The organism is Hymenobacter translucens (assembly GCF_020685205.1).
Taxonomy (GTDB): Bacteria; Bacteroidota; Bacteroidia; order Cytophagales; family Hymenobacteraceae; genus Hymenobacter; species Hymenobacter translucens.
Map to the genome: position 1 here is coordinate 115343 of NZ_JAJERB010000005.1, position 113743 is coordinate 229085.

Here is a 113743-nt window from a genome sequence, read left to right on the forward strand (position 1 = left end):
GAGCTGACCCGCACGGCCTACTTCCGCGACCCCGACGCCGTCAAGCTCATTGCCATGTTCGAGCGGGCCCTGCAGCAGATCTACACCACCATTCACGACCTGGCCGAAGTGGTGCAGGTGCAGCGCCGCCAGCAGGATGTGCCCACCGAGCCGGTTCTGCTGCGCGAGCTGAGCGAAGAGGTGCTGACCAGCATCCGGGACCAGATCAGTGCGGCCCGGGCCGTGGTGGAAACCAACTTCTCGGCCGCCGATTCGCTGGTGTGCGTGCGCACCAACCTGCAAAGCGTGTTCTACAACCTGGTCAGCAACGCCATCAAGTACGCTTCGCCGGAGCGCCCACCCTACGTACGGGTCTGGAGCGAGCTGGTAGCCGGGGAGTTTGTGCTGTCGGTGCAGGACAACGGCCTGGGCATCGACCTGGCCCGCTACGGCAGCCAGCTGTTTCAGCTGTTTCGCCGCTTCCACGACCATACCGAGGGCTCGGGCATCGGGCTCTACCTTGTTAACCGCATTCTGCAGGGGCAGGGCGGGCGGCTCGAAGTAGAAAGTACCGTGGGCGAGGGAACCACCTTCCGGGCGTTTTTCGGCCACTGCCGCCCGGCCTCGGCTTTAGCCCCCGACGCTGGTTTGGCTGCCGGGAAGGTCAGCCCTGCTCCCCTGGTGTAGCCGCCGCTGTATTTGTCGGATTTTTCGCATTGCTTGCCCTCATGGATCAACTTCAGGTAACCTCCAAGCTGCCGGACGTCGGCACCAGCATCTTTTCGGTGATGACTCAGCTGGCGGCCGAGCACGGCGCCATCAACCTCGCCCAGGGCTTTCCCGACTACAACCCGCCCCAGGTGCTGCTCGATGCGCTGGCCCGGCACGCCCGCGCCGACGGTCACCACCAGTACGCGCCCATGCCCGGCCTGCCCCGCCTGCGGGAGCTGATCAGCCAGAAAACCGCGGCCGTATACGGCGGGGCTCCTCCCGATCCGGCTACGGAAATAACCGTAACCAGCGGTGCCACCGAAGCCCTGTATGCCGTGCTGGCCGCCGTCGTGCACCCCGGCGACGAAGTAGTGATGCTGGAGCCGGCCTACGACCTCTACGGCCCGGCCATACGCCTGCAGGGCGGCATTCCGGTGTACGTGCCCCTGCAGCTTACCGACTTCCGCCCCGACTGGGACCAGGTGAAGGCGGCCTTTTCACCCCGTACCCGGCTGGTGATGCTGAACACGCCCCACAACCCGACCGGCGCCATGCTGACCGAGGACGACTGGCAGCAGCTGGCCGATTTGCTGGAGGGCACCAACATCCTCGTACTCAGCGACGAAGTGTACGAGCACATGGTATTCGACGGGGTCCGGCACCGGAGCGCCCGCCAGCACCCGGCCCTGGCCCGGCGCAGCTTCGTGCTGTCGTCGTTTGGCAAAACCTACCACGCTACGGGCTGGAAGGTGGGCTACTGCGTGGCCCCGCCCGCCCTCACGGCCGAGCTGCGCCGGGTGCACCAGTTTCTCACCTTCAGCGTGAGCACGCCCACCCAGCATGCCCTGGCCGACGTGCTGGCTGAGGCCGACCTTTACCACGGCCTGCCCGCCTTTTACCAGCACAAGCGCGACCTGTTTCGGGAGCTGATGCAGGAAACTCGGTTTGAGCTGCTGCCCGCGCCCGGCGCCTACTTCCAGCTCGCCCGCTACCAGAAGCTCGCCCCGAGCCAGGACGATGTAAGCTTTGCCCGCTACCTGACCACGGAAGTGGGAGTGGCCGTCGTGCCGGTATCCGCATTCTACCACGACGGGCGGGACCACGGGCTGATTCGGTTCTGCTTTGCCAAGCAGGACGACACGCTGCGGGCGGCCGTGGCCCGGCTGCGGGAGCTGTAGGCGGCCCGGGGAAGTATTTGCCCGCCCCGCGGCTTCTGGCTACCTTACCTCTCCTCTCCTCCTTTCTTTTCCCCAACGTGTCTGATCTAACCGTAACGCTGATCCAGTCCAATCTGCACTGGCACGACCCGGCCGCCAACTACGCCGAGCTGGACCGTCACATTGCCAGCATCCCGATCCGGACCGACCTGGTTGTGCTGCCCGAGATGTTCACCACTGGCTTCAGCATGGAAGCGCCCACCCAGGCCGAGCCCATGGACGGCCCTACCTTGCCCTGGATGCGGCAGCACGCCGCTACCCTCAACGCGGTGGTGTGCGGCAGCGTGATGATGCGGGAAGGCGAGGCTTACTTCAACCGCCTGCTCTGGGTGCGACCCGACGGCACGTTCAGCTACTACGACAAGCACCACCTGTTCACCTTTGCCGGGGAGCAGCACGTCTTCACGCCCGGACAGCAGCGCCTGCTGGAAGAGTGGAGGGGCTGGCGCATTTGCCCTTTGGTGTGCTACGACCTACGCTTTCCGGTGTGGAGCCGCAACCGTCCCGAAGACCCCTACGACCTGCTTTTGTACACCGCCAACTGGCCCACCGCCCGCCGCTCGGCCTGGAATGCCCTGCTCCGGGCCCGGGCCATCGAGAACGTAGCCTATACCATCGGGGTCAACCGCGTGGGCACCGATGGCAACCGGCACGAGTATGCCGGCGACTCGGCCCTGATTGATATGCGTGGCGACTACCTGCTGGAAGCCGGCAACCACGAAGCCAGCGTAACCCGGACCATCCGCCGCTCCGAGCTCGAGGCTTTCCGGCAGCGTTTTCCGGCCCTGCACGATGCCGACCCGTTTGAGCTGCTGCCGGTTCCAAAAGCTTAGCGCACGACCAGGCGGTGGACGCCCAGCTGCCCGTCGGCACTTTCGGCGCGCACGAGGTAGACGCCCGCCGCCAGCCCCTGCAGACTCAGGCTGTGCCGCCGCTCATACGTCGGTTCGGTGCGCACGACGCGGCCGGTTAGATCCAGCAGCGTGACGCGGGCCGCCCGGGGCGTTTCGATGGTAACCGACGCGACGGCCGGGTTGGGGTACACCTGCAGGGGCAGCGCTACCACTGCTCCGCCGCGGGTGCTCAGCGTGCGGCTGCGCGGACCGAACGACAGAATGCCGCCGCCTTCCAGCCCAATGTACAGTTCGGGGGCATTGTCCCCATTCAGGTCAGCCAGGGCGGGGGCCAGGCGGATGCGCGTGCCGTTGCCAAAACGGGCGGGCTGGTACTGGTTCAGGGTCGGGTTGTAGAACACGTCGGTTCGCTCCGAGAAGATGCTGCCCTGCGCCCGGAAGTTGGAAAACAGCCGTACGTCTCCGCTACCAAAGGAAGAATCGGTGGTGAGCAGGTCTTCCTGCCCGTCCCCATCCACATCGGCCACTACGGGGTGCAGGTTGCCGGGGCGCCCGCCCGTGGCCGTGCGAATGGTACCGTAGTCATTGTTGACCAGTACAAACGCCTGCCGAAAAGGCAGGGTGCCGGTGTTGCGGTAGTAGCGCAGGGCCATGCCCGGGAAATCGGTGGCCGTGGTGGTCGTGCCCAGCAGCAGGTCCACGTAGCCATCCCGGTCCACGTCAGTGAAGCAAGGCGCGTCGAAGGCGGCGTAGGGAATGCCCGCAATAAAGCTGGGCGTGGATGTGGGTATCGGAAACGACGCTGGCTGGCCGGCCGGGGCCGTATTCAGAATAAAGTACACGTAGTTGGTGCCGCCCAGCGCCGCCGAGAATGCCAGATCCACCGCCCCGTCGCGGTTCAGATCGGTCAGCACCGGCTTCATGCCCACCAGGCGCAGGTTCGCCAGGCTCAGGTAGTCGCTCGTGACGAGGCGAAACACCGGCCGGGTGGCCGAGCCCACGTTGCGGAAGTAGGACAGGGACGCGCGGTAGAAGCCCCGGGCATTGCTGCGGTTATTGCTGCCCACGAGCATGTCCTTGAGGCCGTCGCCGTCGAGGTCGGCAAAGGCGGGAGCGGCGGCTTCGCTGACGTCCAGCATGTCGCCCTGCAGGAAGTTGTCCTGGCGGAACGTCAGCGCCGGGGCGCCGCTGGCGCTGGTATTCTCATACAGCCAGCTGGTGCGCTTGAACTCGATGGTGTCGGAATTATCGACCACGGCCGTGCCCACCACCAGGTCGGGGCGGCCATCGAAGGTGACGTCGAGGTAGGACGGTGCCGGGAAGGTGGGCAGGCGCACGGGCCGACCCGCCGGGAAGTTGCTGTTCACGCTGCTGTTGTTCATCACCGGCGCCAGGGTGGTACCCAGGTTGTTCAGGCTCACCAGCTCCAGGCAGTTGTCGAGGCCGGTCAGCAGGTCCTGGTCCCCATCGTTGTCGAGGTCCAGGGCCAGGATGGAGCGGCCGCCGGTGTGATTGGGCCGCAGCACCGCGCGGCAGGTGCTGGTAAAGGAAAACGACGTGCAGGTATTGTTGCAGGCGTAGATGTTGCCCCAGTAGTCGTTGGTTAGCTGAAAGGAAAGTCCGCCGCAGGCCCCGGTGCTGGTATTCAGGTACAGCTCGGCCAGGGCGCTGCGGGAGCCGTCGAACGACATGATGTCCAGCCGGCCGTCCCCGTTTACATCCTGGACGGTGGGCACGTTGTAGCCGCCGGTATAGAAGCTATAGCTCGTGCTGCCCAGGGTGTACAGCAGCTGGTTTGTAACCAGCTGAAACTGGGGCGGGCCGCCGGCGGCACCGGTGTTGCGGTACACCTTGATGTCCCCGTTGGCGTAGGCAAACAGGTCGGGGCGGGCGTCGCAGTCGTAGTCGCGGAGCAGCACCCAGCCCACCAGCCCGGCCGGAAACAGGATTTCATAGTCGGGAGCATACTGCCACGCCCGTCCGCCCCCGGCCTTGGGCACATTCAGGAAGGTGAGGGAGCGGGCGGTTTCGCGGTCGAATACGTAGAGGTCGTCCTGCCCGTCGGCGTTCAGGTCTATTTTCGAGTAGAGGGAGGCGTTGAATCCCCCCGCCCAGGCGTTGCGCAGCGTATCGGTACCCTGCACTACCTTTGCCAGGGGCCGGTACTCAAACCCGAACGGCTGCTGAGCCCGTGCCGGGGGTGCCAGCAAACCCGAAAGCAGCCCGAAGCTCAACAGGAGAATAAAACGAGAAAGCATATCGTACCGGCTTTTCCTGACTAACAATAGAAAGTAGTCCCAAGTTACGCATAAACCGCATGTCCGATTCTGCCGCCCTCTACGCCCGTTATCAACAGTGCACTACCGTCAGCACCGACTCGCGCCAGGACCAGGCGGGCACGTTGTTCGTAGCGTTGAACGGGCCCTCGTTCCGGGGCCGGGACTTTGCCCCCCAGGCCCTGGCAAAGGGAGCCCGCTACGCCGTGGTGGACGACGAGCAGCTGGCCGCTTCCGACCCCGACCGCTATACCTACGCGCCCGACCCGCTGCTGGCATTGCAGGAGCTGGCCCGCTTTCACCGCCAGCAACTGAATATTCCGGTTCTGGGCATCACGGGCTCCAACGGCAAAACCACCACCAAGGAGTTGGTCCACGCCGTGCTGGCCCGCCGCTACCGGGTGCAGTACACCAAGGGCAACCTCAACAACCACATCGGCGTGCCCCTGACGCTGCTGTCCATTCGTCCCGACGCCCACGACCTGGCCATTATCGAGATGGGCGCCAACCACCAGGGCGAAATCGCGCTGCTGAGCGAGCTGGCCGCGCCCACCCACGGGCTTATCACCAACATCGGCAAAGCGCACCTCGAAGGCTTTGGCGGGGAAGAAGGCGTAGCCAAGGGCAAGGGCGAGCTGCTGGTGTACCTGCAGGCCCAGCACGGCACGGCTTTCGTCAACACGCTCGATGCCAAAATTGTGGAGCGGGCCGGGGCGGTGCCCCAGCGCGTTACCTACCCCCAGCCCGGCGACGCCTACCCGGCCGAGCTGCTCAGCGCCGCCCCCCACGTGGTGCTTCGCCTGTTCGATGGCACCCGGGTGGAAGCGCAGATTACCGGGGGCTACAACTTCCCGAACCTGGCCGCCGCCGCCGCCGTGGGCGCCCACTTCGGCGTGCCCACGGCAGCCATTGCCGAAGCGCTGGCCGGCTACGCGCCCACCAACAACCGCTCCCAGCTGCTGCAGACCAGCCGCAACAGCCTGATCCTGGACGCCTACAACGCCAACCCCAGCAGTATGGCCGCGGCCCTGCACAGCTTTGCCGCCCGCCCCGGCGCCGAGCCAGCCCAGAAAGTGGTAATCCTGGGCGACATGTTCGAGCTGGGCGACACCAGCGCTGCCGAGCACCGCGCCATCGGGGAACTGCTGGCCGCCCGGGAGTTTGGCACCGTGCTGCTCTGCGGCGGCGACATGGCCCGGGCTGCCGAGGTAAACCCCGGTTTCCACTACTTCCCGACCAAAGCCGAGGCGGCGGAATGGCTGCGCAATAACCCGCTCCAGAGCCGGCTCATCCTGGTGAAAGGCTCCCGGGGCATGGGCCTCGAAACGCTGGTAGAGCTGCTGTAGCGCCTGCTCCGCAAACGAAAAAAGACTCCGTAGCGCCAGCTTAGGCCCCGCGGAGTCTTTGTTTTATCAGTAGGATGTGTGCTTATTCGAAAGGCGTCTCGAAGCCCGCAAACGTGGGCAGCACCAGGTCTTTGTCCGACACGTTGGCCGTGGTAAGGCCCCAGTTGATGTTAAGCGTGGGGTCGTTCCAAAGTAGTCCGCCCTCGGCGCTGGGCTGGTAGTAGTCGGAGCACTTGTAGAGGAACAGCGTGTTGTCTTCCAGGGCCATAAAGCCGTGGGCAAAGCCGACGGGAACGTAGAGCACGTTGCCGCGCCCGGCATCCAGCTCCACCGACAGGTGCTGCCCGTAGGTAGGCGAGCTGCGACGCAGGTCCACGACCACGTCGAGCGCCCGACCGGCGGCTACGCGCACCAGCTTGGCCTGGGCGTAGGGCGGACGCTGAAAGTGCAGGCCCCGCAGCACCCCCCTGGCCGAGCACGACTGGTTGTCCTGCACCCACTCGCCGGCGGCTCCGGCGCCTTCCATCAGGCGGGCGCTGAACGATTCGAAAAAGTTGCCGCGCGGGTCGGTAAACACCCGGGGCGTAAACTCGACAACACCCTGGAGGGCATGCTGCTTGATTTCCATTAAGCTAAGTAAGAGGAAAAAGATAAGATATGAGGCCGGGGCAGCAAGTGCTTGTCAAACGAACGGGCTCAGCGCCGGGGTCCGATTTCGGCTACTACGCGCAAGTACTTGTCGAGTACAATCCGCTCATCAAATTTCGTTTCGGCGAGCTGCCGGCTGGCCCGGCCCATTTCAGTTAGCCGCTCGGGGCTGAGGGCCCGCATCTGCTGCATCTTGCGGGCCAGGTCGGCGGCGTCGCGCACCTGGCAAAGCAGGCCGTTTACGCCGTCCACCACCGTTTCGCGGCAGCCCGGCACGTCGGTCGTGACGATGGGCTTGCCCATGGCGGCGGCTTCGAGCAGGGTTTTAGGCGTGCCTTCGCGGTACGAGGGCAGCACCACCACGTCGGCGCGGCGGATGTGCTCGGCCACGTTGTCGGAATGGCCGAGGTACTCCACGTGGCCGGCCTGCAGCCACTGCTCCAGCACTTCGCGCTTCACTCCGATGTTGCCGGCTTCGTCGAGGCCGCCGAGCAGCTGCACGCGGGTGTCGGGCGCGGCCTCGCGCACCAGGCGGGCCGCCTCAAAGTACTCCTCCACGCCCTTCTCGTACAGCACCCGGGCAATCATCAGGAACGTAAACGGACCGGCAGACTCGGTCGCCGGCGCCGGCTTAAACTTCTCAGTGTCGACGCCCGAGCCGGGCAGCAGGTCGGCAATGGCAGGCGCCAGGAGCTTATGCTGCAAGAACAGCTGCCGGTCGTCGTCGTTCTGAAAAAACACCCGGTGTGGAAACCGGAACGCCAGCTTATAGAGGCCCAGCGCCACCCGGCTCACGAAGTTGCGGATGATAAACACCGTGCCCAGGCCCGACACGTTGTTCACGCTGGGCACGCCCGCCAGCCTTGCGGCCAGGGTACCGTAGATGTTGGGCTTGATCGTGTACTGTAGCACCACGTCGGGCTTTTCCCGCTTGTAGATGTCGTAGAACCGCTTGGTCAGCTGGGCGTCCTTGATGGGATTGGTGCCCTTGTTTTCCATCAGAATCGGCACGTACCGGCACCCCAGCTCGGTTTCCAGCCGGGCCGAGTAGTCGTCGGGCGGGGCAATGGCCAGCACTTCGTGCCCGGCCTGCTGCAGGGCCCGGACAAGGCTGCGGCGGAAGTTCCAGATGTTCCAGGAGGTATTGATGACGATGGCAACGCGCATTGCAAACGGGATTATTCAGCGGGCAAAGGTAGGAGCCGATTGGCGGGAATGGCAGCCCGGCAGCAAACTAATCGGCCCGGCAGCGGGCGCCTGTGGTTTTTACTACCTTGGGTCTGAACCAGCCCACCGGCCTTTTGCGATGATTGAAACTCCCCGTCTGCTGCTGCTGCCCTGTACGCTGCCGCTTTTCGAAGCGGCCCGCCGGAGCGACGAGGCGCTGGCGACCCTGCTGGAAGTTTCCTGCGCCCCGGAGTGGCTGGGCTTCCCCGACGCCCGCGACGCCCTGGTCCCCGGCCACGAGCACCTGAAGGCTCATCCCGAAGTGCTGCCCTGGTGGACGTACCTGTTTGTGCACCGTCCCCACCGCCGCCTGATCGGGGTTGGGGGCTATAAGGGGATGCCCGATGCGGCGGGCCGGGTGGAAATAGGCTACAGTCTGGCGCCTTCCTACCGCGGGCAGGGCCTGGCCACCGAAGCGGCCCGGGGGCTGGTTTCCTTTGCCTTCCGCCACCCCGCAGTGCGGCGCGTCGATGCCCACACCCGGCCGCTGCGGAACGCGTCGGGCCGGGTGCTCGAAAAAACCGGCCTCCGTAAAACCGGCGCCGTCGTAGACCCTGATGATGGCGAAGTCTGGCACTGGACGCTGGAACGCCCGCCGGGCTCCTGATCGGCCCTCTTTCTGCTTATGTCACACCGACCCTTCCTTGCTTTCCTGCTGCTGACCGGCCTGGCCGCTGGCTGCTCTTCTCCTGAACCCAACGCCCCGGAGGCCCCGGGCGCGGGCCCCGACCCGGCTGCCCCGGCGGCCATCCGGGCTACCCTCGAGGCCGACGCCCTGGCTGCCGGCAAGGCCCTCTTCGCCGAGCGGTGCGTGGTGTGCCACGGCCCCGACGGCCGCCGGGGCAACAATGGCGCCCATGACCTGACCAAGAGTAACCTCAATGTGACCGGACGCGTGTATATGGTCACGAACGGGTTCGGCAAGATGCCGGGCTTTAAAGATCAACTCACCGAAGAGCAGATTCAGCAGGTGGCCGCTTACTCGCTCACCCTCCGCTAACCCCGGTTTGCCTTTCCTTAACTTCAGCTTGCAAGGAGGCCCTTTCCCCTCCGCCCCACCCTATGGCTAAAAAAACCACTTCCCATAACTGGAGCCCCACCAACAGCACCCGGCACCATACCACCGACAAGCCCAAGGAAGAGCAGCCGGTGCGCGACCCGGAAACCGGCACCTACGTGACCACCCAGGGCTCGGAAACAGCCGTGCTGGTAGCCGTGCCCGACAAGCGCCAGCCCGACAGCCAGACCCAGGAGTACCTTGACGAGCTGGCCTTTCTGGCCGAAACCGCCGGGGCCCAGGTTACCCAGCGGTTTGTGCAGCGCCTCGACAAGCCCGACACCCGCACGTATGTGGGCGAAGGCAAGCTGGCCGAAATCAAGGCCTACGTGCGCCACTCCGGCTCCAGCATGGTCATTTTCGACGACGATCTGTCGCCGTCCCAGCTGCGCAACCTGGAAGCCGAGCTCGGGGTGAAAATCGTGGACCGCTCCCTGCTGATCATTGACATCTTTGCCCGGCGCGCCAAGTCGGCTACGGCCCGCACCCAGGTGGAGCTGGCCCAGTACCAGTACCTACTGCCCCGCCTCACCGGCCTGTGGACGCACTTGAGCCGGCAGCGTGGTGGTGGTGTCAGTCAGCGTGGTCCGGGGGAAACGGAAATCGAGACCGACCGCCGCGTCGTGCGGGACCGGATTGCCTTTCTGAAAGAAAAGCTCGACGACCTCGATAAGCAAAGCCTAACCCAGCGCAAGTCGCGGGGCGGGGTGGTGCGCGTGGCGCTGGTGGGCTACACCAACGTGGGCAAAAGCACCATCATGAACCTGCTGAGCCGCTCCGACGTGTTTGCCGAAAACAAGCTTTTCGCGACGGTCGACTCTACCGTCCGCAAGGTGGTGCTGGAAAACACGCCCTTCCTGCTGTCCGACACCGTTGGGTTTATCCGCAAGCTGCCCACCCGCCTGATTGAAAGCTTTAAGTCGACGCTCGACGAAATCCGGGAAGCTGACCTGCTCGTGCACGTGGTCGACATTTCCCACCCGGCGTTTGAGGAGCAGATCGAGGTGGTAAACGACACGTTGAAGGACATCAACGCCGCCGACAAACCGATGCTACTGGTTTTCAACAAGATTGACCGCTACAACCAGGAAGCCACGCAACCCGGGCACGAGGGCATGAACGAGGAAGAAGGCGAGCAGCGCCCCACGCTGGAACAGCTGCAGGCTACGTACATGGCCAAGATGCACGACCCGGTTATCTTTATTTCGGCTCAGGAGCGCCAGAACATAGACGAACTGCGCGCTTTGCTCGTACGCCACGTTTCCGCGCTGCACCAGCAGCGCTATCCCAACCACACGGCTTATCCGACCGAGTAACTGTCCGCTGCCCAGGCGCTGGCGGCAACTATGGCCAGTCAGCACCTGGGCAGGTGGCCTTTCCGAGGAAAACCATACCAATTTTACTATATAATAATTTCAACAATTATTGCATTGAGCTGGGCAAAACTGCAAAATGCCAAAATTTTTTACCCTGCCTTAAAATCCCGCTCTGCGGCCATTTAAATTGCATTTGTAACACTATTCATGTTCTAACATTGTGAATATTTCAAACAAGTATTGATCTGAACATGATACTCGCAAAATAATTTTAAATAGATTACCGCCGCATTCCCACTCCATCACTTCCAAAATCACACTTCATGAAAAGAAACTTTTACGCCGCCGCCCTGGGCCTCCTGACCCTCGGCACCACCCTTACTACCCAGGCCCAGGATTTCCGCCAGTCGGCCGGCAACCCCTCTTCTTCCCGTGGACGCGGCTGCGTTGCCATGGAGGTGCTGGCTGAGCAGCTGGCTGCCGACCCGACCATGGCCCAGCGCATGAGCGCCATCGAAAACCAGACGGCCCGCTACCAGTCGCTGCTGCCCTCGCAGCGCTCTACTGCGGTTACCGTTACGATTCCCGTAGTTGTGCACGTAGTGTACAATACCTCTACTCAGAACGTACCCTTGTCGCAGATTACCGCGCAGATGGACGTCCTGAACCAGGACTTCGCCAAAACCAACCCCGACGCCAGCCTGATCCCGGCGGCTTTCGCCGGCTCCGCAGCTTCTACCAACGTGCGCTTCGTACTGGCCCAGCGCGACCCCAATGGTCTGGCTACCACCGGCATCATCCGGAAGCAAACCAAAGTAACGTCGTGGAGCTCCAACGACGCCGTGAAAAACTCCAAGCGCGGTGGCTCGGACGCTTGGCCCCGCGACAAGTACCTCAACATCTGGGTGTGCAACCTGGGCGGCGGCCTGCTGGGCTATGCTCAGTTCCCCGGCGGTCAGGCTTCCACTGACGGTGTGGTTGTCCTGTACTCTTCCCTGCCCGGCGGTACCGCTGCTCCCTACAACAAAGGCCGGACGGCTACGCACGAGGTTGGCCACTGGCTGAACCTGCGCCACATCTGGGGTGATGCCTCCTGCGGCAACGACTACGTATCCGACACGCCCACCCAGCAGACGTCCAACTACGGCTGCCCGTCGTTCCCGAAGGTCACCTGCTCGAACGGCCCGAACGGCGACATGTTCATGAACTACATGGACTACACCGACGATGCCTGCATGTACATGTTCTCCAACGGGCAGTCGACCCGCATGGATGCCTTGTTCGCCACCGGTGGTGCCCGCGTTGGTCTGGTGACCTCGCTCGGTGGTACTGCTCCCCGCGCTACCGCTCCCCTGCTCGCCACGACGGCCGCTTCGCTTTATCCGAACCCCGCTTCCGACGTGCTGAACATCAACGTTGGCGATGCTAAGCGCACTGCCGATGCTGCTTACTCGGTAAAAGTTTACGATCTGCGCGGCTTTGAAATGAAGCAGGCTCAGTACAACGGCAACGGCCAGGTACGCGTCGACATGCTGCCCAAGGGTCTGTACTACGTGACCATCACGGATGGTGTGAACACCCAGCACCAGCGTTTCCAGAAAGACTAGTTTCCCGGGCACCGGACGGAGTTGCAGCTCTGCCCGGTGCTTTCTTTTTCACTCACTTCGGTTGCGAAAAGCCCGCTTGCTAACAGCGGGCTTTTCAAATGCCTTTCCCGCCGCACAGGCCCGTTCGTGGCCGCTGCTGCCTTTTACCCGCATCTTGCTGACTTTCAGACGTCCCGCCTACTTTCAGCTGGCGGACCTGGCTGTCGTTTGCCTTTTTTTCGCTTACCTGCCCTCTTCCACCACCAAACCAATCTTCTTTCAGTAGCATGAAAAAAACGATTTACGCATTAGCGCTGGCCTGCCTCGGCCTGGGCTCCGTTTCCCAGGGCGTTGCCCAGAGCCTGCAGGCCCCGAACCGGTCGGCGCGGCAGTGTGCCACCATGAATTCCCTGGCAGCCCAGCTGGCGGCTGATCCGGCCATGGCGCAGCGTATGAACAACATTGAAGCGCAGACCCGCCAGTTCGCGGCCAGCCCGGCCGGCGCGGATCAGCAGCGCAGCACGGCCGTGTCGATCACCATTCCGGTAGTCGTACACGTTCTGTACAACACCACCGCACAGAACGTCTCGGATTCGCAGATTGCCTCCCAGATTGCCGTTCTCAACGAAGATTTCCAGAAGCTTAACAGCGACGTATCGAAAACTCCTTCGGCGTTTGCCGGCTCGGTTGCTGATGTGGGCGTAGCCTTTGTACTGGCCAAGCGCGACCCGAACGGCAATGCCACCACCGGTATTCAGCGCAAGCAGGTAACCCAGACCTCCTGGGGCACCGACGACAAGATGAAGAGTTCCTCCACCGGCGGCCTGAACGCCTGGCCGGCCGGCAGCTACCTCAACCTGTGGGTGTGCAACCTGAGCGGCGGCGTACTGGGCTACGCGCAGTTTCCCGGCGGCGCGGCGGCTACCGATGGCGTCGTAATTCTGACTTCGGCTTTCGGCCGGTACGGCTCGGCGGTGGCTCCCTTCAACCTGGGCCGGACGGCTACACACGAGGTTGGCCACTGGCTGAACCTGCGCCACATCTGGGGTGATGCCTCCTGCGGCACTGACTACGTATCCGACACGCCCACCCAGCAGACCTCTAACACGGGCTGCCCGTCGTTCCCCCGCCGCACCTGCGGCAACACGACCAACGGCGACATGTTCATGAACTACATGGACTACACCGACGATGCCTGCATGTACATGTTCTCCAACGGGCAGTCGACCCGCATGAACGCGCTGTTTGCTTCGGGCGGTGCCCGGGCTTCGCTGAAAACCTCCCTGGGTGGCACCGCCCCCAGCGGCACGACCACGCCCACCTACTGCGCTTCGAAAGGCTCCAACGTATCGTACGAGTGGGTCGACTACATCAAAATCGGTACACTGACCCGTACCTCGGGCGCTGATGGCGGCTACTACAACGGCACGGCGCTGTCAGCTCCTTCGCTGGCCGCCGGCGCATCGCAGCCGGTGAGCGTAAGTGCCGGCTTCTCCGGCTCGGCGTACACCGAATACTTCAAGCTCTACATCGACTACAACAAGAACGGCGTATTTACCGATGCCGGCGAGCTGGTGTACAGCACCAGCAGCAGCAGCTCAGGTACGCTGTCAGGTTCGTTTACGGTGCCGACTACGGCTAAATCGGGTACCACCCGGGCCCGCCTGGTAATGAGCGACAACTCGGGCACGACGAGCTGCAACTCCTACACCTACGGCGAAACCGAGGACTACACCGTCAACATCACCGGGGGCACTGCCATTGCCGCCGGCGGCACGTCTACCAGCTCCTCCTTCCGCACTTCCAGCGCCGACTACTCGGTGTATCCTAACCCCGCTTCCGAGGTACTAAACGTGGCAGTTCCGGTTGACGTGGACATCACCACGCTGACGGTGAAAGTGTACGACATCCGCGGTGCCGAAATGAAGTCGGTGCGCTACGAGAGCGGTCAGCTCAACGTAGCAGGCCTGGCCAAGGGCATCTACACGGTTGCCATCAACGACGGGCAGCAGGTGAAGCACCAGCGCTTCGTGAAGGAGTAGTCGCTACGACCTCACCCCCTTTGCAATGCCCCGCCGGACTCCCGGCGGGGCATTGTTTGTTTACGGCAACCCGCAGCGGGCCACGCAGGACGCAGCCGTTCAGAACTTTTTGCAAGGCCAACAGTAAACGCTAGAGCCCAACCCCGTTTTTACCGCCGTATGAAAGTCCTGTACCTGATGCGCCACGCCAAGTCGAGCTGGAGCTTCGATGACCTTACCGACAAGGAGCGCCCCCTCAACAACCGCGGCCGCGAGGACGCCCCCGTGATGGGGCAGGCCCTGGCCAAGCGCAACACCCACCTTGATCTGATTGTGGCCTCGCCGGCGGTGCGCACGCTCAGCACGGCTGCCCTGGTAGCCCAGGAGTTGCACTATCCGCACGAACAGATCCGGGTAGACGAGCGGATCTACGAAGCCGACGTGGCGGACCTGCTCACCGTCGTCCGGGAGCTGCCCGATCAGGCCTCATCGGTGCTGCTGGTAGGGCACAACAACACCATTACGGACTTTGCCAACGTGCTGTCCACAAACCAGATTGAGGAGATGCCAACGGCCGGCATCGTCTGCCTGCACTTCAACTGTGCCCACTGGGCCGAGGTCGACCGCGCCAATGCGGAGTTTTACTTTTACGACCACCCCCGGCGCTAAGCCCGGGCCTGCCTTTTTCCGCCTTTCATGCAAACACCTACCAAGCCCCAACCCCAGCTTCTGAACCGGGAGCTCAGCTGGCTGGCTTTCAACCGCCGCGTGCTGCAGGAAGCCCAGAACCCGGAAGTGCCCCTGCTGGAGCGCATCAAGTTCCTGGCTATCTTTTCCTCCAACCTCGACGAATACTTCAAGGTGCGCGTGGCCACGCTGCGCCGTCTCGTCAAGCTCAAGAAGAAAACCAAGGCCAAGCTCGGCGAAGACCCGGCGGAGCAGCTGAAAAAGCTGCTGGAGGAAGTAGGCCGGCAGCAGCAGGAATTCGGCGAAACCTTCCGCGACAAGGTACTGCCGGAGCTGCACCGCCAGCACATCCACCTCGTTTCCGGCCCCGACCTGACCGGGGAGCAGCAGCAGTGGGTGCAGACGTACTTTCGTGAGAAGGTGCGCGACCTGCTTTCCCCCATCATCCTCGACGACAACCTGCACCACCTGTTCCTGAAAGACCAGACGGTGTATCTGGCGTTCTCACTGTCGGAATTGGTGAAAGGCAAAAAGTCGGACCCCGAGCAGCGGGTGCTGGTCATGGAAGTGCCCACCAAACGGCACGGCGGCCGGTTTGTGGTGCTGCCCACCGTGGGAAAAGAGCGGTACGTGATGTTTCTGGATGACGTGATTCGCTGCGGGGCAGCCGAGCTGTTTCCCAATTACCGGCAGGTGGAGGCCCATGCCCTCAAAATCTCGCGCGACGCCGAGCTGGACATTCAGGAGGAAGTATCGGGCAACCTGATGCTCAAGATCAAGAGCAGCCTGCAAAAGCGGGCAACGGGCTACCCCGCCCGCCTGCTCTACGACCCGGCCATGCCCCAGGACTCGCTGCGCCTGGTCATGAAGAAAACCGGCATCGGGCAGGAAGAGCTGGTGGAAGGCAGCCGCTACCACAACTTCCGCGACTTTTTCGGCTTTCCCAACTTTAATCAAGCCGAGCTGAGCTACCCCGACCAGCCGGCCCTGCCCCACCCCACGCTGCCCAAGGCGGGCGGGAAGCTGCTGGCGGCCATTGCCACCCGCGACCATCTGCTGCACCTGCCCTACCAGTCGTTCGACTACGTGACGCGCTTTCTGACCGAAGCGGCGCAGGACCCGCAGGTGACGGCCATCAACATCACGCTGTACCGGGTAGCCGCAAAAAGTGAAGTAGCCAAGGCCCTGGTGAAAGCCGCCAAGAACGGCAAGCACGTGACGGTAGTAGTCGAGCTGAAGGCCCGCTTCGACGAGGAATCGAACATGTACTGGGCCGAGAAGCTGCAGAAGGCCGGGGCGCACGTCATTTTCGGTATGCCCGAGCTGAAGGTGCACAGCAAGCTGGCCCTGGTGACGCGCACCGAGGACGGGCACAACAAGCTCTACGCCTACCTGAGCACCGGCAACTTCAACGAAGTTACAAGCCACATCTACGCCGACCACGGCGTGTTCACCTCCGACCCGCGCCTGACCTCCGAGGTAGCCGAAGTGTTCCGCTACTTTCTGGACCACCAGCCCAAATCGGGCTTCAAACACCTGTTGGTGGCCCCGTTCGAGCTGCGCGACAAGCTCAACGCCCTCATCGACCACGAAACCAAGCTGGCCAAGAAGGGCCAGGACGCCTACATCATTCTCAAGCTGAATGCCCTGCAGGACGAGCGGATGATTCGCAAGCTCTACGACGCCAGCCAGGCCGGGGTCCGCATCGAGCTGCTGATCCGGGGCATCTCCTGCGTGATTCCCCAGCAGCCCGGGCAGGGCGTCAACATCCAGCAGCGCGGCCTCGTGGACCGTTACCTGGAGCACGCCCGGGTGTACGTATTCGGCAACGGAGGCGAGGAGAAAGTGTACGTAGCTTCGTCCGACTGGATGAACCGCAACCTCGACCGGCGGGTGGAGGTGGCTTTCCCCATCCTGAACCCCGAGCTGCGCGCCGAAGTCCGCCACCTGCTCGATCTGCAGCGCCAGGACAATACCAAGTCCCGCGACTTCGACAACCACCTAATCGGTCCTGAAAGCCCCGATGCACCCCGCATCCGGGCCCAGTTTGCCACCTACGACTACCTGAAAAAGCTGGCCCGCCGGCGCCCCGCTTCTTCTAAAGTCGAACCCAAGCCAGGGCCGAGCGCCGGCGAAGCCTGACTCTTTCCTGCGTAACCAAAAGGCCCCATCCTATAGCAGGATGGGGCCTTTTCTATGGTTTGCTATCCGACTTGAAAAGCCATCCGCCTAGGGCTTCAGGAAGCGGCGGGGCGGCGTGATGAACAGCTCGATGCTGGCGTAGGGCGTGCTGGCCATGTTGGTGTCGATGATTTCCGTGCGGCTGTTGTTGCGCCGGTCGTAGGCATTGAAGGCGTAGTTGTAGCGGTAGCCGGCTTCCAGGCCAAACCACAGGAAGTCGTAGATCTCACGCTCCAGCCGTACGCGTCCGCGCAGCTCGGTCTGGCGCAGCTCCAGCGTCGTCAGAGGAGTCTGGTTGGCTTCGTCCAGCGGCTTGCGCAGCTTGATGGTATAGTTGAGGCCCTCCACCTCGTAGCCGGCATAGATCAGCGTTTTGGGAGCGGTGAACTTGTCGGGGGTGCTGTTGGCGCCGGGGTTGTAGCGGAAGGTTACGCGGGCCGGGAACAGGGCTTCCACGCCCCAACGGTTGTTGAAGGTACGGTTGTAAAGCAAGGCCGGGTACACGCTCTGCCGGCCGTAGTACGACCCCACCTGCACGCCCAGGCCCCAGGAAAACAGCGGGCTTTTCTTCCAGCCGTACACGAACTCCGACGACATCTTCAGGTAGTCCGTGAAGTTGAGCTCCTTGGACGTGTAGTCGCCATTCAGCTCGCCCTTCACCCGGAATATCATCCAGTTCTTCGAGTTGATGGGCCGCAGCACGACCAGCTGGGTGCCCAGCGTCTTGAGGCCCTTGTCCTGGATGTTCTGGTAGGGCACGTAGTCGGTGGGCGGGTCCTTGAACTGAAATTCCTGCCGCTCATAGTTGATGCCGAGGACCATCTTCAGGTGAGGATGGTTCAGGAAAGGAATGTAGCCTTTCACCAGAAACCGGCCGTTCTTGGAAACGTCGCTGCTAAAGTTGCCGAGAAAGGGCGCTTTGGAAGTGGAGTTGACGTTGAAGCTCGGGGTGCGCTCATGCCGGAAGATCAGGCCTTTGCTGGGCCCCATGCCGAGCACCGACGGGTTGGCAAACTCCTTGTCGCGGCCGTTTTCCGCAGCCTGCGTTGTATCGGTAGCTGTCGGGGCCGGGGCCGGATACACCCGGGGGGTGGCCGGGTCGGTTTGTGCCTGGGCGGCCCCGGCTGCCGCGAGCAGCAGCCCCACCGGCAGCAGGCGGGAAAGCGAGTAACGTATGCGTATCATAGCGGAGAAATCGGGGGGAGGGTGTATGCAGGCCTTAACGTCAATTTTTGAAAAAAGGCTAACCGCCGGCCGGGCTTGATGGGGCGTGCGACGTGCTGAAAAAAGCCCCTTCCTAACGGCAAGGGGCTTTTTCAGACTGGTTGCACAACAGCTGCCGCGCTAGAACAGGAAGTCGAAGCCGACAAAGAAAAGCTTCTCCTCGCCTACCGAGTACGTGGCATTAACCACGGCCTGCTTGAGAATATCAACCCATACACCGCCGCCAAAGCCGGTGTGGAAGGCACTGATGCCGGTGCGCGAATCGTTGATAGAGTACACGCGGCCGGCATCGGCCAGGCCCATCACCCCGAACTTGCCGGGAAACAGGTAAGCATTGAAGTCAAACAGCTGAATGCGGGCCTCGGCGTTGGCATACACCGAGCTACGGCCGGCAAAGCGGGTCCGGCGGTAGCCCCGCAGGTTGGTGGTACCACCCAGGGTATTGGCCTGGTAGAAGCGGTAGTCGCCCAGATTGCGGCTGGCCCCGATCCGGCCGGCCCAGGTAAGCTGGAACGGGAAGTTGGGGCTCAGGTAGAACCGCACTTCCGAGGCCAGGCGGCCATACACCAGTCCTTCGCCGTTAAGCTGGCGGTTGTACTCGGCGCTGTTGTACCAGCGGATGCCGATGCGGGGATTCTTGGGCGAGCTGGCCGCGTCGATGTTGAAGTAGGCCCGGGCCCCGGCGTAGCGGTTGAGCTGGAAGTCGGAAGAGCGGATGCCGAACCGCTGGTTTTCGCCCGACGGCCCCAGGCTGTCGAGCAGAATCTGTCCCAGTTGGTTGCGCTCCACCCGGAACTGGTCGTACTGCGGACCAATACCGACTTTAAGGAAGCTGAAGACGTCTTTTTCCAGCACCGGCGACACGTACAGCCGCGAGAACCGCACCCGGTAGCTGTTGTTCACGGTACGGGCCCGTACCCGCTCCCCGTCCTGCAGGGTGTAGTTCTGGGTGTTGTTGCCGATGCCGAAGAAGTTATACAGCAGCTGCGGGCCGTAGAACTGGGCATCGACTCTCACGTCATACTTGCCAATTACGTCGGTGAAGGCGCCGGTGTAGCGCACGTTGTACGCCTCGCGGGCCGGGGCGTAGTTGGCCACCAGGGTTTGCTGGGTCGCAAACGGCGCCTTGCGGAAGCCGTAGGTGCGGTACGTGACGCCGCCGCCCAGGAACAGGCCGTCGTCGATGTTGTAGCCGAAGTACACGGCCGGGCCGAAGTAGTTGAGCTGATAGTCACTGCGGTTGGTGCGGGTGTGCACGTCGTAGCGGCTCACGTCGATGCCGGGCTGCAGGCGCAGGCGGGCCTCCGAGCCGGTCCGGATGACGTTGCCCGTGTCGGCATCGTAGACCTGGGTGTAGTGCCGGAAGCCGGCCACCCGGGAGTTGTCGGTGATGGAGTCGCGGTCGGTGCCGCCGATGATGCGCACGCGGGTGCCGCTTTTCACGTTGCCGCGCACCTCGTACACGTCGTTGCCGGAGAAGCCGTACAGCCGCACTTCCTTGGTCACTTTGTTGTCGAAGGTGCGGTCGTAGAGCATCTTGGTGTACTTGCCCTCCTTGTTGATTTTCTGCACCGTCACGCGGGTCTTGTCGTCGGGCAGGCGCTCCACCACGAACTTCTCCTGCTTTTCGCTGCCTTTTACCTCCGTGATGCGCGACACCACTTCGTAGTAGTCGGCAGCCAGCTCGGGCAGCAGATCACGGCGGCTCTTGAGCTTGGCAATGATTTCGGGACCGTGTAGGTCGAAGATCTGCTTGGGCAGCTGCTCGCGGAACGACTTTTCAATTACCTCGTCGGTCAGGTTCTTCTTCAGGTCTTCGGCCTGGCTGACCCACTGCTCTTTCGTAACGGAGGCCAGAAACACCCGGTCGTTGGCCAGGGCCGTTAGGTTGAGGCCTTTCCAGTCGGCGTAGTCCTTGCCGAAGTTCTGGAAGTTGCGGATGGCCCACTTGCGGCTGGCCAGGTACGGCAGCAGACCGTCGCCCTTAAAGAAAGCCACGTCGCGGTCTTCCGGCACGGCCGTAAAGGTGCGGTCCCCCTCCTTGTCCTTCTGCTCGGCCCAGCGCCACTGGTCCTCGTGCCGGTCCCAGTCGCCGATCCACATATCAAACAGGCGGGTGCGGGCAAACGCCTTTTCCTTGACGCGGTTGTCGTTGTCCTCGCGCAGGCGCTCCATTACCCTGTCGGTTCCGACCAGGTTTTTGGCGTTGCCCAGCGACGCCACGTTGCTTTGGTCGTCTTTGGCATCCTCCTCAATCATGGCTGGCGTATCCGAGAACCGCTCGAAGTACTGACCCAGCAGCGGGTCCTTGGGAATGTAGATGGGCCGGGGGTTGGTGTGCAGGATGCCCGCGGCCGTCGCCAGGGGCGCAATCGGGAAGGCCGAGAACGGGTGCTGGGCCGAAATCTGGTCCTGCAGGATGTCCTTGGCCGCTCCTTCGCGCAGGGCTTCGGGCAGCACGGCGGCAGGGTCCTTGTTGAGGCCGCGCAGGGTGTAGTTGCGGCCTTCCTCGTTGCGGACTTTCAGCGAAGCGGTTTGCTTGCCGCCGCCAATCTTATAGGGCGTCAGGCCACCTTTCTCGGTGGCCATGTCGAGCACCGGCAGCTGCACCGGCGTGGCCCACTCGGCCCGGTAATGGTCGCCGAACAGGAAGCGGTGAAACTTACCCCGCTGCTCGTAGCGCGGGTTGATGGCCACCGTCACGGTGCTGTCGCGGAAGTTCGGGCGCTTCACCTGCTGGGTTTCTACCAGCGCGGCCACCTGCACGGTCTGCTTGGCGTACATCGGCCCGCGGTACACGAGGCGGCCGGTTTCGCCCTTGTCATTGGGAATCCAGAACTCGGTCCAGACCTCGCCGTTGTCGTAGTAGTTGACCCGGCTAAAGCCTTTTTCCTTGTCTGAGAAGATGGCGTCACCGCTGCTGCCCGGCCGCACGTGCTGGGTTTTGCAGCCCGAGCCGCTCACGATGTGGTGCAGGTTGCCCACCTTGAAGTACTGCAGGTTGTGCTCGTGCCCGGCGGCGTACACCACGTTGGGATACTTCTCGAAAATCTCCATCAGCCCCTTCTTATAGCCCTGATAAAGCGGGTGGGGAATGTCCTGGCTGATGCCGCCGTACTTGCGGGCCAGCGGATACACCGAGCCGATGATGGGCAAGGGCAGGAACGCATACTTAAAGACAATCGACAGCGGAAACAGGTGGTCGGCCAGGGTGAAGTAGCCGCCGTGAATGCCATCGGAGAAAAGCGGGTGGTGCGCCACCACCATGATGTTCTTGTCCTTGTTGCGCTGAATGACGTCTTCGAGCTGGGTGAAGAAGTCGGTTTCGTTGGCTACGCCGCAGCCACTGTTGGCGCCGTAGGGCCGCTCGTTGGTTTGCAGAAACCACTGGGAGTTGATGGCAATCAACACCAGGTCGTCCTGCAGGCGTACCTCAAAAGGGCCGGGGCAGGCGTCGCGGGGAATAAAAAAGTCGCCGGTGTAGGCAAAGGCAGCCGAGTCCTTGGTCAGGAAGTCTTCCACGAAGCGCTGCTGGCGGTTGACCTGCTCCACCGAGCCGCTGAGGCCCTGCTTCCAGTCGTGGTTGCCGGGAATCATGTACTTCTCCCCGGCGTAGTCGCGCAGCACGTTCAGCTGGGCCACGATACGCTCCTCCGATATCTTGCGGTCGTAGGCGCCCTCCTCGGGCATGCCGTAGTTGTAGATATTGTCGCCGAGGTAGATGGTGGTGCTTTTCGCCCCGGCCGCCACAATCTGGCGGCGCATGAAGTTAAGCGACGGTTCCCCACCCAAATCCTGGGTTACGGGCTTGCCCACGTCCCCGATCAGAAACACGGTGTAGCGCAGGTGGGAGCTGTCGGGCGGCGTCTTGGTTTCCCAGTTTTCGCCGCCGTGACGGTAATTGGGCCGCGTAGGGTGAGCCGTTTGGGTTTTCTGGGCCACGGCGCTGGGCAGCACCAAGCCCGTCGACCCGGCCAGCAGACAGAACAGCAGGAAAAATCTTCTCATACAGAAGGAGTAAACGATAGGTAAGCGGGAGTTGACGGGCGGGCCCGGACAGGATGTCCGGCAAACTGAGCCTTAAACCCGCTGGTAGTAGCATACGGCCTTTACGGGCCGGCGTTGAACCGCAATGGCTGCCGTACGCAAAGCATTCAGGCACGGTTGGGCTTGCGCGCCAAAAACCCCGGCCCCCGATTCGCGTTCTAGGAAGTAAGGAGGAGGTCCGGCGTCAGCCCTGGCCCGGCTCCGCTTTCTTATTCCTGCTCATGGAACAATCCGAACCCATCAAAGAGAAGAAGCCGAAGTCTGAACTAGTCAAGCAGGCCAAAGCCTACGTCACCCAGCTTTTCGAGGAGAAGCTGCCCGGTCAGCTGGTGTACCATACCATCAAGCACACCAGCACTACGGTGAAAGAAGCCCAGGCGCTGGGCAAGGCGGCCGAGCTGTCGGATGAAGACCTGGAGGCGCTGATACTGGCCGCCTGGTTTCACGACTCCGGCTACCTCGACAAATACGACGGGCACGAGTACCGCAGCATGGAAATAGCGCAGCAGTGGCTAACCCAGCAGCAGTACCCCGCCGACCGCCTGCAGGTGGTTCTGGACACCATCCGGGCTACTCACCGCAACGAAGAGCGCAAAACCGAGTTGCAGCAGCTGCTGGTGGATGCCGACCTGAGCACCGTGGGCCGGGAAGAGTTTTTCTCGAACGGGGAACTGCTGCGGGCCGAGTGGGAAACCGTGCTGGGCCGGACGTACACGACCCCTGAATGGGCCGAGAATCAGCTGAATTTTCTGCTGTCAACGAAGTTTTACACCGACGTCGCCAAGGACCGGTACAAGGACCAGCTGAAAGACAACATCAAAGCCCAGCGCAAGGCGCTGAAAAAGGCCGAAAAGAAGGCCGAGAAGCGGGAGGAAGAGCAGGTTGAGAACTTTGCCGAAGGCAAGCGGGGCGTCGAAACGGTGTTTCGCACCACCTACAGCAACCACATCACCCTGTCGCAGATGGCCGACAACAAGGCCAACATGATGATCAGCCTGAACGCCGTCATCCTGTCGATCCTGATTACCTACCTGGGCGCCAAAACCTCGGCCATCGGGCCGGCCTTTACCCGCAACCCCATCCTGGCCGTGCCGATGGGCGTGCTGGTCGCCACGGCCCTGGGCTCAGTGGTTTCGGCCATCCTGTCGGCCCAGCCCGACGTGACCAGCTTTAAGTGGCTGAGCCGCAGCCCCCAGATTGCCACCAACCGGCGCGTAAACCTGCTGTTCTTCGGCAACTTTACCAAGATCAGCCTCGACAACTTTCAGCTGGGCATGCACGAGCTGATGCGCAACAAGGACCTGCTTTACACCAACATGATTACCGACATCTACTACCTCGGGGAAGTGCTGTCGCGCAAGTACCGCCTGCTACGCATCAGCTACACCATCTTTATGCTCGGCATCATCCTGACCGCTATTTCCTTTGGCATCGTGCTGCTGTACAAAGTCTGACGACCTTTTATAATTAGGAATTGTTTCTGCTGAAGCTCCATGGGCGGGTTTTGTTCAGCAAGGCGCTAGACCAGACGTGCTCACCGGAAAATGCCTGTGAGGCAGCCTAAGCAAAAATTCTTAATTACTAATTTTTAATTGAAAGCTGTTCGCACAGCGCGGCTAGCTGGCGGAGCGAGATGCCCAGGAAGCGGTGCAGGCGGCGCAGCTGCCCAAACCGAATCAGCGGGCGGCGGCTGGCAATGTGGCCGTAGCGAAACTCCAGCGTAATCAGGCAGGCGCGGGTGCTGACGGGCTCAATAAAGAAGAACAGCAGGGAGTTGGGAAACAGGCGGAAGTGCGAAATCTTCTCCACGTACTCGGTCCGCTCCTCGTCCTCGAAGCGCTGCACGGTCTGAAAGTCAATCTGGCCCCGGTTGAGGTCCACTTTGTAGCTGGTGCCCAGGCGGTCGGCTTTGGTCAGGTCGTACTGCACCTTGCTGACGCCCACCATCCAGCGGGGGCGCAGGCGAAAGTTGGCAAGTACCCGCAGGGCGTAGGCTACGGGCACCTGCACCGCCCGGCGCACCACCAGGGCATTGCCGCCCGTGGAGCCGGGCTCCCCCAGCGCGTCGCGGTCGGCCAGCAGCAGGCGCAGGGGCGTGAGGTGGGCGTAGCGGTAGCACACGTCGCCGAGGTGGTCGTACTGGCACTTGCCCCGCAGCAGGCGGGTCCAGGAGAAGGCCCGGCTCAGGTCGGCGCCGGTCTGGGTTTGCAGGTAGTCATCCGACAGCAGCACGTACTCGCTGCCGGTGATGTTGTTTTTCAGCAGGCGGTGCACCACAATCACCTCCCGGCCCATCAGCTTGGTAAACTGCCGGATCTGGGCCACGCTGATCTGCCCGTAGTGCACGATAATCTTGATGGTGAGGTCGTGGGCCAGCAACGCCGTGCTCAGCGCCGAGTCGGTATCGCGCTGCAGCAGGCGCAGGTAGTTCTGAAAGTCGAGGAAGATGCGCCGGCACTGGCTGACGAGCTCGGCCAGGGGCGGGGGCGGCCCCAGCCGGTAAAACAGGATGGCGTCGCCCTGAATCTCGCTAACCTCCATGCCCAGCACGTTCGACTCAATCAGAATCTCCAGCAGGTCGGCAATCAGGAACGGCGCCTGGGGGCTGCCCGAGTCCTGAATAAAGCGGGTGAAGCCACTGATGTCCGGAATGAAAAGCAAAGCCGGCTGCAGGCCATCGGGCCCGGCGCCGATGCCGGCGGGCTGGCGGCGGCCGGCAGCCCGCCGGGCCGCGCGCATATCATCCAGAAGACCCATAGAGGAAAGTAGTGCGGCAGGTAAGCAGAATGCCGGCAAGCTATACGGACGGAGCAAGCCGGCAGGTTTGGGCTCCCGCCCGAATCACGCTACCTTTGCCGGACTGGCTGCGTAGTTCAACGGATAGAATAGGCGTTTCCTAAACGCTTGATATGGGTTCGATTCCCGTCGCGGCTACCACTTCCCTTAAAACCCCGTTTTCACCTGGTGAGCGGGGTTTTTGATTTCCGGATAGACGCAGAAGCGCACCAACACGAACACCGGGCAGGTGAAAAAACCGCATCCATCGGGACCCGCCTCCCCGTATGAAGCCCAGTTCCAGGAACGGATAAAAAAGCTACTCCGGCTCCACTGTCCCGGTCTGATTCCTATGCCAAAACTTTTCTTCCTGCTCAGCACGGTGCTGGTTGCAGTGCTCCTGGCGGGTCCGGCCCGGGCCCAGCAGCTCAACAACGACGGCTTCCAGCGCCGCAACGGACAGATGCAGATTCTGCGTAACGGCCAGCCCCGGCCCATGCTGCGCGACGCTCACCTGCCCACGGGCGTGCTGGTAACCAAGGACGGGTTCGTGGTGGGTCCGGACGGCAAGCGCACGGAGCTGCGCGAAGGCCAGGGGTGCGACCTGAAGGGCAACCTTGTCAGCGTCGTTGCAACCGCGCATGGCCTGGCCCTGAGTTCTCCGGCCAAGTCGAAGCATAGGCCCGCCCGAACGGCACCGGCGGAAAATCAGGTGCGCTCCCTCCTGGATGAGCTCCTAGGCCGGGGCGGCGATGACCGGGATGAGAATGATGACAAGTACGAGCAAAAGCGCGGTGGAGAGCACGCCCGCGGGCGGGGCAAGAAGTGGAAGGCCAAATGGAAGAAAGGCCGCAAAGGAGACGACTAGTCCGTGTTGCTCCTGACAACAGCCATTCTGCTTGAGCAATTGGCCGTTTTCCTTTCTGCCCGGGCCAGCGCCGCGGCGGGGATGGCAGCAGGTTATAAGCTTTTTACGCCGCCGATGGCCTGCGGCCAGCCAACACTTGCCCACCGCCGCCGTAGTGGGCACACTACTCCGCAGCCAACCTGCCGGCGGGGTTTCCTTATTTTCCATGTTGCACGATTTCCTGTTTGCGCCTTTTCCCCAGCCCGACAAGCAGCAGCAGTACGAGCAGGTTCGGGCCTCGCTCCGGGCAGATGCGGATGGGCCGGTTACGCTGCTGTTGGGAAACTTCGCAGTGGAGGATGGCGGCGAAGCCCTGGATGCCGTGGTGGTGCGCCCCAACGGCATCACGATTCTGCTGCTGGTACCAGCTGGCGGCCTGCTGACGATGCCGTCCCTCACCCACGGGGCGTGGAAGCTGGACGCCGAGCCGCTTCGGGGCAGCATCGCCCAAGCGGATAACCCCTTCGAGCAATTCCGCTTTCAGAAAGAGGCTCTGGTCGCCTGGCTGGCGCCCCAGCTGCCCCCGGAGCAGGTAAATCTGCAGTTCATCTCCGGGCTCGTGGTTTTCGGCCGCCCGGTCACCTTTGGCCCGGAGATCGAGGAGCAGCTCAGCAGCCAGCCGGGCACCAGCTTTCAGCTGCTGGCCGATGCAGCGCAGCTCCCCCGCCGCCTTAGGCAGCTGGCCCGGCCGGATATTGACCTGACCGACGATGACCTCACGCAGTGGGCCCGGGACTTGTCGGACGACCCGGTAACGCCCGAAGCGGCGCCCGCCGCCCCGGAACCGGCTTCAGCCGGCAGCCCGTGGCGGCGGCTGTGGAGCTGGCTCGGGGCTGATGACATCCCGGAAGACCCGCCCTATGGGGGCTACCCCGCCGCGCAGGTAGCCGCCAGCAGCGCCGAAAAGCAGCGACTGGAACAAATTCAGGAAGAGTCGCAGGCCGAGCTGCGCCGCCAGCTCCAGGCCCTGGAAGCCCGGGAAGCCGAGCGGGAGCGCAACATGGAGCAGCTCCGGGCCCAGCTGGCCCAGGCGCCGCCGGTTACTACCGAGGCCCGGGAACTGCAGGATCGGCTGGCGGCGGAGAGCCGTGAAAAGGCAGTGCTCGAGGAAGCCATTCGGGCCTCCCGGGCCGAGTCCGAAACCCGTAACCAAGAGCTCGATGCCAAAATTCAGCAACTGAGCAGGCTGATTGAGCAGCTGCACCAGCACCCGGGTCCGGCCTCTTCGCCCGGCTCGGCCCAAGCCCCGGGACGCGCAGTGGGCTCCACGTTGCCCGCGCCTGGCTTTCGGCTGCTGCGGCGCTGGCGGCAGCGGCTCCCGCGAATGGGTGCCGTGCTGGGCGGGGCAACGCTGCTGCTACTGGCACTGTGGGGCATCAGCCGGCTCTCGGCAGACCCACCGGCCCCCTACCAGGAAAACGGGAAGTGGGGTTTTGCCGCAGACGGGGAGCCGGTTATACCTGCCCGGTTTTCCTTTGCCGGTCCGTTTCAGGACCGGCGGGCCGTGGTGGCCGAAAACGGGGCGTATGGCATGATTGACCCAACCGGCAAGGAAGTAGTGCCGCTGCTGTACGATGCGCTGAACCCGTTCGTTGGCGGCTACGCGCGCGCGCGGGTAGGCGATGCCTACACGTTTGTTGATGAGGAAGGCCAGGAGTTTACAACCTACTTCTACAACGCCCTCGACTTTTCGGAGGGCTACGCCGCCGTGCTCGACCACCGGGGCTGGCACTACATCCGCGGCCCCGAGGAAGAGGAGCCTTCCAAGCCCCCGGTCATCTTTCGGGAAGCTTACTCGTTCCGGGAAGGGTTGGCGCGGGTAAAGCTCGCCGACGGTTACACCTTCATTACCAAAGACTACCTGACCGACCCGGCGGAAGGCACCAAGCCTTTTACCCGCTATGAGCTGGCAACTGATTTCGAGAACGGCCGGGCCCAGGTAACCCAGCAGGGCCGCCGCTTCCTGATTGACACGTCAGCCGAGCCGGTGGACTAATCATCAACACCAAAAAGCCGTCGGACCCCGGGTCGGACGGCTTTTGCACCTGAATAGAGCATAGGGCTCCTACTCGACCAGCAGCCCGCTGCTCACGGCGTACTTGATAAGGGCGGCGGTGTTTTTGGCCTGGGTTTTCTCGATGATGTTCTGGCGGTGGGTTTCGATGGTGCGCTTGCTGGTAAAGAGCTTATCGGCAATCTCAGCGTTGGTCAGCCCCTCGGCAATCAGCCGCAAAACTTCCAGCTCCCGCTTCGACAGGCTGCCGGGGGTGCGGGTATCGGCAGCCGAGCCTTCGGAGTTCTGCAGCTTGCGCAGCATGTTGAGCCCGATGGCGGTGCACAGAAAGGGCTGGCCCGCCGCCACGGTGTTGATGGCGTGAATCAGCTCAGCCCGGCCCGTGTTCTTGAGCGTGTACCCCAGGGCGCCGGCGTTCATGGCCTGGGCCACGTACTGCTCGTGGTCGAGCATCGACAACACCAGGATCTTGATAGCGGGGTACTCTTCCTGCAGGCGGCCCAGCGTTGCAAAGCCGTCCATACCCGGCATGTTCAGATCGAGCACCACTACGTCGCAGGCCGTTTCGGGCAGCAGGCTTAACAGCTCCTGACCGTTGGCGGCCTCCCCTACTACCTCGATTTCCGGCTCATCGCGCAGCAGGGAGCGAATCCCGTCGCGGATAATGGCGTGGTCGTCGGTTAAAACAAGTCGAATCATAGCAGATGGGTGGAAAGGTGAGCCGGCGGATTCGGGGAAGCTGCCCGGGTGTGGGGCGGACAGCACCCGGACAAGATACACGGCCCGAACAGTAAGCGAAACGAACTGTCAGCCGCGCCAGACAGCATACGCAGCACGAAAAGTAGCGCGTTGGGCCGGAAGGTCCATCAACCGCCGATAAAACCCGTATTTACCACCAACCGGCGCTTTTCTCCGAATTAATACGGTGTCCAGCTGGAAACGGACAGCTCAATACCCTGTAAGCCACAAGCCCCGGTCTACCATAGCTGCGAGTTGGTAGCAGAGGCGCAAGCCCGGCTACCCATCGAGGCTACGGCCGCACCCGGACAGAACGCGGGGGCGGGTTCGTCATGGCAAGCAGAGAGCTAATCTGAACGCACTCCACTGCCGCAGGACTAGACCGAGCCTGTCTAGTAGCACCCAAGCCATTAAAATACCGTGTTTTACGTAAGCGTTATCCGTAGAAGTTCGCACTACGGCCCCGTATACTACTTAACGGTACTTCATTTGGGGCAGCCTGCACTTTCGCGGTTCTATCGGCGCTACCTTTCGTATTCCCTGACCGGCCAGCTGATCTGGAAGCCGGACCCTAAATGCGGCAAGCTTTTTTCCGCATAATTTGTTTACCTGATACTTACGGTGACAACCGGCGCTTCCTGCCGGCAGGCTAGTACTTTACCGGGGGCCGAACCGGTTACTGACACGCCCGCTACCCATCTTCCCTGCACACCTCATCTTTACCCGTATGATCCGAATCATTCTTGCCGATGACCATTCCATTATTCGGGGGGGCCTCCGCTCCCTGCTATCCGCCGAACCCGATCTGGAAGTCGTCGGCGAAGCCAGCCACGGGCAGGAGCTGCTCGAGCTGCTGCCCACCACGCCCGCCGACGTGGTGCTGATGGATCTGAACATGCCGGTACTCGACGGCTTCCACACCATGCCCCTGCTGCGCGAGCAGTTTCCGCAGGTGAAGGTGGTGGTACTCTCCATGCTCGAGCACGAGAAGTACGTGAGCCAGCTGTTCGCGATGGGAGCCCGGGGCTACCTGCTTAAAAATGCCCGTATCCGTGAAATTGCCCACGCGCTGCGGATGGTAGCCGAAGGACAGACGTTCCTGTGCAGCGAGCTGGCGTTGGCATTTCTGGATAAAGCCAGTCAGACCAACGTCACTACCGTCATGGGTACGGGCCCCCGGGGCGCAGAGCTTTCCAATCGGGAGCTGGAAGTTTTGCGGCTGATTGCTGAGGGGCTGACCAACGCTGAAATTGCCGACAAGCTCTTTACCAGCAAGCGCACCATCGAAACCCACCGCCAGAACATCATCGAGAAAACCCAGGCCAAAAACACTGCCGCCCTTATCAAGTACGCCATGAATGAGGGAATCATCAAATAGCCGTTCCACCCGATTGGTAGAAAAGAAGAAAGGCTGGTAGATTCTACCAGCCTTTCCTTTTAGGGGCTTCCCTCCTGTCGAAAGCGGAGTCGGGACGCAGTTAATGCAAGCTCAATGCTGCTCCGAATTCAGAAGGCAGCGGCAGTTTTCATAGCGCAGAAAGGAAGCAGGTTGTAGAAGACAAGCCAGCCGGCTACCTGAAACCTGATGGGACAGGTAGCTGACTCACCCGGCTAAACGCAAAGGCCGATAGGGCTGCCCGGGGATTGATACGGATTTTCGTCCCGGCTAATACGGATTTTCGGTTTCAGCCGACCCGGGCCCGTCTTACCCGCCCCGTAGGGGCTTCTGACCCGGCACCTTAATTCTCTTGCAGTTAGCAGGTAGCCGTGTGGCCATATCGGGCCGCCCGCGCGGTGGGAAGCGTATGAGAAGCCGCGGCCCCGGCAACCTCAACTGCCAAACCGACGAAAGCTTCTTCTATTCCTTTCCACCACCCTGCTCACCTGCATTACCTTGATATGGCCAAGCACAAAAAAGACCCGTCTACGCATCACCGCGACACCTGCCCCATTCCAAAAGGCAAGCTGATTGCCGTGGGCGGGCACGAAAACAAAGGCGATGAAGCCGAGAAGGGCTCCAACCAGGATCAGAACCGCAACTTCACTCCCGACGCCATCCTGCAGCGCTTTTGCGACGAGCTCAAGGGCGAAAACCCGCTGGTTGTGATCCTACCCATTGCTTCTTCCGTGCCCGAGGAGTCGACCCAGGACTATCTTGACGCATTCGAGCGCCTGGGCATCAAGCGCCTGAAAGTGCTCGACGTGCGCGAGCGGGCCGATGCCAGCAAACCCGAGGTAATGGAAATGGTGGAAGAAGGCGCCGGCTTCTGGTTTACCGGGGGCGACCAGCTGCGCCTGACCGCCCTGCTGGGCGGCACCACTATGCTCGAGCGCCTCAAGGAGCGCTACACCTACGACCCCATCGTCATTGCCGGCACCAGCGCCGGGGCCACGGCCATGTCGACGCCCATGGTGTACGAGGGCCGCGACAACGCCGGCTTCCGCAAGGGCGAAATTGCCATTACCACGGGGCTGGAGTTTATGATGAACGTGGCCATCGACACGCATTTCATTGCCCGGGGGCGCATCATCCGCATGACCCAGGTTATTGCCACCAACCCCGCTTGCGTGGGGCTGGGCCTGGAAGAAGACACCGCCGTCGTAATCCATGAAGGTCGGGAGCTGGAGGTTATTGGCAGCGGGCAGGTTACCATTCTGGAAGGGCACAACTGCACCTCCACCGACATTCACGAAATCAGGCCCCAGACTCCCTTCTCCATCCGGGGCCTGACCCTGCACCTGCTGGCCGCCGGGCAGCGCTACGAGCTGACCACCCAGCCCCCCCTGCACCGGTAAAGCTGAGAGCTTAGAACGCAGATGTTAGAACCAGGAGCGTAGACTTCCGGTAATGCGTCGGAAGCCTGAGTCTAAGTTCCCTGCTCTTAATGCGAAGCTCTGCCTTCAGCAAACCACTGTCGCGCTTGGGCGTACAACCCGACTGTACCCTTTTCCCAACCTGCACCGCTATGAAACAAACCTCTGCCCGCACCCAAACCTCCTGGCTGGGCACCGTGCCCACCCGCCCCGAATTTCCGGCCCTCACCAAAAACCTGAACGCCGACGTGGTGGTTGTGGGAGCCGGTATTGCCGGTCTTACCACCGCCTACCTGCTGCTGCGCGAAGGCCGCCAGGTGGTCGTCCTCGAAAGCGGGGAGCTGGCCAGTGGGGAGTCGGGCCGCACGACCGCCCACCTCTCGAATGCCCTCGACGACCGGTACTACCGGCTTGAGCACCTGTTTGGCAAGAACGGGGCCCGGCTGGCGGCCGAAAGCCACGGCCATGCCATCGACCGGATCGAGCAGATCGTGCGCGACGAACAGATTGACTGCGACTTTACCCGCCTCGATGGCTACCTGTTCCTGCCCAAGGACGGCAAGCCCAAGGAACTGGACCAGGAGCTGGAAGCCGCGCACCGGGCCGGCCTTACCGCCGTGCACCGCCTGGCCGAGTCGCCCACCAAAGGCTTTCAGACCGGCGAGTGCCTGGTGTTTCCAAACCAGGGCCAGTTTCATATTCTCAAGTACCTGAACGGCCTGGCTGCCGCCATCACCCGGCTGAAGGGTCAGATCTACACCCACACGCACGTATCCGAGGTGCAGGGCGGCTCCGAAGCCAGCGTCACGACGGCCGATGGGCACACCGTGCGCGCCAAGGCGGTCGTCATGGCAACGAACACGCCCGTCAACGACCGGGTCGTGATGCACACCAAGCAGGCGCCATACCGCACCTACGTCATCGGGGCCCGGATTCCGAAGGGCTCCGTAACCAAGGCCCTGTACTGGGATACCCCCGACCCCTACCACTACATCCGCCTGCAGGAAGTAACCGAAGGCCCCCGGGGCGGCACACCCGCCTACGACCTGCTCATCGTGGGTGGCGAAGACCACAAGACCGGGCAGGGCAACCCCGAAGAAAGCCTGCGCTGCCTTGAGGAGTGGACGCGCAAGCACTTTCCCATGATTCAGCAGGTCGAGTACCGCTGGTCGGGGCAGGTGCTGGAGCCGACCGACAGCCTGGGCTACGCCGGCCACAACCCGCTGGACTCGGAGAACGTGTACATCATCACCGGCGACTCAGGCCACGGCATGACGCATACCACGCTGGGCGCGGTCATCATTACCGACCTGATTCAGGGCCGCTCCAACCCCTGGGCTGATCTGTACGACCCGGGCCGCGTGACGCTCAAGCCGGAGTCCATCAAGGAGTTTGCCCGCGAAAACCTGAACGTGGCCTTTGAATACACGGACCTTGTAACGGGTGGCGACGTATCGGACGAAAAGGACATCAAGCCCGGCAGCGGAGCTGTGCTGCGCCGGGGCCTGACGAAAGTGGCCGTGTACCGCGACCCGAAAGGGCAGACCCACGAGTGCTCGGCCATCTGCCCCCACCTGGGCTGCGTGGTGCACTGGAACGGCCTGGAAAGCAGCTGGGACTGCCCCTGCCACGGTTCCCGCTTCGATGCGCTGGGCAAGCTGCTCAACGGTCCCGCCAACCAGGACCTGGCGCCCGCGGAGTAAGCTGGCTCAGCCCTGCCAGCAGCCCTGTTCGGGGCAGTCGGTGCCACTCTGGTATGGACTGCCCCGAGCAGGGCTGCCTGCGTTGGAGCGCCCCGCCCAGGAGCAACCTGAACCGCGGCGGGGCATTTTTTCAGGCTTCCGGACCTTAAGGTTAACGGTGCGGCTCAGCGTGTTGGCAGCTCTCCGGTTCCGCTGGCGGCTAAGTAGTACGTACAATTTTATTCGGCTATAAAACCGTATTTCCCACCTGTTGCCCCGGCCGTCGACGGGGTAATTTTGTCCACGGCCCTGTTGGCGGCGTTCCGGACCAGCCTATCACAGTTGAATTCCGCCCTACCGTTACGCTATGGATATCTTCAAGTCATCCCAATCAAACCAGTGCGTTATCAGCCTGCATGGCAAGTGTGCCGGCGACCAGGACGCGGCCCAGCTCGGGGAGGCCCTGACCGAAGCCGCTTCGTACGGGGTGCCGACGGCCTGGGTGCATTGTCAGCACCTCGCCCAGATCGACTACAAGGGCCTGCAGGTGCTGCTCAAGCACATTCCCCGGCTGGAAGCGGCGGGCACCACCCTGGTAGTCTGCGGCCTGCAGCCGAAAGTTCAGGAAAGCTTTGAGTCCACCGGCATGACCGGAGTCGTCACCGTATTGCCGGCAAATGCGTATACCGGACCACTCCCGGCTCGTCGTTAAACTCCCACCCTAACCACTTCCCGCCATGATTGAGGTATACCGCGAAATCCTGCCCGAAAGCTACCTGCTGATTTTGGCTGATGACCAGCAGGCCGAGGAAACCAGTCCGCTGGCCAAGGCCCTGAAAAAGGCGTCCAACAGCGGCAAGCGCAATGTGTGGGTTGACTGCTCCCACCTCCACCACTTGTCCGCCTCCACGGTGGAGCTGCTGCTCAAGTACAACCAGAAGCTGCGCCGCCGCCATATGAAGATGGTGCTCTGCCACCTCGACGACACGGCCCAGGCCGATGTGCGCCGGGTGCCCGCGGCGGCTAAGCTGCCCGTGGTGCCCACCCTGCTTGATGCCGACCGCCTGTGCCACGCCGCGCCCCGCTCAACCGGCAACCGGGCAACTCAGTAGCTCCCGCCGTTTTCCTTATCCTGATTTCCCACTGCCCCGAAGCCCGACAGCCCCTGCTGCCGGACTCCGGGGCCGCTTGTTTTTACCGGTTACCCGGACAGCCGTGCGGGAGCCAACGAGCCGGAATAAGCGCAGTCAGCCGAACCGCCGGCGCCGGGTTCCGTACTCCTGACTTCCACCTTCGCTTTCTCGCATGGCTCCGCACGACGTTGAAACCACTTTCCAGCGCCACTTTGGCTACGCCCCCCTGCTGGTGCGGGCACCCGGCCGGATCAACCTCATCGGCGAGCATACCGACTACAACAATGGCTTTGTGCTGCCGGCCGCCATCAACAAGGAAATCTTCTTTGCCGTGGGCCTGAACGGCCGGCCCGAAGCCCGCCTGGTGTCGCAGGACCTGAATGAAACCTATTCTTTCCCGGTGGAAGCGCCCCGGCGCCAGGACCGGCAGTGGGCCAACTACCTGATCGGGGTGACGGCGCAGCTGCAGAAGCTCGGGCTGGACGTGCCCGGGTTCGACTGCGTATTCGGCGGCACCATTCCCATCGGCTCGGGTCTGTCATCGTCGGCGGCGCTGGAAAGCGGGCTGGCCGTAGCCCTGAACCAGTTGCTGGACGGGCAGCTTAACCGCATGCAGCTGGCCCGGGCCGGTCAATTGGCCGAGCACGAGTTTGCCGGGGTGCAGTGTGGCATCATGGACCAGTTTGCCTCCCTGCACGGCCGGGCCGGACAGGTCGTACGCCTCGACTGCCGCAGCATGGAGTACGAGTACTTCCCGTTTGATACCACCGCCTGCGACATTGTGCTGTGCAACTCCGGCGTTAAGCACGCCCTGGCCGACTCGGAATACAACACCCGCCGCCGCGAGTGTGAGCAGGGCGTGGCGCTGCTGAAGCAGCATTACCCCGGCATCGAAAGCCTGCGCGACGCCACCCGGGAACAGCTTGAAGCCCACCGCGCGGAGCTGGGCGACGTGGTGTACCGGCGCTGCCGCTACGTAGTGGAGGAAAACGCCCGGGTAGAGGCGGCCTGCCGCCACCTGCTGGCCCACGACCTGACGGCCTTCGGCCAGGAAATGTATGGCTCCCACGCTGGCCTGCGCGACGACTATGAGGTAAGCTGCCGGGAGCTGGACTTTCTGGTGGAAGCCGCCCGCCCGGCGGCCGGCGTATACGGCTCCCGGATGATGGGCGGCGGCTTTGGGGGCTGCACCATCAACCTGGTAGCCCCCGACCAGGTAACCACGTTTGTGCGCAACACGCGCGCCGCCTACCAGCAGCAGTTTGGCCGCGCCCTCGAAACCTACCACGTCACAATCGTGGAAGGCGTAGCAGTTGTATAGTTGTTAGTTGCCCGTTGTTAGTTGTCAGTTACTGATGATTGCAGGGAGTCTTGCTCGCAGGCTATTACTGGTCTTAGGCGTCAGCACTCACCTACGCTAATCCAGCACTCGCTAACACCCGCCATCAAACACCGAATAACGGACAACTAACAACGGACAACTAAAAACCAAAACCCAAAACATGTCTTCTTTCGATCCTGCCCAGCATCCCCACCGTCGCTTGAACCCGTTGACCGGGGACTGGATTCTGGTGTCGCCGCACCGGGCGCTCCGGCCCTGGCAGGGGCAGCAGGAAAAGCCCGAGCCCGAAGTACGGCCGGCGCACGACCCAGGCTGCTACCTCTGCCCCGGCAACACCCGCGCCAACGGCCTCACGAACCCGGACTACCAGAACACCTTCGTCTTCGAAAACGACTTTGCCGCCCTGCAGCCCGAGGCGCCCGACGGGGGCCTGGATCTGGGCGGGTTGCTACGGGCCGAACGTGAGACGGGCCGCTGCCGCGTCATCTGCTTTTCACCCCGCCACGACCTGACGCTGCCCGAAATGGACGTGGCCGGCATCCGCGCGGTGGTGGACCTGTGGGTAGATGAGTTTCAGACGCTGGGGGCCGACCCGGAAATCAACTACGTGCAGATTTTCGAGAACAAGGGCACGATGATGGGCTGCTCGAATCCTCACCCCCACGGGCAGATCTGGGCCCAGCGCACGGTGCCAGTGGAGCCGGCTAAGGAAACCACGCAGCAGGCGGCGTACCTGGCCCAACACGGCCGCAGCCTGCTTGCCGACTACCTCGATCTGGAACTGCAAGAGCAGAAGCGGCTGGTGGTGCAGAACGAGCATTTTGTGGTCGTGGTCCCGTTCTGGGCTACCTGGCCGTTCGAAACCCTGGTCATTGCCCGCCGCCACGTCACCTCCATCGAGCAGCTCACCGATGAGGAGCGTACCGGTCTGGCCGACATCATACGCCAGCTCACGATTCGGTACGATAACCTGTTTCAGATTTCCTTTCCCTACTCGGCCGGCCTGCACCAGCGCCCCACCGACGGACAGGAGCACCCCGAGTGGCACCTGCACATGCACTTCTACCCGCCCCTGCTGCGCTCGGCCTCGGTCCGCAAGTTCATGGTGGGCTACGAGATGCTCGGCAACTCCCAGCGCGACATCACACCGGAATGGGCCGCCGAAAAACTGCGCAGCCTGCCCGACGTGCATTATAAGAAAGCTGATAGCTAGTAGCTCTTGGCTGATAGCGTCGTTCTACCGAACTCGACCGGTCGTGCACAGCTATTCCGCCACACCGGCGACGCAGCTTAGCTGACTTCTGCCGCCGACTGACGCACGGCGGCCTGACCGGCAGTAGTGGGCGTAAGCCAGACGGTAAAGGCAGTCGTGCCGCCGGGCGTGGTTTCCAGACTGAACGGAAAGCCGTGCTGGAGCAGAATGTCGCGAATCATGGTGAGGCCGATGCCCTGCCCGTCGCGCTTGGTGGTGAAGAACGGAGTGAACAGGCGGCGCTGCACGTCGGACGGAATGCCGGGCCCGTCGTTTTCAATACGCAGCATAGGCGGGTCTAGGCTGGTGTGCACGCTCAGGTTGCCGTCTTCCCCAATGGCTTCGATGGCGTTCTTTACGATGTTGAGCAGCGCCTGCTCGATCTGCTGACTGTCCAGCTCCACCCATAGAGGCTCGTCGGCCAGGTGCCAGTGCCAGCTGATGTGCCGCCGCTCGGTCTGCACCAGCATCAGGCGGTGAATGGCGCGCAGTAGGTCGTGCACGTTGTGGGGCGCCAGTCGGGGCGCGGGCAGACGCACCAGGTTGGCGAAGTTGGCAATAAAGTTCGCCAGGTGGGTGTTGCGGTTGATGGACACTTCCAGCGCCTCGGTGAAGTCGGGCTGGTCGGCGGGGTCGAGCTGGGTGGTGTAGTAGGAAAACGACTGCAGGATGGAGTTGATGGCGCCAATGGAGTTGTTGATTTCGTGCGACATCATCCGGATCAGCTTCTCGTAAGCCAGCTTTTCCTGTCGGATCAGGTCCTGGGTCAGCTCCTCGAGCACGATAAAGTTGCGGGTAAAGCCCCGGTCCACGAAGTGCGAGCAGTGCGCCCGGTACGTCTGAATCCCGCTCAGGCGAATTACCTGGGGGTCGCCGGCCCGCAGGCTTTGCAGGGCCGGGCCCCAGTCGCCGGGCAGCTCGCCGGGGTGCTGCCCCAGCAGCTCGGCCGCGGATAGGTGCAGGCAGCGTTCCGCGGCGGGGTTTACGGCTTCGATAGCGCCATCAAAGTTCAGCAGCAGAATGCCCGCCGGGGAAGCCTGAATCAGGCGCTCCAGCAGGTAGCTTTTCTCGTGCTGCGTCACGCGCTCCTGCCGCAGCGCATCAATCATGTGGTTGTACACGTCGATCAGCTGATCCATCTCCCGCTGCCCCACCGGCACAAACTTCATCGAGAAGTCCTTGGTCCGGATGGCCTCGGTGCCGGCGGCAATCAGGTGGAAGGGACGCACAAACCCCTGGTAAAGCTGAACCGTGAGAAAAATTGAAATCAGCAGAAATACCTCACTGACCACAAACAGCGTAGGATTGGTGAGCCGCAGCTGGGCCGCCAGCCCGATGAGGACCCCGTGGATAATGGTAACGAAGAGCAGAAACTTGGCGCGAAGACTCATTTGGAGGAGCTAGGAGCTGCTAGGCAGGAGCTAGAAGTCAGGAGTGGATAACAAAAGTCAGGATCTGCGGAACCAGGATTTAGAAGGTGGAAGGTAATGAGTGGCGGTCTGTAGTCCAGCCTGTTAATTCGATCCACTCCTCAGTGCCAGCAAGCCCAAAGTGCGATTTGCTGGTAATGACCACCCTTCTCCGGCAGTTCAGCTAATGCCTAAAACCAGTCCTCCTGACTCCTAGCTCCTGCGCAGCAGCTTCTAGCTCCTCACTTCTCCACGTCAAAGGGAATATTGAACTTCTCGAGGCGGCGGTAGAGGGCGCCCCGGCTCAAACCCAGGGCCTTAGCCACGCGGCTCACGTTGCCGGCGTAGAAGTCCAGGGTCTTGCGGATCATGGTGGCTTCCATCTCCTCCAGCGTCATTGTGCCTACGGGCGGCAGCTCCCCGGAACCGGCGGCCCGGACGGGCGCTTTCTGAAACTGGGCCTGAAAGTCTTCGGGGCCGAGCTCATCCTTGCCGCTGACCAGCACGGCCCGCTCCACCAGGTTTTTCAGTTCCCGGATGTTGCCCGGCAGGGACTGGTCGCGCAGCCAGTGCAGGGCCCGGGTGCCTACTTTCAGCGAAGGGCGGTTGTAGGTGGCGCGCAGGCCATCGACGAAGTGGTTTACCAGCAGCGGAATGTCGTCGGCCCGCTCGCGCAGGGCGGGCAGGCGCACGGTAATCAGGTTGATGCGGTAAAACAGGTCTTCGCGAAACCGCCCTTCCTGCACCAGCTCGGCCAGGTTGCGGTTGGTCGCGCAGATCACCCGGATGTCGAGGCTGCGCGCCTTGCTGTCGCCCAGCACTTCGTAGGTGCGGTCCTGCAGCACGCGCAGCAGCTTCACCTGGCTGCTCAGGTCCAGCTCCCCGATTTCGTCGAGGAAGATGGTGCCCTTGTTGGCGAGCTCGAAGCGGCCCACGCGGTCGGCCTTGGCGTCGGTGAAGGCCCCGCGGCGGTGGCCGAACATCTCACTCTCAAACAGCGAGGCCGAGATGCCGCCCAGGTTTACTTTCACGAAAGGCCGGTCGCGGCGGTGACTGTTCTGGTGAATGGCCTCGGCAATGAGCTCCTTGCCCGTTCCGCTTTCGCCCTCGATGAGCACGGAGGCGTCGGTGGCCGCGACCTGGCCCACGCTCCGCAGCAGGTGCAGGAGCTGGGCATCGGCGCCCACGATGTTGCGGAAGTTGTACTGGCGGTCGAGCTGACGGCGGGACAGCACCTCCCCGGTATCCGCCGTCCGTTCGTTCAGGCTTAGAATAGTGCGGATGGTCTGAAGCAGGGAATCGTTGTTCCAGGGCTTGGTTACGAACTCCGCCGCCCCGGCCTTGATGCCTTCCACGGCTAGCGTAATCGAGCCCCAGCCGGTAATCAGGATAACCGGCACCTGGGGGGCCAGCTGCTTTACCTGAGTTAGCAGCTGCAGGCCGTCGTTGCCGGAGGTATCCAGGGAGTAGTTCATGTCCATTAGCATCAGCGCGGGCGGGGCCGTGCGGATCTGGGCCAGGGCATCCTCCGGCGTGGCCACGCCTTTCGACGGGTAGCCGGCCTGCTTGAGCAGCAGTCCGAGCGAAGTGCGAACCGCCAGGTCGTCGTCGATAATCAGGATCATAGCACCACGAAGAAAGGAAATCCCCAGGTAAGGAAAAAGGCGCGCCGGGCAGAAATCTACAAACAGCCGCTTTCGGCGGCCGGCCGCCGAAAGGCCGGCTACTCTTCGCGCAGGGCCACGGCCGGCTGGATGCCGGCGGCCTGGCGGCTGGGCTGCAGGGCGCAAACGGCCGTGAGCAGGTACACCAGCACCGTGGTAGCCAGCATGGCGAGTCCGTACACCTCGGTCCCCAGCCCAAACGCATCCAGCAGCGGAAACTGCACGGTCAGCAGCAGGCCCGCCACCACGCCCAGCGTGGTCACGACCAGCATCTCCCCCAAAAACTGCTTGCTGATGCCGGCGCCGGTGGCTCCCATAGCCCGACGCAGCCCGATTTCGGCCTTGCGCTGGTTGATGTTGTACCACAGCACCCCAAACAAACCCAGGGCAACGTTGATAATGAGAAACAGCGCCACCAGACCCAGGGCCGTCAGCGGGGTCAGCACGATCTTCATCTTGTCGCGCCGGTTTTCCTCGAGGCTGTTCACGGTGGCGTCCCAGCCCTTGCTTACCTGTTTGATGTCCTTGACCAGCTGCTGCTCCAGGATGGCCCCGCTGCCGGGCTGCACGCGCACCAGCAGCACCGGGCCGTCGTAGCCGTATTTCGACTTGGCCGTGTCTTCCAGGGGGCGGCGGTAAAACAGGGCCGGCTCATTGGCCGCCATGTCGCTGCCGGCCCGGTAGGCGTCGATAACGCCCACCACCAGCCACTTCTTCGAGCTGCTCTTATCATCGATATACTTGCCGACCGGTGCCTCGTCCACAAACAGCTCGTCGGCCAGCTTTTGGTTGATGATTACCGGATCCTGCCCGGAGTTTTCGTCGCGGCGGTCAAACCAGCGGCCGGCTACCACATTCAGCTTCATTACCCGCGCCATCTCATCGTCGGCTTCGTACCACTCCGTCTGCGAAGGAATCCGGCCTTTGTAGCGAAACTGGTCGGTGTTCATGTTGCTGAACGAGAAGGGCGAGTTGTGCGTGGCGTGCGTCACGGCTACCACGCCGGGAGTGGCCCGCAGGTGCTGCTTGAGCAGGCGCAGGGTTTCCTTGCGGCTCGCGGTGTCCTGCCCAGGGTTGAGGTCGAACTCCCATACGTTGGTATAATCGAAGCCCATCGGCTGGCGGTAGTTGTAGTAGCTGCTTACCAGCAGACTGCTCACCACGAACAGCACGAAAAACGACAGCACGATTTCGGTGATAAGCAGGAAATTGGACCGTTTGCGGTTCCAGATCAAAGTAAACAGGTGACGTAGCATCGGTTGAGGAGCTGATGTGGATAATGTGCTGATGTAGGCGAGAAAAAGCCGGAGCGGGCCGGTCGGCACCGCACCAGGTCCCCTCTTTCCTGTTCATCTACCGCCCTTTGAGCGCCTGGGCAGGGTGCAGGCGCGACATGCGCAGGGCCGGATACACGCCCGAGAGAATGCCGAAGAACAGCGTCACGAGCAGGGCCCAGGCGAAAATGCGCCAGCTCAGCTCGAAGTGGGCGTAGGCCAGAATGTCGGCGCCGCTGATAAGCTGCAGGGCGACGTAAGCCATGAGCAACCCCAGCAGCCCCCCGATCAGGGTCAGGAACACGTTCTCGACCAGAAACTGCCCGACCAGCGTGCCGCCGGTGGCGCCGAAGGCCTTGCGCACCCCGATTTCCGAGGACCGCTCCATAATCCGGCTCACGTTGATGTTGACCAGATTCAGGGCCGGCAGCAGCATAAACAGCAGGGCCAGGCCGGATAAGATGGCGTAGAGGGAGCCCAGCCCGTCCGATCCAGCCTGATTGTCAGGCGTGTACATCAGCTGGCGCGAAAACGAGGCCAGGAGCTGATCGGCGTACATTGCCAGGTAGGCCATGTTTTTGGGATCGGTAAGTGGGATGCGCTTCATTACCTGGTTGAACTCGGCCTGCACCGCCGGAATGTCGGCGGCCGACTTGGCCAGGATGATGGCGGCGTAATCGCCGTCGAGCTGCACCTTATGCAAATCGTCGGAGCTGGTGCTGATGGGCACCCACACGTCGGCGTAGGAGCTGATGCGCATCACCGGCACATCGTCGACCACCCCGGTTACCCGGTAGTTGGTCTGGTTTACCTCAATCGTACGGCCCACCACGCCCTTGTCGGTGCCGAAGTACTTGCGGGCCGTGGTCTGGTTAATGACGGCAACCCGGGCGGCGCCCTGCACTTCGGCTTTACCGAAAGGCTTGCCTTCGCGGAACGTGAAGTTCAGAATCTCCCAGAACACCTGATCCGTGTATTTCAGGTCGAGGTCAATCCGGTTGTTGCCCACGTAGCTGGGCGTGGCGTGAAAGTTCGAATAGATCGCCACTTTCTCCGGAGTTTTCAGGGTCCGCACGTACTTGTCGAGCACGTGGTAGCTGGGCGGGGTATTCATGTTGCCGCCGTCCTTGTACTTGACGCGCATAAAGTTGGCAAACAGCATCCGGTCGAGGCGGGACTCCGGGGCGTGCGCGCCCACCGTATGGTCGAACAACGCCACTACTACCAGCAGCACCATCAGCGTGAAGCTGATGCCGAACAGGCTGATGAAGGTGAAGAACTTGCGGCGCAGCAGCACCTTCCAGGCAATTTTCAGATAGCTAAGCAGCATACGACTGGGAGTGAAAAGACGAAGTGGTGAAGTGCGGGCTGGCCAGCTGGCGCTGCAGCAGGGCGCGGGCCTTGCTGAGCTGGGACTTGGACGTGCCCTCCGAGATAGACAGCAGCTCGGCAATTTCGGCGTGGCTGTAGCCCTCCACGGCGTAGAGGTTGAAGACGGTGCGGTAACCGGTGGGCAGCTTGTGAATCAGGCGGAGCAGGTCCGCCACGTTCAGGTCGCTTTCCACGGCGGCGGCCAGCGGGGCCACTCCCGAGGGACACTCGTCGATGTCGAGGTGCATGGGCTCGCGGCGGCGCAGCTGGCCCAGGGCCTCGTTTACCATGATGCGGCGCACCCAGCCTTTGAAGCTGCCTTCCTCCCGGTACTGGCCAATGGCCTTGAACACCTTCACGAAGCCGACCAGCATGGCTTCTTCGGCATCTTCGAGGTGGCGCAGGTAGCGCTGGCACACCCCGAGCATCTGGCCCGAGAGGCGGTCGTACAGCACCTTCTGGGCGCGGGGGTTGCCCTGGCGGCACTCGGCAATCAGGTCAGACTCGGAAAGGGTAGCGATGGAGCGAACCGTGGTAAGCATAGCCGTAAACTGGAAAGGAAGGAAAGGGTAGAGTGGATGCGGGTGGATTTCGCGGGTTTTAGCTGACCTGACTGCCGTCGAAGAAGCGGATGACGCGCTCCGTCTTCAGGGCCTGCTGCTCGTCGTGGGTTACCATCACGATGGTGACGCCGTCCTGACGGTTCAGGCCCAGCAGCAGGTCCATGATTTCCTCGCCCATCACCGAGTCGAGGTTGCCGGTGGGCTCGTCGGCCAGAATGATTTCGGGGTTGCCGGCCAGGGCCCGGGCAATGGCTACGCGCTGGCGCTGCCCGCCCGACAGCTGGGAGGGGAAGTGGTTGGTGCGGGCGCTCAGGCCTACTTTGTCGAGGGCGGCGTGGGCCCGCTGCCGGCGCTCCTTGCCGCTTACGCCGCTGCGGTACAGCAGGGGCAGCTCCACGTTATCGAGCACCGAGAGGTCGTTGATGAGGTGGTAGCTCTGGAAAACGAACCCGATCTTCTGGTTGCGCAGGTTGGCCAGCTCCTTATCGGAGTATGAGGTAACCGGGCGGCCATCGATTTCCACCTGCCCCGAAGAAGGCTCGTCGAGCAGCCCCATGATGCTGAGCAGCGTGGACTTGCCGCAGCCCGAAGGACCCATGATGGAAACGAACTCGCCTTTGCCGATGGTGAGGTTCACCCGGTTCAGCGCAACCGTTTCGATGGTCTTGGTCTGGTAGATTTTTTCGATATCGGTGAGCTTCAGCATGGGTTTGCCCGTAGCTGCTGCCGGCCGTGCCGCAACGATAGTGGGGTCCAGAAACAGCTGATTGGTAGGAGTGGAAGCAGACATGGCAGGGAAGCGGTTAGGGTTCAGAAAGGAGGTTCGATGGATAACTCAGCCCCGGGGCAAAGCGTGGACTGTCCGCTTTTAGATCAACCCAGGGGTTCCTGCCATAGAGTAAGCCAAGCCCCGTGCCAATGTTATAATTCATTATTAATCAGTATATTATATACGAATACCAGTAATACCACTTATAAAATATTGTCCAGAACCGGACACTGTGTTCGGTCCTGACACAGTGGGTGTTCATTTTTGAAAAATATTTTTGCGTGAGAGGTCGGCCCGGCCGGAAACACCCGGACGGAGTGCCCATTTCACCTCACAAGGCAGTCATTCCAGCCTTGCCGAGGAGTTTCGCGTGAATTGGGTATTGTCATGCGTAATCTGCCGTCTGCCCTGCGAAAGATGACCACCACTTTTTGTGGCTACTAAAGCAACGAAGCGGTAGAGATGCTTCGCTCTGCTCAGCATGACCGTCTGGCAATGGACTACTATCCTCGCGGGATGCTGCGCCTTCGGCTCTGCATGACCTCTCGGTAGGTCAGCAACAGCAACTGATCAGAAACCACGGCGCCCCGGTCAGCTGCGAAGAGCCAACCGGGGCGCCGGGAAACCAGGCATAAACCAGACGATGATCCTACTTGGCGACGGCCAGAGGCTGCTGCAGCGCGAAATCGTAGAGGGTGAGGGCACGGAGGCGGTAGTGCGCCACCCAGCAGGCGCGCAACGCGGCAATGTAGGCGCGTTTGGCCTGGTCTTTCTCGGCCAGGGCAATGTTGAGGTCGGTCAGGCTGATGCGGCCCACCTGGTAAGTGGCGCGGGCAATGTCGTAGCGGCGCTGCGACAGGGAGTCGGCCTGGGCGGAAAGGCTGAGCTGCTCAGTGAGGGTGCTAAGCTGGGCAGCCTGGGTGAGCACGCTCTGCTCGAAGGTGGCCTGCTCCTGGGCTACGGTCTGCTGCACCTGCTGGCGGTTTAGCTCCGCCGTCTTCACAATCGACTTCTGCCGGCCCCAGTCCACGAGCGGCATTGAAAACGACAAGCTAACCTGTTGCTGGTCCTGGGGGTTGGCATACGTCGTCCAGAAGTCCCGGGCGCTGTTCACGTAGCCCAGGTTGGCCTGCAGCGTGGCCTGGAAGCCGGTGGTGCCCTTGGCCTGGGCTACGTCGCTCTCGGCCTGGAGCAGGCGGCGGCGGAAGGCCAGGGTTTCGCGGCGGTTCTGGCGGGCCTGCACCAGCGCCTCATTCGTATCCACCTTCAGCCGGGGCGCGGCGGCCGGCACCGTCAGCTGCAAGGTTTCGGCACTTAGCCCGGTGTAGCTCTGCAAACTTACGGCGGCGTTCTGAGCATCGAGGCGGGCCTGGCCCAGCGCCCGGCGGGAGTTCAGCAGGTTTAGCTCCAGCAGCAGCAGGTCGCTCTGGCTGAGGCGGCCGAGCTGAAACCGCTCCTGGCCCAGGCGCAAAAGCTGCTCGTTGGCCGCCACGTTCTTGCCGGCCACGTCGGCGTTTACCTGCTGGAGCAGCACGTCGAAGTACAGCTCCGTGATGCGCTGGGCAATGGCTTCGCGCTCTTCCACGTACTGGCGCTGCGACTCCTCGTAGCGCAGGGGCTCGATCTTGCGGGCCCAGCGCAGACTATTAAAGCGCCCGATCGGCTGGCTCAGGCCGATGCCCACGGGGTTGTTGTTGTAACGCCGCAGGTTGCCGTTGAAGTCGTCGAAGCGCTGCACCTCGGAGCGGACAAACAACTCCCCGCCGGTGGGCCCGATGGCCTGGCGCAGCGTCAGTGCCACGTTGGAGTTGTTGATGCGCACGGCCTTGAAGTCGGTGGTGCCGTCCGGCTGCACGACGGGGGTGATGACCCGGCTGAACTCGGGCAACGTGCCCTGCACGCCCAGCTGGGGCCGGTAGTTCGACTGAAACGTGCGGTACTGCCAGTAGCTGGTTTCGCGGTTGGTGACGGCCTGCTTGGCAAACGACGATTGCGCCAGGGCCAGCTCAATGACCTCGGAAAGGCTCAGTGGCCGCTGCTGGGCGTGGGTGCTGCCGGCTGTCAGCGCCAGCAGCATTCCGGTAGTCAGCAGCCGGATTCCCAGGTTTTGAACGCAGGAAAGTAGAATAGTCATCATGGCCGGTTAGTCTTTGATGATGAGCCTGGGCGTGTCGGTGTACTCTTTGGTGTCGCTCAGGATGATTTCGTCGCCGGGCTGCAGGCCGCTGAGTACCTGCACGTGGTCGAAGTTGCTGTCCCCGAACTGCACCGTCCGCTGCTCGGCTTTCCCGTCGCGCACCACGAACACCTGCTGCTCTTTGCCGCCCTGGTAGAAGGGGCCGTTCTTCACCCGCACTACTTTATGGTGGGCCTTGGTTACCACGAACACGTCGGCGCGGAGGTTGGAGCGCAGCGCGGGGTGGTGGTCTTCGTCGAGCTTGGCGTAGAAGGTGACGACGCCCTTATCCACGGCCGGGCTCACGGTCGTGACGATGCCGCGCAGGTCGGTGCCGTTCACGCGTACCACCACCGGGTCGCCCAGGTGCAGGGCGTCGGCATAGGTGTCGGAAATGGTGGCCCGCACCCGGAAAGAGCTCAGGTCGGCTACCCGGGCCAGGGGGTCACCCTGGTTGACGGTGGCCCCGATGTTCTCATTGACCCAGGTAAGCACGCCGGGCTGCCCGGAGCTGATGCTGGACTGACTGAGCTTGCCGGCCAGCTCCCCGATGCTGCGGTCCTGAATCTGCATGGTGAAGCCCAGCTCCCGCACGTCGGCGGCGTTGGCGGCGCGCTGGTTGCGGATCTGCTCCCGCAGACGCTGCAACTCCAGCTGGGCAATCTTCAGCGTCAGCTCGGCCTGGCGGACGCTCTCGGCGGTGCCGCCCCCGATCTTGAGCAGGTACTGCTCGTCGCGCAGCGCCGACTGCAGGCTGTGCACCTTGACCTGCTGCACCTGCTCCTGGGACTGGAGGTCGTTCAGCGCTTTTTCCAGGCTGAGCTGGAGCTGAGAGTTCTTGTTGCGGTTCTGCTGCTGCTCGTCCTGGAGCTTGGCCAGGGCGGAGCTGGTCAGGTCCTTATCGAGCTCCAGAATAGTCTGACCGGGCCCCACCTTCTCCCCCACCTGAACCATGACGCGGCGGATGGTGCTTTGAATCGGGCTGGTGAGCACGGCTTCGTGCCCGGGAATAATCAGACCTGATGCGGTGAGCGAGGCTTCGACGTCCCCGGTTTCGGCGGTCGTCAGCAGAATCTGGCTGCGCCTGACGCTGGGCTGAAGCACCGAGCGGAACGCCAGCAGGCCGGCTACCAGCAGGCCCAGGGCGGCAGTGAGGAGAAGCCAGCGGCGGCGGGTGCGCTGGCGTTGAATGTCAGTGGATAGAGCTCTGTCCATTTTCGTGCAGGGAAAGGGGGTATTGCCCCTCTATCTGCCAAGGCCCGTGCCATTCAAGCAAACAACTGTATTACAATTACTTATAACCAATTCAACTAAGAACCCGATTTAAAATACTGTCCAATAATGGACACCGTGTCCGCTACTGAAAGACCAGCTGACCACTTCTGAGCAGGATCCGGCAGCCTCACTCCCGGCACTCCCGGATTTTCCCTAACCTTTGCGCTCCGTCACGGCTGCGCAACATTCATTGCTTTGCTGACCGTATCGGTTCAAGTAGACTGCCAACCCGGACTTCTGCCCTGCTTATGAACCCTGCTCCTCTTTCCGGCCTGTATTCGCCCTCGCTCAGCCTCGTCACCGACCTCTACCAGCTCACCATGAGCTATGGCTACTGGAAGAAGGGCATGCAGGACCGGGAGGCCGTCTTTCATCTGTACTTCCGCCGTCCGCCGTTTGGTGGGGGGTACGCTCTGTGCGCGGGCCTGGCCTACGTGGCCGACTGGCTGGAAAACCTGCATTTCTCGGAAGAAGACCTGGCCTATCTGGCAGAGCTACGCGGGGTCAAGAACACGCCCCTGTTTGAGCCGGCGTTTCTGGAGTACCTGCGCCAGCTGCGCTTTACCTGCGATATTGACGCCATTGCCGAGGGTACGGTGGTGTTTGCCAACGAGCCGCTGCTGCGGGTGAAAGGCCCGCTGCTCCAGGCCCAGCTATTGGAAACCGCGCTGCTCACGCTCGTCAACTTCCAGACCCTGATTGCCACCAAAGCCGCCCGCATCCGTGAAGCCGCCGGCACCGACCAAGTGCTGGAATTTGGCTTGCGCCGGGCCCAGGGCTTCGACGGAGGGCTTTCGGCCAGCCGGGCAGCCTACCTGGGCGGCGTCGACGGCACGTCCAACGTGCTGGCCGGGCTGCGCTACGGCATTCCGGTGCGGGGCACCCACGCCCACAGCTGGGTGATGTCGTTTGAAGACGAAGAGCAGGCGTTTGAAACCTACGCCGAAGCCTTTCCCGATGATTCCACCTTTCTGGTCGACACCTACGATACGCTCGAAGGCGTGCGGCGGGCTATCAGCGTAGCGCGGAAGATGCGGGCCAACGGGCACGAGCTGGGCGGTATTCGCCTCGACTCCGGCGACCTGGCTTACCTGAGCCGCGAGGCCCGGGCATTGCTCAACGAGGCCGGCTTTCCGAACACGCGCATCGTGGCCAGCAACGACCTCGACGAAAATCTGATTACCTCCCTCAAGCTGCAGGGCGCCCAGATCAACGCCTGGGGCATCGGCACTAAGCTCGTCACGGCCTACGACCAGCCCGCGCTGGGGGGCGTGTACAAGCTGGCGGCCCTGCGCCGGGCCGACGACAGCGGCTGGGAATACACCGTCAAAATCTCGGAGCAGCTGGCGAAAACCACGATTCCGGGCATTCTGCAGGTGCGGCGCTACGAAACCGAAACCGGTCAGCCCCGGGCCGACATGCTCTACAACTCCGCCGAGCCCCTGCCCGCCGAGCTAACCATCGTGGACCCCGTGGACCCGACGCGCCGCCGGCCGGTGCGCTCCACCACGTTCCGGGAGCTGCTGGAGCCGGTATTCCGGGCCGGCGAGCTGGTACGGCCGCTGCCTACCCTGGAAGAAAGCCGGGTAAAAGCCCAGCAGGAAATTCACCGCCTCGACCCCAGCATCCGCCGCTTCCTCAACCCCCACGTGTACCCGGTGGGTCTGGAAGAAACGCTCAACGCCTTCCGCACCCAGCTGATTCTGGAAAAGCGGATGATGCGGCCGGCCTAAACCCGATAAACTGATGTAACGCTATATCGGCCCGAACTTCTTCCATAGGCGGGGAAGCATCTTGGGCAGCTGCTCCTCGTTCCAGTCGTCGCCTTTGGTGCCGGCGGCACTCTCGTAGTCGAAGCCCCGGGCGGCGGCTGCTTCCCGGGGGAAAGTCTCGTCTTCCTCTTTGCCGGTAAGCTCCGCGAAGGCGGTGGTCGTCACGTAAAGCAGCTCTTCAAACTCCTGGTACGGTTCGGTCATGACGCCGGCCAGGGTATCGGGGGCCTGAAGCACCGCCGCAAACAAGGCTTCGCCCTGCCCGATTAGCCAGCACCGAAAGTAGAGGTAGTTGTCGTCCGACACGTAGCCGTCGATAATCTTCAGCGCAGCCATTACCGTAAAGTCATCGGCTTCCACCAGGTATTCGCGCAGCCGGCATTCAAACTCGATGATCTGCTCCGAAGTATGCGTCGCCAGCGCTTTGCTGAGCAGTTGCGCCTGAAGTGCCTGATCGCCCTTTGCTTCCAGCTTGGCCGAGTCCACTACCTGCCAGAATTCCTTTTTATCCATTTCTGTATCTGCTTCAAGCGGGTTGTTGAGGAAAGTCGGTTTCTACCCGCGAAGTACGGCATAACCCTATACACCAGGGGCCGAAACCTGCACCAGCCCGTGCCGCGCAGCCCGGTACTTTTGCTGAACATTCGTTGTTCTTCTTCACCGAACCCGCTGCCCCGGGCAGCCCAACCATCTACCCCTCATGCCTACCCTCCGTTTTAAAACCACCATCAACTGCGCCAACTGCCTGCGCGCCGTCACGCCTTCGCTCAACGCCGAAAAGGAAATCACCCGCTGGAACGTCGACACGAGCAACCCCGCCAAAATCCTGACCGTGGAAGGCGAGAACGTGAAAGCCGAGCAGGTAATCCAGGCCGTGCAGGAAGCCGGCTTCGAGATTGAGCCGGCGTAATTCAGCCCTAGAAATTTTACTAAACATTCGGTCATCCTGAGGCAAAGCCGAAGGACCTTAACACCGCTAAACGAGTCGTTGCTACGGCTGTCGTTATGAGGTGATAAGGTCCTTCCTTTGCCAGGATGACCGGGCGTTTTTTGTGATCTGAGCATAAGATCCAGACAAGCGGCTACGCGTCGTAGCGCAGCTCCCCGGCCCCTACTTTCAGTACGATACCAGCCTCAGCGGTGATGCGGCCGGCTACCTGAGCCTGGTAGCCGTCGGCCCGGAGCTGGGCTACGATGGCTTCGGCCTGGGCTTCCTCAGTGACGAGCAGCATGCCGTTGCCCATATTCCAGTAGAGGTAGGCATCGGCGGGCGGGATGCCGGCCAGCTCGGCCAGGCGCTGCATGGCGGGCAGGGGCTCAAACAGGTTGTCCAGCTCGGCTCCGACGCCGTTTTTGAGTACCCGCTTGAAATTGTCGGCCAAGCCGCCCCCGGTGATGTGCGCCAAGCCGTGGATGGGCCGGCCGGCATCGAGCAGGCGGGCAATGGCGGGGGCATAGATCAGGGACGGGGCCAGCAGCACCTCACCCCAGGTTGGCTCGCCGGCCGTTTCGCCGGGGCGCAGTCCGCTGTACGCAGCGGCGTCGGGGCCGTCGTAGGTGGCCTGGTGCCAGGCGTCGCCGTAAAGGTCCTGCAGGGTGCGGCGGGCCAGGGAAAAGCCGTTGGAGCGGAACGAGGGCGAGTGCAGGGTCACGACCGCGTGACCAGCTTCGATGCCGGCGCCGCTGATGGGCCGGGCCAGGCTGGGGTGCAGGGCGCCAATGGCGGTAGAGCACCAGTTGAAGTTCATGCGGGCCCCGGGCCAGCCCCCGATGCGGTTGCCCAGCTCGGCAATTTCGCCGCCCGTCACGGCCAGGCCGCTGAAATTAGCCGCGTCGTGCAGCCCCCGCATCAGCTCGTCAATCACGTCGTAGTCGAGCGTGTTCACGTCGATGATGTTGCTCAGGTTGGTGGGCACGAAGCCGCCGGCAATCAGGTCGTCGGCGGTCATGGCAATCAGGTCGTAGCCCAGCGTGTCGTAGCGGCCTACCCGCTCGGCCACTTCGATCTTGGTGCCGATGCCGTCGGAGCTGATGCCCAGCCGCTCGGCCCCGAACCGGATTTCGTTCGAGAAGCCCCCGTCGAGGTCCTGGGCCGGCTCCCCGGGCTTGCCGCTGCGGTTGGCAAAGGTCTTTTTGGCCCAGCCATAGGCGTTGCGCGAGCATTCGTTGCCCAGGTCGATGTCGTAGCCGGCCGGTTTTTCAGAGGAAGTCATGCGGGGAAAGGAGCTAGGAGTGAGGAGATAGGAGTCAGGAGTTGAGAGTAAAAAGCGGTAGACAGGAGTTTAGGTCTAGATGGTGAATCGGCAAAATTCATTCTAGCTCCTGCGCAGCAGCTCCTAAGTCCTGAAACATCAATGTTCGGTGGGTTCGGGGGCTTTAGCGCTGACGGAGGGCAGCGTGTCGGAGCGGCTTTCCTTGCCGCGGTGACTTTCCCGCTCTTCCTGAATGTGGCGCAGGTACTTGGTGACGTCGCCGGTGGGGTACTGACCCGAGAAGCAGGCAAAGCAGGAGCCGCCGTTGCCCTTGTCCTCGGCGAACAGCTCCTGCAAATCCGCCAGATCCTGGTAGATGACCCGGTCGGCCCCGATGTAGGCACAGATTTCGTCCTCGGTGTAGTTGGCCGCAATCAGGTCGGTGCTCATGGCCATGTCGATGCCGTAGATGCAGGGGCTCACGATGGGCGGAGCGCTGCTGATGAAGTACACCTCCTCGGCCCCGGCGTCGCGCAGGATGCGCACGATGCGGCGCGAGGTGGTGCCCCGCACGATGCTGTCGTCGACCACGGCAATCTTCTTGCCTTCCACAAACTCGCGGATCGGGTTCAGCTTCTTCTTGACGATGTCCTCGCGCCCGGCCTGGCTGCTCACGATAAAGGAGCGGCCCATGTGGTTGTTTTTCACCAGCGCCCGGCGGTAGGGTACGCCGATGGCCTCGGCCAGCCCGGAGGCGGCAAAGTAGCCCGACGACGGTACGTCGATGACCATATCCGGCTGAATGCCCGACTCAATCACCTTGCGGGCCAGCAGCTTGCCAAGCCGTACCCGCTCCCGGGCCACCAGCCGGCCGTGGATGCTTGAATCTTCGCGGGCGAAGTAGATGTGCTCGAACACGCAAAACGCCTTGGGTAGCTGGTACGGGTTCTTGTAGTGGACCTGGAAGTTCTGGTCGATAAACACCGCCTGGCCCGGGCCCACGTTCTTGATAAACTCAAAGCCCAGGTAGTCGAAGCAGGTGCTTTCGGAGGCAAAGGCGTACACGGGTCCCCGGTCGGTGTCGCGGCGGCCCAGCACCAGAGGGCGGATGCCCAGCGGGTCGTTGAAGGCCAGCAGGCCGTGCCCGGCAATGACGGTGATGGTGGCGTAGGCCCCTTTCACCAGCTCCTGCGTCGTTTCTACCGCGTCGAAGATGTCGACTACAGAGAGGTTATCGAGGTTTTTCAGGCGCAGCTCCGAGGCGAAGGTGTACATGATCAGCTCCAGGTCGTTGCTGGTCTTGGGCAGCACGTGGTACTTCTCGTGCAGGCGCTTGGCAGCCGAGCGGAAGTTGATGACGTTGCCGTTGTGCACCATGGCCAGCCCGAACGGGTAGCTGGTCGTGAAGGGCTGGGCCAGCTCGGCATCGCCGGAGCCCTGGGTGGTATAGCGGGCGTGGCCGATGCCAATGTTGCCCTTCAGCTTGCGGAGCTGCTTGGGCCGGAACACGTCCGAGATCAGGCCGTTGCCCTTGCAGAGGTGGAAGTTGTCGTCGAAGGTGGCAATGCCGGCGGCATCCTGCCCGCGGTGTTGCAAGGCGGTGAGGCCAAACACGATGTCGTGGGCGACGTCATCGGGACCGTAAAAACCTACTATTCCGCACATGGCTTTTTCAATTAACAATTAAGAATTATGAATTAAGAATTGGGTGAAATCGTCAGTATTAGCGGAGCCAATTCTTACTTCTTCCTTGTTAATTCTTAATTCTTGGCGCAGCAAGCCGGCCAGCGTATTAGCGTACAGAAAGTGTTCCACCGCCAGACCGCGGCGCTCTACTTCTTCCAGGGTATCGGCTCCGCGCAGGTCCACGGGAAACTGGGCGAGGATGGTGCCGGTGTCGAGGCCTTCGTCAACCAGGTGCACCGTTATTTTGGTTTCCGGCAGTTGATTTTCAAACGCCCACTCGTAGGCATGCAGCCCCTGGTGCAGGTGGGTGTCGGCGGGATGAATGTTGAGGATGCGGCCGGCAAAGGCGCGAATGAACGTGGGCGACAAAATGCGCATGTAGCCGGCCAGCACCACGTAGTCGGGGCGGTAGCTGTTTAGAATTTCCACCACGTCAGCATCAAATTCGGCCCGCTTCCGGCCCTGGCTGGGCAGAAACGCCGTGGGACAGCCCATACTGGCCGCCGCAGCCAAGCCGGGGGCCTCGGGCTGGTTGCTGAACACCACCGCTACTTCGGCCAGCCCCTGTAAAACGCCCTGCTGAACGGCCTTTACCAGCGCCACCATGTTGGAGCCCCGCCCCGACAGCAGAATTGCCAGCCGGGCCGGACACCTTGGCGGTACCGGCGGCAGATCGGCGCTATGTTCTAGCTGCTGGCTCACCGTACCTCGCTAAATACAACCGTGGGCTCCGGGCGCTGACCGATATCGGGCCGGATATATACGTCCTGAAACTGCACGCGCCCGGCTTCGCGGTACACCTGCGCCACGGCTTCCTCCAAGTCCTGCCCGTGTCCGACGAGCACCAGTACCCGCCCCCCGCTGGTAACGAGCTGCCCCCCCTGCCGGCGGGTAGCGCCATGAAAGGCGAGGATGCCGGGGGGCAGCTGGTCGATGCCGGTGATGGGAAAGCCCGTGGGAAACTGCGCGGCGGGGTAGCCGCCCGAGGCCAGCACCACGCCCAGGTAGCAGCCGGGCCGCTGCCGGACCGTGGTGCGCGCCAAGGTGCCGTCCAGTGTCGCCTCAATCAGCTCCAGCAAACTGCTTTCCAGGGCCGGCAACAGCACTTCGGCCTCCGGGTCGCCGAGGCGGGTGTTGTACTCCAGCAGCTTCGGGCCCTCGGGCGTAAGCATGATGCCGAAGTACAGAAACCCCTTGAAGCTGAACTGCTCGTGCTGAATGCCTTGCAGCGTGGGGTCGATGATGTCGCGGCGGATGGCGGCCAGCACGTTGTCGTCGCAGAACGGGACGGGGCAGTAGGCGCCCATGCCGCCGGTGTTGGGGCCCTGGTCGCCGGCCAGCAGCTGCTTATGGTCCTGGGACGGAGCCAGCAGCCGGATCCGGTTGCCGTCGGTGATGCCGATGATGCTGATTTCCGGCCCGATGAGCTTTTCTTCGAGCAGGAAGCTAAACCAGCCGGTGTGCTGGGCCTGCAGATCGGTAAGCGCCGCCTCGGCTTCTTCCACCGACGAGCACACGTACACGCCCTTGCCGGCCGCCAGCCCGTCGTACTTCACCACCACCTGCCCGCCCAGCTCGGCGGCTTTGGCCCGGGCCTGGCTCATCCTGTCGCTCCGGTACTGCCAGGCCTGGGCCGTAGCCACGCCGTGGCGGCGCATAAACTCCTTGCTCCACACCTTGGAGCTTTCCAGCACCGCCCCGGCCCGGCTCGGCCCGAACACGCGGATGTCGGAGCCGGCGAAAAAGTCCGCCACGCCAGCGGCCAGCGGGGCCTCGGGCCCTACGACCAGCAGCTTCACGTCGTGCGCTTCGCAGAAAGCCTGGATGGCGGGAAAGTCGGTGGCGCTGATGTCGGGGTGGCTGTTGGGAATGCCGCCGTTGCCGGGCAGCACGTGCACGGTGGCTCCGTCGCGGGTCAGCTTCCAGGCTAAGGCGTGTTCCCGGGCCCCGCCCCCGAGCAGTACGACGGGCGTGTTTACTGGGCTAGTCATAGGCGGATACTTCAGTTGCAGTAAGGGAGGTCAGGGGCTTGCCAAAGCAGGCGGAGTTGGCGCGGCCGACATAGCGGCCATAGTTTTCGCGGCGCTGGTAGCCGTTTTTAAGGTAGAAGCGGCAGGCTTCGGTATTGGCCACCCGGGTTTCGAGCCACAGCTCGGTGTAGCCGGCCTGCCGGGCAGCCAGCTCAAGCCCGCGCAGGACCGTCTCCCCGATGCCCTGCCGGGAGTATTTGGCGAACATACGCTTTACTTCCCCGACGCCTTCGCCTTCTGCCAACGGCCGCACGGCCCCGCAGCCCACCGCCTCACCCTCCTGCCAAGCCAGCAGAAAGAGGTAGCGCGGGTCGTCGCTGAGCCACTCCGTGAAGGATGCCCGCCCGTCGCTGCCGAAGCGCGCACCCAGCTCTTCCGACAAGGCGTCGAGCAAGGGCTGGGCCTCCGCCGCGAGGGGCGAAGAAGCTTCGAGCAGAAGGGTGGCGGCGGTGGGCATCAGCTGATGTCGTCGATGGCGATGATTCGGCCGTTGGCAAACTTAAAAACCGACTTGCCCTGCAGCCGCAGCGTGTCGCCGGCCTTTAGCCCGTTTGGAAAGTCGATGGCTGCCACGCCGGTGTAGTCAAGCAGCACTTCCACGCGGTTGCCGGCCACCTGCCAGTTGGTGACGCGCTGCTCCCGCTGACTGAAATACTGCCGGGCCTGCTCGGCCTGCTGCCGGAAGCTTTCCTTACTGGTCGTCGTCAGGTTTACTTCGCCGCCCAAGATGTTCCGGAACACAACGTCCTCGTGCAGGCCCGCCAGCATACCGGCCACGTCAAAGCGGTTGTAGGCTTCGATATAGGCTTGCACCAGCTGCTTTTGCGGGGAGGTTTCCATCGGCCAGTTTTACTTTACAGCACCCGCAGCTCGGCGTCGGCAGCCCGCAGCTTGGCTTTGGTAGCCTTGATTTCCCGGCTGAGCTGCTCGCGCAGGCGGGGCAGGTTCAGGGCCCGTACTGCCGCCTGGGCCGCGTTGTCGGGGCGCACCACGGTCAGGTTGGGCGTGGCCGAGGGCATGATGACCGACGAGTTCAGGTTGGCGGTCAGCTCGGCGAAGTCCTTCCAGGGCGGGCAGCTGATGACAGGCACGTTCACGTTGGCCGCAACGGCTCCGCCCAGGCCGTTGGACAGGCCGGCCACGGCGATGATGACGCCGGGCTCCACCGAGTTATTCCACACCTCGGCCATGACTCCGATTTCCTCCCCGTTCTTGTGGGCCGAGGTCACGCGCAGCTGGGTGAAGAGGTTGTAGCCCTCGAAAAAGGACCGGATTTTCAGGCAGTGGTCCTTGTCGGCCGGGGAGCCCATCACGATGTTCACCCAGGCATCCTTCATGAGGCCGGCGCGCACGAGGTTGCCCACGAGGCGGGTCCGCACGTCGCCGCCGGTGGTGGTTTCGTCTCCGGTGGGCAGCGGGGCGCCGGTGATGCGCTGGTAGATGTCGAGGTAGCGGCGGCTGGCTTCGGCCGATACTTCCGGCGTGAGCGAGCGGGGATACTGCCCGTCCTGCTTGTTCTGCATCAGCCACTGGCGCACGTACTCCTTGTCCATCTGCTCCACGCCCTCGGGGTTGCGGGCATAATCCTCGGCACTCCAGAACCGCGACGAGTCGGGCGTGTGGATTTCGTCAATCAGAATCAGCTCCCCGTTCAGCAGACCGAACTCGTACTTGGTATCGACCAGGATAATGCCGCGCTCGGCCATCCACGCGGAGGCGAAGTTGAACAGCTCCAGCGACTTCACCCGCATCTGCTCGTACAGCTCGGCCGAAACCCAACCTTCCGAAACCAGGTTTTCCGGGGTGATTTCGCGGTCCGACTCTTCCTTGGTGGTCGGCGTCACGATAGGCTCGGGAAACTGCTGGTGCTTGACCAGGCCGTCGGGCACCGATACGCCCGAGAAGGTGCGCTGGCCTTTCTGGTAGCCGCGCAGCATGGAACCCGTGATGTAGTTGCGCACAATCATCTCCACCCGGATCGGCTCGGCCTCTTTCGCCAGGGTCACGTTCGGGTCGAGCAGCTCGATGACGTGGTTCGGGATGATGTGGCGGGTTTTGTCGAACCAGAAAGCGGCCAGCCCGTTCAGCACCGCGCCCTTGTGGGCTACCGGCGTTTCCAGCACCGAGTCAAAAGCCGACAGCCGGTCGGTGACCACGATAAGCCGCTCCCCGGAAGGGGCACGGTAGGAGTCGCGGACTTTGCCGCGGTGCAGGAGTTCGAGCTGGGGCGTTGCGAAGTGGTTGAGCGTGTTCATAGAGTTGGTTCAGCCAGCCCCGGGGCCGGCGGGTGGCAGAAGTAGTTAAGATGAGAATTGGTAGGCTTCCTGAGGGGCAGTGGCCAGCTGGCGCTGCACGTGGGCCACAATGTTGCGGAACAGCCGGAGTCCGTCGCCTTCCTCGCTCAGGCCGGGATTGGTGCGCTTGCGCCGGGCCCAGTCGGGGTGGTTGTAGAGCGAGAGAAAGGCTTCCGGGTGGGGCATCAAGCCGAATACCTGCCCGGTGGGGTCGGTCAGGCCGGCGCAGTTCAGATCGGCGCCGTTGGGGTTGTGCGGGTACACGTCGGTGGGCGAGCCGTCGTAGTCGATGTAGGAAAGGCAGTTCAGGCCCCGGGTTTCGATTTCAGCCAGGGTGCCGGCGTCCGAAATCACGAGGCGGCCTTCGCCGTGGCGCACCGGCACTTCCAGCGTGTCGATGCCCCGCAGAAAAGGCGAGCTGGAGTTCGGGTTGACTTTCAGCCGCACCCACCGGTCTTCGTACCGGCCCGAGGCGTTGTGGGTCAGCGTGACTTCCGGCGTCACGTCGCCGCCCAGGTTGGGCAGCAGACCGAGCTTGACCAAGACCTGGAAGCCGTTGCAGATGCCCAGCACGAACTTGCCGTCGGAGATAAACTGGCGGATGTCGTCGAGCAAGGTTTGGCCGCCCGGCATCCGGCGGTAGCGCAGCTTGTTGGCCAGCACCACGCCCGAGCCCAGGTCGTCGCCAAAGGAAAAGCCGCCGGGAAAGTTGAGGATGTCGAAGTCGTGGATGCTGACGTGGCCCAGCAGCACCTGGTTGAGGTGCACGATGGTAGCGTCGGCCCCGGCCAGGCGGTAGGCGGCCGCAAACTCCTCTTCGCAGTTGATGCCGAACCCGGTCAGGATCAGGGCCTGGACTTTGGAGTTGGTTTCTGGTTGCTGGCTGCTGATTGGTGATTGTTGGTCAGATGGCCCTTCCGGCTCAGGACTGGAAGTTTCGGACTCCGAGGGCGCGGCTTCTTCGGTTTCGCGCAGGGGTTCGGTGGACTCGTGGCCGCCATCCACGCTTTTGTAGCCGGGCATTACGATGTTGCCTTTGTCGTCGACCACCTCGTAGCCGGGGTCCTCGTGCTGGGGCCGGGGCGGGGTGTTCTGGTCGGGCAATTGGGGAAGCTGTTCCATAGTTAGTGTGCGGGCTCGTGCTGGCCGAAGCCGATGATTCGATTAACCGGGCCGTTGGTCCACTCCCGGCGCAGGGCGGCGGTGTCGGCGGCAACGACGGTCTGCCCACCGTGCCGGAAGGTGAGCTGCCCGTCGGCCGTGACGCGACCGAGTCGGGTGGCGCGGAGGCCAAAGTGCCGCTCGAAGGCTACTACATCTTCCGGGGCCACCGTGGCCACGAAGCGCGAGTGCGACTCGGCGAACAGCTGGGCCGTGAGGCTCAGCGCCCCGGCGGGCAGCTCAACTTCCGCCCCGAAGCCGTAGCCGAAGGTGGCTTCAGCCAGGGCCACGGCCAGGCCACCGTCGGACAGGTCGTGGCAGCTCTGAATCAGCCTTTGTTCGTTGGCCTGGCCGATCAGGATGTAGAGGGCTTTGGCTTCCTCGAACCGAACCTTAGGGACGTTGGCGCCCAGCTCGCCGAACAGCTGGTAGAATTCCGAGCCGCCCAGCTCGTCGTAGGTTTCGCCCAGCAGGTACACCACGTCGCCTTCCTGCTTGAAGTCGGAGGTGATGGTGCGGCGCACGTCCTCGATTTTAGCGGTCATTGAGTACAGCACCGTGGGCGGCACCGAAATCTTGACGCCGTCGGCCTTGAAGTCGTTTTTCATGGAGTCCTTGCCCGAAGTCAGCGGAATGCAATAGGCCGCCGTGGCGTCGCGCAGGGCCTGGCACATCCGCACCAGCTTAGCCAGCTTGAATTTGCCGTCGGGGTTCGTGACGGGGTCGTACACCGAGTCGGGCACGCAGAAGTTGTCGTTCACCGACCAGAAGGTGCCGTCGCTGTAGCTCAGGTTGGGCAGCTTCCCTCCCACCGCCACGATCTGGCGCACTGCTTCGTCAAACGCCCCGGCCGACATGTGGTAGGCATCCAGGTCACCGAACCGGGGCAGGATGCCATTGCTGACGGCCACGCCTTCCCAGCTTTCAAAGTTGAAGCGCACCACGGCGGCGTCCTGCGGGGCCTGACCCGTGGCGCCCATCAGCGGCTTGATAATGGTGCGGCCCTTGACTTCGTGGTCGTACTGCCGGATGACGGACTCGCGGGAGCAGATGTTGAGTGAGCCGAGCAGGCGGGTCAGCACGTCGGTGTAGTCGAGGTCAGCGGGCAGGGTCGGCTCCAAAGCTTCGGGCCGGGTCCACTCCGCTTCCAGCACCTTGCGCGGCACGCCTTCGTGCAGAAACTCCATGTGCAGATACGCCACCGGCTTATCGTCGAAGCGCACGTCCAGCAAGCCGTTGTCCGTGAAGTAGCCGATGTCGGTCAGCTCCACTTCCATCTCCCGGCCCAGTTCCAGCAGCGCACCGAGCTTACCCGGCTCCACGGCCAGCGTAAACCGTTCCTGCGACTCCGACACGAAGATTTCCCAGGGGCGCAGCCCGGCGTACTTGAGCGGCACTTTCTCCAGCTCCACCACGGCCCCGCCGCTGATGGTCGCCAACTCGCCGATGCTGGACGATAGGCCGCCCGCGCCGTTGTCGGTGCTGCACTTGATGAGGCCCCGGCGGGAGGCCAGGATCAGGAAGTCCATGGCCAGCTTCTGCGTGATGGGGGACCCGATCTGCACGGCCGTGGCGGGCGAGGTTTCGTCGAGCTCGATGCTGCTGAACGTGGCACCGTGGATGCCGTCCTTGCCCACCCGGCCCCCGGCCATGATGATGCGGTCCTGCGGGTCAATCTTCTTTTCCCAGGAGTCCAGACCGGCCAGCTGCATGGGCATCACTGCTCCGGTGCCGCAGTACACGAGCGGCTTGCCCGCGTACCGGTCGTCGAATACGATGGCCCCGTTCACCGTGGGCACACCCGACTTGTTGCCTCCATCCTCGATGCCCTTGCGGACGCCCTCGAAGATGCGGCGCGGGTGGAGCTGGTTGCTCAGCAAAGTGCCGTTGAACTCGGGGTTGCCGAAGCAGAGCACGTTGGTGTTAAACAGCAGCCGCGCACCACCAATGCCGGTGGCCAGCGGGTCGCGGTTGTTGCCCAGGATGCCCGTAATAGCTCCGCCGTAGGGGTCGATGGCCGAGGGGGAGTTGTGCGTCTCTACCTTCCACACAAACAGCGAGTCGGGATTGATACGCACGGCCCCGGCATTATCGGAGAAAACCTTGATCAGCCAGTCGTTGCCGTTGGCCCGCAGCTGCCGGTCTACTTCAGCAGTAGCGTTTTTGATGTAGGTCTTGAACAGCGAATCGACCTCGAACGCCTCGCCCGTGTCGGCATCTGTGTACTTGATGACCGCGCTGAACTCCTTGTGCTTGCAGTGCTCCGACCAGGTCTGGGCAATGATTTCCAGCTCGCAGTCAGTGGGGTCGGTGGGCAGCCCGGCGGCTTCCCGTTCGGCGCGGATGCTGAGGTAGTGGCTGCGGACAGCCTGCATTTCGGCCAGGTTAAGGGCGTAGAGGTTGGCTTTCGAGAGCTGCACCAACTCCTCGTCGCTCAGCCCGGCCAGGGGCACGAGCTCCGTAACGACTTCGGCCCCGCCACCCGGCCGCGGGGTATAGTCGCGGATCTGGGTGATGGGGCCGGTTTCGAAGCGGTTGATAAGCTTGTTGCCGAGCAGCTCCTGGGCGAGTCGGCGCAGGTCGGGTTCCGGGAGGTCGTGTTCCAGGAAGTAAAGCCGCTTGCTGAAGATGTGCTGGGTGTGGGTGTCCAGCGGCCGGTTCAGAAAGTCGCCGAGCGCGTTCTGGGCCGAGATGCCCTCGTCGTCGGTTACGCCGGGCAGCTTAGCCACCAGGATGTAGCTTTTGAAGGCAGGGTCGTGGCGGAACTCGTCGAGGGCCACGTCGTGCAGCACCGGGTCCTGGAGGCAGCTCTGGGCGAAGTTCCGCAGCTCGTCGTCGCTGACCGGGTAGCGCACCGTGTAGAGGGCGGTGCTTTGCACCCGGCCCGTGTTCAGGTTCAGGTGGCGGGAGGCAGCTTCGGCCACGCGTTGTCCCTCGCCGTCGTGTTGACCGGGTTTGGGCAGAAGCTGAATGGTTCTTGGGGTAGATTCCAAAAGGAGGAGGTTGTCTATTTTTCGGTATCCCAGGCCCGGCCAACGGGGCCGACCTGAGGAAGCCTACCCCAGGCGGGGTACGCCGAAAATGCCTTGCTCCGCGGCCGTTTGCCAGGGGAGTAGGTTTAAGAAAACGCTTTTTCCGGCCGACTGCCGGGCTTCACCACCGGAACGTCTGCCCGGCACAGCGGGCAATCATCAGGTGCGTAGGTGGCCGCCGTTACCGGCAGCAGGGCAAAGGTCGGAAAAGAAAGCTCGGCTTTCCCACCCGTGCGGTCAATTAAACTCGCCACGGCTAAAATTTTTCCACCCAGCCCTTCCAGCACCCGCGCTACTTCCCGGGTGCTTTTGCCCGTCGTGACCACGTCCTCGGCAATGATGATGTGCTGCCCGGGCTCAATCGAAAAGCCGCGGCGCAGGGTCATCTGCCCCGATTCGTCGCGCTCGGTGAAGATGCCGGGCACCGCCAGCTGCCGGGCCAGCTCATAGCCAATCACCACCCCGCCCATAGCCGGGCCCACCACGATGTCGGGCTGCAAACCAGCTTCCCGGATTTGCCGGGCCAGCTCGGCGGCGGCCGGCGCGGCCAGGTCGGGGCAGCGCAGAAACCGGGCACACTGCACGTAGGTATCGGAGTGCAGACCGGAGGAAAGCCGGAAGTGCCCGCGCAGCAGCGCGTCTTCCTCCATCAGTTGCTGCTCCAGGGTGGTGGCGTAAACAGGATCAGGCATAAGCAAGGGCGGGGCGGTAGAAATTGATTTGGCGAACCAGGTCGCGGGCGGCCGTGCCGGCATCAGCCGCCTGCCAGATAGCCCGGGAAGCGTTGATGAGCAGTCCGCTGCCGTCGGCGCGCAGGCCGGCTTTGATGGTATCGGCCAGGTCGCCGCCCTGGGTACCCACGCCGGGCACCAGAAACCACTGGTCGGGGCAGGCCGTCCGCACCCGGGCCAGAGCTGCGGGGTCGGTAGCGCCTACCACCAGGCCAATGTTGTGGTGCTGCTGATCCAGCGCGCACGACACCCGCGCGGCCAGGTCGCTCACGTAGCCGCCCCGGGTCAAAGCCACGTCCTGCAGCGAGTGGGCGGGCTTGTTCGAGGTTTTGGCCAGCACGAACACCATCTTATCCGGCCGCGCGAAGGGCACGATGGCGTCGTCGCCCATGTAGGGGTTTACCGTCACGGCGTCGGCTCCTACCCGGTCGTAGGCAAAGGCGGCGTAGTGCTCGGCGGTATTGGCGATGTCGCCAAACTTGCCATCGAGAATCACCGGAATTTCTTTCGGTACCAGCGCCACGATTTCGCGCAGCAGCTCCACGCCCCCTTCCCGGCTTAGAAAGAACGCCAGGTTGGGCTTGTAGGCCGCGGCGTAGTCAGCGGTCTGGGCAATGATGGTGCGCAGCTTCAGCGCCACGGTATCGTCGGGGCCCACGGGGTCCAGGCCAATGCAGAGCAGGGTGTGGGCCTCCCGGACCCGGCGAATCAGCTTTTCCATGTGGTGGCTACAGTTTCTGGTTTAAGATTCTCGCACTCGGCGGCCAGGCGGGCCGTCAGGCCGGGCGCCAGCCATTCGCCACTGGCAATCTGCACCGCGCTGGCGCCTACCCGCAGGTAGTCGACCACGTGGCCGGCCGTGAAGATGCCCCCGGTGCCGAAGATGGGTAGGGTTAGCAGCTCGTCGTGGGCCAGCTCGTACACGCAGCGCAAAGCCACCGGCCGCAGCGCCTCACCCGACAAGCCGCCTACCAGCGGGGGCGCCGTGGCGTCGTCGGGCAGGTGCAGGGCTTTGAGAATATTGGTAGCGGCCAGGGCTGACGCGCTGCCTTCCTGGGCGCCCAGGGCCAGCCCCCGGATGTGGTCGGGCCAGGGCGGCAGCTTCACCACCACGGCGGCGTCGGGCCCCAGCTCGTTGCGCACCGCTTCGGTGGCGTCGCGCACGAACTTCGGCGTAATGTCGGTGCCCCGCCCGGTTTCAGGGCAGGTGATGTACACTTCCACCCCGGCAATCTGGGAGCCCGCTTCGCGGTGCAGAAAGCGGGCAATCTTGCGGAAGCCCGGAATACCCGGGGCCGTTACGCTCACCAGCACCGGCACGCCGTAGCGCAGCAGCCCCGACAAATGCTCCTGCACCAGGATTTCGGCGCTTTCGGTGCGCATGTTAGTGGCGTTGAGCAGGGTCTGATCGGCCACCTGCCAGATGCCGGCCTCGTAGCGGCCGGGCCGGGGCTCCATCGTGACGGTACGGGTGAAAATGGCGCCGAGCCGCTCGTAGCCGGCCCCTTCCAGCTGCCAGGGCGCCGAGGCCAGGCAGATCGGGCTTTGCAGGGTAAGATTTCCGAGTTGCATGGCTTTATTAAAGCTGTTTGCTAATAGCTGTTGGCTGTTAGCCCTTTGTCTAAAAGGCCAACAGCCAACAGCCAACAGGTTTTAAAGTAGCGCCATTGGCAGTTTGCCAACGACATCATTGCGGCTTCTTCAAAAGCTAACAGCTACTAGCTATCAGCCAACCGCTTCCTTAGATAACGTTGTCGCGGTTGATCAGGAAGGGTACGCAGTCGCGGATGTCGGTCTGGCCGAGGATAAACTGGGCTACCCGGGCCATGCCCACGCCGGCACCGGAGTGCAGCTTCACGTCGTGCTCCTCGTGGAAGCTCAGGTACCACTCGAAGTCTTCCAGCTTCATGCCCTGACGGATAAGCCCGGCCAGCATCGAGCTTTTGGCCAGCTTCTCGCGCAGCTTGGCACCGTCGAACTCCCGCTCAGCCGAGCCGGCCGACTCGCCGGCCAGGGGCAGCAGCAGGTCGGAGGAGTTTACCACGCGGGGGTCCTCGTCGTTGTTGCGCATGTTAAAGAACTTGATTTCCTCGGGGTAGTGCGTCACGAACATCGGGCCCATCAGCTCGGTGAGGCGGCCTTCATGGGTAGCGCCCAGGTCGTCGCCGAACACCAGCTCGGGGAAGCCCTCGGTTTTGAGCAGCTCCACGGCGTCGGCGTAGGTCATGCGCTTAAAGGTCAGGTTGCTCAGGTCGGCGGCGTTGCGGCCAAACAAGGCCAGCTCCTTTTCGCAGTCCTGGGCAACCTGGCGGGCGGCGCCGGCCACAATGCCGGAGAGGTGGCCGAGCAGCTCGTCGAGGTCACCGATGTGCTCGATTTCAAACAGGCTGAACTGCGCCAGACGGCGGTTATCCGCGGTCAGCTCCTTGCGGAAGCTCTGGATTTCGCCGTACACGCGGCCGCCTTCCACGGCCTGGGTCAGCATCTCGATGTAGAGCTGGTTGCTCTGGGGCAGGAACATCTTCTTGCCGTCGTACCAGTCGATGGTGAACAGCGTGTCGGTGTTTTCGCAGGCGCCGGTCACGCCCACAATGTGGGGCATGTTGTGCACGGCCATGAAGCCTTCCGACTCTACATACTTGCGGGCCCCGCGGAACATGGCGTCCCACACCTTGATTACGGCCATGCGGCGCGGGTCGGTGCTGAGGTTGACGTTGCGCGTGGCGGCAGCAGCCACGGTCATTTCCTGGGCGAGGGCGAGGTTGTCTTGCATGTTAGCGGGGGTTGGAAGTTGGTATGGTGAAAAATGGAGAAGCCACGGAGCCCCGCATCCGGCCGTTTGGGCCGGACATAAAAAAACCGCTGCGGAAACCGGAGCGGCAAAACGGGGAAAACAGAAAAACGGAAGAATCAATAGGGGAAAAGACCTTCCGGTCTTTTCGCAGAACCGCGTTATGGGAGGTTCTGCGCTTCATCAGATAGTTTGATTGAGGTGAAGCACGTCGCAAAAGTACCAAACGCCTCAGGCCCGGTCTTAATGCCCGGCGTTAAGTTTATGTTACCAAAATGTTACGCCTGACGCACAGACAAAAACATTTAAGCAAAATAATTATATAAATCATAAATAAAACAAAATGTATTCCACAGCCCTACAGTCGAAAAAGAAACGTTTTAACGCTGTTAATCAGCGCTATTGACGCTGACAGGCACCCTAACTTCACAAAAAAATAATTTTACTAAAGTGAAAAAAATACAACTCCCGGGATTACATTTACAATACTGACCTAACAGCTTCGTCGCCTCTGAACTGTATCTCTACTCCTTTGAACGGACTATGCCATGAAAAAAGTACTGTTTTACATACTTACTGCCGCTTTGCTGTCCTCGTCGTCCACCGTCTGGGCACAGTCCTCCGCTCCCATCGAGTACAGCGAGCGGGTTCCGGTCGATAATACCAACAAAGGCTCCCTGTACCGGCGCGGACTGGACTGGGCCCAGAACCATTTTGCCTACACCCCAACCTCCGAGTTCAAGACCGACCCCAGCACGGGCAGCATCCGGGTTATCGGTACGAGCAAGGTGAAGCCGGTGAATGCGGCCGGTAAAGACCAGATTTCCATTGTGCGCTTTGAGTTTATATTCAACTGCACGAGCCAGGGCTATACCTATAGCGTAGGATCGTTCCGGTATGTGCCGGACCCCAAGAAAAACCCGAATCAGACGATTTCGCTTGACGAATACCTCTCGGAGCTGGCCGCCGACAAGAACATCGACAAAAGCCACAACGACCGGCGGGTAGCGGCCCAGGCCAACGCCCTGGCCAGCGAAATCGCCATGAACTTCCGCTCCTTTATGAACACCATCCCCACCATTGAGGATGGCAGCGTGGGCCTGCCCGCCAACAGCGGCGAGTAACGCCCGCAGCGTCTGCGCTAAACAAGAAAAGCGCCCCTACCCGACGAGTTGTCGGCAGGGGCGCTTTTAATTGGTAGCCCGGGCAGGCGGGGCCCGCTGCCGGAAGGGTGCCTGGTACTGCAAGGGCCGCGCTTCCGGCAGCGTACACTGACGGGGAGAAAAGAAGAAAGCCGCGTTGCAGCGCGGCTTTCCAGGTTCAACACAATTCTCCTTCTCACTCAGTAGACAAAAGTACAATTAATGCAGCAAAGAATAGCTGGGCGGGAAGAGGTTAACGAAATAAAAACCTGAAGGTTACCTATTTCTTACAACCAACGCTCCTGCTTTCTCACCAGCCCGTTTACTGGGTGGGGCCGCTGTCGACGCGCGACTCAACGGTCGACTGCACCGTGGATGACACGGCGGAGAGAATGTTGTAGCCGGTGGCCTGCTCGATGGCATCAACCGTGGTGCGGTAGGCGCCCCAGCTGGTACCGATGCTGGTGGTGTTGGGCGTATCGATGGCAATAACCCGGGTGCTGGTCGTGACGCGGCTGGCATCCGACGTGCCCTGGGGCAATACCACTACTACTTTCCAGCAGCGGCTGGGTACGGTAATCTTGCCGCTGGCAATGGTGGTGGCATAGCCGTTCAGGCCCGTGCCACCGGAGCCGTAGCTGCCACAGATAATGTAGAGCTCGTAGCCCTGGTTGACCAGCGTGCGGCAGTAGTTTTCCAGGCCAGCCCAGGTCTGCTGGTTGTTTACCGATGCCTGGGGCATCATGTTGGTCATCAGGAAGGTGGCCGAGTTGTCGGCAATCGAGCCGGTGCGGTCAGCCGAGGGGCAGTTATGGCCCCGGTCGAAGCCCGAGCCGGTGTATGAGCTGCTCGTGGCCCGGAACCAGCCAGTTGGCAGCGTAGCATCGGCAGAGAAGTTGTCCTGGCGCGGGGTGCTGCCCAGCCAAGCCGAGCTCAGGTGCCAGCTTACCCAGTTGGGCTTGCCCCGGTCGCGGCTGTACGAAAGCACGAACTGGCTTTTGCTCATCAGGTAGTTGTTCGGATAATTCGTCGCATCCGTCACCGCACCGCTGGGGTTGCCCATGGTCAGGTGTCCATCCCGGGTAGCATCGAAGCTTTGCGAAACGGCAGTTGGCTCGGCAACGGGAGCTACATCCTCCTTACGCGAACAGGACAAGGCAGCGGTGCCCAGCAGCGAGAAGGCAAACAAACGGTAAAGTGTACGCTTCATAGGTGTGGTGATGGATGTGAAAAAAATGGGAAAGAGCGGAATTGCCCGAATTGAAATCCTGGCAAAGATCATGGGTACTAGGTAGACAGAAGTTACGAGAATATTACCATTTAGGCCAATATCTTACACATGTCCTAATCAGAAACGCAAGTGGCTTACTATTAGAAAGTAGCGCTTATATAATATTATACTGTTCAACGCATCCTCTGGCCCCTCCACTCCCCAGGTTGCAAATGCGGACAGCCTCAAAACCCCTGCTGTTCTCCCTTTCCGCCACAGAAAAGGCTTTTACCGGCTGCCACCTGGTCTGGATCCGCTGGTGCCTCCGTGAGCTGCCCAGCGGGAAACCGATAGCTCCAGGGCTGTCCGACCAGGCCGGAATTTTCTGCCTCCTCCGTTTCCCGGGCCAAAGGGTCTATTTTGCCGGTCGTTTTCCTTTCTTTATGACTTCCTCCTCTCTAGCCTCTACCCCATCCGTCGACACCGTAGTTATTGGGGCGGGGCAGGCTGGTCTGGCCGCCGCCTACTACCTGCAGCGGGCCGGCGTCGACTTTGTAGTGCTGGACGAGCAGCCGGCGGTGGGGCAGGTATGGGCTTCCCGCTACGACTCCCTTCGCCTGTTTTCTCCGGCCTGGGTAAGCAGTTTGCCTGGGCTGAGCTGGCCGGGCAACCCACTGCGGTACCCCACAAAAGCCGAAACCGCCGCTTATCTGCAGCAGTACGCAGCTTATTTCAACTTCCCTCTTCATCTACAGCAGCGCGTCGAGCAGGTTACTGCCGTTGCGGGCGGCTACGATCTGCTCACTGCGGCGGGCCACCGCTACCGGGCGCAGCGGGTGGTGGTTTGTACCGGTCCTTTCTCGGCTCCGCGCATTCCCGACTTTGCCCCGGATCTGGCTTCCGGGATTGAGCAGCTGCACAGCAGCCGGTACCAGCGGCCAACTCAGCTGCCCGGCACCGGCCCCGTGGCCGTCGTTGGCAGCGGCAACTCAGCCCTGCAGATTGCCGCCGACCTGGCCGCTACCGGGCGCCCGGTGTATGCCTGCTACCAGGAAACCACGCCGGCCTTGCCCAACAATACGGCTATGTGGGCCTTTCTGATGGGCAGTGGCCTGCTGCGCACCTCCCGTCATTCGGCCCTGGGCCGACGGCTGCTGGCCCGGCCCGAGCCCGTTGTAAGCGCCGACCTGGCCCGGCTGCGCCGCTTTGCCAACGTACAGTTTATTGGCCGGGCGCGGTGCGTACTCGACGGCAACAAACTACAAGGTGAAAGCGGCGACTCCGCTCCCCTGCAGGGCGTGGTGTGGGCTACCGGGTACCGTCCCGACTTCGGCTGGCTGCAGGTGCCTGTTCTTGGGGAAGACGGATTGCCCCGGCACCACCGGGGAGTCAGTGAGGCGCCGGGGCTGGCGTTTCTGGGGCTGCCCTGGCTGAACAGCCGCCGCTCAGCGCTGATGGGCGGCGCCGGCGCTGATGCCCGCTACGTGGTGGAGCAGCTGCTGAAAAGCACATAATTATACTAAAACCCCATTCCTGCTTTCAGGGTTAGAAGAGCAGTCAGGCCCGCGGAGCTTTATCTACCGGACTTTTGACTGCCCGTTCTAGCTTAACTTCTACGCCCATGTCCCTGCTTATCTTCCTGGGAATTCTGCTCGCTACGGCGGTGCTGGCCCTCAATACGTTCGACAACCTGAAGGAAATGCTGACGCCCGTACCCGTACGGTCCAACCACAAGTAGACTTTCCTTTCTATCAGCAGATAGCACCTCTGGCGAGGTGCTATTTTTTTGACCTTAGCGGCACAAAAAAACCGCCCTGCCAGAGCAGCGCGGTCTTGATAATAATCAGCAGCGGAAGCTTAGCGGATAACCAGCTTGCGCATCTCGTTGGTGTTGGCCGATTCCAGCTTGATGTAATACAGGCCGGTGGCAAACTTGCTCAGGTCGAGGGTCTTGGTGTACCGGTCGTTGAGCTCGGTAAGGGTTTCACGGTAGATAACCGATCCAATAACGTTCAGAATCCGCAGCTCAATCTTTCGGCCTTCGAAGCCGTTGATAGCAATGTGGACGATACCGGTGCTGGGGTTCGGATAAACAAGCAGGCTCTTTTCCTCGCTCGTGGGGCGGGTAGGCTGAGCAACAGTAGGCAGGCTATGGCCCATCAGGCCCAGGCTGAAGAATGACAGCAGTAAAAAAAGGCGTAGCAGTTTCATCATTCAGTAGCAAGAAAGTACTTGGGAGCAAGTCGGATAGCCTGATCTAACGAGCGGCTAAAGATTAGGTTTGCAAAGATACGGCTAATCCCAGGCATATTAACTAAATATAACTCATTTTCAATAGTCTTCCCCACCTTTTGCCCCGTGTCTAAAAGCTTTCCTGCGCTTCCCGTTCTGATTATTGGCGGCGGCCTGGGCGGCCTCACGGCTGCCCTCGACCTGGCCGGCCGGGGCCATCAGGTGACGGTAGTGGAGCGGAAGCGGTACCCCTTTCATAAAGTTTGCGGTGAGTACGTATCCAACGAGGTGTTGCCTTACCTGCGCCGCCTGGGCGTTGACCCCGCCCCGCTGGGCCCGGCTGCCATTACCCGGTTTCAGCTAACGTCTCCCGCCGGGCGGACCCTCGACGCCCGGCTCGACCTGGGCGGGTTTGGCGTCAGCCGCTACTGCCTCGACGACTACCTCTACCAGCAGGCGTGCCGCCGGGGCGTGACCTTCGAGCTGCAGTCCACCGTGACGGACGTGCAGTTTGAGCCGGCTGCCAACTGCCACCGGGTCGTGCTGGCCGACGGGCGGACCCTGCGGGCCCAGGTGGTGCTGGGCGCCTACGGCAAGCGGGCCAGCCTCGACCGGCAGCTGCAGCGCCCGTTTTTTCAGCAACGCTCCCCCTACGTCGGAGTCAAGTACCACCTGCGCGTTGATTTCCCACGCGACCTGATTGCCCTGCACAACTTCGCCGACGGGTACGCGGGCATTTCGGCCATCGAAGAAGACAAGTACTGCTTCTGCTACCTTACCACGCGCCAAAACCTCAAGACCCACGGCACCATCCCGGCTATGGAAGAGCAGGTGCTGGCCCGCAACCCCCACCTGCGCCGGATCCTGACGGAAGCCGAATTTCTGTATCCACAGCCCGAGGTTATCAACGAAATTTCCTTTGCCCCGAAAACCAGCGTCGAAAACCACGTGCTGATGTGCGGGGACGCGGCCGGGCTGATTACGCCCCTTTGCGGGAACGGCATGGCCATGGCCATCCACGGGGCCCAGCTGGCTTCCGACCACGTACACGACTTTCTCGCCGGGCGCACCACCCGCGAAGCCCTCGAAGCCCGCTACCAGCGCGACTGGCAAACGCACTTCGGCCGGCGGCTGCAGGTAGGGCGGGCTGTGCAGCGCCTGTTTGGCGGGCCCCGGCTCAGCGAGCTGGTCGTAGGCGGGCTGCGGTACTGGCCCGGGGCCGTGCGGGCCCTGATGCAGCGCACCCACGGCCAGCCGTTCTGAGCCGGCCGGGGTAAAACTTTATGGCCTCGGAATGCTTTCGACTTAGAATCCCGTCCTTAACGGCAGATTTGACCCGCTTGCTACTGTGTGCCCCCGGTAACTTGCGGCTCAGCTCCAACCCGCGGCAGGGTGTCTCTCCGTATACTGAGCTTAATGACCAGCTTCCTTTGTGCCATTGGCACTGCCAACCCGCCCCACCGCATCCCGCAGCCCCAGATTGCCACGTTTATGGCCAACGCGCTCCAGCTCGACGAGGCCGGCACGCGCAAACTGCGGGCGCTCTACCGGGTGTCGGGCATCGGGCAGCGCTTTTCGGTGCTGCCGGACTACGCCCGGGAAAACGGCGACTTCACGTTTTTTCCGAATACCCCCGACATTGAGCCCTTCCCGTCGGTAGGCCAGCGGATGGGCGTGTACCGGCACGAAGCCCTGCCGTTGTCGGTAGCCGCGGCCCGGGACTGCCTGCGGCAGCTGCCAGAGCTGCAGCCTGCTCAGATAACCCACCTCATCACGGTGAGCTGCACGGGCATGTACGCGCCGGGGCTCGACATCGAGCTGGTCGAGGCGCTGGGGCTGCCCACGAGCGTACAGCGGACCTGCGTCAACTTTATGGGCTGCTACGCGGCCTTTAATGCCCTGAAGCTGGCCGATGCCTTCTGCCGGGCTGATGCCAACGCCCGGGTGCTGCTGATCTGCACCGAGCTGTGCACGATTCACTTTCAGAAAAGCCGGGAAGACGACCACCTGGTTTCCAACGCGCTGTTTGGCGACGGCTCGGCTGCGGCCGTAGTGCAGGCCCGGCCTGCCGAGCAAGGTCCGAGCCTGGCGCTGGAAGCGTTTCACTGCGGCCTCGAGCCCGACGGCCGCGCTGATATGGCCTGGCATATCAACGACTTCGGCTTTGAAATGACGCTGTCATCGTACGTGCCCCGCATGATTCAGAAGGGCATCCGCCAGCTCACCGACGGGCTGCTACAAAATCTGCCCCTGAAGCTGAGCGACATTCACGCCTTCGCCATTCATCCCGGCGGGCGCAAGATTCTGGAGACGATTGAGCAGGAGCTGGGGCTGACAAACCACGACAACCGCTTCGCCTACCAGGTGCTGCGCGAGTACGGCAACATGTCGTCGGCCACGGTGCTATTTGTGCTGCGCGAGCTGCTTGCCTCCCTGACCCCGGCCGAAAGTCAGGAGCCGGTGCTGAGCTTTGCCTTCGGACCGGGCCTGACGCTGGAAGCTATGCTCTTACGCGTGCACCATGCCTGATCTGAGCCGCCGGTCCAGCGAGGAAGAGCTGATGGACGACCTGACGCTGGCCACCGAGGCGCTGCGGCAGAACCTCGACGAACTGGAAGTCATCAACACCTGGCTGGGCGGCTACCGCATCGTGACCGACGGGCTGAGCCGGCTGAAGCCCCGCTTTCCCGCTGCTACGCCCCTGCAGCTGGCCGACCTGGGCAGCGGGGGCGGCGACACGCTCCGCGTTATTGCCCGCTGGGCCCGCCGGCAGCGCCTGCCCGTGGTGCTGACGGGTATTGACGCCAACACCTTTATGCTCGACTACGCCGCCGGCAAGAGCCGGGACTACCCGGAAATCGGCTACGAGCAGCACGACGTGTTTTCGGACGATTTCCGGACCCGGCGCTTCGACGTGCTTACCTGCAGCCTGTTCTGCCACCACTTCCCCGATGAAGCCCTGGTGCGCCTGCTGCGGCAGCTGCGGGAGCAGGCCCGGGTGGGCGTCATCATCAACGACCTGCACCGCCATCCGCTGGCCTACCACAGCATCAAGTGGCTGACCCGGCTGTTCGGCGGCTCTTACCTTGTGCAGAACGACGCGCCCCTGTCCGTCGCCCGGGCCTTCAGCCGCCAGGACTGGCAGCGCCTGCTCCATCAGGCTGGCATCGAGACCTATGAGCTGCGCTGGCTCTGGGCCTTCCGGTGGCAGGTTATCTTTTGAGCTTCAAGCTGTAAGCTACAAGCCGCAAGTTCGTTCGGGAGTGCCTCCGCCAAAAAGCCTGGGGCTTGCAGCGTGAAAGGCGCTTGGAGCTCAGAACAGATCCTGGGCGAGACGGAACGTGTTGGCATGGGCTTCCACGATGTCGCTGATTTTCTCGGAGTAGCCCCCGCCCATGCACACCACGACGGGTACGCCGTGGCGCCGGCAGCTTTCGAGCACGTACCGGTCGCGCTGCTTGCAGCCTTCCCGGGTCAGGGCCAGCTTGCCCAGCTTGTCGGTAGCCAGCACATCGACGCCGGCCAGGTAGAACACGAAGTCGGGGGCTACTTCCTGGAAAAGCCGGGGCAGCGTGTTGCGCAGCAGCTGCAGATAAGCCGCGTCGTCGGTGCCGTCGGGCAAGGGCAGGTCCAGGTCCGACTGCTCTTTGCGGTGGGGGTAGTTCCGGTCGCCGTGCATGCTGAAGGTGAACACCCGGGGCTCCTGCTGAAAGATGCGGGCCGTGCCGTTGCCCTGGTGCACGTCGAGGTCGATGATCAGGATTTTGCCAATGCCCGCCTCGTGCCGCAGCAGGTAGTTGGCCGCCACCGCTTGGTCGTTGAGCAGGCAAAATCCCTCGGCCCGGTCGGCAAAGGCGTGGTGCGTTCCCCCGGCAATATTGAGCGCGATTCCGTGCTGCCGGGCCCGGCGCGCACATTCCACCGTGCCACCCAGAATCGTTACTTCCCGCTCAACCAGGGCCGGGGACCACGGGAAACCGGACGCGCGCTCCTCCTGCCGGGTCAGATCGCCGGCGCACAGGCGGCGGTAATAGTCGGCCTGGTGGGTTTCCAGCGTCAGGGCTTCAGCCGGGGGCACGGGCACGAAGAAGCTTTCCTCCGCCACCGTGCCTTCACGCAGCAGCTGCTCGGGCAGCAGCTCGTACTTCAGCATCGGAAACCGGTGGTGGGCAGGCAACGGGTGGGCGTAGAGCGGGGCCCAGGCAATGGACAGCATAGCGGGCAGCAAAGTGGACGCCGGGGTGCCAGGGCGAGTCGGCCCGGGGCCTCAAAATGCCACTACCCGGCCTGAAGGACCGGGTAGTGAAGAAAACGTGGGGCGTACTGGGCTCGAACCAGTGACCCCTACCTTGTCGAGGTAGTGCTCTGAACCAACTGAGCTAACGCCCCGGGAAAATCCGGGAGGCCAAAAGGCGGGCAAAGATACGGGCGGACGGCTGAGTACAAGCACCCAGAGCAGAGAAATTTTTGATTGGCTGGCTTCCGGGCGCAACTTTCTGACCGGGCGAAAGTATAGCGACATACTCATGGTTTGGCGAATATCCTTGTTCGTCGGCCTGAATTTTCCTTCTGACCTAAACTCACCTCACCTATGAAAAAGCTTCTTCTCATCCTCTCCTGCTGCGTAGCCGCTACGGGCGCATTTGCCCAGGACGGCCCCATTGGTGTTCCCAAGTCCACCGATTACGCTCCCGACGCCGGCAACGATTCCCGCAACACCGGCTTCGGCGTGAAGGGCGGCTTCAACCTGGCCGATGTATACGGCGACAATGCTGACAACTACAAAGACCAGGGCAATGTCAAGACCTTCCACGCCGGGGTTTACGGACAGTACGGCTTCAACTCCCGCATCTCGATGCAGACCGAGCTGCTGTACAGCCGGCAGGGCTTTAAAGGCGGCTCCACCTACTCTCCCACTACCGGCACGAGCACCACGGTAAATGAGCGTCGCCTCGACTACCTGCAGCTGCCGGTACTGGTTGTGTTCAACGTCCTCGACAACGTGAGCCTGCACGCCGGCCCCCAGGTGTCTTTGCTGACCAAAGTGCAGGAAGACGGCAAGGACCGTAAGATTGCCAACGAGAACAACAACGCCGGTACGCCCATCTACGGCTACAGCTACAGCAGCCTCGACTATGGCCTGTCGGCCGGTGCAGAGGCCCGCGTTGGTCCCGCCCGCGTTGGTGCCCGCTACACGGCCGGCTTTGCCGACATTATCAAGGAGCAGGTGAAAACCAGCACCAGCACGGCCCTGAACGACATCCGCAACAACGTGTTCCAGGTGTACGTGGGCATCGGCTTCGCCCGCTAGCACTGACGATTATCTGAGTTGAGAAAAGGAAGCCGCGCCGGCTTCCTTTTTTTTGTGCTTTCTTCCCGGCTCATGGCCTTGCTCTGTTTGCTTCTTACCCTGCTTCCGGCGCCTCTGGCCCGGCTACCCGCCATCAACCACAGCCGGGAGCTGCTGGCTGAGCAGGGCATGGCGGTGCTCGGCGCCTGGGCCCTGCTCAACCTGCTCGTCAGCGGCTACTACGTGGCCCAATCCGATAGTCGTACCGAAGGCCGGTGGTTTCACCTGATGAACGTAAGCTGGAACGTGGTCAACGCGGTGCTGGCAGTAGTCGGGATGCTGCGGGCCCACCCGGGCGACGTAGCCAGCCTGACGCTGGCGGCAAGCCTGGCGGCCCAGTTCGACTTTGAGAAGATTCTGCTGCTGAACGCGGGCCTGGATGTAGCCTACATCGCCGTGGGCAGCTGGCTGCGGGCCGGAGCACCCCGGCACGCCAAACCCGTGCGGCAGCTGGGCTTCGGCCGGTCCCTGTGGGTGCAGGGCAGCTTTCTGCTGCTGTTCGACCTGGGCTTCTACTTCGTGTACCACCGGCACGCAGCCGAGCTGCTGGCGCTGGTGGGCTAACCGCAAAAAGCCCCTGCTACGTTGGTTACAGGGGCTTTTTGCGTTAGAAGGTAATGACCGGGCCTGCTACGAGCGGGGCTGGTGCTGGCCTTCGGCAATTTCCTCAATCAGCTTCTGGCTGAAGGCCGGAATGTCGCCGGGGTTGCGGCTGGTGACGAGGCCCTTGTCGGTGACAACGGTTTCGTCGGTCCACTGGGCGCCGGCGTTCTGCAGGTCGGAGCGCAGGCTGGGCCAGCTCGTCACGTTGCGGCCGCGGAGCAGGCCGGTCTCAATCAGCGTCCAGGGGCCGTGGCAGATGGCACCCACCGCCTTGCCCGAACGCATCATCTCCGTCACAAAGCTCACCACCCTGGGCTCCATGCGCAGCTTGTCGGGGCTGATGACGCCGCCGGGCAGCAGCAGGGCGTCGTAGCTGCCGGCCTGAACCTCGTCGATGGTCTTGTCGACCTTCACCTTGTCGCCCCAGTCGTTGCCGTCCCAGCCCTTGATAGAGCCCGATTTAAGCGAGATGACGTGGGTTTCGGCGCCGGCATCTTCCAGCGCCTTTTTGGGCTTCTCCAGCTCCGACTGCTCAAAGCCGTCGGTGGCGACAATGGCAATCCGCTTGCCTTTCAGTTTATCAGATCCGAAAATGCTCATGGTGTAGGGTTGTGATTGAGTTAGGATAGGAACAGAAAAGCCGGCCCGCTTACGCGCACCGGCTTTTTACTTAACGCAAGGTTGAGCTTCGGAGTTACTCCCCGTCGTCGGCCCCGCCACGCTGGCGCTTGAGCTGCTTGCGCAGGCGGCGGACCCGCTCGTCGAACCCGTCGGGGTCGTAGTCCACATCGTCCACGTCGAGCTGGTCGAGCAGGTCCATCATGGCGTCGGGATGGTCGGTACGGGTGCCGCCCGACACGCGTACAAAGGCCATTTCCGACCAGAGCAGGGCCTTCAGGCGCACGCCGGTCTGGTCGAGCATCTGCATTTCCACCACCAGGGAGGAGTTGTCGTAGTGAATCAGCTGGCTGCGGATCAGCACGGTTTCGCCCTGCTGGGCCGGGCGCAGGTAGGCAATGTGGTGCTTGGTTATCACCCACGCCGCCCCCGACTCCCGGGCCACCTGCCCGATGTTCAGGGCGTAATGCTCGGTGGTGTGGTCTTCGCGGGCGTTGAGGAAATAGTCGAGAAACCGGGCGTTGTTGAGGTGGCCCAGCGGGTCGCAGTCCTGGAAGTGGACGCGGTAGGTGGTTTCGGGCGTTTTGGGCAGAGAAGCGGCCATGGGTGCAGGTCAGGAACGGGGCGCAAGGTACGGACGACCGGTAAATCAGAGCGGCGAGGTCAAAGTGCAGACCCCAGACCTGAAACGTAAAGACGTCGTGTTTATGAACGTGTCTCAACTCTCCGTCTTACCCTTTCTTCTCCTCCCCTTCGGCTGGTGGGCCAAGCACCTTCACCTTGTCGCCTTTGCTCAGACCCGACAGGATTTCGACGTTGATGCCGTCCGATAGACCGGTCTTAACCAGTTGCCGGCGAAACTTCTGGGGCGCGGTTTCCACCTCCACAAACACGCTGTCCTTGTTGACTTTGCCAAACTGCAGCAAACTTTCCCGGATGGCCAGCACCTGGTTGCGGCGGCCCAGCACGATGTCGCCGTTGGCGGAGTAATTGGCGCGCAGAAACTGGTCGGGCCGCAGCTTGAGGCGGGCCCGCACCTGAAACTTGATGGCGCCATCCTCGGTGATGCCCTTGGGCGCGATATATTCGAGCACCGCCGGGAACGCCTCATTTTCAAGGGCTCCGATGGTCAGGTTCAGGTCCATGCCTTCGCGCACCTTGCCCACTTCACTTTCGTCAATCTTGCCCTCAAACACGAGGGTCTTCATGTCGGCCACCGAGGCAATGGTGGTGCCCTCGTTGAAGTTGTTGCGCTCCACCACCGAGGAACCTACTTTAATGGGCACGTCGAGCAGCAGGCCGGTGATGGTGGACCGGACCAGGTTGGTGGCCCCGCCGGTGTTGCGCGAGGCCCCGCGCTGGGCAATCTGCAGGTTGCTTTCGGCCGCTTCGAGCTGCTGCTGCTTGGCCCGGTAGTCGGCCAGGTAACGCTGGTACTCCTGTTGGGCAATAACTTTCTGCTCGTAGAGGCTCTGCTGCCGGTCGAGCTCGGTTTTGCTGGTTTCTACCGCAATGCGGGCCGATTGAATGCCGGTCTGGGCGTTGTTCACGCTGGCGGCGTTGGCCACGGTGCGGATGCGGGCAATGAGCTGGCCTTCCTTCACGGGCTGCCCGGCTTCCACGTACAGCTCCTCCACGATGCCCGACACCTGGGGCTTGATCTGCACTTCCCGGCGCGGCACGATGCTGCCGGTCGCCACCGTCTTCTTCACGATGTCGGTCAGGAAGGGCTGCTCGGTTTTGTACGTCACCGGGTCGGAGTGCGACTGGCGGTAGAAGTAGTAGCCAAGCCAGCCAAAGCCGGCCAGCAGCAGAAGCAGCAGAAAGGTGAGCAGAACGCGTTTCATTGTTATTAGTTGTCAGTTGTTCGTTGTCAGTTGTTCGGTCATAATTGTGAGTTGATGGTTAATTGTCCGGGCATTTTGTCAAATAAAATCTGAACGATACTGACAACGAACAACCAACGACTATAATCACTCATCCTTCAGCGCCACCACGGGCTGGACGCGGGCGGCAATGGTGGCGGGCACCAGGCCGGCCAGCGCCCCGGCCACGACCAGTAGCACCACGGCCGTAAGCGCCACCTGCACGTCGACCTGGGGGTTGGCGAAAAAGCCCATGTCCTGCCCTTCGATCAGCTTGCTGATACCGGCCATCAGGGCCGTGCCCATGAGCAAACCCAGCAGCCCGGCTACGGCGGTCAGGACAATGCTTTCCTGCACGATCAGGCTCACGATGCTGCCCGGCGTAGCGCCCAGGGCTTTGCGGATACCGATTTCCTTGGTTCGCTCCTTGACGACAATCAACATGATGTTGCTGACGCCGATGATCCCGGCCAGGATGGTGCCCACGCTTACGAGCCAGCTAAAGCCTGCAATCCCGATAAACAGGCCCTGCACCCGGGCATATTCCTCTTCCACGTTGGCCGAGCCAAAGGCCCGCGCGTCCGAAGGAGCCACTTTGTGCTGCCGGCCCAGGACCTGCTTGGCCCTGGCTTCCACCACGGCGGCCGGAATGCCGGCTTTCGGAATAAAGGCAAAGTAGTCGACCTGGTTGACCTTGTTGTAGGTCACCTGTAGGGCGGTGAGCGGAATAAAGATGGTCTGCCCTTCTTCCTGGGCTTCCTCGGGCTTGCCGGAAGCCTGGAACGTGCCCACTACCTGGAAAAAAATTCCCTTGATGCTGATGTACTTGCCCAGCGGGTCGGCCTCGCCGAACAGCACCTCCCGGACGCGGTTGCCGATGATGGCCACCTTGCGCCGCTCCCGGATATCCGTCTCGTTCACAAACCGGCCCCGCGTAAGGGAAAGCGCCTTTACGGCCGGATAGCCGGGGTACTCGCCATTCAGGGAGAAAGTCGAGCTTTTGGGGCCGTACTGCACGGTCAGGCTGCCGAGCGAGGCCCGGGGCAGCACCACGGCGGCCTCCGGAATCTCCCGCAGCAGGGCCGCCACGTCGTCGTTGTTGAAGCGAATAAACCGTCCGGCCTTGAGGCCCTGGTACGGTACGCTGGTGCGCTGGGACCACAGAAACACCGCGTTCTTGGCTACGTCAAACTCTTTTTCGACTCCGTTCTGCATGCCCCGGCCCGCGCCCAGCAGCACCACCAGCATAAAGATTCCCCAGAACACCCCGAACGCAGTAAGCCCCGTGCGCAGCTTGTGCCGCCGCACGGTGCCCAGGATTTCCTGCCATTTGTCGAGGTCGAACATGGTTGATGGGAGCTTGGATTGTTGGGGTCTTGGATAATGGTGTTTGCTATTTGGAACCGATACAGTCTTTCATCCCTTATCCATAATCCCTCATCCCAACTAATCCGCCCGCAGGGCTTCGATCGGCTTGACGTTGGCGGCTTTTATGGCTGGCACCAGACCGGCCAGCGCCCCGGCTACCACGAGCAGCAGAATGGCGCTGACGGCCACGGTAGCGTCCACGCCCGGACGGTCGAAGTACGGGAGCTTGGCGCCGCTTTGCTCGATGCCATAGCTCAGGCCGGCCAGCAGCCCCACGCCCGCCAGCAGCCCCAGGTAGCCCGACACCGCCGTAATCACCACCGACTCCTGCACGATCATGCTCACGATGCTCCAGGGCGTAGCGCCCAGAGCCTTGCGCACGCCGATTTCCCGGGTCCGCTCCTGCACGATGATGATCATGATGTTGCTGACACCCACGACCCCAGCCACCAAAGTCAGCACCCCAATGATGGAAACGAAAACCTTGATGCCATTGAACAGGCCGTTGAACCGCTCCATCTCCTCCTCGTTGTTGTTGAGGTCGAGGGCCTGCTTGTCGGCCGGGTCGAACTGGTGGCGGCGGGCCATCAGCAGGCGCACCTGGGTTTCAAGCTCTTTTACCGGCAGCCCGCCCCGGGTGGTAAGGCCGAGCAGCTGCACCTGGTTGTACTGGTTGAAGGTCGTCTGAAAGGTATTGAACGGCACGTAGGCCCGCTCTTCGTTGCGCCCCTGGTTGCCGGTGCTGGTGAAGATGCCCACGACTTTGAAAAAGACGCCCTTCACCTGCACGTACTGGCCCAGCGCGTCGTCGTCGCCAAACAGCACCTTGCGCACCTTCTCGCCCATTACCATCACCTTGCGCCGCTCGGCCAAATCCAAAGGGCTCAGGAACCGGCCGGCCGTCAGCTTCTCGCCGTTGAGCTGAAAAAACTCTCCATTCGCCCCAAACACCTGGTACGAGCCATTTTTGGCGCCCCGCATAATGGTGTATTCCCCGCTGAGGCGGTTGCGGGGAGCCAGCAGCTCGATGCCGGCCACCTGCTGGCGCACGGCTTCCATATCGGCATTGGTGAGCTTGATTTCCCGGCCGGGCTTGAGGCCATGCCAGGGCAACGAAGTCTTGCCTCCGCTCACGAACAGGCTGTTGACGGCCCCACCGCCAAACTCGTTCAGCACCCCATTCTGCATGCCATTGCCGGCGCCCAGCAGCAGGACCAGCATAAAGATGCCCCAGAACACCCCAAACGCAGTGAGGAAGGTGCGGAGCTTGTTGCGCCGCATCGTCATCAGAATCTCCTGCCACTTGTCGAGGTCGAACATGTATTAGGGCTTAGGGACTTAGGATCTTTAGGTCTTAGAAATGAACAGGTGAACGGAGGCGAAACAAAGACCCAAGGCCCTAAAACCTATCTTCCACAGCTCTGGCGGACCAACTCGAGGCGGCGGACCAGGTCTTTCACCCGGGCTTCGTCGGTGGTGTAGAGGGCGAAATCGGAAGTAGTGGTGTTGCCTTTGCGGGCGCGCCGGATCTGTATCTCGTAGGGCGCCGTCTTTTCGGCCTTGTCGTCGTCCTGCTCCTTGCGGTGGTAGGTGATGCTCTTCACGTCGCGCCATTCAAAGCTCATCCGTAGCTCAAAGGCCCCGTCGGCGGCCTTCACGGCCCAGCCCGTGGCCGACTCGCCCCGGTTGAACGTCACCGAAACCGGCTTGCTGGTGGTCACGTCGGCGTCCGAATCCCGGAAAATCTGGTCTACCTGGCAGTCGGTGAGCACCACGGTGGCTTTTTTGGTGGGCGTGGCCGGGTTGCTCATCAGGCCGTTCAGCTCTTTGGCCAGGGCCTGCTTGTCGACGGTGGTCTGGGCCTGGGCCGCCAGGCCGGAGCCGGTGAGCAGCGCGCAGAAAAGGAAAAGCTTTTTCATGGGAACATGCTTTAAAAGCGTGAAAAGGAAAATAGAGAGAAGCTATTCACTGACAATCAGGCCGTCACGGACCCGCACTACGCGCTGGGTCTGAGCGGCAATGTCGTTTTCGTGGGTCACGATGACTACCGTCATGCCTTCGCTGTTGACCTGCCGGAAGATATCCATCACCTCCTGGGTGGTTTGCGTGTCAAGCGCGCCGGTGGGCTCGTCGGCCAGAATAATCTTGGGCTGACTGATCAAGGCGCGGGCAATGGCCACCCGCTGGCGCTGCCCGCCCGACAGTTCACTGGGCAGGTGGTCGGCCCGGTCGAGCAGTCCTACCCGGTCGAGGTACTCCAGGGCGAGGCGGTTGCGCTCCTTGCGGCCCACTTTCTGGTAGTAGAGCGGCAAGGCCACGTTTTCCATGGCATTCTTAAAGTTCAGCAGATTAAACGACTGAAAGACGAAGCCCAGCAGGCGGTTGCGGTAGTAGGCGGCCCGGGCCTGGCTTAGGTTCCGGTCGATGACGGTGTCGGCCAGCTGGTACTCCCCGCTGTCGAAGTCGTCGAGGATGCCCAGAATGTTGAGCAGCGTGCTTTTGCCCGAGCCCGAGGAGCCCATGATGCTGACCAGCTCGCCCTCGGCCACGTGCAGGTCAATGCCCTTGAGCACCGGCAGCCGGCCCTGCCCCACGGCGTAGCTTTTGCGAATATTCCGAAGGTGTATCATAGATGCGGTGTCGGGCAGAGCGAGCAGGTGCCCTGGTACCGGCTGCCCGGGAGCTTTTTCGGGCGTCCCCGGTGCCAGTTACCTCGTGCGACACTGGCACAGATGCCCCCACCGGATAAACGGTTGCCTGCACCAGAACTATTCCCACCCGGCCCGCGCTTCTGACCTCCTTTTTAAAAGCATACGACACAGAAAAGCCCAGACCGGCAGCTGCTGATCTGGGCTTATAATCGGGTTCGGGCAGGCTAGTCGGCGCGGCGGGCGCGCATCTGCTCCGCCATCTGCCGCTTTTTGGCCTGGTACTCCTTGTACTGCGCGGCCGTCAGGATCTGCCGCAGTTCGCCTTCGGAATTAGCGTTGATACGCTTGAGCTCCACGCCCAGGGCGGCCTTGTCGGCACCCAGGCGCTGGCGGGCCGCATTTACCTGCTCCACGGTTTCGTTGAGCACGGCGCGCACCTTGCTTTGCTGGGACGGCAGCAGCTGCAGCTCGTCGGTCATCACGTCGGCCAGGTCGCGGGCGGTGCGCTTTTTGATTTCCGGGGCGGGGGCGGGTGTCACCGCCTCAGCCGTGCGGGCCGTAGGAATATCTTTTTTACGCCGGGCGCAGCCGGTTGCCAGCACTAAGGCCAGCAGGAACAGAAGAAAAGAGCGGGGTGCGGACATAGAAAGGCTCAGGAATTTCCTGCCCTTACGTGAAAATCCAACAAATGGTCCGGCGCCCCGCTGAAACGCAGATTGCTGCTTCCTGCCGCTTCCCGGCTAATTCGGCAGCCCGAACTACAAAGCCCGCGCTGCTCCGGCCGCTTCACGCTGCCCGACGGCCGGGCCAGTAGCTTTCATCTCCTGGGCAATGTGGTGGGCCAGCGCCATGATGGTGAGCATGGGGTTCACGCCGCTGCAGGCCGGAAAGGCCGAGCCGTCGGCTACGAACAGGTTTTTCACCTCGTACGTCTCCCCGCTGGGCGCCACGGGGTGAGTAGCCGCGGTACCACCCATCCGGCAGGTGCTCATCTGGTGGGCGCTGTACAGGTTGAAGCGGTTAGGTTTCCAGTTGAGCCGGGGCAGCCCGGCCAGCACCTCCGGGTTTTGAATTACGCCATCGGCGGCGTGCAGCACGGGCAGCGTACCATGCGGCAGGTACACTTTCCGGGCCCCGGCGGCTACGTGCACTTCGGCAGCCCCGCGCACCCCCGCCAGCAGGCTACCCCGGTCAAAGTCGCTGAGCACGTACTCGATAAGCGGGCGGCCCTGTTTGTCGACGCGCACCCGGCCCCCGTCCCGGTCGCGGGTAAGCACGATAAAGCTGCCCAGGTGCTCGGCATCGAGTAGGATCCGCTTGTGCTGCTCGCCCGACAGCCAGGGCAGGGTCATGGCCATCAGCCCCGCATGGACGGGCGGGGTTTCCAGCTTGGCGCCGAAGTTGGTGCCGTGCAGGCGCGTGAATGAGTCGTTCACCACCGACATGCTGGGTCCATGCCAGCCCTGAATCGGGTGCGGATACACGCCCGACACGGCCACGGTGGGATGCAGGTGCAGGTGCTGGCCCAGGTGGGCATGGCGCAGGCCGCTGCGCAGCAGCAAGGCCGGCGTCTGAATGGCTCCGCCTGCTACCACGACCCGCCTGGCCCGGACCGTGATGCTCACCGGCTGCCCCCCGGCGGTGGTATGCACGGCTTCGGCCCCGGTGGCCCGCCCCTGCTGCACGACTATCCGCTCGACACGGGTATCGGCCAGAATGCGGGCCCCGTGCTCAAAGGCTAGCTTGAGGTAGGTGTTGAGCGTGCCCTGCTTGATGCCGTACCGGTCGCCGAGGGTGGTGTAGCCCAGGCCCAGAAAATGGTGGTCGGAGTCGGTGAGGCCTTTTTCGTTGCGCGGAATCAGCTTCACGTCCTGCCCCAGCCTGGTCGAGCCGTCCAGCAGGGCCTGGTTCTGGCCGTTGTGGCGGGTGTAGTCGGTATTGATGCTCAGGGCCCGGGTGACGGCATCGAGGCTGGCTTTAAACGAAGGCGCAAGGAAGTGCGGGGCCTCGTGCTCCCGGGCCCACTCTTCCAGCACGTAATCCGGCGTTCGAAACGAGCCCGCCCAGTTCACGGTGGTTCCCCCGCCCAGGCAGCTGCCGGCCAGCAGCGTTACGCCCCCGTCCACGGTACTCAGGGCCCCTTTGGCATCGTAGAGCTTACCCAGCATATCCACTTCGCGCTGGGTGAAGTCGCAGCCGTGGCAGTAAGGGCCTTTTTCCAGGACCAGCACGTCGTGCCCGGCGGCGGCCAGCTCCCCGGCCACCACGCCCCCGCCCGCCCCGCTGCCAATTACCAGCACGTCGCAGTCGTAGGTTGTAAGAGTGGTGGGCGTGAGGGTACGGATGGGCCGGGCCGTATCCACTACCTCATCGGGCAGCGGGCCGGGGTAGCCCAGCGCCGCCCACGCCTCGTTGCCGGTTTCGGCCGAAGACGAGCCGTAGGCCAGGAAGATGAGCAGCTTGCGCAACGCCGCGAAACCCTGGCGCAGCGGCGGCAGGGGACTGCGGGCCCAGCTTTGCAGAAGCTGCTCCCGTTGCGCGGCGTCGAGCTTGCCGAAGGGCTTGAGCGGCCCCAGCCAGGTGAGGCCGGCCAACGGGCTCTGCAGCAGGTCGAGCAGCTTCACAAACTCCTGCTGGGCTGAAGCCGGCTGCTCCCGGATAGCCTCAAATACCCGCTCCACGTCTACTGCCTCGGAGCCGCGCCGGGCCCAGAAGCCGGAATGCGGGCCTTCGGGAGGCAGGGCGGGAATAAAGGTATCAGCCAGGGCACGAAGAGTGGCGCGGTGCGCGTCGGTGAAGGTTGTCATGCGAAGAAAAGCGGCGCGCGGAAGACAGCGGCCCGTTCTGAAAAGGTCGGCATTTTTCCGCAACTAGTCGGCATGCCGCGTAGTTCACCGGCTAGAATAGGTTTGCTTCCGTGGGCCTAGTTGACCCCAGACCGGTGGGTAAGCGGTTTTGGGCACGCAAAAGCCCCGGCTTTTCAACCAGGGCTTTCTGATACAGGAGGTTGCGGACCGGCCGGGCCTATCCTTTCACCTGGGACTTTAGCCACTCGGCGAGGGTGCCTTTCTCATTCATAGCCGCCAGGGCTTCGATCTTCTTATTCCGCTGGTAGCCGCCGGCCTGGTAGGCTTTCAGCACGCTCTTCACGCCTTCCAGGTTCATCATCGCCATATCCTTGCTCTCGGGATTCTGCAACTGGTAGCGCGACCAGCCGCCCATGAACACCATCAGCATAACGGCGTCCTTGCTGCCGAGGTCACTCGTGTACTTTTGCAATTGCACGGATACGGCCGGCGTGCCGGTCATCCACTGCAGCAGGAACACGTTGACCTGCTTGCGCGTCGCGTCGTCTTTGCCGAGGGGCGTCGTTTCAAGCCAGTTCACGGCTTCAATAACCTGGGCGTCGTAGCGGGCATAGTCGGCGGGAGCCTGGAAGCTGTAGCCGGTGGGAACCTGGTAGGCGGTTTGGGCCCGGGCGGCGGGGCCGCCGGCCAGCAGCCCGAAGGCCAGCAGGAGAAGATACTTCTTCATGCAATAAGGAGTAGAAAAGGGTGGGAATACCGGCTTAAGGTAGGGAAAGAAGTTGCTTTAAGCGGCGCGGCGGGTTTATGCAGCACCGGGCGCGGGCGTACTACTGGATGGTTTTCCCTTCGGCCTGCTGCAAGGAGCCGGCTACCAGGGGAGCTTCAGCAAACCGCTCTTTGGGGGCACTCAGCGGTTGGGCCTGGTCTTGTGAGAAATCGAGCTTATAGCCCCGGTTGTCTTCCGTAGTTAAAAAGACATTATCATGGTCTTGATCATCTTCCGGCACAAACAGAATGGCTTTTTTACCGGCCTCCACCACCCGAAACCATTCATCTGCCGGGCGTATCGTAGCCCAGCCGTAGATTTTGGCCGGCCAGTCAATGCCTTCCGGGTACGTCAGATAATTCACCAGATAGCAGAGCCGGTCGAAGGTGATGTCATAGGGAAACACCAGGGCAAACCGGGACTGGCTTAGCTCAACAAGCCTGGTTCGCACGACCACACCGCTTTCGTTGTAGAGACTGCTAAACCGGGCAAGGGCCGCCGACACATCACTAAGCGCTGCGCCATCCACGATAATGAGCTTGTCGTTCTCCGTCAGGACTGCGGGCAAATCCTTAGGCCCGGGCTGGGGCTTAGGCCGTCGCCCCCGCAGAACCCACGCGCATAAACCCAGCACCAGGGCCAGTAAAACGATTATTCCAACGTTTTCCATATTCAGCGGTCAGCAAACGGCAGGAGTAGTGGGGCCACGAGGCCGGCGGGTGCTAAAAAGACTTTTCCTGCTGACGCCAGCAAGCTACGCCCTTTCGGCTTTCCACCCGGCCTCAAGCTCAAATAGCACCTCCCCGCTCTTGGTCCGGCCAGTTTCCTGCCAGCCCTGGCGGCGGTAGAACTCCTCGGCCCGGGTGCCGGGGTCGGTGCTAAGCCAGATGGGGTGCTGGGTTTGCCTGAAGTACCAGCTCAGCAGCTCGTCGTGCAGCTTTTTTCCGATGCCCCGGCCTTCGTAGTCGGGGTCCACGAACAAGGCCCAGACGCTGTGGTCCTGCAAATCGGCAATGGCGAAGCCCACGACCCGGCCGTCGGCTTCGGCCAGCCAGCCCCTGCCCCGCTCGGTGAGGTAGTCGACATAATCCTGCCGGGTTACCCGGCCAGGGTCAGAAAGCTGGTTTTCACGCACAGCCAGGCGTATGGCAGAAAGCTGGGGAATGTCGGCTACCTGGGCTTCACGAATCTGCATCGGGCGGAATGGGTTAAATCAGGCGGCAAGATTTGAATTTCTGCCGGCAACTACCTGCGGCGCTGCGGGAGCTGGCCCGTAGTAGCTGACATTCCCTCGGCCGGCACTACCCGGAAACAATTCGGGTGCGTTGCGCTTACTTCGTGGAGCCATCGTACACGCCTTTCATTTTCCCTGCCCATTATGACTCCTGCTGAACTCCACCGCTACAGCCGCCACCTGCTGCTGCCTGAAATCGGGCTGGCGGGGCAGCAACAGCTGAAAGCGGGCCGGGTGCTGGTGGTGGGCTGCGGGGGACTGGGCTGCCCGGTCCTCCAGTACCTGGCCGCGGCCGGCGTGGGCACCCTGGGGCTGCTCGACTTTGATACCGTGGACGAAACCAACCTGCAGCGCCAGATCCTCTACGGCACTGCCGATGTAGGCCGGCCCAAGGCCGTGGCCGCCGCCGAAAAGCTCCGGGCCCAAAACCCGTATATCGACGTGCAGCCCCTGCAGATGCGGCTTTCGGCCACCAATGCCCTGGAGCTGTTCGAAGCCTATGATGTCGTGGTGGATTGCTCGGACAACTTCGCCACCCGCTACCTCGTCAACGACGCCTGCGTGCTGCTGGGCAAGCCCCTGGTATTCGGGGCCATCTTCAAGTTTGAGGGACAGGTTTCGGTATTCAACTACCGGCAGGGGCCCACCTACCGCTGCCTCTTCCCTACCCCGCCCGCCCCCGGCGAAGCGCCGGGCTGCTCGGAAATCGGGGTGATGGGCGTACTGCCCGGCATCGTGGGCACCCTGCAGGCCAGTGAGGCCATCAAGCTGCTGACCGGGGCCGGAGAAGTGCTCAGCGGCCGACTGCTTTTGTTTGATGCCCTGCTGATGCGGTTCCAGACCCTGCGCTTTAAGGTTAATCCCGCCCATCAGCAGCTGCCGGGCCTGATTGACTACCCCGCTTTCTGCGGGGAGACGCCGACGTCGGATGCCGTGCCGGAAATGGATGCCGCCGAGCTGAAGCGCCGCCGGCAAGCCCCCGAGCCCCTGCTGCTGCTCGACGTGCGGGAGCCGCACGAGCACGCCGCTCGCCACATCGGCGGCCGTTTGATTCCGCTGGCCAAGCTGCCGGACGCATTGGAAACCCTCGACCCGACCATTCCCATTGTGGTGCATTGCGCCAGCGGCCGGCGCAGCCAGCAGGCCGCCCGCCTGCTGCTCGACCACGGCTTTCGGCAGGTTTGGTTTCTCCGCAACGGCCTGCAGGATTTTTAGAAGCCCACAGTTTATAGCTTGCAGCTCCTCAAAAAAACCGCAGCAGCAGGTCAATCATTTTGCGCACCCGGGGCGTGTAAGGCGGGTACAGCATCTTCACCGACGTGGGGCCGACCCGCTGCTGCAGCACGCTTTTCAGGTTCGAGAACGTATCGAAGCCGTAGCGGCCATGGCAGCGGCCCATGCCGCTGTTGCCCAGCCCCCCGAAGGGCAGGTCAGGATGCATCAGGTGCACGATGGTGTCGTTGACCGACACGCCGCCGGCGGGAGCATGGCTGAGCACGTAGCGGCGGTTTTCCCGGCTCTGGCTGAACAGGTACAGAGCCAGGGGACGGGGGCGGGCGTTGATAAAGTCCACGGCTTCCATCAGGGTGCGGTAGGTGCGCAGCGGCAGGATCGGACCGAATATTTCCTCCTGCCACAAGCCCGCGTCTTCCGGCACGTTGGAAATCAGCGTGGGCTCGATAAAGCACTCCGACTGATCGACAATGCCACCCATTTCCAGGGTTCCGCCCGTCCGCTGCCCTTCTTCAAGCAAATGACTCAGGCGCCGGAAGTGGTGGCCGTTCACGATGCGGGCGTAGGAGTCCGACTGCTGCACGCCCCGGCCATCGGCGTCGTGCAGGCGGCGGGTGGCCTGGCGGATTTCCTCTACCAGGGCATTACGCACCGACTCGTGCACCAGCAGGTAGTCGGGAGCCACGCAGGTCTGGCCGGCGTTCAGAAACTTGCCCCACACGATTTTCTCGGCCGCGTCGCGCAGGCTGGCGGTTTCATCTACCAGCACCGGCGACTTGCCCCCCAGCTCCAGCGTAACGGCAGTGAGGTGCTCGGCTGCGGCCCGCATCACGATTTTGCCGACCTGGGGGCTGCCGGTAAAGAAGATGTGGTCGAACGGCAGCTGAAGCAAAGCCGTCGACACGTCCCGGTCGCCCTCGCACACCACGACTTCGCTCGGATCAAATACCTCGGCTACCATTTCCCGGAGCAGGGCGCTGGTGTGGGGCGTCATCTCGGAGGGCTTGAGCATGCAGCAGTTGCCGGCGGCCAGGGCTGAGATGAGCGGGTCGAGAGCCAGGTAGAACGGGTAGTTCCAGGGGGCAATAATCAGGACCACGCCCTTGGGCTCGGGCTGCACCCACGCCCGGGTGCCGAGCAGAGGCAGCGGGGTGCCCACCTTGCGCGGGCTCATCCACTCCCGCAGGTGCTGCAGCGTGTGCCGGAGCTCAAGCTGGCTCACGTAGATTTCCGACAACGCCGCTTCCTCGGCGGGCTTGCGGAAGTCGGCGTACAGGGCCTGCTCGATGCGGCGGCGGTTCTGGGTAAGCCAGCGGCCCAGCTCTTCCAGACGGGCCGCCCGCTCTGCGGCTGACTCCCGCCGCAGAGCTTCGCTACGGCCCTTCAGCCGCGCAAACAGGTTGGGCAACGTGGTCAGGTCGGCGTTGGGAGCCAGGGCGGGCGAAGAAGCGACGATGGTGGACATGGCGGGCAGGTAAGCAGAACAGGAAGCTGCTGAAGGTAGGCAGGAAACCGGCAACCTGAAACAGTTCCGCTTACAGCGGGGTTTGGCTGCCGTCACAAAAAAGCGTCTGTACTGCTCTTAAGGCAAGCTTTGGCTCGGGTTCAGGCAACTATTACGGCCGGCAGGGTGCTCGGCGAACCCGTAAGCCGTACCTTTGCGGCCCGAAAACGATTTGCTGCTCATGTTTTTACCAAGTACCCGGCTTATGATTCGCCGGCAGGTTCTGTTGGCTTTCCTGCTCCTGCTTCTGGGCCCGGCAGCCACCGCCCGGCAGCTGACCGCCGATTCGCTGGCTTTTCGTGCCAGCCGCCAGCCGCGGGTTGCCACAGGTTCCCGGACCAGCCCGCCGGCCCCGAGTCACTGGCTGCTCGGCATTCCCCGCACGCTGGTTGGGGCACCCGTTTCCAAACCGCTTCGGCCCCGGCCCTGGTACTGGCAGGTGCGGTTTTCACCCCTGCTCAAAAGCGGGCATACCGGCCTCACACTGCGTTACCGGTGGTAAGGTAGTACAAGGGCTTGTTTACCCGAGCCTGAGAACGTTCAGAAAATCAAGAAAGCGGCCGGAGCACAAGCTCCGGCCGCTTTCTTTGCTAACAGACCTTACTGCCTTTCGCAGCGGGAATGAGCAGATACGAAAATCAGGTATTCAGAATTTCGCCGCCGTTGGGGTGCAGAGCCTGGCCCGTGATGTAGGAAGCGTCGTCGGAAGCCAGGAACACGTAGCAGGGCCCCACTTCGGAGGGCTGGCCGGGGCGCTTCATCGTGGTGTCTTTCCCAAAGGAGGCAACTTTCTCGGGCGGGAAGGAGGCCGGAATCAGAGGCGTCCAGATGGGGCCGGGGGCTACGGCATTTACCCGAATCTTTTTCTCAGCCAGCTGCTGGGCAATAGAGCGGGTGTAGGCGGTAATGGCGCCTTTCGTGGCGGTGTAGTCGACCAGCTGCTGGTTGCCGCGGTAGGCATTGATGGAGGACGTGTTGATGATAGAGTCGCCTTCCTTGAGGTGCTTCAGGGCCTCTTTGGTGACCCGGACAAAGGAAAAGAAGTTAACCTGGAACGTGTCGAGCCACTGCTGCTCAGAGATGTCGGTCACATCGGTGCTCACGAACTGCTCGGCGGCATTGTTCACCAAAATATTGAGCCCACCCAGCTCCTGCACCGTCTGGTCGACAATGGACTGGCAGTAGCCGGCGTCGCGCAGGTCGCCGGGCAGCGTAAGGCAGCGCCGGCCTTCGGCTTCCACCAGCTGCCGGGTTTCGTAGGCGTCCTGCTCTTCTTCCGGCAGGTAGGTAATAGCCACGTCGGCGCCTTCGCGGGCAAAGTGCACCGCTACGGAGCGGCCAATGCCACTGTCGCCGCCCGTGATGAGGGCCACTTTGCCCAGGAGCTTGTCGCTGCCTTTATAGCCGGCCCGGATATACTCGGGCTTCGGCGTCATTTCCTGCTCGATGCCCGGCTGCTGGTCCTGGTGCTGCGGGGGCAGGCTGGTTGGTTTGTTTTCCATCGTCTGGTAGGATGATAAGAGCGTGAACTCGGGCTAACGCGCGGGCCGGAACGGAAGTTATAGCCCAGCTAGCCCAGCGCAGGGCCCCGGCGGGGAAACCAAAACCACTAAAACGGGCCCAGCGGCGGCCGGTGCCGGGCAGCGTACCGCTGTTGCCCCGGGTTATGCCCTGGTCGGTAACCGAACTCAATGCCGGGAAGCCGATGTTGGGCGGTTATGTCGTTTTCTCCGGCCCGGACGGGTCTGCTTGCTTTCCTGCTGCTCTTGCTGGCTGGCGCTGCGCCCCCACCGGCCGGAATTCCGCCGTTGGTGCTGAAAACCACGCCCCTGCCGTTTACGCCCAAGGAATTCTACGTGGCCGACGTGGTGGATGAGCGGGCCGACAAAACCGCCGTGGCCCTGCTGCTTGCTCCCCCGCCCGGCCCCAAAGCACCCGTGGGGGCGCCGCGCCCCGTCGATTTTCAGGGTGGCTTTCTGCCCGCGGTACGTCAGTACGCGCGCCAGAGTCTGGCCCGCAATACCAGCCTGCGCCCGGTGGTGATCCACGTGCAGGAGCTGCGCGTCACCGAAACCCCGTCGCCCGGCGTTCCGGGGCGGGTAGATGGACGCGTAGTAGTAGCCATGCGCTTCGACTGGGAGCGGGAAGGCAACCCCGTCCACCTGGTTGACTACCGGGCCGGGGCGCGCTACAACCGGCCGGCGGGGCAGTACGCCGCAGTGGAGCCCACCATCCGGCAGGCTCTGGCTGAGTCTCTGCGTTACCTCAACACCTGGATCAACCAGGAAGCCGGCCGCAGCGGCAAGCTGGCCACCGGCCTGCAGGTCAGCTTCCGCGACCATACCGCCAGCCCCGAAGACGAGGATACCTTATTCTATTCCCCGGCCCGGCCGCTGCGGTGGTCTGACTTTCGGGGCAGCCCCCGGGCCGGGCGGTATGCGGCCGTAGTATATCCCAACTTTTCCTACGAAGGCCGGCCCCGGGTTGTAAACGGGCAGGTTGTGCTGGAGCTGGTGCTTAAAACGTTCGTGGTGCGCAGCTCATCCTGGGTGGGAGCAGGCTCCGAAACGCCCTATAACCTCAACCATGAGCAGCGCCACTTCGATCTGGTAAAGCTGGTGGTGGAGCGGTTCAAGCAGCGTATCCGGGCCGGCACCCTCCCCGTGGACTACTACGCTGGCCTGCTGCAGGCGCAGTACCTGGAATCGTATCGGGAGATGAACCACCTGCAGGACCAGTACGAAACCGAAACCGGGCACGGCACCAACGAAGCCGCGCAGGAACGGTGGAACCAGCGCATCGACGCGGAGCTGCGGCAGCGGGGCCTGAAAAAGTAAGCCGCCCTTCCTGCCCCGCCCGAGGGCAGGTAGGAAAGGCGGCCTGATCAACCGGCTTGTGGGCCGGACTAGCGCTTCACTTTCCGCTCCCCGTCTTCCACCTTGATCTTGGTGTCGTCGGCGCGCTTCACTTTGTAGTCGCCGTCGGCTTCAATCTTCACCTTCGTGCCGTCGGAATACTCGATTTTCCGGTCGCCGTCGGGCTCCGTGGTAGACTTCACGATCCGGGGCCCACGCCGCCGGCTGGCCGTGCCGCCCCCGGCACTACCCGAACTAGTCGTCGTAGTCACGGTGGTAGTGGTGGCGTCCGCATCGCCGTCGCCGCGCAGCACGGTGCTCAGCTCAGCATCGGTCTCACTGTTTACCGAGCGGATGGCTGCATAGCGTCCGGTAGTATCGGTGGTGTATTGCTGCCGGACCTGCCGCAGCCGCCGGCCCCGCTGGTAGTACACCTCTTCCACCCGGGTTACCACCACAGTGTCGGTCAGATGCATGTTGTCGGCCGTCTGCTGGGCCATTCGGCTGGCTTCGGCGCGCAGGGCAGCATCGGTCGTATCCGTTGCCAGGGCATCGTTGTCGATTACGACGGCGGTGTCGGAGTCGCCTTGCTGGTTTTTGTCTTTCGAGCAGGAGGCGCCGGCTGCCAGCAGGGCAGCGCAGGAAAGCAGGAGCAGGGAATGTTTCATGGTGCTTCGGAGTAATGCGGCACCATTGATTCGGCGCCGCAGACAATTGGGCGCTATACGGCCGGGCTTGGCAGGCGGTTGTAGCCCTGCCGCAGCCGGCTGACCAGGCTACTTCTTCTTTTGCTTCGGCTGCTTCTGCAGGTAGTTTTTGGCTTCCTTGTAGAGCGTCGTGTTATGCTCCGCCTTTTTTTCTACCTCCGTGTAGTAGCGCACGGCCTGAGCCGTGTTGCCCTCGTCGTCGGCCATCCGGGCCAGGTTGATGTTGGCCGACAGGTAAAACCCGCTCTTGGTGGCATCGGTGCTTTCCGAAAACACGATGCAGCGCATAAAGTAGTCTTTGGCCTTGGCCGGGTCCTTACTTGAGGTGATGGTGCCCAGGAAGAACGTGGCATACCGGCCGCTGATGCCCTCGTAGCCCGGGAACCCCCGGTTGATCTTATCCAGAATCTCCCGGCTGATCCGCTCGCACTCCACCCACTCCCCGCGCTGGTAGCACAGCAGCGCGTACAGCCGCTGGAAGTAGCCGTTGTCGGGGTAAGTGGCAGCCAGGGAGCGGGCTACCGGCAGGGCGGCGTTCAGGTTGTTTTCGTCGTTGAACAGGATGCGGGCCAGGTAGAACCTGGCCTCTACACTGGTGTAGAAGCCATTGTCGGCCACGTTGCGCAGCTGCTGCAAACCCAGGGCGCGGTTGCCCTTCGGAAAGAACAGCAGCACCGGCCGCAGCACCTTGTAGTGCTCGGAAATCCAGACCGCGTAGTAGTTGAACAAGGCCTGCCCGTACAGAAACTCCGGGCTTAGTCCGTTGGCCTCGTTGCTTTTCTGCAGGTAGTCCAGAGCCCGGCGGGAGCTGACGGTAGCCCGGCCCCAGTTTTTGCGCTCGGCATTGAGCTGAGCGTCCCAGCCATAGGCGGCCGACAGGAAAAAGCAGGCTTCGTAGTTCTTTTTATCTTTTTTGTAAAGCTTCTCGGCCTTGATAATGGTGGTGTCCATGTACGCCAGGAAGATCTTATCGTACTGCTTGGTTTGCAGGCCGGTAGGCATAATCTTCCACCAGAAGCTCATGCCCATCAGCAGGTAGGGCAACGGGTGCTGGGGGTAGCGGCGACGCAGCGACCGGAATTGCTTCTCGGCCTTGTCGTACTTGAAGTTGTAAAGGTTGAAGATGGCACCTTCCAGCTCGGTCTGGATGTCCTTGTCCAGCAGCAGCCAGCCCTTGGTATCCACTGCCCCGGGCGCCACGTCGATGTTGCTTAAATCAACATGAATCGGGGCGGGAACGCGAACGGTATCCGGCTGCTGGGCGCGGGCCGCAAGCGGGCCGAGCACCAGCAACATCCAAAGGGCAATTCTCCACATAGTTCTTCTGTTAAGTCAAAGCTAAAACAAAAAGCCTGAAGGCGGGCCGGTTATGCTTTTGCCCGCTGTTGTATTCAGACTTCTGCATAAGCCGTGAACCTGCCCAAACACCGTAACAGGGTGTTTAATTTCGCATCCTTACCCGGGAAATCTGCCCGGCCGGGAGCTACGGTTTTCTGAGAAACCTGCTTGCGCCAGGTCCGCGGAGCCGGCGGGCGTCAGTATATCCTGGTGTTCGGGTCTGTCGTTAAAGCATACAAACGGCCAGCCGGCGCGGGATAAGTCCTGCGCCGGCTGCTCTCCGCTAAACGCCTGCCCTCTGCGCCGGCCGCCTTTCTGCATGACGCACGACCCTGCCCGTCCCACCGCTGCCCCGCGGGCCCGCTTGGCCATTACCTTTTTCTTTCTTGTGTCCGGGTTTGGCTTTTCAACCTGGGCATCCCGGATTCCGACCATCCAGCACCAACTGGGCCTGAATGAAGCCGAGCTGGGCGCCGTCCTGCTGGCTTTGCCCACCGGTCTGCTGCTCACGCTACCGGTAACCGGCTGGCTGCTGAGCCGCTACAGCAGCCGGCGGATTATGCTGGTGGGGGCAGTGCTTTACAACGTGGCGCTGGCTTTGCTGGGCTTCGCTGCCCACACCTGGCAGCTGGTGGCGCTGCTGTTCTGCTTCGGCTCGTCGCGCAACCTGCTCAACATTTCCATGAACGCCCAGTCGGTGGGTGTGCAGGCGCTGTATCCGCAGTCCATCATTGCCACCTTCCACGGGGTGTGGAGCGTGGCGGGCTTCGGCGCCGCCGCCCTGGGCGCCGGGCTGATTAGCGCCAATGTCAGTCCCGCTTACCATTTCCTGGGCGTGGCGCTGGCCCTCACCGGTCTGGCGCTGGCGTTCTTTCCGGGCAGCCTGGTTTTGCCCCCGGCTCCACCCACGGCGAAAAAGGGCTTCGCCTGGCCCGACAAGCCCCTGCTCCGCTTCGGAGCGGTGGCCTTTGCCTCCATGGCCTGCGAGGGCACGATGTATGACTGGAGCGGGGTGTATTTCCAAAAGGCCGTGCACGCGCCCCAGCACCTGGTGGCGTATGGCTTTGCCGCCTATATGATTGCCATGACGGCCGGGCGCTTCACCGGCGACTGGCTGGTGGGCCGGTTTGGTATTCCGCCCATCCTGCGCGGCAGCGGCCTGCTGATGACGCTGGGCCTGGTGATATCCGTCGCCTTTCCCACTCCGCTGCTGGCCGGCCTGGGCTTTGTGCTCGTCGGGCTGGGCGTATCGTGCGTGATTCCGCTGGTGTTCAGCCTGACCGGCAAATCTACTACCCTGAGTACCGGCTCGGCCATTGCGGCCGTGTCGACGGTGGGCTACCTGGGCTTTCTGATTGTGCCGCCGGTGGTAGGCTTCGTGGCCGCGGCAGCTAATCTACGCTGGTCGTTTGCGCTGATGTCGGTGCTGGGACTGGTGGTCGTGTGGCTGGTGCCGAAGCTGAAGTAGCGCCCGATTTCCGAGTACAGGCTGGTTTTCCGCTTACATTTGAGCAGGCTGGCTTTTGGCAGCCTTCACCTTGATTTTGGTTTTGCTTTTGACCGGCGCTGCCGGCTGCCGGGCAGGCTTTTCTACCGGCTGAGCCGGGGTCAGGCCATTGACGCTCACCAGGCTATTCAGGTACAGCTCCAGCATGGTGTAGCCGCCCGTACCAGGCCGGCTGCGGTCCGTCGGATCCTGGGGGTTCAGCTGCCGGCTTTTCTCCCAGAGGTCGGGCATGCCGTCGTGGTCGGTGTCGGCGGGTACGGGGCCGGTTTGCAGCACGGGCCAGGCCTGCTGCGACACGGTGTAGGGCGTGCCGTGCGGGTAGCCGCCGGGCACGTCAATCAGGCGGCCGGTGCGGGTACGCACGTTGCGCACGATTCGCTCGTCGAGCGTGTCGCGCCGGGGACGAGTCGCCCCGGCCCCGGCCAGCACTGCCTCGTAAGCTTCCCGGGCTTTCTGGGTGGCTACCAGCCCCAGCTCAAACGGCTTTTCCACCCGCGACTGCGCTTTGTCGGCGCTGCTGCCGCCATTCATCTGTACCCCCCGCCAGTTGTCGGCCGTCACGGCCGGGCTGCCTTCCACGTAGTTGCCCATCACGTAGAACTTGCCGAAGGGCAGCTGCAGCTTGCCGGCAGCATCCTGCTTGTAGGGATTCAGCACCCGGTCCTGAACGCTGGGCCTGGTAGAAGGACCGGCTTTGTAGTAGTTGTTTACGACGTTGTAGTTGCCGCCCTCGCCCCCGTACACGTTGTTCTCGCCCCAGTTGTAAATGACGTTGTTGCGGAAGTCGACATTTTCGTGGCCGGGACCGGCCCCGTGCCGGCTGCCGTTGAAACGGGGCGTGCGGCTGTTGCAGTGGGCAAACAGGTTGTGGTGAATAGAAGTGCGCAGGCCGCCCATGATGCCCCCGTAGCCGTGATGCTCGAAGTCCTTGTCGCCGCTTTCGAAGTGGTAGGAATAGTTGAGCGGCTCGCTGATCAGGTTCCACTGCAGCGTGGTGCTGTCGGCCTCATACAGACTGAAGGCTTCGTCGGTGCTCCAGCTCATCGAGCAGTGGTCCACGATGATGTGCTTCTGCTTGAAGCCGCCCCCGAACGCGTCGTCGCCCCCGGCTCCGTGCACGAAGCCCTGGTTCTGGTTTTTGTCGCCCATCCGGAACCGCACGAACCGCACAATCACGTTGCTGGCTTTTACGCTCACGGGGTAGTCGGCCAGGCAGATTCCGTCGCCGGGGGCCGTCTGCCCCGCGATGGTGGTATTGGGCGCGGCAATGCTGAGCGCGGAGCTGAGGTGAATCGTGCCCGAAACCCGAAAAACCACCGTGCGGGCCGCAGCCGGCTCAGAAAGAGCATAGCGCAGGGAACCGGGCTTGCCGTCGTCGCTCAGATGGGTGACTTCAAACACCGTCGTAGGCTGCTGGACCGTCCCCCGGCCGCCGGAGGTGAAGCGGCCCGCACCTTCGGCTCCCGGGAAAGCCTGCTGCTGGGCGGCGGCGGGCAGACCAAGGGCCAGCGTGAAGCCGAGCAGGCCAGCGCGCAGGCGGCTGGCGGAAAGTTGAACGGCGGGCTGGAAAAGCAGAGTCGGCAAGAAACGGGGGCAGAAGGGAGGAAAAGAAATGCTGAATCACCTTTTGCAGGCTTTTCAGCCATTGATATTACCGAAATACCCCCGGCCGACCGGCCTTACTGCCCGGCTTTATTTGTGCAATCGATGTCGGCAACGTTGCCGGCTTTCCTACAACGAAGACCCCGAGCTGATTGAGCGCATCGTAAACCGGGAGCATCCGCGCCGGGCCACCTTCAGGCTGCTGCCCGAAGTCGACCACTATTTTACCCGGGCCAAAACCCGCTTCAGCATCTGCAGCTGTCCGAGGCCCCCGACCCGGAGCGAAACCCTGCGCTGGATGGCGGCCCGGGAATAGGCCTGATACCCCACATTCAACCCGATGCCAGCGGGGTCGGCCTTAACGAGGGGGCAGTACCCGGCAGACCACAAAAAAGCGGCTGGCACCGCGCAGGTACCAGCCGCAAAAGCGCTGCTTACGCTGAATCTATTGGCCCCGGGCATGAACCGGCAGGTCCTCCAGCTGGGCGTAGCTCAGCTTCCAGGTGCCCTTCGGATTCTTTTTCCAAAGCAGGATGAAATTGCCCTCCCCAATACCGTGCGGCATATCCGGGCCGGTGGGCAGTACGTCCACCGAGAAGGTGCCGGCTTCGTAGGCCAGGTTCGCGTCGGTGCCGGTGCTGACCACATTGGTTTTCAGGTCGGTGATGGTGCCCAGCGTGGCCCGAACCCATTTGCTGCCTACTTCCGACTTCCCGCTGAAATGCGTTTCGCCCTGTACAAACTGCACATCGTCGGCCAACAGGGAGTCGAGCTTGGTGCCGTCTTTCGTATTCCAGGCCCCGATAAACTGCTGATTGAGGTCGTGAACATTCACGGCGCCGGTGTCCGTGTCGCTGGTGCGGGAGCAGGCCGTAAGGCTGGCTGCTACCAGCAGGATTCCCATGTACGATTTCATAAAATCCGGGAGTTAGAGGGTGAAGGTTGAAATGAAAAAGCCCAGGCACAAGCGGCCTGGGCTTTTTTGATCCAGTGCGCTACAGGTTACCAGCTCTTGCGACGGTACTCCGAGGTGGAGTAAGCCGCGTTCGGGTCACCATACGAGTCGTTGGGCAGATAGGCTGCGTTGCTGGCGTAAGGTACCTGATTGCCTTTCGCATCGGCAAAGGCGGCCAGACGGGCCGAGGTGAAGCCATTGGCATTGGCCGGTACCGTAGCGGGCTTGCTGGCAGTTACCGTCCGGGCCTCCGACGACTTGCGGGCGGCTACGGCGCTGCGGTTAGCCTGGGCGCGGTAGGCGGCCTCACGACGCTCCTCGGCGGCACGGTTGGCAGCGGCTACGCGGGCAGCCTCGGCTTCGCGGGCCTTCTTGCGGTTGTCAATGCCCTTACCGATGGCATAACCGGCCGCACCACCGGCGACGCCGCCTACTACGCCACCCACTACACGGTTGCGCTTGTGGATAATGGCACCAGCCGCGCCACCAACACCGGCCCCGATGATGGTGCCTTTGGCCTGGGGGCTCCAGGGCTTGCGCTCCTGGGCCTGGGAAGAATAGCCGAACACAACGGTGAACAGCATGACCATGGCGAGGATATAACTGAGCTTTTTCATGACTTCAAGATTTAGGTTCAGTGTTAACTGCTTTCTGGCTGGTGAAATACAAGCACCGTGCCACAACGCCGCTGCTTTGCTTACGGACACCCCGCCCAAAGGGGTGCTGACCCGGTTCTGCAGAACACAAAAAAGCCGGCCCGTTAACACGGAGCCGGCTTTTTTCAGGCTGTAGAGTAACGGCTAAAGCTTGCCTACACCGGCTCCCTGCAGCACCACGTTTTTCACGTCGACGGTAGCGGGCGTCAGGAACGAAGTGTAGGTGTAGGGCAGCGTTGGAGTGCAGGTACTGGCCGTAGGGCGGGTACCGGTGGAGTTCGTATAATTGTTGTCAATCAGCTCCCAGGTGCCGGTGCCGTCGGTCGAAATCACCGGGTTTTTGGTGCCTTCGAAGTAGTTTTTCTCGATGCGCAGGCAGGCTCCCGAACGGCTGTCGATGGCCTGGCCGATTACGCGGTTGTAGTAGTTGTTGAACAGATGGGCGCTGCCAAACCGGAACAGGGGCGTCCGGCTCCCGATGTTGAAGTAGTGGTTGTGGTGGAAGGTAACTTTGCGGTCAAAGTTGTCGGTGTCCGACGAGCCGACCAGGCTGGCCTTGTGGTGGTCGTGGAAGTAGCTCCAGGATACCGTGATAAAGGCGCTCTGGTCGCGGATATCGAGCAGGCCGTCGTACAGGTCCTTGTTGGTTTGCACGGCGGGGTCGATGTTGAAAAACTCACAGTGGTCGACCCACACGTTGGTGCTGGCGCCCTGAATCGTGAGGCAGTCCCCGGCATTGGGCCGGATGGTGGGCAGGTTGCTGTCGGGGTCGATGCCGGTGGGCGTGATGGTGGACATGGTGAACTTGAGGTTGCGCACGATGACGTTCTTCTGGCCGTTGATGCTCAACCCCACGCCTTCCAGAAATCCTGCTGACCCCACGCCAAGCAGCGTTTTGTTGGACTTCACGGCAACGGAAGCGCCGGCCGTACCCGCCGATATTTTCCGGTCAATCTTAATCACCAGCGGCTCGGAGCTTTGCGCGTAGCTGGTCAGCTCGGCCAGGGTGGTAGCGGTTACGGTGTTGCCCGCGGCGCCGCCAACGGTGCTGCCATTCAGCGACGCGTAGCCCATCAGGGCCGCGTCGGGCGTGGGAGGAGGCGTGACGGCAGAGTCTTCCGGGGTTTCCTTGGTGCAGGCCGCGCTCAGCAGCAGGCTCCCCAGCAGGGCCAGCATGGTGAGGCGGGATGTTACGCGGGGCAGAAAGTTCGAAGTCAGCAGTTCAACGGGCATGGCAACAGGGTAAAGCAGAGGAAATCAGGTGGGTGGCGCAGGCACAAAGCCCGGGGTCCGCCAACAAGTTCCGGGGTTTGCAGGCAATTCACTACTGATGCGACCGGGTTTAACTGCGCAAACGTTGTCGGGAACGATGCCAGCGGGTTTGGTTCGGCCCGGAAAAATTGCGGACGCCCGGCGTTTTCCGGCCGCGGCGTATCAATTGGCTGCCGAAGCTTTGGTATATTCGGCCCTGGCCCGGTTTCGACCGGGTCGGGGAGCAGCGGCGCAGGCAGCCGGTTGCGGGGATTGTGGCTGCCCGGCCCGACCTGAACTTTAGCCCCTGCGTATCTGTAGTACTATATTCACCGTTCCCTACTGGTATCTGCCCGACTGCGTCGGGCCCGGCAGCAGGCCGAACACCCACCAACACGCGTAACATGGCCAGGTCCCAAGCATCTTTCGGCAAGAAGGAAAACGAGAAAAAACGACAGAAGAACAAGAAGGAAAAAGAGGAGCGCAAGGAAGAGCGCCAGGCCAATGCCAAGAAGGGCCAGACCCTGGATGAGATGATGGCCTACGTCGATGAGAACGGCAACATCTCCACTACTCCGCCTGATCCCAGCAAGAAAAAGGAAATCAACGCCGAGGACATTCACATCGGCGTCCCCAAGCAGGAAGACCGGGAGCAGGAAGACCCGATCCGCAAGGGCACCGTCACGTTCTTTAACGACTCTAAGGGCTACGGCTTCATCAAGGATTCGGAAACCCAGGAAAGCGTATTCGTGCATGCCAACTCCCTGAGTGGTCCCATCAAGGAGCACGACAAAGTAACCTTTGAGGTGGAAATGGGCCAGAAAGGCCCCAACGCCGTTTCGGTAAAGAAAATAGAAGTAGCGTAACTACTGCCGGCCCGGGCTAGTCCCGGTCGTGAAGAGGCTGATGCTCCCCGGGCGTCAGCCTCTGCTGCGTTTAAGCTGCTGCCGGATTAACTCTGGTTAGCTTTGAAGGCGCACCGGCGGCCCGATTGCCCTGGATTTCCGCGCTTACCACACTGCCTGATGACCGAGCCAACCAAGGACGCCGCCCCCGAGAAAGAAGCCCTGCACCCCCGCAACCGCCACCGGGGCCGCTACGACTTCGCCCAGCTGACAAGCGCCACGCCGGAGCTGGCTCCCTTCGTGGCCGTGAATCCGCATGGCGACCAGAGCATCGACTTCGCCAACCCGGACGCGGTGAAAGCCCTGAACAAGGCCCTGCTGCGGCAGTTCTACCACATTCAGCACTGGGACATCCCGGCCGGCTACCTGGCCCCGCCCATTCCCGGTCGCGCCGATTACATCCATTACCTGGCCGATTTGCTGGCGGAAGTGAACGGGGGCGTGGTACCTACCGGCAAGCGGGTGCGGGTGCTCGACGTGGGCGTGGGCGCCAACTGCATCTACCCCATCATCGGCAACCGGGAGTACGGCTGGCGCTTTGTGGGCTCCGACGTGGACCCGGTGGCGGTGAAGATGGCCAAGCAGATCATCGTCAGCAACCCGGGGCTGGCCGGGGCCGTGGAGTGCCGGCTGCAGCCCTCGTCGGCCGACATCTTCAGCGGGGTGGTAAAGGCCTCGGAGGTATTTGACCTGACCATGTGCAACCCGCCTTTCCATGCCTCCCAGGCCGAGGCCGAAGCTGCCAACCGCCGCAAAAACATCAATCTGAGCACTCCTGCCAGCCCGAAATCGGGGTCTAACTTCGGTGGGCAGCCCAACGAGTTGTGGTACCCCGGCGGAGAAGCCACCTTTACGTGGAAAATGGCCGAGGAAAGCGCCCTGCAGCGCAGCAGCTGCCTGTGGTTTACCACGCTCATCTCCAAAAAGGAAACCCTGCCCGGGCTCTACAAAACCCTGCAGAAGCGCGGGGCTGCGGACGTGCGTACCATCTCGATGAGCCAGGGCCAGAAAACCAGCCGCATCGTGGCCTGGACCTACCTCGACGCCGAGCAGCGGGAGCAGTGGCGGCAGAAGCGCTGGGCTCCGGAAAGTCCGGCGAAGTAGTCGGATCCGGCTAGCTCCGGGGCTGAAGCTGGTAGCTGACCGACGCCTGCACTGCCTGATTCCGGAGGCTGCCGTGGTACCCGCCACCGTAGCTACCGAACTCCTGGCGCAAGTACAGCAGCCCCGTGGAAGCGCGCAGGCCCAGCCCGAACCCGGCCGGCAGCTTTACGCCCAGTCCGGCGCACAAAGCCACGTCGAACCGCTCGTACCGGTCAGTGGCGGGGCGCTCAAAGTCGGAGTTGTAGGTCCCGACGATGGAGCCCACCGACTCGTTGCCTTTTTCATGGGCGAACAGCAGCAGGCTGCCCTGGGGTCCGGCTTCGAGGTAAAAACGGCCAAAATTGACCTGAACCAGCACCGGCAGATCGAGGTAGGAGCGCCGGAGGCGGTAGTCGGCCTTATAGCTGCCATCGGCTACGCTGCGGTCGTCGACGCTAAGGCCGGTGTTCTGGCGGCTGAACTGCAAACCGGGCCGCAGGGAAAACCGGGTATTCAGCTTATGCTCGTAGAATACGCCAAGCTGGTAGCCCAGATGCTCCGTGGCAGCGGCGGTGCGGTCGGTGCGGCCGGACTTGTCGGTGATGGTGGCAGTCGTTACCCCGGCTGTAACGCCGAACTGGGCGTGGGCGGCAGTGGTTAGCAGAAGCGTAATGGCTACCGGCAGTGCCAGGTGAAGTAGTTTCATGGGTCAGATAAACAGGCAGGGTGAAAATTGGCCTGACAGGGCACTGCGGTAGGGAGGCCGGCCAGCGGGCAGAAGTTGCATAGCGTCCGCCGATAAATCCGCGGGTGCTTTTTCAGCCGGCTTTTTCGCAGGGGCCCGGGTCCGCGGCCGGTAAAAGCCGCTGCACCAGTTTCGCCTTCTGTCCACCAAGAGCTGGGGCGTATTCCTGTCGGTGGTGGCGATGCTGGCCGGGCAGTTGCAGGCCGAAGGCCACGCCTGCCTGTCGCCGGGCGGCTGTTATCGGCCCTACTACGGCCGGGGGCCAGACGGTGCCGGTTTCGTCGGTGTACGACTACTGCCGGGACGTGACCTTCCGGCTGATTGACCGGTACCATCCGCTCACGAATCTGTCGAAAAACAAGTTTGAGTTTGCCGGCACCGACCGGAACCGTCACCTGGCAGCTCCGCACCGGCTGCCGCTGGTGCCTTTGCTCCGCCTGGCCCGGGCCAACCACATTCTGTAAACCACTCTTACTCCGCTCTCCTGCAGCCCCGCCCCGGCATCTTTCGCCGGGCCCCGGCCAACTACTACGCCCGGCTCTGGCACCTGCCCGGCATCAGCATCGACCAGCTCAGCTACGGATTTGCCTACGACGACGTGGCCGATCAGTCGGCCACTCTGCACACAGCCCAGCCGACGAAGGTAATAGCTACTTTCGGGGGCTATGCCGGCTCCGCGCCGCCGGCTACGGGCGTTGCCACCATGTACAAGGACTGCAACTACACGGCACCGCCGTGGCCCTGCCCGTAGGCGACTACAACCTGGCCGCCCTGCAAAGCCGGGGCATTCTCAACGACGACATTTCCTCTCTACGCGGCAACAGCGGCTATCAGGTGGTACTAAATGAGAACGACAATCTTACGGGCGGCATCCTTACCATCGGCTCCGCCGGCAACGGCTGCCTGGTCAGCAACCCGCTGGGCACCGGCAACTGGAACGACAAGGCCACCTCACTGCGGGTGCGTACTGCCACTGCCTCCACCTTCAGCTTGACCCTGCAGGCTGAGGCAGCCAACGTGAACAGCGGCATGACGGTGGAGGCCTGCTCCGACGCGGGCGGCGGCCAGAACATGGGCTATGTAGATGTCGGCGACTACCTCGTCTGAAACAACATCAGCTTTCCTACTTTGGGCGCTTATACCATTGAGTACCGGCCGGCGTGTACACGCTCGTAGTTGTAACCCCGGGTCAGGAAACGGTTACCCGGCGCTTTCTTAAATAGCCGCTGAAGCAGGGTTAATTCCAACCCCAAAAATCAAAAAACGGCTGAAGCTCCCGGGGGCTTCAGCCGTTTTTTGATTTGCAGCTACTAGCTGGCAACAGGCTACTGGCCGTTGCCGCCCATGCCAGCCAGGTTTTCCTCGGCGGCCGAGGCATCCGAGGCCGTATCCGCACCGGCGCCGCCCTTACGGCGCTTCGCCAGGTAGCTCAACCCCAGGGCGACCAGGGCGGCTCCGCCAACCACTTTCTGGGTGGTGGTCAGCTTGCCTTTGCCCAGCTTCTTGATCTTTTTGGTTGCCCCGCCGAGCAGGGACTTCTTACCGGCTTTGGTTTTCTTGGTCTTTTTCATGACTTCTGCGAATAGTGGAAGAGCTTGGTCGGTTCGGTTGTGGGAAAGGGTGGAAGCAGGTATTCGCAGCCGCCCCCCGCAAGGTTGCCGCAGAAGCAATCCTTAACATTGAACCGGGCGCGAACAGTCACCTTACGGTTCGGGAGCTAAATGTCGTCGGGGCTGGCGGCGGGGCGCTTGCCGGCACTGCCGTGCGACTTGCCCGACTTCGGGCTTTTCCGGCTTTTGCGGGCGGGAGCTGCCGGGGCGGCTTCCTCGGCTTCCGCTTCTTCCGGCTCTTTCTCGTTTTTGGCTTCGAGCAGCTTGGGCAAACTCAGGTTGGGCATCTGGAAGGCGGACTTGCCCCCATCCGCGTCCTGAAACTTGGTCAGGTACAGGTAGCCTGCGGCCAGCAGCCCCAGGCCCCCGAACAGCTTCTGGCCGGCGCTGAGCTTACTGATTTCCTTGCTGATCTGCCGGAACTTGCGAATCGTGACGACGGCGGCGTCGAGCAGGTCGTCTTCCAGCTCTTCTTTCTTCGAATGCTTCTTTTTGTGCTTGCCCATACGAGTGCGGAATAAGAGAAATCGAAAAGCCGGCGGGGCCGGACGGCGGCACAGTGCCAAGCGGGGTATTCGCAGGCAAGGCCCCGAAGGTTTCCGCGGACGACTCTTACCCCTGCCGGGCGGCTTCCAGGATTTTCGCCGTGGTGTGCAGAAAGCGCGTGGTCGTCTGCCGGCCCAGCAGCTTGTCGAGAAAGGTGGTGCCGGCCGGCGCCCGCCCGTCGAGCAGGTGCCAGACCACAAAGGCCTCGTGACCGGTGAGGTGGATGATTTCCATGTCGCCCTTCGGCGAAAGCAGGGGCAGACTCAGCCCGGTGGGAGCCGGCTCTTTGAGCAGCATCAGACACAGGCGCATGTTGTCCGTAACGGCAAGGTGGCCGAAGGCATTGAGGGTCAGCAGCTCTTCCAACTCGTCGGGTGTGCGCAGAAACGTGGGCACGGCGTAGCCCAGGGCCTGTGCCAGGTGCTGCTCGATGCGGGCGGTGAGGGCGGCGCGGTCCGGCTCGTCAGAAGCGAAGAACACGTTGCCGGTCTGGATGTAGGTGCGCACGTTGGCCAGGCCCAGCTCCGCGAACAGGCGGCGCAGCTCCTCCATCTTCACGCGGTGGCCGCCCACGTTGATTCCGCGAAGCAGGGCAATGTAGGTGGTCATGGTTGTTGATTGTTAAAGTCTGACTGCGGTGTGCTGATTAACATCTAATAACAATCAGCACTCAACACCTAATCGAAATTAGCGCGCTGGCCCAGGGCTTTTTCTACGGCCTCGTCGGGACTGCGGCAGGAAAGGCAGGCGGCCGAAAATAGGCATGCTGACCCGAAGGTGGGCGTCCGAAGGTTTTACACTAACGGACCGACCGTAACTTAGAGGCCAATTAAGACCTATTATAGCTGGCGGCAAGCCGGCTGCTTATTTTGCTGGTATTATGCGCTACTGCCTTGTGCTGCTCGTCCTGCTGATTCTGGCCGGCTGCTCGCCCCGGGTCCGCACCGTGCTTAACGACGTGTCCCGCCCGGCCCTGCCGGCTGACGCGCACGTGGTAATTCTCGACGAAAACACACCCGCGCCCAAAGGCACGCTCCTGCTGGGCAGCATCAGCATCGGCGACACCGGCTTCTCGGCCGGCTGCAGCTTCGACAAGGTTCTGGAAATTGCCACCGCCCGCGCCCGGCAGCTGGGCGGCAACCTGGTCAAGCTTACCCGCCTCACCCCACCCGACGAGCACAGCACCTGCTTCCGCATCGAGGCTGACCTGCTTTCGGCTGCCGACCTGCCCGCTCTGGCTACCGCAGTGGCCCGGGAAAAAGACGCCCGCCAGGCTTCCTACCTGCTGGCCGGCACGCCCTACGCTTTGCTTTACCTTTACTGCCCCGCCAGCCCCGAAAACCTGAAAGCCTACGACGTGCTGGTTGATAAGCGCGTGCTGTACCGGGCCAACCGCCACACGATGCGGGTACTCAAGATCAATCGGGCCGGCACCTACACCATCCGCCCCGACTCCCCCACCGCCGAGCCGCTGACGCTGACAATGGAGCCGGGCCAGGAATATTTCGTGCGCTGCGACGCCCAGCCCGGCCGCGACGACCGGCCGGTACTCACCAAGATGAAAAACACCGAGGGCCGGCAGCAGACGAGCACCATCCCCTGGACCGGGGGCGGCATTTAAGTGCCGAGCACGGTTCAGCGAATGCCCTTCTTAGCCTCCGGTAACCTTGCGCTTGCTTATGCCCGCTTTCAGATCACTGCCCCGGCCGCTATTCGTATCTACTGAAGCAGCAGCTCTCCACGCCGCTTCCGCCAGCTTTGGGTAAGCCAACCGGCCAGCAGAGCCGCTTCCAGGCCCAGCGCCATTCCGGCCGCGGCCATGGCGAAGGTAGACGGGCAGGGCGGGCAGGGGCTGCCGGGCAGGCAGGGCTCGCACCGGATGCTGCCAAAGTAAAACCAGCCGTACCAGCCCAGGCCCGCCGTAAGCAGGGCCAGCAGCAGGTACCATTTCGTAGCGTTGCGCATAGGTATTCAGGTTGGATGGGTTGGCTCAGGTTGGGTCGGTAAAGTATTCCTCCACTTTGCTATTCGCAACAGGCGGTATTGTTTAATTAGGCGGTCATGCTGAGCTCGGCGAAGCATCTCGCGTGCTGATGTTAGAATTACCAATTCAACGAAGCGGTAGAGATGCTTCGGCTTCGCTCAGCATGACGTTTCTTAGGAAGTCGAATGACTGTCAACGCCACCACCCGCGCGCGGCGTATTCCGGCGGCGGAGACTTTTTCAGGACCCGTTCAGATTCGGCAGAGTTGATACCTTAGCCGGGCCCGAAAACGATTCTCCCTACCCCCGCCTGAAGCCGGCGGGCAGCCCTCCCCTCTTATGCAAACCGAAGCAGACGTACTCGTAATTGGCGCGGGCCTGGCGGGCTTGGTAGCAGCTTCCGAGCTGGCAGCAGCCGGCAAAACCGTGCTGCTGCTCGACCAGGAGTCCGAGCAGAACATGGGCGGGCAGGCATTCTGGTCGTTTGGCGGGCTGTTCCTGGTCGACTCGCCCGAGCAGCGCCGCCTGGGCATCCGGGACTCCTATGAGCTGGCGTTGCAGGACTGGCTGGGCAATGCCGGCTTCGACCGGGCGGAGGATGCCTGGCCCCGGCGCTGGGCCGAGTCCTACGTGGGGTGGTCGGCGGGCGAAAAGCGCAGCTGGCTCCTGCAGGCCGGAATGAAGTTTTTCCCGGTGGTAGGCTGGGCCGAGCGGGGCGGGTACGGGTCCATAGGGCCCGGCAACTCGGTGCCCCGCTTCCACGTGACCTGGGGCACCGGTACCGGCGTGGTAGCGCCGTTTGAGTTCCGGGTGCGGGAGGCAGTAAAGAAAGGCCTGATTACCCTGAAGTTTCGCCACCGCGTGACCGAGCTGACGGTGGAAGGCGGGGCCGTAGTGGGCGTCCGCGGAGAGGTGCTGGAGCCGAGCGCGGCGCCCCGGGGCGAGAAAAGCTCCCGGCAGGCGGTGGGCGCTTTTGCGTTCCGGGCCCCGGCCGTCATTGTGACGGCCGGCGGGCTGGGCGCCAACCACGACCTGGTGCGCCGCAACTGGCCAACCTCCCTTGGCACCCCGCCGGCCCACATGCTTTCCGGCGTACCCGAGCACGTCGACGGGCTGATGCTGGGCATCAGCGAAAAGGCCGGGGGCCGCCTGATCAACCAGGACCGGATGTGGCACTACACCGAGGGCGTCATCAACTGGAGCCCGGTCTGGGCCCGGCACGGCATCCGCATCCTGCCGGGGCCGTCGTCCTTGTGGCTCGATGCCCGGGGCCGCCGCCTGCCCGCGCCCCTGTTCCCGGGCTTCGACACGCTGGGCACGCTGGCGCACCTGCGGCAGACCGGCCACGACTACAGCTGGTTTATCCTCACCCAGAAGATCATCCGCAAGGAGTTTGCCCTGTCCGGCTCCGAGCAGAACCCGGACCTGACCAACAAAAGCTGGCGGCAGACCCTGGGTCGGGCCGTGGGCAAGGGCGCGCCGGCTCCGGTAGAGGCGTTTAAAACCCACGGCGTCGACTTTATCGTGCGCGACACGCTGGCCGAGCTGGTGCAGGGTATGAACGAGCTGACCGGGGAAAACCTGCTCGACCCGGCGCAGGTGGAAAAGGAAATCCGGGGCCGGGACGCCCAGCTCGACAATGCCTTCAGCAAAGACGCCCAGATAACGGCCATCCGCGGGGCCCGGCACTACCTCGGCGACAAGCTGATCCGCACGGCCCCGCCCCACAAGCTGCTCGACCCCACCAAGGGCCCGCTCATTGCCGTGCGCCTGCACGTCATCACCCGCAAAAGCCTCGGCGGACTGGAAACCGACCTGTCGGCCCGGGTGCTGGGCGCCGACGGGCAGCCGGTGCCGGGGCTGTACGCGGCGGGCGAAGTGGCCGGGTTCGGCGGGGGTGGCATGCACGGCTACCGGGCCCTGGAAGGCACCTTCCTGGGTGGCTGCCTCTACTCCGGCCGCATTGCCGGCCGGGCCGTGGCCGAGGCGCTGGGAAACCGGTAAGCGGGCCGGGCAACGCCGGGAAACTCCCGGGCTTTGGGCGCGGCAGCTTCAGGCATAAAAAGCCGATCGGGCCCTGGCTGTATGGAGTAAGCTAGTGAATGACGTAGGCGACGCTTTTGGTTTGCTTCATCTGACTGCGGAGGTAGTCTGGCCGAAGAGAATTAGCCGATGAGGCCCACGCGCCAAAAGCAAGAGCCGCCCCGCCGGATGGCAGGACGGCTCTTGAACGAAAGCCAAGGATCGGCCCGCGAATTTACTCGACGAGCAGGCGGGTGGTGCGCGGAGTCTGGCCGGCGAGGTCAGCCTGCAGCAGGTACACCCCGGGGGCAAGGCTGCGCACCGACACCTTCGGGCCCTTACCGGTGCGCACCGGCCGGCCCAGCGCGTCGAGCACGCGCACGGTGGCGGCAGCTTCTACCCCGACCAGTTCCACGTAGTCGTGGGCCGGGTTGGGGAAGGCCTGCAGGGCCGGCTGACCGGCGCTGGAGCGACGGCTGGCCAGCGTGATGCCTCCGTTCTGCACGAATAGCGGCATGGTGACCACAGAGGAGAGGCCGTTACCGATCTGACCGAAGCTGTTAATGCCCCAGGCCCAGAGCGTGCCATCGGTGCGGATGGCCATGGTAAAGAAGATCCCGGCCGATACGCTCTGCCAGTTGGTAGCTGTACCCACCTGAATGGGGACGAGCCGGTTTGTCGTGGTGCCGTCGCCCAACTGCCCACTGCCGTTGCTGCCCCAGGTCCACAGCGTGCCATCGGCCCGGATGCCGGCGGAGTGCGACTGGCTGGCCGAGATGCTGCGCCAGTTCGTGGCTGAACCGATCTGCACCGGCGCGTTCTGCTGGAGGCCAGTTCCATCACCGACGTGGCCTTCAAAGTTATACCCCCAGCCCCATGCGGTACCGTCGGTGCGGAGCGCCAGGGTGTGCCCGGTGCCGACAGCGATGCTCTGCCAGTTGGTAGCCGTACCGATCTGTACCGGAGTGTTCTGCCGGATGGTAGTACCATCGCCGAGCTGGCCGTTGTTATTAGTTCCCCAGGCCCACAGGGTGCCGTCGGTGCGAAGGGCAACGCTATGATTCAGGCCGGCCGCGACGGTGCGCCAGTTGGAGGCCGTTCCTACCTGGGCCGGGATACTACGATTGGTAACGGTACCATCACCGAGCACCCCGTTCCCGTTGTTGCCCCACGACCACAGGGTCCCGTCGGTGCGGACCGCCAGGGTATGGTTGAGGCCGGCAGATACGCTTTGCCAGTTGCTGGCCGTGCCGATCTGCACCGGAGTTGAGCGATTGGTGGTGGTGCCGTCGCCAAGTTGGCCATTGATATTTTGTCCCCAACCCCACAGAGTGCCATCAGGTCTGATGGCCATCGTATGATTAGCAAACGTTGACACCATTTGCCACCCTGGCGAAGCAGCAACTGCTCCCGGGGTGTTGCGGTTGGTGGTGGTACCGTCGCCGAGCTGGCCGTTGCTATTTTGTCCCCACGACCACAGGGTGCCGTCAGTCCGGGTTGCCAGCGCATGGTTAGCGCCTCCCGAAGCCCGCTGCCAGTTGGTGGCCGTACCTACCTGCTCGGGAAGGGCCCGTATATCGTTGGGTACCGTCGTGATTCCGAGCTGCCCCTGGCTGTTGCTGCCCCAGGCCCATAATGCTCCGTCGGTGCGCAGCGCTACCGTGTGGCTGGACCCGGCGGCAACACTTTGCCAGCTCGTCTGCGTGCCCACTTGCGCAGGGTTGGTGCGGTTGATATTGGTGCCATCACCGAGCTGGCCCTGGGCGTTGCCACCCCAGGCCCACAGCGTGCCATCCGTACGGATGGCTGCGGTGTGGGTGCCACCGACGGCTACGCTGCGCCAGTTGGCAGCTGTCCCAACCTGTGCAAAGGTGTTGCGGTTCGTGGTGGTGCTGTTACCAAGCTGGCCGAAGGAATTATTGCCCGTGGCCCAAAGCGTGCCGTCTGCACGAATGGCGGCGGTGTGGTTTCCGAGTCCGGTTGCCAGGCTACGCCAGTCGGTAGCCGTGCCAACCTGCGTCGGGATAAGCTTACCGGCATTGGTACCGTCGCCAAGCTGGCCCTGGAAGTTATCGCCCCAAGTCCAGAGGGTACCATCCGTGCGGATAGCCGTCGTATGGTTAGGGCCGGCGGCTACGCTTTGCCAGTTAGTGGCCGTGCCGATCTGGGTCGGGGTAATGCGGTCAGTAGTGGTGCCGTCGCCGAGCTGGCCGGTGTTATTGCGGCCCCAGGCCCAGAGCGTACCGTCGGCACGAATGGCCACGGTATGGTTCTGACCGGTCGCTATGCTGCGCCAGAGAGCGGTTCCCACTTGAACGGGAGCTGGCCGGCTGGTCGTGGTGCCGTCACCGAGCTGGCCCCAACCATTAAAGCCCCAGGCCCACAGGGTGCCGTCGACGCGTAGTGCGACCGTGTGAATGACTCCGGTAGCCACACTCTGCCAGTTTCGGGCCGCACCGGCCTGCGCGGGGGCCGTGCGCATCGTCGTGGAGCCGTCGCCGACCTGACCATAAAAGTTACTGCCCCAGGCCCAAAGGGTGCCGTCCGGGTGAATAGAAGCCGTGTGAGCACCGCCGGCAGCGATCCGCTGCGCCTGGGCCGGGCCCATGCCAAGCAACAGGACTATAAGAAGCAGCAAGCGGTGCGAAAGGGCCGCACTTGCTTTGAACAGGCGAGGCCATGAAAATGAATACGTGTGAAGCATAGGCAAAAAGTGAAAAGTGAAATATTCATAAAGCAATCCGGTCTGGATTTGCTCTTGATTTTGAATAGCACTACCGGAAATCAGGGACAACTCACGCTCCTATGTCGTGTTTTGCGTGGAGCCGGCTAGGCTGTTGCAGATCTGCGGATTAGCCTCGCCCCAGGCCTGTGCGCAGGAGCAGAAGCCGCCCCGCCATGCGGCGAAGCAGCTCCTGCAAAAGCTCGGTCTGGCTACTCGACGAGCAGGCGGGTGGTGCGCGGAGTCTGGCCGGACAGGGCAACCTGCAGCAGGTACACCCCGGGGGCAAGGCCGCGCACCGACACCTTTGGGCCCTTACCGGTGCGCACCGGCCGGCCCAGCGCGTCGAGCACGCGCACGGTGGCGGCAGCTTCTACCCCGACCAGTTCCACGTAGTCATGGGCCGGGTTGGGGAAAGCCTGCAGCGACGGCTGACCGGCGCTGGAGCTACGGCTGGCCAGCGTGATGCCCCCGTTCTGCACGAATAGGGGCGTGGTGACAGTCGACGAGAAACCCAGGCCCAGCTGGCCCTGGTTGTTGTTGCCCCAGGCCCAGAGCGTGCCATCGGTGCGGATGGCCATGGTGAAGAAGATTCCAGCCGATACACTCTGCCAGTTCATACCGACACCCACCTGCACGGGAGCGAGTCGCCTGGTCGTGGTGCCGTCGCCGAGCTGGCCGTTCTGATTCTGCCCCCAGGTCCACAGCGTGCCATCGGCCCGGATGCCGGCGGAGTGCGACTGGCTGGCCGAGATGCTCTGCCAGTTAGTGGCCGTGCCGATCTGTACCGGGGCAAGCTGCTGCACGCCGGTGCCGTCGCCGACGTGGCCATCAAAATTGTACCCCCAGCCCCACGCCGTACCGTCGGTGCGGAGCGCCAGGGTGTGCCCGGTGCCGACGGCGATGCTCTGCCAGTTGGTAGCCGTACCGATCTGTACCGGGGTAAGCTGCTGCAGGCCGGTGCCGTCGCCGAGCTGGCCGTTGCCATTTTGTCCCCAGGCCCACAGGGTGCCATCGGTGCGGAGAGCGACGTTGTGATTGATGCCGGCCGCTACAGTGCGCCAGTTGGTGGCCGTTCCCACCTGGGCCGGGGTACTGCGGTTGGTACCGGTACCATCACCGAGCACGCCACCCCCGCTGGCTCCCCACGACCACAGGGTCCCGTCGGTGCGGACCGCTACGGTATGGTTTAGGCCGGTAGCAACACTCTGCCAGTTGCTGGCCGTGCCGATCTGCACCGGGGTCGTCCGCTGGATGGTGGTGCCGTCGCCCAGCTGACCGATGTTGTTTAACCCCCATCCCCACAGGGTCCCATCGGCCCGGATAGCCATGGTGTGATTGGCAAACGTGGACACCATCCGCCACGCTGTAGAGCCCGCCACCGGACCCGGGGCGTTGCGGTTGGAGGTTGCACCGTCGCCGAGCTGGCCGTTGAAATTACTTCCCCAC

At 62.6% G+C, this 113743-nt stretch carries 100 protein-coding genes and 2 tRNA genes (2 of these 102 cut by a window edge); 42 read left to right on the forward strand and 60 right to left on the reverse strand.

Translation table 11 applies throughout. From position 1 onward, the window contains the following. The 3 genes from LJY25_RS12565 to LJY25_RS12575 all read left to right on the forward strand — a co-directional run. Positions 1-666, forward strand: the final stretch of a protein-coding gene (locus LJY25_RS12565) for a PAS domain-containing sensor histidine kinase (RefSeq protein ID WP_227608696.1). The gene continues 2043 nt to the left of window position 1, outside the view; the window shows 666 of its 2709 coding nt (coding positions 2044-2709); its start codon lies beyond the left edge, outside the window; it ends in the stop codon at positions 664-666. A gap of 41 nt (positions 667-707) precedes the next feature. Further along, complete coding sequence (locus LJY25_RS12570; protein ID WP_227608697.1) at positions 708-1868, forward strand: methionine aminotransferase; 1161 nt, start codon at positions 708-710, stop codon at positions 1866-1868. A gap of 77 nt (positions 1869-1945) precedes the next feature. After that, on the forward strand, positions 1946-2740 hold the full coding sequence (locus tag LJY25_RS12575; RefSeq protein ID WP_227608698.1) for an amidohydrolase: 795 nt from the start codon (positions 1946-1948) through the stop codon (positions 2738-2740). Here LJY25_RS12575 and LJY25_RS12580 read toward each other — a convergent pair. Next, positions 2737-5019 carry a T9SS type A sorting domain-containing protein gene (locus LJY25_RS12580; RefSeq protein ID WP_227608699.1) on the reverse strand — a complete coding sequence of 761 codons (2283 nt, stop codon included), beginning with the start codon at positions 5017-5019 and terminating at the stop codon, positions 2737-2739. The two genes, LJY25_RS12575 and LJY25_RS12580, sit on opposite strands and share 4 nt — an antisense overlap. A 59-nt stretch (positions 5020-5078) precedes the next feature. On the opposite strand from LJY25_RS12580, the gene LJY25_RS12585 reads away from it, so the two are divergent. After that, positions 5079-6383, forward strand: coding sequence for a UDP-N-acetylmuramoyl-tripeptide--D-alanyl-D-alanine ligase (locus tag LJY25_RS12585; protein ID WP_227608700.1), 1305 nt, complete (start codon positions 5079-5081; stop codon positions 6381-6383). A gap of 82 nt (positions 6384-6465) precedes the next feature. Here the strand turns inward: LJY25_RS12585 and rfbC are convergent, their stop codons facing one another. Both rfbC and LJY25_RS12595 read right to left on the reverse strand, forming a co-directional pair. Next, the gene (rfbC, locus tag LJY25_RS12590; protein WP_227608701.1) at positions 6466-7011 is read right to left on the reverse strand and encodes a dTDP-4-dehydrorhamnose 3,5-epimerase; all 546 of its coding nucleotides are present in this window, start codon (positions 7009-7011) and stop codon (positions 6466-6468) included. A 68-nt stretch (positions 7012-7079) separates the two neighbouring features. After that, the gene (locus LJY25_RS12595; RefSeq protein WP_227608702.1) at positions 7080-8198 is read right to left on the reverse strand and encodes a glycosyltransferase family 4 protein; all 1119 of its coding nucleotides are present in this window, start codon (positions 8196-8198) and stop codon (positions 7080-7082) included. A gap of 139 nt (positions 8199-8337) precedes the next feature. Between LJY25_RS12595 and LJY25_RS12600 the strand changes: the two genes are divergently transcribed. From LJY25_RS12600 to ppk1, 7 genes are all read left to right on the forward strand, one after another. Next, on the forward strand, positions 8338-8865 hold the full coding sequence (locus LJY25_RS12600) for a GNAT family N-acetyltransferase (protein WP_227608703.1): 528 nt from the start codon (positions 8338-8340) through the stop codon (positions 8863-8865). An 18-nt stretch (positions 8866-8883) separates the two neighbouring features. After that, entirely contained in the window at positions 8884-9258 is a 375-nt protein-coding gene (locus LJY25_RS12605) for a c-type cytochrome (RefSeq protein WP_227608704.1), read from the forward strand. Positions 9259-9320: 62 nt separating this feature from the next. After that, the gene (hflX, locus tag LJY25_RS12610) at positions 9321-10631 is read left to right on the forward strand and encodes a GTPase HflX (RefSeq protein ID WP_227608705.1); all 1311 of its coding nucleotides are present in this window, start codon (positions 9321-9323) and stop codon (positions 10629-10631) included. A 323-nt stretch (positions 10632-10954) separates the two neighbouring features. Next, positions 10955-12238, forward strand: a complete 1284-nt coding sequence (locus tag LJY25_RS12615; RefSeq protein ID WP_227608706.1) for a M43 family zinc metalloprotease — start codon at positions 10955-10957, stop codon at positions 12236-12238. Positions 12239-12504: 266 nt separating this feature from the next. Then, a complete protein-coding gene (locus LJY25_RS12620; protein ID WP_227608707.1) occupies positions 12505-14259 on the forward strand; it encodes a GEVED domain-containing protein in 1755 nt (584 codons plus the stop codon). Positions 14260-14418: 159 nt separating this feature from the next. Continuing rightward, the gene (locus tag LJY25_RS12625) at positions 14419-14907 is read left to right on the forward strand and encodes a SixA phosphatase family protein (RefSeq protein ID WP_227608708.1); all 489 of its coding nucleotides are present in this window, start codon (positions 14419-14421) and stop codon (positions 14905-14907) included. Positions 14908-14934: 27 nt separating this feature from the next. Continuing rightward, entirely contained in the window at positions 14935-17067 is a 2133-nt protein-coding gene (gene ppk1, locus LJY25_RS12630) for a polyphosphate kinase 1 (protein WP_227608709.1), read from the forward strand. 87 nt (positions 17068-17154) lie between these two features. Here the strand turns inward: ppk1 and LJY25_RS12635 are convergent, their stop codons facing one another. Both LJY25_RS12635 and LJY25_RS12640 read right to left on the reverse strand, forming a co-directional pair. Then, positions 17155-18291 carry a DUF6268 family outer membrane beta-barrel protein gene (locus LJY25_RS12635; RefSeq protein WP_227608710.1) on the reverse strand — a complete coding sequence of 379 codons (1137 nt, stop codon included), beginning with the start codon at positions 18289-18291 and terminating at the stop codon, positions 17155-17157. A 159-nt stretch (positions 18292-18450) separates the two neighbouring features. After that, positions 18451-22338: a metallophosphoesterase gene (locus tag LJY25_RS12640; protein WP_227608711.1), complete on the reverse strand. Its 3888-nt coding sequence runs from the start codon at positions 22336-22338 to the stop codon at positions 18451-18453. Positions 22339-22598: 260 nt separating this feature from the next. Here LJY25_RS12640 and LJY25_RS12645 point away from each other — a divergent pair, with 260 nt between their 5' ends. Continuing rightward, a complete protein-coding gene (locus LJY25_RS12645) occupies positions 22599-23831 on the forward strand; it encodes a Pycsar system effector family protein (RefSeq protein WP_227608712.1) in 1233 nt (410 codons plus the stop codon). 127 nt (positions 23832-23958) lie between these two features. Here LJY25_RS12645 and LJY25_RS12650 read toward each other — a convergent pair whose 3' ends face one another. Beyond that, positions 23959-25134, reverse strand: coding sequence for a DUF2652 domain-containing protein (locus LJY25_RS12650; protein ID WP_227608713.1), 1176 nt, complete (start codon positions 25132-25134; stop codon positions 23959-23961). 105 nt (positions 25135-25239) lie between these two features. On the opposite strand from LJY25_RS12650, the gene LJY25_RS12655 reads away from it, so the two are divergent. From LJY25_RS12655 to LJY25_RS12665, 3 genes are all read left to right on the forward strand, one after another. Beyond that, positions 25240-25314: transfer RNA gene (locus LJY25_RS12655), tRNA-Arg, on the forward strand. Positions 25315-25504: 190 nt separating this feature from the next. Continuing rightward, a complete protein-coding gene (locus LJY25_RS12660) occupies positions 25505-26020 on the forward strand; it encodes a DUF6799 domain-containing protein (protein ID WP_227608714.1) in 516 nt (171 codons plus the stop codon). 205 nt (positions 26021-26225) lie between these two features. After that, on the forward strand, positions 26226-28055 hold the full coding sequence (locus LJY25_RS12665) for a WG repeat-containing protein (protein ID WP_227608715.1): 1830 nt from the start codon (positions 26226-26228) through the stop codon (positions 28053-28055). Positions 28056-28124: 69 nt separating this feature from the next. Here LJY25_RS12665 and LJY25_RS12670 read toward each other — a convergent pair whose 3' ends face one another. Continuing rightward, positions 28125-28772, reverse strand: coding sequence for a response regulator (locus tag LJY25_RS12670; protein WP_227608716.1), 648 nt, complete (start codon positions 28770-28772; stop codon positions 28125-28127). A 766-nt stretch (positions 28773-29538) separates the two neighbouring features. Here LJY25_RS12670 and LJY25_RS12675 point away from each other — a divergent pair. The 7 genes from LJY25_RS12675 (at position 29539) to LJY25_RS12705 (ending at position 36995) form a co-directional block, all read left to right on the forward strand. Then, positions 29539-30189 (forward strand): response regulator, encoded by a 651-nt coding sequence (locus LJY25_RS12675; RefSeq protein ID WP_227608717.1) that lies wholly within the window; start codon positions 29539-29541, stop codon positions 30187-30189. A gap of 521 nt (positions 30190-30710) precedes the next feature. Next, complete coding sequence (locus tag LJY25_RS12680) at positions 30711-31607, forward strand: cyanophycinase (RefSeq protein ID WP_227608718.1); 897 nt, start codon at positions 30711-30713, stop codon at positions 31605-31607. 170 nt (positions 31608-31777) lie between these two features. Then, positions 31778-33328 carry an FAD-dependent oxidoreductase gene (locus LJY25_RS12685; protein ID WP_227608719.1) on the forward strand — a complete coding sequence of 517 codons (1551 nt, stop codon included), beginning with the start codon at positions 31778-31780 and terminating at the stop codon, positions 33326-33328. A 346-nt stretch (positions 33329-33674) separates the two neighbouring features. Next, positions 33675-34019 (forward strand): STAS domain-containing protein, encoded by a 345-nt coding sequence (locus LJY25_RS12690; RefSeq protein WP_227608720.1) that lies wholly within the window; start codon positions 33675-33677, stop codon positions 34017-34019. A 25-nt stretch (positions 34020-34044) separates the two neighbouring features. Next, positions 34045-34419, forward strand: a complete 375-nt coding sequence (locus LJY25_RS12695) for an STAS domain-containing protein (RefSeq protein WP_227608721.1) — start codon at positions 34045-34047, stop codon at positions 34417-34419. A gap of 193 nt (positions 34420-34612) precedes the next feature. Continuing rightward, positions 34613-35761 (forward strand): galactokinase, encoded by a 1149-nt coding sequence (galK, locus tag LJY25_RS12700; protein WP_227608722.1) that lies wholly within the window; start codon positions 34613-34615, stop codon positions 35759-35761. Between the two features lie 181 nt (positions 35762-35942). Further along, positions 35943-36995 carry a UDP-glucose--hexose-1-phosphate uridylyltransferase gene (locus LJY25_RS12705; protein ID WP_227608723.1) on the forward strand — a complete coding sequence of 351 codons (1053 nt, stop codon included), beginning with the start codon at positions 35943-35945 and terminating at the stop codon, positions 36993-36995. A gap of 77 nt (positions 36996-37072) precedes the next feature. Here the strand turns inward: LJY25_RS12705 and LJY25_RS12710 are convergent, their stop codons facing one another. The 8 genes from LJY25_RS12710 to LJY25_RS12745 all read right to left on the reverse strand — a co-directional run bounded on the left by LJY25_RS12710 (position 37073) and on the right by LJY25_RS12745 (position 47475). Further along, positions 37073-38425, reverse strand: a complete 1353-nt coding sequence (locus tag LJY25_RS12710) for a sensor histidine kinase (RefSeq protein WP_227608724.1) — start codon at positions 38423-38425, stop codon at positions 37073-37075. A gap of 260 nt (positions 38426-38685) precedes the next feature. Next, a complete protein-coding gene (locus LJY25_RS12715) occupies positions 38686-40068 on the reverse strand; it encodes a sigma-54-dependent transcriptional regulator (protein WP_227608725.1) in 1383 nt (460 codons plus the stop codon). A gap of 98 nt (positions 40069-40166) precedes the next feature. Then, positions 40167-41363, reverse strand: coding sequence for an ABC transporter permease (locus LJY25_RS12720; protein WP_227608726.1), 1197 nt, complete (start codon positions 41361-41363; stop codon positions 40167-40169). Between the two features lie 97 nt (positions 41364-41460). Next, complete coding sequence (locus tag LJY25_RS12725; RefSeq protein WP_227608727.1) at positions 41461-42711, reverse strand: ABC transporter permease; 1251 nt, start codon at positions 42709-42711, stop codon at positions 41461-41463. After that, positions 42701-43294, reverse strand: coding sequence for an RNA polymerase sigma factor (locus tag LJY25_RS12730; protein WP_227608728.1), 594 nt, complete (start codon positions 43292-43294; stop codon positions 42701-42703). Before LJY25_RS12730 ends, LJY25_RS12725 begins: the two co-directional genes overlap by 11 nt. Before the next feature lie 58 nt (positions 43295-43352). Beyond that, positions 43353-44021, reverse strand: coding sequence for an ABC transporter ATP-binding protein (locus LJY25_RS12735; protein ID WP_227608900.1), 669 nt, complete (start codon positions 44019-44021; stop codon positions 43353-43355). 712 nt (positions 44022-44733) lie between these two features. Next, positions 44734-46221: a TolC family protein gene (locus tag LJY25_RS12740; protein ID WP_227608729.1), complete on the reverse strand. Its 1488-nt coding sequence runs from the start codon at positions 46219-46221 to the stop codon at positions 44734-44736. A gap of 6 nt (positions 46222-46227) precedes the next feature. After that, a complete protein-coding gene (locus tag LJY25_RS12745) occupies positions 46228-47475 on the reverse strand; it encodes an efflux RND transporter periplasmic adaptor subunit (protein ID WP_227608730.1) in 1248 nt (415 codons plus the stop codon). 308 nt (positions 47476-47783) lie between these two features. On the opposite strand from LJY25_RS12745, the gene LJY25_RS12750 reads away from it, so the two are divergent. After that, positions 47784-49268, forward strand: coding sequence for a nicotinate phosphoribosyltransferase (locus LJY25_RS12750; protein WP_227608731.1), 1485 nt, complete (start codon positions 47784-47786; stop codon positions 49266-49268). A gap of 21 nt (positions 49269-49289) precedes the next feature. Here the strand turns inward: LJY25_RS12750 and LJY25_RS12755 are convergent, their stop codons facing one another. Next, positions 49290-49820 carry a DUF4240 domain-containing protein gene (locus LJY25_RS12755; RefSeq protein ID WP_227608732.1) on the reverse strand — a complete coding sequence of 177 codons (531 nt, stop codon included), beginning with the start codon at positions 49818-49820 and terminating at the stop codon, positions 49290-49292. Between the two features lie 187 nt (positions 49821-50007). Between LJY25_RS12755 and LJY25_RS12760 the strand changes: the two genes are divergently transcribed. Next, entirely contained in the window at positions 50008-50217 is a 210-nt protein-coding gene (locus LJY25_RS12760; RefSeq protein WP_227608733.1) for a heavy-metal-associated domain-containing protein, read from the forward strand. A 172-nt stretch (positions 50218-50389) separates the two neighbouring features. Here LJY25_RS12760 and LJY25_RS12765 read toward each other — a convergent pair whose 3' ends face one another. From LJY25_RS12765 to LJY25_RS12825, 13 genes are all read right to left on the reverse strand, one after another. Further along, on the reverse strand, positions 50390-51520 hold the full coding sequence (locus tag LJY25_RS12765; protein WP_227608734.1) for an AIR synthase-related protein: 1131 nt from the start codon (positions 51518-51520) through the stop codon (positions 50390-50392). A gap of 138 nt (positions 51521-51658) precedes the next feature. Beyond that, the gene (gene purF / locus LJY25_RS12770; RefSeq protein ID WP_227608735.1) at positions 51659-53164 is read right to left on the reverse strand and encodes an amidophosphoribosyltransferase; all 1506 of its coding nucleotides are present in this window, start codon (positions 53162-53164) and stop codon (positions 51659-51661) included. Between the two features lie 18 nt (positions 53165-53182). Then, positions 53183-53887 (reverse strand): phosphoribosylglycinamide formyltransferase, encoded by a 705-nt coding sequence (gene purN, locus LJY25_RS12775; protein WP_227608736.1) that lies wholly within the window; start codon positions 53885-53887, stop codon positions 53183-53185. Then, entirely contained in the window at positions 53884-55176 is a 1293-nt protein-coding gene (purD, locus tag LJY25_RS12780; protein WP_227608737.1) for a phosphoribosylamine--glycine ligase, read from the reverse strand. The genes purN and purD overlap by 4 nt, the downstream gene beginning before the upstream one ends. Beyond that, positions 55169-55672: a GNAT family N-acetyltransferase gene (locus LJY25_RS12785; RefSeq protein ID WP_227608738.1), complete on the reverse strand. Its 504-nt coding sequence runs from the start codon at positions 55670-55672 to the stop codon at positions 55169-55171. Before LJY25_RS12785 ends, purD begins: the two co-directional genes overlap by 8 nt. Next, positions 55672-56055, reverse strand: a complete 384-nt coding sequence (locus LJY25_RS12790; protein ID WP_227608739.1) for a nuclear transport factor 2 family protein — start codon at positions 56053-56055, stop codon at positions 55672-55674. Before LJY25_RS12790 ends, LJY25_RS12785 begins: the two co-directional genes overlap by 1 nt. A gap of 14 nt (positions 56056-56069) precedes the next feature. Further along, complete coding sequence (locus LJY25_RS12795) at positions 56070-57470, reverse strand: phosphoribosylaminoimidazolesuccinocarboxamide synthase (protein WP_227608740.1); 1401 nt, start codon at positions 57468-57470, stop codon at positions 56070-56072. Positions 57471-57515: 45 nt separating this feature from the next. Continuing rightward, positions 57516-58631: a phosphoribosylformylglycinamidine synthase subunit PurQ gene (locus LJY25_RS12800; protein WP_227608741.1), complete on the reverse strand. Its 1116-nt coding sequence runs from the start codon at positions 58629-58631 to the stop codon at positions 57516-57518. A 2-nt stretch (positions 58632-58633) separates the two neighbouring features. Next, on the reverse strand, positions 58634-61663 hold the full coding sequence (locus LJY25_RS12805) for a phosphoribosylformylglycinamidine synthase subunit PurL (RefSeq protein WP_227608742.1): 3030 nt from the start codon (positions 61661-61663) through the stop codon (positions 58634-58636). Positions 61664-61788: 125 nt separating this feature from the next. Further along, positions 61789-62394, reverse strand: coding sequence for an orotate phosphoribosyltransferase (pyrE, locus tag LJY25_RS12810; RefSeq protein ID WP_227608743.1), 606 nt, complete (start codon positions 62392-62394; stop codon positions 61789-61791). Beyond that, the gene (gene pyrF / locus LJY25_RS12815; RefSeq protein ID WP_227608744.1) at positions 62387-63154 is read right to left on the reverse strand and encodes an orotidine-5'-phosphate decarboxylase; all 768 of its coding nucleotides are present in this window, start codon (positions 63152-63154) and stop codon (positions 62387-62389) included. Before pyrF ends, pyrE begins: the two co-directional genes overlap by 8 nt. Further along, positions 63142-64005, reverse strand: coding sequence for a dihydroorotate dehydrogenase (locus LJY25_RS12820; protein WP_227608745.1), 864 nt, complete (start codon positions 64003-64005; stop codon positions 63142-63144). Before LJY25_RS12820 ends, pyrF begins: the two co-directional genes overlap by 13 nt. Before the next feature lie 169 nt (positions 64006-64174). After that, positions 64175-65206: an amino acid--tRNA ligase-related protein gene (locus tag LJY25_RS12825; RefSeq protein ID WP_227608746.1), complete on the reverse strand. Its 1032-nt coding sequence runs from the start codon at positions 65204-65206 to the stop codon at positions 64175-64177. A gap of 566 nt (positions 65207-65772) precedes the next feature. Here LJY25_RS12825 and LJY25_RS12830 point away from each other — a divergent pair. After that, the gene (locus LJY25_RS12830; RefSeq protein WP_227608747.1) at positions 65773-66348 is read left to right on the forward strand and encodes a DUF4468 domain-containing protein; all 576 of its coding nucleotides are present in this window, start codon (positions 65773-65775) and stop codon (positions 66346-66348) included. Between the two features lie 340 nt (positions 66349-66688). Here the strand turns inward: LJY25_RS12830 and LJY25_RS12835 are convergent, their stop codons facing one another. Then, the gene (locus tag LJY25_RS12835) at positions 66689-67576 is read right to left on the reverse strand and encodes a DNA/RNA non-specific endonuclease (protein WP_227608748.1); all 888 of its coding nucleotides are present in this window, start codon (positions 67574-67576) and stop codon (positions 66689-66691) included. A gap of 443 nt (positions 67577-68019) precedes the next feature. Here LJY25_RS12835 and LJY25_RS12840 point away from each other — a divergent pair, with 443 nt between their 5' ends. Then, positions 68020-69090 carry a flavin-containing monooxygenase gene (locus LJY25_RS12840; protein ID WP_227608749.1) on the forward strand — a complete coding sequence of 357 codons (1071 nt, stop codon included), beginning with the start codon at positions 68020-68022 and terminating at the stop codon, positions 69088-69090. A gap of 343 nt (positions 69091-69433) precedes the next feature. Here the strand turns inward: LJY25_RS12840 and LJY25_RS12845 are convergent, their stop codons facing one another. Further along, a complete protein-coding gene (locus LJY25_RS12845) occupies positions 69434-69790 on the reverse strand; it encodes a T9SS type A sorting domain-containing protein (protein WP_227608750.1) in 357 nt (118 codons plus the stop codon). A 144-nt stretch (positions 69791-69934) separates the two neighbouring features. Between LJY25_RS12845 and LJY25_RS12850 the strand changes: the two genes are divergently transcribed. From LJY25_RS12850 to LJY25_RS12860, 3 genes are all read left to right on the forward strand, one after another. Beyond that, positions 69935-71071, forward strand: a complete 1137-nt coding sequence (locus LJY25_RS12850; RefSeq protein ID WP_227608751.1) for an NAD(P)/FAD-dependent oxidoreductase — start codon at positions 69935-69937, stop codon at positions 71069-71071. Positions 71072-71224: 153 nt separating this feature from the next. Continuing rightward, on the forward strand, positions 71225-72337 hold the full coding sequence (locus tag LJY25_RS12855) for a type III polyketide synthase (RefSeq protein WP_227608752.1): 1113 nt from the start codon (positions 71225-71227) through the stop codon (positions 72335-72337). After that, complete coding sequence (locus LJY25_RS12860; RefSeq protein WP_227608753.1) at positions 72330-73031, forward strand: methyltransferase domain-containing protein; 702 nt, start codon at positions 72330-72332, stop codon at positions 73029-73031. The genes LJY25_RS12855 and LJY25_RS12860 overlap by 8 nt, the downstream gene beginning before the upstream one ends. 90 nt (positions 73032-73121) lie before the next feature. On the opposite strand, the gene LJY25_RS12865 is transcribed toward LJY25_RS12860, so the two are convergent. Continuing rightward, the gene (locus tag LJY25_RS12865) at positions 73122-74024 is read right to left on the reverse strand and encodes a histone deacetylase family protein (protein WP_227608754.1); all 903 of its coding nucleotides are present in this window, start codon (positions 74022-74024) and stop codon (positions 73122-73124) included. A 98-nt stretch (positions 74025-74122) separates the two neighbouring features. After that, positions 74123-74197: transfer RNA gene (locus tag LJY25_RS12870), tRNA-Val, on the reverse strand. A 202-nt stretch (positions 74198-74399) separates the two neighbouring features. On the opposite strand from LJY25_RS12870, the gene LJY25_RS12875 reads away from it, so the two are divergent. Together LJY25_RS12875 and LJY25_RS12880 are read left to right on the forward strand one after the other, a co-directional pair. Further along, complete coding sequence (locus LJY25_RS12875) at positions 74400-75119, forward strand: porin family protein (RefSeq protein ID WP_227608755.1); 720 nt, start codon at positions 74400-74402, stop codon at positions 75117-75119. Between the two features lie 72 nt (positions 75120-75191). Beyond that, on the forward strand, positions 75192-75722 hold the full coding sequence (locus LJY25_RS12880; RefSeq protein ID WP_227608756.1) for a DUF6992 family protein: 531 nt from the start codon (positions 75192-75194) through the stop codon (positions 75720-75722). Positions 75723-75788: 66 nt separating this feature from the next. Here LJY25_RS12880 and LJY25_RS12885 read toward each other — a convergent pair whose 3' ends face one another. From LJY25_RS12885 to LJY25_RS12940, 12 genes are all read right to left on the reverse strand, one after another. After that, positions 75789-76361, reverse strand: coding sequence for a type 1 glutamine amidotransferase domain-containing protein (locus tag LJY25_RS12885; RefSeq protein ID WP_227608757.1), 573 nt, complete (start codon positions 76359-76361; stop codon positions 75789-75791). A gap of 94 nt (positions 76362-76455) precedes the next feature. Then, complete coding sequence (locus LJY25_RS12890; protein WP_227608758.1) at positions 76456-76983, reverse strand: acyl-CoA thioesterase; 528 nt, start codon at positions 76981-76983, stop codon at positions 76456-76458. 127 nt (positions 76984-77110) lie between these two features. Continuing rightward, on the reverse strand, positions 77111-78226 hold the full coding sequence (locus LJY25_RS12895) for an efflux RND transporter periplasmic adaptor subunit (protein WP_227608759.1): 1116 nt from the start codon (positions 78224-78226) through the stop codon (positions 77111-77113). Between the two features lie 126 nt (positions 78227-78352). Then, positions 78353-79591 (reverse strand): ABC transporter permease, encoded by a 1239-nt coding sequence (locus LJY25_RS12900; RefSeq protein WP_227608760.1) that lies wholly within the window; start codon positions 79589-79591, stop codon positions 78353-78355. A 99-nt stretch (positions 79592-79690) separates the two neighbouring features. Then, the gene (locus LJY25_RS12905) at positions 79691-80932 is read right to left on the reverse strand and encodes an ABC transporter permease (protein ID WP_227608761.1); all 1242 of its coding nucleotides are present in this window, start codon (positions 80930-80932) and stop codon (positions 79691-79693) included. Between the two features lie 86 nt (positions 80933-81018). Beyond that, positions 81019-81531: a hypothetical protein gene (locus LJY25_RS12910; protein ID WP_227608762.1), complete on the reverse strand. Its 513-nt coding sequence runs from the start codon at positions 81529-81531 to the stop codon at positions 81019-81021. A gap of 42 nt (positions 81532-81573) precedes the next feature. Beyond that, positions 81574-82242, reverse strand: a complete 669-nt coding sequence (locus LJY25_RS12915; protein WP_227608763.1) for an ABC transporter ATP-binding protein — start codon at positions 82240-82242, stop codon at positions 81574-81576. A gap of 245 nt (positions 82243-82487) precedes the next feature. Further along, positions 82488-82907 (reverse strand): hypothetical protein, encoded by a 420-nt coding sequence (locus LJY25_RS12920; RefSeq protein ID WP_227608764.1) that lies wholly within the window; start codon positions 82905-82907, stop codon positions 82488-82490. A 114-nt stretch (positions 82908-83021) separates the two neighbouring features. Then, positions 83022-85070, reverse strand: coding sequence for an FAD-dependent oxidoreductase (locus tag LJY25_RS12925; protein ID WP_227608765.1), 2049 nt, complete (start codon positions 85068-85070; stop codon positions 83022-83024). A 217-nt stretch (positions 85071-85287) separates the two neighbouring features. Then, positions 85288-85797, reverse strand: coding sequence for a hypothetical protein (locus tag LJY25_RS12930; RefSeq protein ID WP_227608766.1), 510 nt, complete (start codon positions 85795-85797; stop codon positions 85288-85290). A gap of 100 nt (positions 85798-85897) precedes the next feature. Continuing rightward, on the reverse strand, positions 85898-86506 hold the full coding sequence (locus LJY25_RS12935) for a hypothetical protein (protein ID WP_227608767.1): 609 nt from the start codon (positions 86504-86506) through the stop codon (positions 85898-85900). Positions 86507-86590: 84 nt separating this feature from the next. After that, positions 86591-87031, reverse strand: coding sequence for a GNAT family N-acetyltransferase (locus LJY25_RS12940; protein ID WP_227608768.1), 441 nt, complete (start codon positions 87029-87031; stop codon positions 86591-86593). Between the two features lie 183 nt (positions 87032-87214). Here LJY25_RS12940 and moeB point away from each other — a divergent pair, with 183 nt between their 5' ends. After that, a complete protein-coding gene (moeB, locus tag LJY25_RS12945; RefSeq protein WP_227608769.1) occupies positions 87215-88285 on the forward strand; it encodes a molybdopterin-synthase adenylyltransferase MoeB in 1071 nt (356 codons plus the stop codon). A gap of 28 nt (positions 88286-88313) precedes the next feature. Here the strand turns inward: moeB and LJY25_RS12950 are convergent, their stop codons facing one another. Beyond that, positions 88314-89768 carry an aldehyde dehydrogenase family protein gene (locus LJY25_RS12950; RefSeq protein ID WP_227608770.1) on the reverse strand — a complete coding sequence of 485 codons (1455 nt, stop codon included), beginning with the start codon at positions 89766-89768 and terminating at the stop codon, positions 88314-88316. Between the two features lie 677 nt (positions 89769-90445). Continuing rightward, entirely contained in the window at positions 90446-91309 is an 864-nt protein-coding gene (locus LJY25_RS12955) for an SDR family oxidoreductase (RefSeq protein ID WP_227608771.1), read from the reverse strand. 216 nt (positions 91310-91525) lie between these two features. Between LJY25_RS12955 and LJY25_RS12960 the strand changes: the two genes are divergently transcribed. After that, positions 91526-92644, forward strand: a complete 1119-nt coding sequence (locus LJY25_RS12960) for a hypothetical protein (protein WP_227608772.1) — start codon at positions 91526-91528, stop codon at positions 92642-92644. A 68-nt stretch (positions 92645-92712) separates the two neighbouring features. Here the strand turns inward: LJY25_RS12960 and LJY25_RS12965 are convergent, their stop codons facing one another. Together LJY25_RS12965 and LJY25_RS12970 are read right to left on the reverse strand one after the other, a co-directional pair. Next, positions 92713-93330, reverse strand: a complete 618-nt coding sequence (locus LJY25_RS12965; protein WP_227608773.1) for a hypothetical protein — start codon at positions 93328-93330, stop codon at positions 92713-92715. Between the two features lie 108 nt (positions 93331-93438). Next, the gene (locus LJY25_RS12970; protein ID WP_227608774.1) at positions 93439-94686 is read right to left on the reverse strand and encodes a tetratricopeptide repeat protein; all 1248 of its coding nucleotides are present in this window, start codon (positions 94684-94686) and stop codon (positions 93439-93441) included. 340 nt (positions 94687-95026) lie between these two features. Here LJY25_RS12970 and LJY25_RS12975 point away from each other — a divergent pair, with 340 nt between their 5' ends. Further along, on the forward strand, positions 95027-96175 hold the full coding sequence (locus LJY25_RS12975; protein ID WP_227608775.1) for an MFS transporter: 1149 nt from the start codon (positions 95027-95029) through the stop codon (positions 96173-96175). Between the two features lie 33 nt (positions 96176-96208). Here LJY25_RS12975 and LJY25_RS12980 read toward each other — a convergent pair whose 3' ends face one another. Further along, positions 96209-97798: a pectate lyase family protein gene (locus tag LJY25_RS12980; RefSeq protein WP_227608776.1), complete on the reverse strand. Its 1590-nt coding sequence runs from the start codon at positions 97796-97798 to the stop codon at positions 96209-96211. Between the two features lie 112 nt (positions 97799-97910). Here LJY25_RS12980 and LJY25_RS12985 point away from each other — a divergent pair, with 112 nt between their 5' ends. Next, positions 97911-98132, forward strand: a complete 222-nt coding sequence (locus LJY25_RS12985; protein ID WP_227608777.1) for a hypothetical protein — start codon at positions 97911-97913, stop codon at positions 98130-98132. Positions 98133-98261: 129 nt separating this feature from the next. Here the strand turns inward: LJY25_RS12985 and LJY25_RS12990 are convergent, their stop codons facing one another. The 3 genes from LJY25_RS12990 to LJY25_RS13000 all read right to left on the reverse strand — a co-directional run bounded on the left by LJY25_RS12990 (position 98262) and on the right by LJY25_RS13000 (position 100660). Continuing rightward, positions 98262-98732, reverse strand: coding sequence for a YybH family protein (locus LJY25_RS12990; protein WP_227608778.1), 471 nt, complete (start codon positions 98730-98732; stop codon positions 98262-98264). An 86-nt stretch (positions 98733-98818) separates the two neighbouring features. Then, the gene (locus tag LJY25_RS12995; RefSeq protein WP_227608779.1) at positions 98819-99388 is read right to left on the reverse strand and encodes a glycine zipper 2TM domain-containing protein; all 570 of its coding nucleotides are present in this window, start codon (positions 99386-99388) and stop codon (positions 98819-98821) included. 183 nt (positions 99389-99571) lie between these two features. Next, complete coding sequence (locus LJY25_RS13000) at positions 99572-100660, reverse strand: pectate lyase family protein (RefSeq protein WP_227608780.1); 1089 nt, start codon at positions 100658-100660, stop codon at positions 99572-99574. A gap of 422 nt (positions 100661-101082) precedes the next feature. On the opposite strand from LJY25_RS13000, the gene LJY25_RS13005 reads away from it, so the two are divergent. Beyond that, positions 101083-101544 (forward strand): cold-shock protein, encoded by a 462-nt coding sequence (locus tag LJY25_RS13005; RefSeq protein ID WP_227608781.1) that lies wholly within the window; start codon positions 101083-101085, stop codon positions 101542-101544. Between the two features lie 159 nt (positions 101545-101703). Beyond that, entirely contained in the window at positions 101704-102687 is a 984-nt protein-coding gene (rlmF, locus tag LJY25_RS13010; protein ID WP_227608782.1) for a 23S rRNA (adenine(1618)-N(6))-methyltransferase RlmF, read from the forward strand. A 10-nt stretch (positions 102688-102697) separates the two neighbouring features. On the opposite strand, the gene LJY25_RS13015 is transcribed toward rlmF, so the two are convergent. Then, positions 102698-103372 carry a porin family protein gene (locus tag LJY25_RS13015; RefSeq protein WP_227608783.1) on the reverse strand — a complete coding sequence of 225 codons (675 nt, stop codon included), beginning with the start codon at positions 103370-103372 and terminating at the stop codon, positions 102698-102700. A gap of 308 nt (positions 103373-103680) precedes the next feature. On the opposite strand from LJY25_RS13015, the gene LJY25_RS13020 reads away from it, so the two are divergent. The 3 genes from LJY25_RS13020 to LJY25_RS13030 are packed head-to-tail and all read left to right on the forward strand — an operon-like array spanning position 103681 to position 104518. Continuing rightward, positions 103681-103875 carry a hypothetical protein gene (locus tag LJY25_RS13020; RefSeq protein WP_227608784.1) on the forward strand — a complete coding sequence of 65 codons (195 nt, stop codon included), beginning with the start codon at positions 103681-103683 and terminating at the stop codon, positions 103873-103875. A gap of 38 nt (positions 103876-103913) precedes the next feature. Next, entirely contained in the window at positions 103914-104162 is a 249-nt protein-coding gene (locus LJY25_RS21450) for a beta-1,3-glucanase family protein (protein ID WP_227608901.1), read from the forward strand. Beyond that, the gene (locus LJY25_RS13030) at positions 104147-104518 is read left to right on the forward strand and encodes a hypothetical protein (protein ID WP_227608785.1); all 372 of its coding nucleotides are present in this window, start codon (positions 104147-104149) and stop codon (positions 104516-104518) included. The genes LJY25_RS21450 and LJY25_RS13030 overlap by 16 nt, the downstream gene beginning before the upstream one ends. Before the next feature lie 218 nt (positions 104519-104736). Here the strand turns inward: LJY25_RS13030 and LJY25_RS13035 are convergent, their stop codons facing one another. The 3 genes from LJY25_RS13035 to LJY25_RS13045 form a co-directional block, all read right to left on the reverse strand. Beyond that, the gene (locus LJY25_RS13035; RefSeq protein WP_227608786.1) at positions 104737-104982 is read right to left on the reverse strand and encodes a hypothetical protein; all 246 of its coding nucleotides are present in this window, start codon (positions 104980-104982) and stop codon (positions 104737-104739) included. Positions 104983-105128: 146 nt separating this feature from the next. Continuing rightward, positions 105129-105527: a hypothetical protein gene (locus LJY25_RS13040; protein ID WP_227608787.1), complete on the reverse strand. Its 399-nt coding sequence runs from the start codon at positions 105525-105527 to the stop codon at positions 105129-105131. A gap of 106 nt (positions 105528-105633) precedes the next feature. Further along, positions 105634-106176, reverse strand: a complete 543-nt coding sequence (locus LJY25_RS13045) for a DUF1697 domain-containing protein (RefSeq protein ID WP_227608788.1) — start codon at positions 106174-106176, stop codon at positions 105634-105636. Positions 106177-106447: 271 nt separating this feature from the next. Here LJY25_RS13045 and LJY25_RS13050 point away from each other — a divergent pair, with 271 nt between their 5' ends. Further along, complete coding sequence (locus LJY25_RS13050; RefSeq protein WP_227608789.1) at positions 106448-107188, forward strand: DUF2846 domain-containing protein; 741 nt, start codon at positions 106448-106450, stop codon at positions 107186-107188. Positions 107189-107286: 98 nt separating this feature from the next. On the opposite strand, the gene LJY25_RS13055 is transcribed toward LJY25_RS13050, so the two are convergent. Then, positions 107287-107532, reverse strand: coding sequence for a hypothetical protein (locus LJY25_RS13055; protein ID WP_227608790.1), 246 nt, complete (start codon positions 107530-107532; stop codon positions 107287-107289). A 357-nt stretch (positions 107533-107889) separates the two neighbouring features. On the opposite strand from LJY25_RS13055, the gene LJY25_RS13060 reads away from it, so the two are divergent. After that, on the forward strand, positions 107890-109554 hold the full coding sequence (locus LJY25_RS13060; RefSeq protein WP_227608791.1) for an FAD-binding dehydrogenase: 1665 nt from the start codon (positions 107890-107892) through the stop codon (positions 109552-109554). Between the two features lie 253 nt (positions 109555-109807). Here the strand turns inward: LJY25_RS13060 and LJY25_RS13065 are convergent, their stop codons facing one another. Then, positions 109808-112210 carry an RCC1 domain-containing protein gene (locus tag LJY25_RS13065; protein WP_227608792.1) on the reverse strand — a complete coding sequence of 801 codons (2403 nt, stop codon included), beginning with the start codon at positions 112208-112210 and terminating at the stop codon, positions 109808-109810. Between the two features lie 296 nt (positions 112211-112506). Continuing rightward, positions 112507-113743 carry the 3' portion of an RCC1 domain-containing protein gene (locus LJY25_RS13070; RefSeq protein ID WP_227608793.1) on the reverse strand. The gene runs 1235 nt beyond the window's last position, so 1237 of the gene's 2472 nt are visible here — the last part of the coding sequence; its start codon lies off the right edge, out of view; it ends in the stop codon at positions 112507-112509.

Excerpts from the sequence above, each read along its gene's own strand:
- LJY25_RS12570 (WP_227608697.1), top strand. The coding sequence starts at position 708 with ATGGATCAACTTCAGGTAACCTCCAAGCTGCCGGACGTCGGCACCAGC.
- LJY25_RS12580 (WP_227608699.1), bottom strand. The coding sequence starts at position 5,019 with ATGCTTTCTCGTTTTATTCTCCTGTTGAGCTTCGGGCTGCTTTCGGGT.
- LJY25_RS12585 (WP_227608700.1), top strand. The coding sequence starts at position 5,079 with ATGTCCGATTCTGCCGCCCTCTACGCCCGTTATCAACAGTGCACTACC.
- rfbC (WP_227608701.1), bottom strand. The coding sequence starts at position 7,011 with ATGGAAATCAAGCAGCATGCCCTCCAGGGTGTTGTCGAGTTTACGCCC.
- LJY25_RS12595 (WP_227608702.1), bottom strand. The coding sequence starts at position 8,198 with ATGCGCGTTGCCATCGTCATCAATACCTCCTGGAACATCTGGAACTTC.
- LJY25_RS12600 (WP_227608703.1), top strand. The coding sequence starts at position 8,338 with ATGATTGAAACTCCCCGTCTGCTGCTGCTGCCCTGTACGCTGCCGCTT.
- LJY25_RS12605 (WP_227608704.1), top strand. The coding sequence starts at position 8,884 with ATGTCACACCGACCCTTCCTTGCTTTCCTGCTGCTGACCGGCCTGGCC.
- hflX (WP_227608705.1), top strand. The coding sequence starts at position 9,321 with ATGGCTAAAAAAACCACTTCCCATAACTGGAGCCCCACCAACAGCACC.
- LJY25_RS12615 (WP_227608706.1), top strand. The coding sequence starts at position 10,955 with ATGAAAAGAAACTTTTACGCCGCCGCCCTGGGCCTCCTGACCCTCGGC.
- LJY25_RS12620 (WP_227608707.1), top strand. The coding sequence starts at position 12,505 with ATGAAAAAAACGATTTACGCATTAGCGCTGGCCTGCCTCGGCCTGGGC.
- LJY25_RS12625 (WP_227608708.1), top strand. The coding sequence starts at position 14,419 with ATGAAAGTCCTGTACCTGATGCGCCACGCCAAGTCGAGCTGGAGCTTC.
- ppk1 (WP_227608709.1), top strand. The coding sequence starts at position 14,935 with ATGCAAACACCTACCAAGCCCCAACCCCAGCTTCTGAACCGGGAGCTC.
- LJY25_RS12635 (WP_227608710.1), bottom strand. The coding sequence starts at position 18,291 with ATGATACGCATACGTTACTCGCTTTCCCGCCTGCTGCCGGTGGGGCTG.
- LJY25_RS12640 (WP_227608711.1), bottom strand. The coding sequence starts at position 22,338 with ATGAGAAGATTTTTCCTGCTGTTCTGTCTGCTGGCCGGGTCGACGGGC.
- LJY25_RS12645 (WP_227608712.1), top strand. The coding sequence starts at position 22,599 with ATGGAACAATCCGAACCCATCAAAGAGAAGAAGCCGAAGTCTGAACTA.
- LJY25_RS12650 (WP_227608713.1), bottom strand. The coding sequence starts at position 25,134 with ATGGGTCTTCTGGATGATATGCGCGCGGCCCGGCGGGCTGCCGGCCGC.
- LJY25_RS12660 (WP_227608714.1), top strand. The coding sequence starts at position 25,505 with ATGCCAAAACTTTTCTTCCTGCTCAGCACGGTGCTGGTTGCAGTGCTC.
- LJY25_RS12665 (WP_227608715.1), top strand. The coding sequence starts at position 26,226 with ATGTTGCACGATTTCCTGTTTGCGCCTTTTCCCCAGCCCGACAAGCAG.
- LJY25_RS12670 (WP_227608716.1), bottom strand. The coding sequence starts at position 28,772 with ATGATTCGACTTGTTTTAACCGACGACCACGCCATTATCCGCGACGGG.
- LJY25_RS12675 (WP_227608717.1), top strand. The coding sequence starts at position 29,539 with ATGATCCGAATCATTCTTGCCGATGACCATTCCATTATTCGGGGGGGC.
- LJY25_RS12680 (WP_227608718.1), top strand. The coding sequence starts at position 30,711 with ATGGCCAAGCACAAAAAAGACCCGTCTACGCATCACCGCGACACCTGC.
- LJY25_RS12685 (WP_227608719.1), top strand. The coding sequence starts at position 31,778 with ATGAAACAAACCTCTGCCCGCACCCAAACCTCCTGGCTGGGCACCGTG.
- LJY25_RS12690 (WP_227608720.1), top strand. The coding sequence starts at position 33,675 with ATGGATATCTTCAAGTCATCCCAATCAAACCAGTGCGTTATCAGCCTG.
- LJY25_RS12695 (WP_227608721.1), top strand. The coding sequence starts at position 34,045 with ATGATTGAGGTATACCGCGAAATCCTGCCCGAAAGCTACCTGCTGATT.
- galK (WP_227608722.1), top strand. The coding sequence starts at position 34,613 with ATGGCTCCGCACGACGTTGAAACCACTTTCCAGCGCCACTTTGGCTAC.
- LJY25_RS12705 (WP_227608723.1), top strand. The coding sequence starts at position 35,943 with ATGTCTTCTTTCGATCCTGCCCAGCATCCCCACCGTCGCTTGAACCCG.
- LJY25_RS12710 (WP_227608724.1), bottom strand. The coding sequence starts at position 38,425 with ATGAGTCTTCGCGCCAAGTTTCTGCTCTTCGTTACCATTATCCACGGG.
- LJY25_RS12715 (WP_227608725.1), bottom strand. The coding sequence starts at position 40,068 with ATGATCCTGATTATCGACGACGACCTGGCGGTTCGCACTTCGCTCGGA.
- LJY25_RS12720 (WP_227608726.1), bottom strand. The coding sequence starts at position 41,363 with ATGCTACGTCACCTGTTTACTTTGATCTGGAACCGCAAACGGTCCAAT.
- LJY25_RS12725 (WP_227608727.1), bottom strand. The coding sequence starts at position 42,711 with ATGCTGCTTAGCTATCTGAAAATTGCCTGGAAGGTGCTGCTGCGCCGC.
- LJY25_RS12730 (WP_227608728.1), bottom strand. The coding sequence starts at position 43,294 with ATGCTTACCACGGTTCGCTCCATCGCTACCCTTTCCGAGTCTGACCTG.
- LJY25_RS12735 (WP_227608900.1), bottom strand. The coding sequence starts at position 44,021 with ATGCTGAAGCTCACCGATATCGAAAAAATCTACCAGACCAAGACCATC.
- LJY25_RS12740 (WP_227608729.1), bottom strand. The coding sequence starts at position 46,221 with ATGATGACTATTCTACTTTCCTGCGTTCAAAACCTGGGAATCCGGCTG.
- LJY25_RS12745 (WP_227608730.1), bottom strand. The coding sequence starts at position 47,475 with ATGGACAGAGCTCTATCCACTGACATTCAACGCCAGCGCACCCGCCGC.
- LJY25_RS12750 (WP_227608731.1), top strand. The coding sequence starts at position 47,784 with ATGAACCCTGCTCCTCTTTCCGGCCTGTATTCGCCCTCGCTCAGCCTC.
- LJY25_RS12755 (WP_227608732.1), bottom strand. The coding sequence starts at position 49,820 with ATGGATAAAAAGGAATTCTGGCAGGTAGTGGACTCGGCCAAGCTGGAA.
- LJY25_RS12760 (WP_227608733.1), top strand. The coding sequence starts at position 50,008 with ATGCCTACCCTCCGTTTTAAAACCACCATCAACTGCGCCAACTGCCTG.
- LJY25_RS12765 (WP_227608734.1), bottom strand. The coding sequence starts at position 51,520 with ATGACTTCCTCTGAAAAACCGGCCGGCTACGACATCGACCTGGGCAAC.
- purF (WP_227608735.1), bottom strand. The coding sequence starts at position 53,164 with ATGTGCGGAATAGTAGGTTTTTACGGTCCCGATGACGTCGCCCACGAC.
- purD (WP_227608737.1), bottom strand. The coding sequence starts at position 55,176 with ATGACTAGCCCAGTAAACACGCCCGTCGTACTGCTCGGGGGCGGGGCC.
- LJY25_RS12785 (WP_227608738.1), bottom strand. The coding sequence starts at position 55,672 with ATGCCCACCGCCGCCACCCTTCTGCTCGAAGCTTCTTCGCCCCTCGCG.
- LJY25_RS12790 (WP_227608739.1), bottom strand. The coding sequence starts at position 56,055 with ATGGAAACCTCCCCGCAAAAGCAGCTGGTGCAAGCCTATATCGAAGCC.
- LJY25_RS12795 (WP_227608740.1), bottom strand. The coding sequence starts at position 57,470 with ATGAACACGCTCAACCACTTCGCAACGCCCCAGCTCGAACTCCTGCAC.
- LJY25_RS12800 (WP_227608741.1), bottom strand. The coding sequence starts at position 58,631 with ATGGAACAGCTTCCCCAATTGCCCGACCAGAACACCCCGCCCCGGCCC.
- pyrE (WP_227608743.1), bottom strand. The coding sequence starts at position 62,394 with ATGCCTGATCCTGTTTACGCCACCACCCTGGAGCAGCAACTGATGGAG.
- pyrF (WP_227608744.1), bottom strand. The coding sequence starts at position 63,154 with ATGGAAAAGCTGATTCGCCGGGTCCGGGAGGCCCACACCCTGCTCTGC.
- LJY25_RS12820 (WP_227608745.1), bottom strand. The coding sequence starts at position 64,005 with ATGCAACTCGGAAATCTTACCCTGCAAAGCCCGATCTGCCTGGCCTCG.
- LJY25_RS12825 (WP_227608746.1), bottom strand. The coding sequence starts at position 65,206 with ATGCAAGACAACCTCGCCCTCGCCCAGGAAATGACCGTGGCTGCTGCC.
- LJY25_RS12830 (WP_227608747.1), top strand. The coding sequence starts at position 65,773 with ATGAAAAAAGTACTGTTTTACATACTTACTGCCGCTTTGCTGTCCTCG.
- LJY25_RS12835 (WP_227608748.1), bottom strand. The coding sequence starts at position 67,576 with ATGAAGCGTACACTTTACCGTTTGTTTGCCTTCTCGCTGCTGGGCACC.
- LJY25_RS12840 (WP_227608749.1), top strand. The coding sequence starts at position 68,020 with ATGACTTCCTCCTCTCTAGCCTCTACCCCATCCGTCGACACCGTAGTT.
- LJY25_RS12845 (WP_227608750.1), bottom strand. The coding sequence starts at position 69,790 with ATGATGAAACTGCTACGCCTTTTTTTACTGCTGTCATTCTTCAGCCTG.
- LJY25_RS12855 (WP_227608752.1), top strand. The coding sequence starts at position 71,225 with ATGACCAGCTTCCTTTGTGCCATTGGCACTGCCAACCCGCCCCACCGC.
- LJY25_RS12860 (WP_227608753.1), top strand. The coding sequence starts at position 72,330 with ATGCCTGATCTGAGCCGCCGGTCCAGCGAGGAAGAGCTGATGGACGAC.
- LJY25_RS12865 (WP_227608754.1), bottom strand. The coding sequence starts at position 74,024 with ATGCTGTCCATTGCCTGGGCCCCGCTCTACGCCCACCCGTTGCCTGCC.
- LJY25_RS12875 (WP_227608755.1), top strand. The coding sequence starts at position 74,400 with ATGAAAAAGCTTCTTCTCATCCTCTCCTGCTGCGTAGCCGCTACGGGC.
- LJY25_RS12880 (WP_227608756.1), top strand. The coding sequence starts at position 75,192 with ATGGCCTTGCTCTGTTTGCTTCTTACCCTGCTTCCGGCGCCTCTGGCC.
- LJY25_RS12885 (WP_227608757.1), bottom strand. The coding sequence starts at position 76,361 with ATGAGCATTTTCGGATCTGATAAACTGAAAGGCAAGCGGATTGCCATT.
- LJY25_RS12890 (WP_227608758.1), bottom strand. The coding sequence starts at position 76,983 with ATGGCCGCTTCTCTGCCCAAAACGCCCGAAACCACCTACCGCGTCCAC.
- LJY25_RS12895 (WP_227608759.1), bottom strand. The coding sequence starts at position 78,226 with ATGAAACGCGTTCTGCTCACCTTTCTGCTGCTTCTGCTGCTGGCCGGC.
- LJY25_RS12900 (WP_227608760.1), bottom strand. The coding sequence starts at position 79,591 with ATGTTCGACCTCGACAAATGGCAGGAAATCCTGGGCACCGTGCGGCGG.
- LJY25_RS12905 (WP_227608761.1), bottom strand. The coding sequence starts at position 80,932 with ATGTTCGACCTCGACAAGTGGCAGGAGATTCTGATGACGATGCGGCGC.
- LJY25_RS12910 (WP_227608762.1), bottom strand. The coding sequence starts at position 81,531 with ATGAAAAAGCTTTTCCTTTTCTGCGCGCTGCTCACCGGCTCCGGCCTG.
- LJY25_RS12915 (WP_227608763.1), bottom strand. The coding sequence starts at position 82,242 with ATGATACACCTTCGGAATATTCGCAAAAGCTACGCCGTGGGGCAGGGC.
- LJY25_RS12920 (WP_227608764.1), bottom strand. The coding sequence starts at position 82,907 with ATGTCCGCACCCCGCTCTTTTCTTCTGTTCCTGCTGGCCTTAGTGCTG.
- LJY25_RS12925 (WP_227608765.1), bottom strand. The coding sequence starts at position 85,070 with ATGACAACCTTCACCGACGCGCACCGCGCCACTCTTCGTGCCCTGGCT.
- LJY25_RS12930 (WP_227608766.1), bottom strand. The coding sequence starts at position 85,797 with ATGAAGAAGTATCTTCTCCTGCTGGCCTTCGGGCTGCTGGCCGGCGGC.
- LJY25_RS12935 (WP_227608767.1), bottom strand. The coding sequence starts at position 86,506 with ATGGAAAACGTTGGAATAATCGTTTTACTGGCCCTGGTGCTGGGTTTA.
- LJY25_RS12940 (WP_227608768.1), bottom strand. The coding sequence starts at position 87,031 with ATGCAGATTCGTGAAGCCCAGGTAGCCGACATTCCCCAGCTTTCTGCC.
- moeB (WP_227608769.1), top strand. The coding sequence starts at position 87,215 with ATGACTCCTGCTGAACTCCACCGCTACAGCCGCCACCTGCTGCTGCCT.
- LJY25_RS12950 (WP_227608770.1), bottom strand. The coding sequence starts at position 89,768 with ATGTCCACCATCGTCGCTTCTTCGCCCGCCCTGGCTCCCAACGCCGAC.
- LJY25_RS12955 (WP_227608771.1), bottom strand. The coding sequence starts at position 91,309 with ATGGAAAACAAACCAACCAGCCTGCCCCCGCAGCACCAGGACCAGCAG.
- LJY25_RS12960 (WP_227608772.1), top strand. The coding sequence starts at position 91,526 with ATGTCGTTTTCTCCGGCCCGGACGGGTCTGCTTGCTTTCCTGCTGCTC.
- LJY25_RS12965 (WP_227608773.1), bottom strand. The coding sequence starts at position 93,330 with ATGAAACATTCCCTGCTCCTGCTTTCCTGCGCTGCCCTGCTGGCAGCC.
- LJY25_RS12970 (WP_227608774.1), bottom strand. The coding sequence starts at position 94,686 with ATGTGGAGAATTGCCCTTTGGATGTTGCTGGTGCTCGGCCCGCTTGCG.
- LJY25_RS12975 (WP_227608775.1), top strand. The coding sequence starts at position 95,027 with ATGACGCACGACCCTGCCCGTCCCACCGCTGCCCCGCGGGCCCGCTTG.
- LJY25_RS12990 (WP_227608778.1), bottom strand. The coding sequence starts at position 98,732 with ATGAAATCGTACATGGGAATCCTGCTGGTAGCAGCCAGCCTTACGGCC.
- LJY25_RS12995 (WP_227608779.1), bottom strand. The coding sequence starts at position 99,388 with ATGAAAAAGCTCAGTTATATCCTCGCCATGGTCATGCTGTTCACCGTT.
- LJY25_RS13000 (WP_227608780.1), bottom strand. The coding sequence starts at position 100,660 with ATGCCCGTTGAACTGCTGACTTCGAACTTTCTGCCCCGCGTAACATCC.
- LJY25_RS13005 (WP_227608781.1), top strand. The coding sequence starts at position 101,083 with ATGGCCAGGTCCCAAGCATCTTTCGGCAAGAAGGAAAACGAGAAAAAA.
- rlmF (WP_227608782.1), top strand. The coding sequence starts at position 101,704 with ATGACCGAGCCAACCAAGGACGCCGCCCCCGAGAAAGAAGCCCTGCAC.
- LJY25_RS13015 (WP_227608783.1), bottom strand. The coding sequence starts at position 103,372 with ATGAAACTACTTCACCTGGCACTGCCGGTAGCCATTACGCTTCTGCTA.
- LJY25_RS13035 (WP_227608786.1), bottom strand. The coding sequence starts at position 104,982 with ATGAAAAAGACCAAGAAAACCAAAGCCGGTAAGAAGTCCCTGCTCGGC.
- LJY25_RS13040 (WP_227608787.1), bottom strand. The coding sequence starts at position 105,527 with ATGGGCAAGCACAAAAAGAAGCATTCGAAGAAAGAAGAGCTGGAAGAC.
- LJY25_RS13045 (WP_227608788.1), bottom strand. The coding sequence starts at position 106,176 with ATGACCACCTACATTGCCCTGCTTCGCGGAATCAACGTGGGCGGCCAC.
- LJY25_RS13050 (WP_227608789.1), top strand. The coding sequence starts at position 106,448 with ATGCGCTACTGCCTTGTGCTGCTCGTCCTGCTGATTCTGGCCGGCTGC.
- LJY25_RS13055 (WP_227608790.1), bottom strand. The coding sequence starts at position 107,532 with ATGCGCAACGCTACGAAATGGTACCTGCTGCTGGCCCTGCTTACGGCG.
- LJY25_RS13060 (WP_227608791.1), top strand. The coding sequence starts at position 107,890 with ATGCAAACCGAAGCAGACGTACTCGTAATTGGCGCGGGCCTGGCGGGC.